The sequence below is a fragment of the Enterobacter sp. CPE_E1241 genome (genome assembly GCF_045618265.1).
GTDB lineage: Bacteria > Pseudomonadota > Gammaproteobacteria > Enterobacterales > Enterobacteriaceae > Enterobacter > Enterobacter adelaidei.
Genome location: NZ_JBIWYV010000001.1, coordinates 1426525 through 1540447 on the forward strand (window position 1 = coordinate 1426525; position 113923 = coordinate 1540447).

The 113923-nt window shown below is 54.9% G+C and carries 106 protein-coding genes, 4 pseudogenes and 1 riboswitch (2 of these 111 running past the window's edge); of the genes and pseudogenes, 52 read left to right on the plus strand and 58 right to left on the minus strand.

What is annotated here, in order from left to right; genetic code table 11:
• Together hutU and hutH are read left to right on the plus strand one after the other, a co-directional pair.
• A protein-coding gene (gene hutU / locus ACJ9Y9_RS06880; protein ID WP_028019401.1) for a urocanate hydratase crosses the window boundary here: on the plus strand, positions 1 to 1531 show its 3' portion. The gene continues 158 nt to the left of window position 1, outside the view; only the last 1531 of its 1689 coding nucleotides appear in the window; its start codon lies beyond the left edge, outside the window; it ends in the stop codon at positions 1529 to 1531.
• On the plus strand, positions 1528 to 3048 hold the full coding sequence (gene hutH / locus ACJ9Y9_RS06885; RefSeq protein WP_028019400.1) for a histidine ammonia-lyase: 1521 nt from the start codon (positions 1528 to 1530) through the stop codon (positions 3046 to 3048). The genes hutU and hutH overlap by 4 nt, the downstream gene beginning before the upstream one ends.
• An 83-nt stretch (positions 3049 to 3131) precedes the next feature.
• Here the strand turns inward: hutH and ACJ9Y9_RS06890 are convergent, their stop codons facing one another.
• Both ACJ9Y9_RS06890 and bioA read right to left on the minus strand, forming a co-directional pair.
• A complete protein-coding gene (locus ACJ9Y9_RS06890; RefSeq protein ID WP_028019399.1) occupies positions 3132 to 3608 on the minus strand; it encodes a kinase inhibitor in 477 nt (158 codons plus the stop codon).
• A gap of 48 nt (positions 3609 to 3656) precedes the next feature.
• On the minus strand, positions 3657 to 4964 hold the full coding sequence (gene bioA / locus ACJ9Y9_RS06895) for an adenosylmethionine--8-amino-7-oxononanoate transaminase (RefSeq protein ID WP_072032743.1): 1308 nt from the start codon (positions 4962 to 4964) through the stop codon (positions 3657 to 3659).
• A gap of 68 nt (positions 4965 to 5032) precedes the next feature.
• Here bioA and bioB point away from each other — a divergent pair, with 68 nt between their 5' ends.
• Genes bioB through bioD form a run of 4 tightly spaced genes read left to right on the plus strand, consistent with a single transcriptional unit; the run spans position 5033 to position 8660 of the window.
• Positions 5033 to 6073 (plus strand): biotin synthase BioB, encoded by a 1041-nt coding sequence (bioB, locus tag ACJ9Y9_RS06900; RefSeq protein WP_028019397.1) that lies wholly within the window; start codon positions 5033 to 5035, stop codon positions 6071 to 6073.
• Complete coding sequence (gene bioF / locus ACJ9Y9_RS06905; protein WP_028019396.1) at positions 6070 to 7227, plus strand: 8-amino-7-oxononanoate synthase; 1158 nt, start codon at positions 6070 to 6072, stop codon at positions 7225 to 7227. Before bioB ends, bioF begins: the two co-directional genes overlap by 4 nt.
• On the plus strand, positions 7211 to 7966 hold the full coding sequence (gene bioC / locus ACJ9Y9_RS06910; RefSeq protein WP_028019395.1) for a malonyl-ACP O-methyltransferase BioC: 756 nt from the start codon (positions 7211 to 7213) through the stop codon (positions 7964 to 7966). Before bioF ends, bioC begins: the two co-directional genes overlap by 17 nt.
• Complete coding sequence (bioD, locus tag ACJ9Y9_RS06915) at positions 7959 to 8660, plus strand: dethiobiotin synthase (protein WP_028019394.1); 702 nt, start codon at positions 7959 to 7961, stop codon at positions 8658 to 8660. The genes bioC and bioD overlap by 8 nt, the downstream gene beginning before the upstream one ends.
• Here the strand turns inward: bioD and ACJ9Y9_RS06920 are convergent.
• Entirely contained in the window at positions 8623 to 9345 is a 723-nt protein-coding gene (locus ACJ9Y9_RS06920; RefSeq protein ID WP_028019393.1) for an ABC transporter ATP-binding protein, read from the minus strand. The genes bioD and ACJ9Y9_RS06920 overlap by 38 nt on opposite strands.
• Positions 9346 to 10098: 753 nt before the next feature.
• Here ACJ9Y9_RS06920 and uvrB point away from each other — a divergent pair.
• On the plus strand, positions 10099 to 12114 hold the full coding sequence (gene uvrB / locus ACJ9Y9_RS06925; RefSeq protein ID WP_028019392.1) for an excinuclease ABC subunit UvrB: 2016 nt from the start codon (positions 10099 to 10101) through the stop codon (positions 12112 to 12114).
• 41 nt (positions 12115 to 12155) lie between these two features.
• Here the strand turns inward: uvrB and yvcK are convergent, their stop codons facing one another.
• Positions 12156 to 13064, minus strand: coding sequence for a uridine diphosphate-N-acetylglucosamine-binding protein YvcK (gene yvcK, locus ACJ9Y9_RS06930; protein ID WP_028019391.1), 909 nt, complete (start codon positions 13062 to 13064; stop codon positions 12156 to 12158).
• 225 nt (positions 13065 to 13289) lie between these two features.
• Positions 13290 to 13424: riboswitch (molybdenum cofactor riboswitch) on the plus strand.
• Here yvcK and moaA point away from each other — a divergent pair.
• From moaA to ACJ9Y9_RS06960, 6 genes are all read left to right on the plus strand, one after another.
• Complete coding sequence (moaA, locus tag ACJ9Y9_RS06935; RefSeq protein WP_032667018.1) at positions 13412 to 14401, plus strand: GTP 3',8-cyclase MoaA; 990 nt, start codon at positions 13412 to 13414, stop codon at positions 14399 to 14401. (Overlaps the previous riboswitch by 13 nt.)
• Positions 14402 to 14425: 24 nt before the next feature.
• Complete coding sequence (gene moaB / locus ACJ9Y9_RS06940; protein WP_028019389.1) at positions 14426 to 14938, plus strand: molybdenum cofactor biosynthesis protein B; 513 nt, start codon at positions 14426 to 14428, stop codon at positions 14936 to 14938.
• A 3-nt stretch (positions 14939 to 14941) separates the two neighbouring features.
• Positions 14942 to 15427, plus strand: a complete 486-nt coding sequence (gene moaC / locus ACJ9Y9_RS06945) for a cyclic pyranopterin monophosphate synthase MoaC (RefSeq protein ID WP_028019388.1) — start codon at positions 14942 to 14944, stop codon at positions 15425 to 15427.
• Positions 15420 to 15665 carry a molybdopterin synthase sulfur carrier subunit gene (gene moaD, locus ACJ9Y9_RS06950; RefSeq protein WP_023310854.1) on the plus strand — a complete coding sequence of 82 codons (246 nt, stop codon included), beginning with the start codon at positions 15420 to 15422 and terminating at the stop codon, positions 15663 to 15665. Before moaC ends, moaD begins: the two co-directional genes overlap by 8 nt.
• Before the next feature lies 1 nt (position 15666).
• The gene (gene moaE, locus ACJ9Y9_RS06955; RefSeq protein ID WP_028019387.1) at positions 15667 to 16119 is read left to right on the plus strand and encodes a molybdopterin synthase catalytic subunit MoaE; all 453 of its coding nucleotides are present in this window, start codon (positions 15667 to 15669) and stop codon (positions 16117 to 16119) included.
• Positions 16120 to 16183: 64 nt separating this feature from the next.
• Complete coding sequence (locus ACJ9Y9_RS06960) at positions 16184 to 16891, plus strand: Bax inhibitor-1/YccA family protein (protein WP_028019386.1); 708 nt, start codon at positions 16184 to 16186, stop codon at positions 16889 to 16891.
• Positions 16892 to 16996: 105 nt separating this feature from the next.
• Here ACJ9Y9_RS06960 and ACJ9Y9_RS06965 read toward each other — a convergent pair whose 3' ends face one another.
• From ACJ9Y9_RS06965 to ACJ9Y9_RS06975, 3 genes are read right to left on the minus strand one after another with little or no spacing between them, the layout of a single operon-like run.
• On the minus strand, positions 16997 to 17959 hold the full coding sequence (locus ACJ9Y9_RS06965) for a YbhN family protein (RefSeq protein ID WP_028019385.1): 963 nt from the start codon (positions 17957 to 17959) through the stop codon (positions 16997 to 16999).
• On the minus strand, positions 17959 to 19197 hold the full coding sequence (clsB, locus tag ACJ9Y9_RS06970) for a cardiolipin synthase ClsB (protein ID WP_028019384.1): 1239 nt from the start codon (positions 19195 to 19197) through the stop codon (positions 17959 to 17961). Before clsB ends, ACJ9Y9_RS06965 begins: the two co-directional genes overlap by 1 nt.
• On the minus strand, positions 19194 to 19955 hold the full coding sequence (locus tag ACJ9Y9_RS06975; protein WP_028019383.1) for an endonuclease/exonuclease/phosphatase family protein: 762 nt from the start codon (positions 19953 to 19955) through the stop codon (positions 19194 to 19196). Before ACJ9Y9_RS06975 ends, clsB begins: the two co-directional genes overlap by 4 nt.
• Before the next feature lie 133 nt (positions 19956 to 20088).
• Here ACJ9Y9_RS06975 and ACJ9Y9_RS06980 point away from each other — a divergent pair, with 133 nt between their 5' ends.
• Positions 20089 to 20499 (plus strand): YbhQ family protein, encoded by a 411-nt coding sequence (locus tag ACJ9Y9_RS06980; RefSeq protein WP_014883088.1) that lies wholly within the window; start codon positions 20089 to 20091, stop codon positions 20497 to 20499.
• Here the strand turns inward: ACJ9Y9_RS06980 and ACJ9Y9_RS06985 are convergent.
• From ACJ9Y9_RS06985 to cecR, 5 genes are read right to left on the minus strand one after another with little or no spacing between them, the layout of a single operon-like run.
• On the minus strand, positions 20461 to 21567 hold the full coding sequence (locus ACJ9Y9_RS06985) for an ABC transporter permease (protein WP_028019382.1): 1107 nt from the start codon (positions 21565 to 21567) through the stop codon (positions 20461 to 20463). The two genes, ACJ9Y9_RS06980 and ACJ9Y9_RS06985, sit on opposite strands and share 39 nt — an antisense overlap.
• A gap of 9 nt (positions 21568 to 21576) precedes the next feature.
• Positions 21577 to 22710 (minus strand): ABC transporter permease, encoded by a 1134-nt coding sequence (locus ACJ9Y9_RS06990; protein ID WP_028019381.1) that lies wholly within the window; start codon positions 22708 to 22710, stop codon positions 21577 to 21579.
• Positions 22700 to 24439, minus strand: a complete 1740-nt coding sequence (locus tag ACJ9Y9_RS06995) for an ATP-binding cassette domain-containing protein (RefSeq protein ID WP_028019380.1) — start codon at positions 24437 to 24439, stop codon at positions 22700 to 22702. The genes ACJ9Y9_RS06990 and ACJ9Y9_RS06995 overlap by 11 nt, the downstream gene beginning before the upstream one ends.
• A complete protein-coding gene (gene hlyD, locus ACJ9Y9_RS07000) occupies positions 24432 to 25427 on the minus strand; it encodes a secretion protein HlyD (RefSeq protein ID WP_028019379.1) in 996 nt (331 codons plus the stop codon). Before hlyD ends, ACJ9Y9_RS06995 begins: the two co-directional genes overlap by 8 nt.
• On the minus strand, positions 25424 to 26101 hold the full coding sequence (cecR, locus tag ACJ9Y9_RS07005; RefSeq protein ID WP_028019378.1) for a transcriptional regulator CecR: 678 nt from the start codon (positions 26099 to 26101) through the stop codon (positions 25424 to 25426). Before cecR ends, hlyD begins: the two co-directional genes overlap by 4 nt.
• 236 nt (positions 26102 to 26337) lie before the next feature.
• Between cecR and rhlE the strand changes: the two genes are divergently transcribed.
• Both rhlE and dinG read left to right on the plus strand, forming a co-directional pair.
• Positions 26338 to 27717 carry an ATP-dependent RNA helicase RhlE gene (gene rhlE, locus ACJ9Y9_RS07010; RefSeq protein ID WP_028019377.1) on the plus strand — a complete coding sequence of 460 codons (1380 nt, stop codon included), beginning with the start codon at positions 26338 to 26340 and terminating at the stop codon, positions 27715 to 27717.
• 97 nt (positions 27718 to 27814) lie between these two features.
• The gene (dinG, locus tag ACJ9Y9_RS07015; protein ID WP_028019376.1) at positions 27815 to 29992 is read left to right on the plus strand and encodes an ATP-dependent DNA helicase DinG; all 2178 of its coding nucleotides are present in this window, start codon (positions 27815 to 27817) and stop codon (positions 29990 to 29992) included.
• Here dinG and ACJ9Y9_RS07020 read toward each other — a convergent pair.
• The 5 genes from ACJ9Y9_RS07020 to ACJ9Y9_RS07040 form a co-directional block, all read right to left on the minus strand.
• On the minus strand, positions 29979 to 30482 hold the full coding sequence (locus ACJ9Y9_RS07020; protein WP_028019375.1) for a fimbrial protein: 504 nt from the start codon (positions 30480 to 30482) through the stop codon (positions 29979 to 29981). The genes dinG and ACJ9Y9_RS07020 overlap by 14 nt on opposite strands.
• Positions 30479 to 31465: a fimbrial protein gene (locus ACJ9Y9_RS07025; RefSeq protein ID WP_028019374.1), complete on the minus strand. Its 987-nt coding sequence runs from the start codon at positions 31463 to 31465 to the stop codon at positions 30479 to 30481. The genes ACJ9Y9_RS07020 and ACJ9Y9_RS07025 overlap by 4 nt, the downstream gene beginning before the upstream one ends.
• A 22-nt stretch (positions 31466 to 31487) precedes the next feature.
• Entirely contained in the window at positions 31488 to 34031 is a 2544-nt protein-coding gene (locus ACJ9Y9_RS07030) for a fimbria/pilus outer membrane usher protein (protein WP_080282802.1), read from the minus strand.
• Positions 34032 to 34058: 27 nt separating this feature from the next.
• Entirely contained in the window at positions 34059 to 34733 is a 675-nt protein-coding gene (locus ACJ9Y9_RS07035) for a molecular chaperone (protein WP_028019372.1), read from the minus strand.
• A 68-nt stretch (positions 34734 to 34801) separates the two neighbouring features.
• Positions 34802 to 35338, minus strand: a complete 537-nt coding sequence (locus ACJ9Y9_RS07040; protein WP_028019371.1) for a fimbrial protein — start codon at positions 35336 to 35338, stop codon at positions 34802 to 34804.
• Between the two features lie 256 nt (positions 35339 to 35594).
• On the opposite strand from ACJ9Y9_RS07040, the gene ybiB reads away from it, so the two are divergent.
• Positions 35595 to 36557: a DNA-binding protein YbiB gene (ybiB, locus tag ACJ9Y9_RS07045; RefSeq protein WP_028019370.1), complete on the plus strand. Its 963-nt coding sequence runs from the start codon at positions 35595 to 35597 to the stop codon at positions 36555 to 36557.
• Positions 36558 to 36670: 113 nt separating this feature from the next.
• On the opposite strand, the gene ybiJ is transcribed toward ybiB, so the two are convergent.
• From ybiJ to ACJ9Y9_RS07060, 3 genes are all read right to left on the minus strand, one after another.
• Positions 36671 to 36931, minus strand: coding sequence for a DUF1471 family protein YbiJ (ybiJ, locus tag ACJ9Y9_RS07050; RefSeq protein WP_028019369.1), 261 nt, complete (start codon positions 36929 to 36931; stop codon positions 36671 to 36673).
• A gap of 285 nt (positions 36932 to 37216) precedes the next feature.
• A complete protein-coding gene (locus ACJ9Y9_RS07055) occupies positions 37217 to 37483 on the minus strand; it encodes a DksA/TraR family C4-type zinc finger protein (protein WP_028019368.1) in 267 nt (88 codons plus the stop codon).
• 124 nt (positions 37484 to 37607) lie between these two features.
• The gene (locus ACJ9Y9_RS07060) at positions 37608 to 37874 is read right to left on the minus strand and encodes a YdgH/BhsA/McbA-like domain containing protein (protein WP_028019367.1); all 267 of its coding nucleotides are present in this window, start codon (positions 37872 to 37874) and stop codon (positions 37608 to 37610) included.
• A gap of 244 nt (positions 37875 to 38118) precedes the next feature.
• Here ACJ9Y9_RS07060 and rlmF point away from each other — a divergent pair, with 244 nt between their 5' ends.
• Positions 38119 to 39030, plus strand: coding sequence for a 23S rRNA (adenine(1618)-N(6))-methyltransferase RlmF (gene rlmF / locus ACJ9Y9_RS07065; RefSeq protein ID WP_028019366.1), 912 nt, complete (start codon positions 38119 to 38121; stop codon positions 39028 to 39030).
• 47 nt (positions 39031 to 39077) lie between these two features.
• Here rlmF and ybiO read toward each other — a convergent pair whose 3' ends face one another.
• The 6 genes from ybiO to rhtA all read right to left on the minus strand — a co-directional run bounded on the left by ybiO (position 39078) and on the right by rhtA (position 45676).
• Positions 39078 to 41291, minus strand: coding sequence for a mechanosensitive channel protein (ybiO, locus tag ACJ9Y9_RS07070; protein WP_407226078.1), 2214 nt, complete (start codon positions 41289 to 41291; stop codon positions 39078 to 39080).
• A gap of 125 nt (positions 41292 to 41416) precedes the next feature.
• A complete protein-coding gene (gene glnQ, locus ACJ9Y9_RS07075; RefSeq protein ID WP_014069454.1) occupies positions 41417 to 42139 on the minus strand; it encodes a glutamine ABC transporter ATP-binding protein GlnQ in 723 nt (240 codons plus the stop codon).
• Positions 42136 to 42795 carry a glutamine ABC transporter permease GlnP gene (gene glnP, locus ACJ9Y9_RS07080; RefSeq protein ID WP_003858462.1) on the minus strand — a complete coding sequence of 220 codons (660 nt, stop codon included), beginning with the start codon at positions 42793 to 42795 and terminating at the stop codon, positions 42136 to 42138. Before glnP ends, glnQ begins: the two co-directional genes overlap by 4 nt.
• Positions 42796 to 42879: 84 nt before the next feature.
• Positions 42880 to 43623 (minus strand): glutamine ABC transporter substrate-binding protein GlnH, encoded by a 744-nt coding sequence (glnH, locus tag ACJ9Y9_RS07085; RefSeq protein WP_023310880.1) that lies wholly within the window; start codon positions 43621 to 43623, stop codon positions 42880 to 42882.
• 362 nt (positions 43624 to 43985) lie between these two features.
• On the minus strand, positions 43986 to 44489 hold the full coding sequence (gene dps, locus ACJ9Y9_RS07090; protein ID WP_010428924.1) for a DNA starvation/stationary phase protection protein Dps: 504 nt from the start codon (positions 44487 to 44489) through the stop codon (positions 43986 to 43988).
• A gap of 299 nt (positions 44490 to 44788) precedes the next feature.
• Positions 44789 to 45676, minus strand: coding sequence for a threonine/homoserine exporter RhtA (rhtA, locus tag ACJ9Y9_RS07095; RefSeq protein ID WP_028019364.1), 888 nt, complete (start codon positions 45674 to 45676; stop codon positions 44789 to 44791).
• Between the two features lie 354 nt (positions 45677 to 46030).
• On the opposite strand from rhtA, the gene ompX reads away from it, so the two are divergent.
• The gene (ompX, locus tag ACJ9Y9_RS07100) at positions 46031 to 46549 is read left to right on the plus strand and encodes an outer membrane protein OmpX (protein ID WP_028019363.1); all 519 of its coding nucleotides are present in this window, start codon (positions 46031 to 46033) and stop codon (positions 46547 to 46549) included.
• Between the two features lie 106 nt (positions 46550 to 46655).
• Here the strand turns inward: ompX and ACJ9Y9_RS07105 are convergent, their stop codons facing one another.
• Positions 46656 to 48239, minus strand: coding sequence for a phosphoethanolamine transferase (locus ACJ9Y9_RS07105; protein ID WP_028019362.1), 1584 nt, complete (start codon positions 48237 to 48239; stop codon positions 46656 to 46658).
• A 283-nt stretch (positions 48240 to 48522) separates the two neighbouring features.
• On the minus strand, positions 48523 to 48651 hold the full coding sequence (gene mntS / locus ACJ9Y9_RS07110) for a manganase accumulation protein MntS (protein WP_032667017.1): 129 nt from the start codon (positions 48649 to 48651) through the stop codon (positions 48523 to 48525).
• 183 nt (positions 48652 to 48834) lie between these two features.
• Between mntS and mntR the strand changes: the two genes are divergently transcribed.
• The 6 genes from mntR to ACJ9Y9_RS07140 all read left to right on the plus strand — a co-directional run bounded on the left by mntR (position 48835) and on the right by ACJ9Y9_RS07140 (position 55176).
• Positions 48835 to 49308 carry a manganese-binding transcriptional regulator MntR gene (gene mntR, locus ACJ9Y9_RS07115; protein WP_028019361.1) on the plus strand — a complete coding sequence of 158 codons (474 nt, stop codon included), beginning with the start codon at positions 48835 to 48837 and terminating at the stop codon, positions 49306 to 49308.
• Entirely contained in the window at positions 49305 to 50405 is a 1101-nt protein-coding gene (locus ACJ9Y9_RS07120) for an anion transporter (protein WP_028019360.1), read from the plus strand. Before mntR ends, ACJ9Y9_RS07120 begins: the two co-directional genes overlap by 4 nt.
• A 101-nt stretch (positions 50406 to 50506) precedes the next feature.
• Entirely contained in the window at positions 50507 to 51547 is a 1041-nt protein-coding gene (locus tag ACJ9Y9_RS07125) for an aldo/keto reductase (protein ID WP_028019359.1), read from the plus strand.
• 146 nt (positions 51548 to 51693) lie between these two features.
• Positions 51694 to 53070 (plus strand): glycoside hydrolase family 1 protein, encoded by a 1377-nt coding sequence (locus ACJ9Y9_RS07130; RefSeq protein ID WP_028019358.1) that lies wholly within the window; start codon positions 51694 to 51696, stop codon positions 53068 to 53070.
• 51 nt (positions 53071 to 53121) lie between these two features.
• The gene (locus ACJ9Y9_RS07135) at positions 53122 to 54444 is read left to right on the plus strand and encodes a PTS sugar transporter subunit IIC (RefSeq protein WP_028019357.1); all 1323 of its coding nucleotides are present in this window, start codon (positions 53122 to 53124) and stop codon (positions 54442 to 54444) included.
• A 15-nt stretch (positions 54445 to 54459) separates the two neighbouring features.
• Positions 54460 to 55176, plus strand: a complete 717-nt coding sequence (locus ACJ9Y9_RS07140; RefSeq protein ID WP_028019356.1) for a GntR family transcriptional regulator — start codon at positions 54460 to 54462, stop codon at positions 55174 to 55176.
• A gap of 8 nt (positions 55177 to 55184) precedes the next feature.
• On the opposite strand, the gene ACJ9Y9_RS07145 is transcribed toward ACJ9Y9_RS07140, so the two are convergent.
• Entirely contained in the window at positions 55185 to 55994 is an 810-nt protein-coding gene (locus ACJ9Y9_RS07145; RefSeq protein WP_028019355.1) for a glycosyltransferase, read from the minus strand.
• Positions 55995 to 56236: 242 nt separating this feature from the next.
• The gene (ldtB, locus tag ACJ9Y9_RS07150; RefSeq protein WP_028019354.1) at positions 56237 to 57157 is read right to left on the minus strand and encodes a L,D-transpeptidase; all 921 of its coding nucleotides are present in this window, start codon (positions 57155 to 57157) and stop codon (positions 56237 to 56239) included.
• A 222-nt stretch (positions 57158 to 57379) separates the two neighbouring features.
• Here ldtB and ACJ9Y9_RS07155 point away from each other — a divergent pair, with 222 nt between their 5' ends.
• Positions 57380 to 58975 carry an ABC-F family ATPase gene (locus ACJ9Y9_RS07155; RefSeq protein ID WP_028021392.1) on the plus strand — a complete coding sequence of 532 codons (1596 nt, stop codon included), beginning with the start codon at positions 57380 to 57382 and terminating at the stop codon, positions 58973 to 58975.
• A gap of 82 nt (positions 58976 to 59057) precedes the next feature.
• On the opposite strand, the gene ACJ9Y9_RS07160 is transcribed toward ACJ9Y9_RS07155, so the two are convergent.
• Entirely contained in the window at positions 59058 to 61421 is a 2364-nt protein-coding gene (locus ACJ9Y9_RS07160; RefSeq protein ID WP_028019352.1) for a TIM-barrel domain-containing protein, read from the minus strand.
• A 17-nt stretch (positions 61422 to 61438) separates the two neighbouring features.
• Positions 61439 to 62740 carry an MFS transporter gene (locus ACJ9Y9_RS07165; protein WP_028019351.1) on the minus strand — a complete coding sequence of 434 codons (1302 nt, stop codon included), beginning with the start codon at positions 62738 to 62740 and terminating at the stop codon, positions 61439 to 61441.
• Between the two features lie 288 nt (positions 62741 to 63028).
• Here ACJ9Y9_RS07165 and ACJ9Y9_RS07170 point away from each other — a divergent pair, with 288 nt between their 5' ends.
• A complete protein-coding gene (locus ACJ9Y9_RS07170; protein ID WP_032667016.1) occupies positions 63029 to 64102 on the plus strand; it encodes a LacI family DNA-binding transcriptional regulator in 1074 nt (357 codons plus the stop codon).
• On the opposite strand, the gene ACJ9Y9_RS07175 is transcribed toward ACJ9Y9_RS07170, so the two are convergent.
• The 4 genes from ACJ9Y9_RS07175 to ACJ9Y9_RS07190 all read right to left on the minus strand — a co-directional run bounded on the left by ACJ9Y9_RS07175 (position 64099) and on the right by ACJ9Y9_RS07190 (position 69851).
• Complete coding sequence (locus ACJ9Y9_RS07175; RefSeq protein WP_028019349.1) at positions 64099 to 65355, minus strand: DUF1479 domain-containing protein; 1257 nt, start codon at positions 65353 to 65355, stop codon at positions 64099 to 64101. The two genes, ACJ9Y9_RS07170 and ACJ9Y9_RS07175, sit on opposite strands and share 4 nt — an antisense overlap.
• Positions 65356 to 65504: 149 nt before the next feature.
• Entirely contained in the window at positions 65505 to 66320 is an 816-nt protein-coding gene (locus ACJ9Y9_RS07180) for a Cof-type HAD-IIB family hydrolase (protein WP_028019348.1), read from the minus strand.
• Between the two features lie 194 nt (positions 66321 to 66514).
• Complete coding sequence (locus ACJ9Y9_RS07185; protein WP_028019347.1) at positions 66515 to 68947, minus strand: formate C-acetyltransferase/glycerol dehydratase family glycyl radical enzyme; 2433 nt, start codon at positions 68945 to 68947, stop codon at positions 66515 to 66517.
• A 4-nt stretch (positions 68948 to 68951) separates the two neighbouring features.
• Positions 68952 to 69851, minus strand: a complete 900-nt coding sequence (locus ACJ9Y9_RS07190) for a glycyl-radical enzyme activating protein (RefSeq protein ID WP_028019346.1) — start codon at positions 69849 to 69851, stop codon at positions 68952 to 68954.
• Between the two features lie 128 nt (positions 69852 to 69979).
• On the opposite strand from ACJ9Y9_RS07190, the gene fsa reads away from it, so the two are divergent.
• On the plus strand, positions 69980 to 70642 hold the full coding sequence (gene fsa / locus ACJ9Y9_RS07195; protein ID WP_023326972.1) for a fructose-6-phosphate aldolase: 663 nt from the start codon (positions 69980 to 69982) through the stop codon (positions 70640 to 70642).
• An 89-nt stretch (positions 70643 to 70731) separates the two neighbouring features.
• Here fsa and moeB read toward each other — a convergent pair whose 3' ends face one another.
• Together moeB and moeA are read right to left on the minus strand one after the other, a co-directional pair.
• Complete coding sequence (gene moeB, locus ACJ9Y9_RS07200; RefSeq protein ID WP_028019345.1) at positions 70732 to 71484, minus strand: molybdopterin-synthase adenylyltransferase MoeB; 753 nt, start codon at positions 71482 to 71484, stop codon at positions 70732 to 70734.
• Between the two features lies 1 nt (position 71485).
• A complete protein-coding gene (gene moeA, locus ACJ9Y9_RS07205; protein ID WP_028019344.1) occupies positions 71486 to 72718 on the minus strand; it encodes a molybdopterin molybdotransferase MoeA in 1233 nt (410 codons plus the stop codon).
• A gap of 188 nt (positions 72719 to 72906) precedes the next feature.
• Here moeA and iaaA point away from each other — a divergent pair.
• The 5 genes and pseudogenes from iaaA to gsiD all read left to right on the plus strand — a co-directional run bounded on the left by iaaA (position 72907) and on the right by gsiD (position 79129).
• Positions 72907 to 73870: pseudogene (iaaA, locus tag ACJ9Y9_RS07210) on the plus strand (beta-aspartyl-peptidase).
• The gene (gene gsiA, locus ACJ9Y9_RS07215; protein ID WP_028019342.1) at positions 73857 to 75728 is read left to right on the plus strand and encodes a glutathione ABC transporter ATP-binding protein GsiA; all 1872 of its coding nucleotides are present in this window, start codon (positions 73857 to 73859) and stop codon (positions 75726 to 75728) included. Before iaaA ends, gsiA begins: the two are co-directional and overlap by 14 nt.
• 23 nt (positions 75729 to 75751) lie before the next feature.
• Complete coding sequence (gsiB, locus tag ACJ9Y9_RS07220; RefSeq protein WP_028019341.1) at positions 75752 to 77290, plus strand: glutathione ABC transporter substrate-binding protein GsiB; 1539 nt, start codon at positions 75752 to 75754, stop codon at positions 77288 to 77290.
• A gap of 5 nt (positions 77291 to 77295) precedes the next feature.
• Positions 77296 to 78216 (plus strand): glutathione ABC transporter permease GsiC, encoded by a 921-nt coding sequence (gene gsiC / locus ACJ9Y9_RS07225; protein ID WP_028019340.1) that lies wholly within the window; start codon positions 77296 to 77298, stop codon positions 78214 to 78216.
• Between the two features lies 1 nt (position 78217).
• On the plus strand, positions 78218 to 79129 hold the full coding sequence (gene gsiD, locus ACJ9Y9_RS07230; protein WP_028019339.1) for a glutathione ABC transporter permease GsiD: 912 nt from the start codon (positions 78218 to 78220) through the stop codon (positions 79127 to 79129).
• A gap of 63 nt (positions 79130 to 79192) precedes the next feature.
• Here the strand turns inward: gsiD and rimO are convergent, their stop codons facing one another.
• Positions 79193 to 80518: a 30S ribosomal protein S12 methylthiotransferase RimO gene (gene rimO, locus ACJ9Y9_RS07235; RefSeq protein WP_028019338.1), complete on the minus strand. Its 1326-nt coding sequence runs from the start codon at positions 80516 to 80518 to the stop codon at positions 79193 to 79195.
• A gap of 216 nt (positions 80519 to 80734) precedes the next feature.
• On the opposite strand from rimO, the gene bssR reads away from it, so the two are divergent.
• Together bssR and ACJ9Y9_RS07245 are read left to right on the plus strand one after the other, a co-directional pair.
• Positions 80735 to 81118 carry a biofilm formation regulator BssR gene (bssR, locus tag ACJ9Y9_RS07240; protein ID WP_028019337.1) on the plus strand — a complete coding sequence of 128 codons (384 nt, stop codon included), beginning with the start codon at positions 80735 to 80737 and terminating at the stop codon, positions 81116 to 81118.
• Positions 81119 to 81224: 106 nt separating this feature from the next.
• Entirely contained in the window at positions 81225 to 82343 is a 1119-nt protein-coding gene (locus ACJ9Y9_RS07245) for a PQQ-dependent sugar dehydrogenase (RefSeq protein ID WP_028019336.1), read from the plus strand.
• Here the strand turns inward: ACJ9Y9_RS07245 and ACJ9Y9_RS07250 are convergent, their stop codons facing one another.
• The gene (locus ACJ9Y9_RS07250) at positions 82344 to 82970 is read right to left on the minus strand and encodes a glutathione S-transferase family protein (protein ID WP_028019335.1); all 627 of its coding nucleotides are present in this window, start codon (positions 82968 to 82970) and stop codon (positions 82344 to 82346) included.
• 241 nt (positions 82971 to 83211) lie between these two features.
• Here ACJ9Y9_RS07250 and dacC point away from each other — a divergent pair, with 241 nt between their 5' ends.
• Entirely contained in the window at positions 83212 to 84417 is a 1206-nt protein-coding gene (gene dacC / locus ACJ9Y9_RS07255; RefSeq protein WP_032667015.1) for a serine-type D-Ala-D-Ala carboxypeptidase, read from the plus strand.
• Positions 84418 to 84456: 39 nt separating this feature from the next.
• On the opposite strand, the gene deoR is transcribed toward dacC, so the two are convergent.
• The 3 genes from deoR to ACJ9Y9_RS07270 form a co-directional block, all read right to left on the minus strand.
• Positions 84457 to 85215, minus strand: coding sequence for a DNA-binding transcriptional repressor DeoR (gene deoR, locus ACJ9Y9_RS07260; RefSeq protein WP_028019333.1), 759 nt, complete (start codon positions 85213 to 85215; stop codon positions 84457 to 84459).
• 68 nt (positions 85216 to 85283) lie between these two features.
• On the minus strand, positions 85284 to 85892 hold the full coding sequence (ybjG, locus tag ACJ9Y9_RS07265) for an undecaprenyl-diphosphate phosphatase (RefSeq protein ID WP_028019332.1): 609 nt from the start codon (positions 85890 to 85892) through the stop codon (positions 85284 to 85286).
• Positions 85893 to 85899: 7 nt separating this feature from the next.
• Positions 85900 to 86628 (minus strand): phosphatase PAP2 family protein, encoded by a 729-nt coding sequence (locus ACJ9Y9_RS07270; RefSeq protein WP_028019331.1) that lies wholly within the window; start codon positions 86626 to 86628, stop codon positions 85900 to 85902.
• 168 nt (positions 86629 to 86796) lie between these two features.
• On the opposite strand from ACJ9Y9_RS07270, the gene ACJ9Y9_RS07275 reads away from it, so the two are divergent.
• On the plus strand, positions 86797 to 88029 hold the full coding sequence (locus ACJ9Y9_RS07275; protein WP_028019330.1) for an MFS transporter: 1233 nt from the start codon (positions 86797 to 86799) through the stop codon (positions 88027 to 88029).
• Positions 88030 to 88089: 60 nt separating this feature from the next.
• On the opposite strand, the gene ACJ9Y9_RS07280 is transcribed toward ACJ9Y9_RS07275, so the two are convergent.
• Both ACJ9Y9_RS07280 and ACJ9Y9_RS07285 read right to left on the minus strand, forming a co-directional pair.
• Positions 88090 to 88902, minus strand: coding sequence for a Cof-type HAD-IIB family hydrolase (locus tag ACJ9Y9_RS07280; RefSeq protein WP_028019329.1), 813 nt, complete (start codon positions 88900 to 88902; stop codon positions 88090 to 88092).
• Positions 88892 to 90106, minus strand: a complete 1215-nt coding sequence (locus ACJ9Y9_RS07285) for an MFS transporter (protein WP_028019328.1) — start codon at positions 90104 to 90106, stop codon at positions 88892 to 88894. The genes ACJ9Y9_RS07280 and ACJ9Y9_RS07285 overlap by 11 nt, the downstream gene beginning before the upstream one ends.
• An 81-nt stretch (positions 90107 to 90187) precedes the next feature.
• On the opposite strand from ACJ9Y9_RS07285, the gene ACJ9Y9_RS07290 reads away from it, so the two are divergent.
• Entirely contained in the window at positions 90188 to 90739 is a 552-nt protein-coding gene (locus tag ACJ9Y9_RS07290; RefSeq protein WP_028019327.1) for a TetR/AcrR family transcriptional regulator, read from the plus strand.
• On the opposite strand, the gene ACJ9Y9_RS07295 is transcribed toward ACJ9Y9_RS07290, so the two are convergent.
• The 5 genes and pseudogenes from ACJ9Y9_RS07295 to ACJ9Y9_RS07315 all read right to left on the minus strand — a co-directional run bounded on the left by ACJ9Y9_RS07295 (position 90736) and on the right by ACJ9Y9_RS07315 (position 94923).
• Positions 90736 to 91506 carry an SDR family NAD(P)-dependent oxidoreductase gene (locus tag ACJ9Y9_RS07295; RefSeq protein WP_028019326.1) on the minus strand — a complete coding sequence of 257 codons (771 nt, stop codon included), beginning with the start codon at positions 91504 to 91506 and terminating at the stop codon, positions 90736 to 90738. The two genes, ACJ9Y9_RS07290 and ACJ9Y9_RS07295, sit on opposite strands and share 4 nt — an antisense overlap.
• A 118-nt stretch (positions 91507 to 91624) precedes the next feature.
• Positions 91625 to 92056, minus strand: coding sequence for a glutaredoxin-dependent arsenate reductase (gene arsC, locus ACJ9Y9_RS07300; RefSeq protein ID WP_028019325.1), 432 nt, complete (start codon positions 92054 to 92056; stop codon positions 91625 to 91627).
• Between the two features lie 12 nt (positions 92057 to 92068).
• Positions 92069 to 93357, minus strand: a pseudogene (locus ACJ9Y9_RS07305) (arsenic transporter).
• A gap of 40 nt (positions 93358 to 93397) precedes the next feature.
• Entirely contained in the window at positions 93398 to 93718 is a 321-nt protein-coding gene (locus ACJ9Y9_RS07310; protein ID WP_028019323.1) for a metalloregulator ArsR/SmtB family transcription factor, read from the minus strand.
• A gap of 449 nt (positions 93719 to 94167) precedes the next feature.
• Complete coding sequence (locus tag ACJ9Y9_RS07315) at positions 94168 to 94923, minus strand: hypothetical protein (protein ID WP_229255563.1); 756 nt, start codon at positions 94921 to 94923, stop codon at positions 94168 to 94170.
• Positions 94924 to 95160: 237 nt separating this feature from the next.
• Here ACJ9Y9_RS07315 and ACJ9Y9_RS07320 point away from each other — a divergent pair.
• Together ACJ9Y9_RS07320 and ACJ9Y9_RS07325 are read left to right on the plus strand one after the other, a co-directional pair.
• A pseudogene (locus ACJ9Y9_RS07320) lies at positions 95161 to 95609 on the plus strand (replication endonuclease); the annotation flags it as partial.
• Between the two features lie 481 nt (positions 95610 to 96090).
• Positions 96091 to 96933 (plus strand): WcbI family polysaccharide biosynthesis putative acetyltransferase, encoded by an 843-nt coding sequence (locus ACJ9Y9_RS07325; protein ID WP_028019319.1) that lies wholly within the window; start codon positions 96091 to 96093, stop codon positions 96931 to 96933.
• 50 nt (positions 96934 to 96983) lie between these two features.
• On the opposite strand, the pseudogene ACJ9Y9_RS07330 reads toward ACJ9Y9_RS07325, so the two are convergent.
• From ACJ9Y9_RS07330 to ACJ9Y9_RS07340, 3 genes and pseudogenes are all read right to left on the minus strand, one after another.
• Positions 96984 to 97091: pseudogene (locus tag ACJ9Y9_RS07330) on the minus strand (transposase domain-containing protein); the annotation flags it as partial.
• A 36-nt stretch (positions 97092 to 97127) separates the two neighbouring features.
• Complete coding sequence (locus tag ACJ9Y9_RS07335) at positions 97128 to 97448, minus strand: transposase (protein WP_028019318.1); 321 nt, start codon at positions 97446 to 97448, stop codon at positions 97128 to 97130.
• A complete protein-coding gene (locus tag ACJ9Y9_RS07340; protein WP_161788406.1) occupies positions 97436 to 97720 on the minus strand; it encodes a winged helix-turn-helix transcriptional regulator in 285 nt (94 codons plus the stop codon). The genes ACJ9Y9_RS07335 and ACJ9Y9_RS07340 overlap by 13 nt, the downstream gene beginning before the upstream one ends.
• 628 nt (positions 97721 to 98348) lie before the next feature.
• On the opposite strand from ACJ9Y9_RS07340, the gene ACJ9Y9_RS07345 reads away from it, so the two are divergent.
• A protein-coding gene (locus ACJ9Y9_RS07345; protein WP_134708787.1) for an IS3 family transposase occupies positions 98349 to 99469 on the plus strand; the annotation gives its coding sequence in 2 pieces (ribosomal slippage) (positions 98349 to 98607 and positions 98607 to 99469; 1122 coding nt in all).
• 738 nt (positions 99470 to 100207) lie between these two features.
• Here the strand turns inward: ACJ9Y9_RS07345 and ACJ9Y9_RS07350 are convergent.
• A complete protein-coding gene (locus ACJ9Y9_RS07350) occupies positions 100208 to 101893 on the minus strand; it encodes an aspartate:alanine antiporter (protein ID WP_028019315.1) in 1686 nt (561 codons plus the stop codon).
• A gap of 273 nt (positions 101894 to 102166) precedes the next feature.
• Here ACJ9Y9_RS07350 and ACJ9Y9_RS07355 point away from each other — a divergent pair, with 273 nt between their 5' ends.
• Positions 102167 to 102538 carry an inner membrane protein YbjM gene (locus tag ACJ9Y9_RS07355; protein ID WP_028019314.1) on the plus strand — a complete coding sequence of 124 codons (372 nt, stop codon included), beginning with the start codon at positions 102167 to 102169 and terminating at the stop codon, positions 102536 to 102538.
• Between the two features lie 30 nt (positions 102539 to 102568).
• On the opposite strand, the gene ACJ9Y9_RS07360 is transcribed toward ACJ9Y9_RS07355, so the two are convergent.
• Positions 102569 to 102838 (minus strand): GrxA family glutaredoxin, encoded by a 270-nt coding sequence (locus ACJ9Y9_RS07360; protein ID WP_014883149.1) that lies wholly within the window; start codon positions 102836 to 102838, stop codon positions 102569 to 102571.
• A 184-nt stretch (positions 102839 to 103022) separates the two neighbouring features.
• Between ACJ9Y9_RS07360 and nfsA the strand changes: the two genes are divergently transcribed.
• The 9 genes from nfsA (at position 103023) to rlmC (ending at position 111470) form a co-directional block, all read left to right on the plus strand.
• Positions 103023 to 103745 (plus strand): nitroreductase NfsA, encoded by a 723-nt coding sequence (gene nfsA / locus ACJ9Y9_RS07365; protein WP_028019313.1) that lies wholly within the window; start codon positions 103023 to 103025, stop codon positions 103743 to 103745.
• A 69-nt stretch (positions 103746 to 103814) separates the two neighbouring features.
• Complete coding sequence (gene rimK / locus ACJ9Y9_RS07370) at positions 103815 to 104717, plus strand: 30S ribosomal protein S6--L-glutamate ligase (protein WP_028019312.1); 903 nt, start codon at positions 103815 to 103817, stop codon at positions 104715 to 104717.
• 63 nt (positions 104718 to 104780) lie between these two features.
• Entirely contained in the window at positions 104781 to 105257 is a 477-nt protein-coding gene (locus ACJ9Y9_RS07375) for a YbjN domain-containing protein (protein ID WP_014169308.1), read from the plus strand.
• A 351-nt stretch (positions 105258 to 105608) separates the two neighbouring features.
• Positions 105609 to 106721 carry a spermidine/putrescine ABC transporter substrate-binding protein PotF gene (gene potF / locus ACJ9Y9_RS07380; RefSeq protein ID WP_028019311.1) on the plus strand — a complete coding sequence of 371 codons (1113 nt, stop codon included), beginning with the start codon at positions 105609 to 105611 and terminating at the stop codon, positions 106719 to 106721.
• A 102-nt stretch (positions 106722 to 106823) separates the two neighbouring features.
• On the plus strand, positions 106824 to 107957 hold the full coding sequence (potG, locus tag ACJ9Y9_RS07385) for a putrescine ABC transporter ATP-binding subunit PotG (protein ID WP_050482952.1): 1134 nt from the start codon (positions 106824 to 106826) through the stop codon (positions 107955 to 107957).
• Between the two features lie 10 nt (positions 107958 to 107967).
• Positions 107968 to 108921 carry a putrescine ABC transporter permease PotH gene (gene potH, locus ACJ9Y9_RS07390; protein WP_028019309.1) on the plus strand — a complete coding sequence of 318 codons (954 nt, stop codon included), beginning with the start codon at positions 107968 to 107970 and terminating at the stop codon, positions 108919 to 108921.
• Positions 108918 to 109763: a putrescine ABC transporter permease PotI gene (gene potI / locus ACJ9Y9_RS07395; protein WP_023310934.1), complete on the plus strand. Its 846-nt coding sequence runs from the start codon at positions 108918 to 108920 to the stop codon at positions 109761 to 109763. The genes potH and potI overlap by 4 nt, the downstream gene beginning before the upstream one ends.
• A gap of 20 nt (positions 109764 to 109783) precedes the next feature.
• Positions 109784 to 110302: a YbjO family protein gene (locus ACJ9Y9_RS07400; protein ID WP_050482950.1), complete on the plus strand. Its 519-nt coding sequence runs from the start codon at positions 109784 to 109786 to the stop codon at positions 110300 to 110302.
• 40 nt (positions 110303 to 110342) lie between these two features.
• Positions 110343 to 111470, plus strand: a complete 1128-nt coding sequence (rlmC, locus tag ACJ9Y9_RS07405) for a 23S rRNA (uracil(747)-C(5))-methyltransferase RlmC (protein ID WP_028019307.1) — start codon at positions 110343 to 110345, stop codon at positions 111468 to 111470.
• Between the two features lie 42 nt (positions 111471 to 111512).
• Here rlmC and ACJ9Y9_RS07410 read toward each other — a convergent pair whose 3' ends face one another.
• From ACJ9Y9_RS07410 to ACJ9Y9_RS07420, 3 genes are read right to left on the minus strand one after another with little or no spacing between them, the layout of a single operon-like run.
• On the minus strand, positions 111513 to 111758 hold the full coding sequence (locus tag ACJ9Y9_RS07410; protein WP_028019306.1) for a pentapeptide MXKDX repeat protein: 246 nt from the start codon (positions 111756 to 111758) through the stop codon (positions 111513 to 111515).
• Positions 111759 to 111786: 28 nt separating this feature from the next.
• Positions 111787 to 112557: a molybdopterin-dependent oxidoreductase gene (locus tag ACJ9Y9_RS07415; protein ID WP_028019305.1), complete on the minus strand. Its 771-nt coding sequence runs from the start codon at positions 112555 to 112557 to the stop codon at positions 111787 to 111789.
• A gap of 9 nt (positions 112558 to 112566) precedes the next feature.
• Positions 112567 to 113163: a cytochrome b/b6 domain-containing protein gene (locus ACJ9Y9_RS07420; RefSeq protein ID WP_028019304.1), complete on the minus strand. Its 597-nt coding sequence runs from the start codon at positions 113161 to 113163 to the stop codon at positions 112567 to 112569.
• A gap of 144 nt (positions 113164 to 113307) precedes the next feature.
• On the opposite strand from ACJ9Y9_RS07420, the gene ACJ9Y9_RS07425 reads away from it, so the two are divergent.
• Positions 113308 to 113923: the 5' portion of a response regulator transcription factor gene (locus ACJ9Y9_RS07425; RefSeq protein ID WP_028019303.1), read on the plus strand. 107 nt of this gene lie beyond the right edge of the window; 616 of the gene's 723 nt are visible here — the first part of the coding sequence; the start codon lies at positions 113308 to 113310; its stop codon lies off the right edge, out of view.

A 113923-nucleotide genomic window follows, 5' to 3' on the forward strand; every position in this document is an offset into this window, starting at 1 on the left:
CATAGGCCGCGCCGCGCGCAACTGGGAGTGCTATGACGCAATTGTAAAATCTCTGACTCACCTCGAACACGACGAAACCCTGCTGGTGCAGTCCGGCAAACCGGTTGGCGTATTCAAAACGCACAAGAACGCGCCGCGCGTGCTGATTGCTAACTCTAACCTCGTGCCGCACTGGGCCACCTGGGAACACTTCAACGAGCTGGACGCTAAAGGGCTGGCGATGTATGGCCAGATGACCGCGGGTAGCTGGATCTACATCGGCAGCCAGGGAATTGTCCAGGGCACCTACGAGACCTTCGTGGAAGCCGGTCGCCAGCACTATAACGGCTCGCTGAAAGGCCGCTGGGTGCTGACCGCGGGTCTGGGCGGCATGGGGGGGGCGCAGCCGCTGGCCGCCACGCTTGCCGGCGCGTGCTCGCTCAACATTGAGTGCCAGCAGAGCCGCATTGATTTCCGTCTGCGTACTCGTTACGTCGACGAACAGGCAACCAGCCTGGACGATGCGCTGGCGCGTATCAAAAAATACACGTCTGAAGGCAAAGCGGTGTCGATTGCCCTGTGCGGCAACGCGGCAGATATTCTTCCTGAACTCGTCGCCCGCGGCGTCCGTCCGGATCTGGTTACCGACCAGACCAGCGCTCATGATCCTTTGCACGGTTACCTGCCAAAAGGCTGGACGTGGGAAGCTTACCAGCAAAAAGCGGAAATCGACCCGGAAAGTACGGTTCTTGCTGCCAAACGTTCCATGGCAGAACACGTCTCCGCCATGCTGGCCTTTAGCAAGATGGGCATTCCTACCTTTGATTACGGCAACAACATCCGCCAGATGGCGAAAGAGATGGGCGTGAATAATGCCTTCGACTTCCCGGGGTTCGTTCCTGCTTATATTCGCCCGCTGTTCTGCCGCGGTATCGGTCCGTTCCGCTGGGTTGCCCTGTCCGGTGACCCGGAGGATATCTACAAAACCGACGCCAAAGTGAAAGAGATTGTCGCGGATGACGAACACCTGCACCACTGGCTGGATATGGCCCGCGAGCGCATCAACTTCCAGGGCTTACCGGCGCGCATCTGCTGGGTAGGGCTGGAGTGGCGGCAAAAACTGGGTCTGGCCTTTAACGAAATGGTGCGCAGCGGCGAAGTCTCCGCGCCGATTGTGATTGGTCGTGACCATCTGGACTCCGGTTCCGTTGCCAGCCCGAACCGTGAAACCGAAGCCATGCGCGACGGTTCGGATGCAGTCTCCGACTGGCCTTTGCTGAACGCCTTACTGAATACGGCCAGCGGCGCGACCTGGGTATCGCTGCACCACGGTGGCGGCGTGGGGATGGGCTTCTCCCAGCATTCCGGGATGGTCATTGTCTGTGACGGAACGGATGAAGCTGCTGCGCGTATCGCTCGCGTGCTGCACAACGACCCGGCAACCGGCGTGATGCGTCACGCAGACGCTGGTTACGAGATTGCCATTGAATGTGCCAAAGAGCAGGGGCTAAACCTGCCGATGATCGCTGCCACACAAGGAAATCATGAATGAACGCCTTAACACTTACCCCCGGCTCACTGACGCTCAAACAACTGCGTAACGTCTGGCGTCAACCGGTCACGCTCTCGCTTGATGAAAGTGCCCACGCCGCGATCAACGACAGCGTTGCCTGCGTCGAAGCCATTGTTGCCGAAGGGCGCACTGCCTACGGGATCAACACTGGTTTTGGGCTGCTGGCGCAGACACGTATTGCGACACACGATCTGGAGAACTTACAGCGTTCGCTGGTGCTTTCACACGCGGCGGGGGTTGGTCAGCCGCTGGATGATGAGATTGTCCGCCTGATGATGGTGCTAAAAATCAACAGCCTGGCGCGCGGTTTCTCGGGCATTCGCCTGAGCGTGATCCAGGCGTTGATGGCGCTGGTGAACGCAGAAGTCTATCCGTGGATCCCGGCAAAAGGTTCTGTCGGTGCATCCGGCGATCTCGCGCCGCTGGCGCACATGTCCCTGCTGCTGCTCGGTGAAGGGCAGGCGCGCTGGCAGGGTGAGTGGCTTCCTGCGAAAGAGGCGCTAAAAAAAGCCGGGTTAAACCCGATCACCCTGGCGGCAAAAGAGGGGCTGGCGCTGCTGAACGGTACTCAGGCGTCGACGGCATTCGCTTTACGCGGCCTGTTTGAGGCTGAAGATCTGTTCGCCTCAGCAGTGGTGTGCGGTGCCCTGACGACTGAAGCCGTACTGGGCTCGCGTCGCCCGTTTGACGCGCGTATTCACGAGGTGCGCGGCCAGCGTGGGCAAATTGATGCCGCCGCCATGTACCGTCATGTACTCACCGAAACCAGTGGTATTGCAGATTCACACCACAACTGTGAAAAGGTGCAGGATCCATATTCCCTGCGTTGCCAGCCGCAGGTAATGGGCGCGTGCCTGACGCAACTGCGCCAGGCGGCAGAGGTGTTGCTGGTGGAAGCCAACGCGGTGTCCGATAACCCAATTGTATTCGCGCAGGAAAATGAAGTGGTGTCCGGGGGCAACTTCCACGCTGAGCCGGTGGCAATGGCGGCGGATAACATTGCCCTGGCGATTGCTGAAATCGGTGCGTTGTCTGAACGTCGCATTGCGTTGATGATGGATAAGCACATGTCTCAGCTGCCACCGTTCCTGGTACGTAACGGCGGGGTTAACTCGGGCTTTATGATTGCTCAGGTGACGGCGGCGGCGCTGGCGAGCGAGAACAAAGCCCTGTCGCATCCGCACAGCGTGGACAGCCTGCCAACATCGGCAAACCAGGAAGATCACGTTTCTATGGCTCCGGCTGCCGGGCGTCGTTTGTGGGAGATGGCATCCAACACCCGTGGCGTGCTGGCCGTGGAATGGCTGGCGGCGTGTCAGGGAATCGATCTGCGCGAAGGGCTGAAGTCCAGTCCGCTGCTGGAGCAGGCGCGTCATACGCTGCGCGAGCATGTATCGCATTATGACGACGACCGCTTCTTTGCGCCGGATATTGATAAAGCGATGGCGCTTCTGGAAGAAGGACGGCTGGTGGGGTTGTTGCCGCCAGTGCTGTGATTTTTGCCCGGTGGCGCTGCGCTTACCGGGCCTACGAGTGCGAAATGTAGGCCGGGTAAGGCGTAGCCGCCACCCGGCTTTTTTTATGAATACATCGCCGTAATCGACGCGCTGCCAAGCGTATGGAAATGCACGTTAAAGCCCACCATCGCGCCGCTCGCCCCTTCATCCACCTCAATCTTGTCCACATCCAGCGCATGCACCGTGAAGATATAGCGGTGGGTTTCCCCTTTTGGCGGCGCTGCGCCACCGTAACCCGCTTTACCAAAATCGGTACGGGTCTGAATCGCGCCTTCAGGCAGAGCAACCAGGCCAGAGCCGGAACCCTGTGGCAGTACGCGTGTGTCGGCGGGCAGGTTCGCCACAATCCAGTGCCACCAGCCTGAGCCTGTCGGTGCATCCGGGTCGTAACAGGTGACCACAAAACTTTTGGTTCCGGCCGGAACCTCGTCCCACGCAAGGTGCGGGGAGATATTATCCCCATGGTACCCCATGCCGTTGAAAACATGACGCTCCGGCAGTTTTTCACCGTCGCGCAGATCTTTACTGATGATTTTCATACGATTTACCCTCGTTAATCACTCGTGCAGAAAGTGTAATGCATAGGGTTAAATCGCGAAATGCGCGGGAATGTTAACGGCTTCGACGACCGCGTCGGTGAGCTTCCGCAACTGAACGGGCGTAATGATATACGACGGCATCAGGTAGATAAGCTTACCGAAGGGGCGAACCCAGACGCCACGTTCGACAAAGAAGCGCTGCAGCGCTGCCATATTCACCGGATGGGTGGTTTCAATCACGCCGATGGCGCCCAGCACGCGAACGTCCGCCACAAAATTCGCACCCGAGGCGGCGCTCAGCTCTTCTTTCAACTGCGTCTCTATCGCCGCAACCTGCGTTTGCCACTCGCCGCTTTCCAGAATGGCAAGGCTTTCGCTCGCCACCGCACAGGCCAGCGGATTGCCCATAAACGTCGGGCCGTGCATAAAGCAGCCCGCTTCACCGTCGCTTATGGTGTCGGCAACGTGACGGGTGGTGAGTGTGGCGGAAAGCGTCATCGTACCGCCGGTGAGCGCTTTACCCAGACACAGAATATCTGGCGCGATGCCCGCATGTTCACAGGCAAACAGCTTACCCGTACGGCCAAAACCGGTGGCGATCTCATCGGCAATCAGCAGAATGCCCTCGCGATCGCACATCTTGCGGATACGCCTCAGCCACTCCGGGTGGTACATCCGCATCCCGCCAGCGCCCTGCACAATAGGCTCCAGGATCACCGCGGCGATTTCGTGACGATGCGCCGCCATCAGGCGGGCGAAACCGACCATGTCCATCTCGTTCCACTCGCCGTCGAAGCGGCTCTGCGGGGCCGGAGCAAACAGGTTTTCCGGCAGATACCCCTTCCACAGGCTGTGCATGGAGTTGTCCGGATCGCACACCGACATCGCCCCGAAGGTATCGCCGTGATAGCCGTTGCGGAAGGTCAGGAACCGCTGGCGCGTTTCGCCCTTCGCGTGCCAGTACTGCAGCGCCATTTTCATCGCCACTTCCACCGCCACGGAGCCGGAGTCGGCCAGGAACACGCACTCCAGCGATTCAGGCGTCATCGCCACCAGGCGACGGCATAAATCCACCGCGGGCTGATGGGTTATCCCGCCAAACATCACGTGCGACATCTGGTCAATCTGCGCTTTCATCGCCGCATTCAGGCGCGGGTGGTTGTACCCGTGAATGGCCGCCCACCAGGAGGACATTCCGTCAACCAGCGGCTCACCGCTGGCGAGGTGTAGCTCGCAACCGCGTGCCGAAGCCACCGGGAAGACGGGAAGAGGGCGGGTGGTGGAGGTGTAAGGGTGCCAGATATGCTGCTTGTCGAAGGCGAGATCGTCCTGGGTCATAATCGACTTGTAAACCATTTTGAAAAGTTTTAGGTTTACGAGTATAAACCGAACCGAAAATTAACAAAACCCTTTGGAGAAGCCCAATGGCTCACCACGCACGCTGGACGATGTCGCAAGTCACTGAATTATTTAACAAGCCTTTCCTTGAGCTGATGTTTGAAGCCCAGCAGGTACATCGTCAGCACTTCGACCCCCGCCATGTACAGGTCAGTACGCTGCTGTCGATCAAGACCGGTGCCTGCCCTGAAGATTGCAAATATTGCCCACAGAGCGCGCGTTATAAAACCGGTCTGGAATCTGAGCGGCTGATGGAAGTCGAGCAGGTGCTCGACTCCGCCCGTAAGGCGAAAAACGCGGGCTCGACCCGCTTCTGCATGGGTGCCGCGTGGAAAAACCCGCACGATCGCGATATGCCGTATCTGGAGCAGATGGTAAAGGGCGTTAAGGAGATGGGACTCGAAGCCTGTATGACCCTTGGCACGCTGAATGAAGAGCAGGCGCAGCGCCTCTCTGCGGCAGGCCTGGATTACTACAACCACAACCTCGACACGTCGCCAGAGTTTTACGGCAATATCATCACCACGCGAACCTACCAGGAGCGTCTGGACACGCTGGATAAAGTCCGTGATGCCGGTATTAAGGTCTGTTCAGGCGGTATTGTGGGCTTAGGTGAAACGGTGAAAGATCGCGCGGGTCTGCTGCTGCAGCTGGCGAACCTGCCAACGCCGCCGGAAAGCGTGCCGATCAACATGCTGGTGAAGGTCAAAGGCACGCCGCTGGCGGATAACGAAGACGTGGATGCATTTGACTTTATCCGCACCATTGCGGTGGCGCGTATCATGATGCCGACCTCTTTCGTTCGCCTCTCCGCCGGTCGCGAGCAGATGAACGAGCAGACCCAGGCGATGTGCTTTATGGCCGGGGCCAACTCCATCTTCTACGGCTGTAAGCTGCTGACCACACCGAACCCGGAAGAGGATAAAGACGTTCAGCTGTTCCGTAAGCTGGGGCTTAACCCGCATCAAACCGAGGTGCTGACGGGGGATAACGAGCAACAGCAGCAGCTGGAGCAGCAGATTTTCAACGCCGACACCGAACAGTTCTACAACGCGGCAGCCGTATGACCTGGCAGGCACGTATCCATTCCGTGCTGGAAGAGCGCCGGGCGGCAGAGGCGTTTCGCGTCCGCAGGGTGGTTGAAAACGGTGCAGGCCGTTTTCTTACCTGTGATAACCGGCAGTTTTGTAATTTCTCCAGCAATGATTATCTCGGGCTGAGCCAGCATCCGGCCATCGTCCGCGCCTGGCAGCAGGGGGCGGAGCGATTTGGCGTGGGCAGCGGCGGTTCGGGACATGTCAGCGGATACACTACCGCTCATCAGGCGCTGGAGGAGGAGCTTGCGGACTGGCTGGGTTACCCGCGTGCATTGCTGTTTATCTCTGGTTTTGCGGCCAATCAGGCGGTTATCGCTGCCCTGATGGGAAAAGATGACCGCATTGTCGCCGACCGTTTAAGCCACGCCTCGCTGCTGGAGGCGGCAAATTTAAGCCCGGCTCAGCTGCGCCGTTTTGTCCATAACGATGCGGGACAGCTTGCTGCGTTGCTGGATAAACCCTGCGACGGGCAACAGCTGGCGGTCACGGAAGGGGTGTTCAGCATGGACGGTGACAGCGCGCCGCTTGCCGCGCTGCACGAGGCAGCAAAAAGGCAAAACGCCTGGCTGTTGGTCGACGATGCCCACGGTATTGGTGTGATGGGGGATGAAGGGCGTGGCAGCGCGCACCAGCAAGGCGTGAAGCCGGAACTGCTGATTGTGACCTTCGGCAAAGGCTTTGGCGTCAGCGGAGCCGCCGTGTTGTGCAGTGAGTCCGTTGCTGACTATCTGTTGCAATTCGCCCGGCATTTGATCTACAGCACCAGCATGCCACCCGCCCAGGCCGTGGCGTTATCTGCGTCAATGGCGGTGATCCGCAGCCAGGAAGGCAAAGAACGTCGTGCGCGTCTGGCGGAGCATATTCAGCGTTTTCGTCAGGGGTTGTGCCATCTTCCTTTCCGCAGTACCGATTCGCAAAGCGCCATCCAGCCGGTGATCGTGGGTGAAAACAGTCTGGCGCTCACGCTGGCAGAGACGTTGCGCGAGAAGGGAATGTGGGTCACTGCCATCCGCCCACCTACCGTACCGCCGGGCACGGCGCGTTTGCGTCTGACGCTGACGGCGGCGCACGAAGCAGAGGACATTTCGGCACTTCTGGAGGCTCTGTATGTCGCCAGTCAATAAACAGGCCATTGCGGCAGCGTTTGGCCGGGCGGCACGCAGCTATTCGCAGCATGATGAACTCCAGCGCCAGAGTGCACGGGGGTTACTGGCTTTACTCGGCGTGAGCCGTTTTGAGCAGGTGCTGGATGCCGGATGTGGTCCCGGCGGGAATAGTCGATACTGGCGCGAGTCGGGAAGCCACGTTACGGCCATTGACCTGTCATCAGACATGCTTGATGAGGCGCGTCATCAGCAGGCTGCGCATCACTATCTGGTGGCGGATATCGAGGCCATTCCGTTGGCCGAGGCACAATTTGATCTGGTCTGGAGCCATCTGGCAGTGCAATGGTGTAACAGCCTGCCACTGGCGTTAAGCGAGCTTTACCGCGTGGCCCGTCCGGGTGGCAAGGTGGCCTTTACCACGCTGCTGGAAAGCTCGCTACCGGAGCTGGATCAGGCGTGGCGAGCGGTAGATGAACAACCGCATGCCAACCGATTTTTATCGCATGATCAGGTCACGCAGGCGCTGGCAGGCTGGCGCTATCGAAGCACGGTGCAGGTCATCACCCTCAATTTCAGCGATGCCGTCAGTGCCATGCGCTCGCTCAAGGGCATTGGTGCCACGCACCTGCATGCCGGACGCGAGAAAAAGCCTCTCACTCGTGGGCAGTTGCAACACCTGGAGCTGGCCTGGCCACAGCAGCGGGGGCATTTCCCGCTCTCTTATCAACTTTTTCATGGGATTATCGAACGTGACTGAACGTTATTTTGTCACCGGAACGGATACGGAAGTGGGCAAAACAGTTGCCAGTTCTGCTCTGTTACAGGCGGCGCGTCAGAGGGGAAAAACAACTGCTGGCTATAAGCCAGTTGCCTCCGGCAGCGAGATGACTGCGGAAGGGTTACGCAACACTGACGCGCTGGCGCTGCAGCGTAACAGTACCCTTAAACTCGACTATTCAGCGGTGAATCCCTACACCTTCGCCGAGCCGACGTCGCCGCACATTATCAGCGCCGACGAAGGCCGACCGATTGATTTCGCCGCGCTGTCTGCCGGGTTGCGGACACTGGAAAATCAGGCAAACTGGGTGCTGGTGGAGGGGGCAGGCGGCTGGTTTACACCGCTCTCGGATACACAGACGTTTGCTGACTGGGTACGGGCCGAGCAGCTTCCGGTCATTCTTGTTGTCGGCGTCAAGCTGGGCTGCATCAATCACGCTATGTTGACCGCACAGGCCGTACAGCAGGCTGGACTGCGTCTGGTGGGCTGGATTGCCAACGACGTGGTTGAACCGGGTAAACGGCACCAGGAGTATCTGACGACGCTCAGGCGTGTCCTTCCCGCGCCGTGCCTCGGGGAAATTCCCTGGCTTGCTGACGGCGCGGAAAATGCCGAAACGGGTCATTATCTCGATCTCAGCGTCTTGCTTCCCGCGACATCCAGTGAGCGATGAGCTCGTCATCCAGTTCCTTAACGTGGCCCTGCGCCACGTTACGCCCGCGATAGAGCATACAGAAACGGTCCGCAACCCGGCGGATAAACGACAGCTGCTGTTCAGCTAATAACACCGTCATACCTAACTCCCGGTTTAAGCGCGCCAGCAGCTGCCCCAGCTTCTGTGCAAAGCCATGACCTGCACCATGCATGGGTTCATCCAGAATCAGCATTTGCGGGCGATTCACCAGCGCATTGGCCAGAGCCAACTGATACTGGTCGTCCGGTAAGAGCGCGTTGGCGCGGGTCTGTCGCAGCGCGTAGAGCTCCGGGAAAAGGTCGTAAACATCGCTTTTTGCTTCCGGGTCGGGTTTTCCCGTTGCCCGCATGGCAATATGCAGATTCTCCTCGATCGTTAACTGGGAGAAAATCCGCCTGTCCTGCGGGACATAGCCTATTTTCGGGTCTGAACGTTGTTCTGATGGCGGGTTGAGCAAATCACATGGCGGGGCCCCTGCTTCATGCCAGATAATCGTGCCGCTCTCGACGGGCAATTTGCCGGCGATGCAATTCATGAGCGTGGTTTTTCCCATTCCCGGCAGGCCAACTACGCCTGTACACATCCCCTGCGGAAAATCTAAATCCACGTTCCATAGCGTATGTTGGCTTCCGTAAAACTGATTCACTGCACGCAGACTCAACATCTTTCTCTCCTTAAAAATGTGTGTAGGTGAGGCTCGTTTTTGATTGTGCAAAACTCCTGCCAGAAACCTGAAAGTGATTAAAAAAAGAGCTTTTTTAGGAGTAAGCCTCAACGTTGCGGGATGACAAATTGACGACTTGCACATCGACGGTGCCGGAGATGTTGAGTTGTGGTGCAAGGCAGGAAATGACGGAAATGTGAGCAAGATCCCATCGGTTGGTTATGAATGACGCAACTGTTAATCACCAAAAAATAGCTATAAAAATTTTTTGTTGCTGTCTCATGGGAAAATCCGGGAATTTGCTGAGCGGCAGTCTGCACGGGCTGGAAGCAGTTATCCACTATTCCTGTGGATAACCATGTGCATTAGAGTTAGAAAACACGCGATAAGCGAGAGAAGACGCGGCTTACGCCCAAATTGGCGCGAAACGCGGCTTTAGGAAATATCGCTTATTATTTAATTGGTTAGATAAAAGCAATTCCCGTAATGAAAGTGTCACCGGTTGCCATAAAACTATCATTACCTGGCTTGACAAATGTTAAAAAAGAAAAAGTTCTGGGGATAACCTGGCCCGGGTGGTGTTTTATGTTGTCAGAGTCCAAACTTTGACCGCTATTGCGCTAATCATTCAGACGCTACTCTAAATATCCTGACATGCTACTGGTTTTTCATCCAGTGTTTTTTACTGGCATTCCTGGCAACAAGGAGTAAAATTACTCACCTGCCGCTTATAACGTCATCAGGTTGTCGCCCATGAGTAAACCGTTCAAATTGAATTCTGCTTTCCGTCCATCTGGCGATCAGCCTGAGGCGATCCGTCGTCTGGAGGAGGGGCTGGAAGATGGGCTGGCGCACCAGACGCTACTGGGGGTAACCGGCTCGGGCAAAACGTTTACCATTGCCAACGTTATCGCGGACCTCCAGCGTCCCACAATGGTGCTTGCCCCCAACAAAACCCTGGCCGCGCAGCTTTATGGCGAGATGAAAGAGTTCTTCCCGGACAACGCGGTGGAATATTTTGTCTCCTACTACGATTACTACCAGCCTGAAGCCTATGTGCCGAGTTCTGACACCTTCATTGAGAAAGATGCCTCGGTAAACGAACACATTGAGCAGATGCGTCTTTCCGCAACGAAGGCGCTGCTTGAGCGTCGTGATGTGGTGGTGGTGGCGTCTGTTTCTGCGATCTACGGTCTGGGCGATCCGGATCTGTATCTCAAGATGATGCTGCACCTGACGCAGGGGATGATCATCGATCAGCGTGCGATTTTACGCCGTCTCGCAGAGCTGCAGTACACCCGCAACGACCAGGCGTTCCAGCGTGGCACCTTCCGCGTACGCGGCGAGGTGATCGACATCTTCCCGGCAGAATCGGACGACATGGCGCTGCGCGTCGAGCTGTTTGACGAAGAAGTTGAACGCCTGTCGCTATTTGACCCGCTGACCGGCCACATTGAGTCGGTGATCCAGCGTTTCACCATCTACCCGAAAACGCACTACGTCACGCCACGCGAGCGTATCGTGCAGGCGATGGAGGAGATCAAAGTGGAGCTGGCCGAGCGCCGTAAGGTGCTGCTGGCGAACAATAAGCTGCTGGAAGAGCAACGTCTGAGCCAGCGTACCCAGTTTGACCTTGAGATGATGAACGAGCTGGGCTACTGCTCCGGCATCGAAAACTACTCACGCTTCCTCTCCGGGCGCGGGCCGGGCGAGCCGCCGCCGACGCTGTTTGATTACCTCCCGGCAGACGGTTTGCTGGTGATCGACGAATCCCACGTCACTATCCCACAGATCGGCGGGATGTATCGCGGTGACCGCGCGCGTAAAGAGACGCTGGTGGAGTATGGTTTCCGACTGCCATCGGCGCTGGATAACCGTCCGATGAAGTTTGAAGAGTTCGAGGCGCTAGCGCCGCAAACCATTTACGTGTCGGCAACGCCAGGCAACTACGAGCTGGAGAAATCAGGCGACGAGGTGGTTGATCAGGTGGTGCGTCCAACAGGGCTGCTGGATCCTGTCATTGAAGTCCGGCCGGTGGCGACTCAGGTGGATGACCTGCTTTCTGAGATCCGCGCCCGTTCCGCCATTAATGAGCGTGTGCTGGTGACCACGCTCACCAAGCGCATGGCAGAAGACCTTACCGAGTATCTGGAAGAGCACGGTGAGAAAGTGCGTTACCTGCACTCGGATATTGATACGGTTGAGCGTATGGAGATTATCCGCGATCTGCGTCTGGGCGAGTTTGACGTGCTGGTGGGGATCAACCTGTTGCGAGAAGGTCTGGATATGCCGGAAGTCTCGCTGGTGGCGATTCTGGATGCAGACAAAGAGGGCTTCCTGCGTTCTGAGCGTTCGCTGATTCAGACCATTGGCCGCGCCGCGCGTAACGTTAACGGTAAAGCGATTCTGTACGGCGACAAAATTACGCCGTCGATGGCGAAAGCGATTGGTGAAACGGAGCGCCGCCGCGAGAAGCAGCAGCGCTACAACGAAGAGCACGGCATCATCCCTCAAGGGCTGAACAAGAAGGTGGTGGATATCCTGGCGCTGGGTCAGAACATTGCGAAGACCAAAACGAAAGGTCGCGGCAAGGCGCGTTCAGTGGTGGAAGAGGATACCGTCGTGCTGACGCCGAAAGCGTTGCAGCAGAAAATCCACGAGCTGGAAGGGCAGATGATGCAGCACGCGCAGAATCTGGAGTTCGAAGAGGCGGCGCAGGTCCGCGACCAGTTGCATCAGTTGCGGGATCTTTTCATCGCGGCATCGTAGTGGATTTTGCCCGGTGGCGCAGCGCCACCGGGGCTATTTGGTTATCCCAGCGCCTGAATCGCTTTCTCCAGCGCCTCACGCAGCAGGTGGCGGTCATGGCGGTATTTGATGTCTGTGGCCTCCAGCGGCTCCTGCACTACCAGACGATCGCCGATACCTGATACATCAACTTTCGGCCCGACCACCACGCCGTCAATGATCTTCTTCCCGACGTAATGCTCCATTAAATTCAGTTTGTCCGGCAGTGATAAGCTCGCCGCTGCCGGGCTCAGCTCACGGCCCAGGTTACCGATGTAAACCATCGGGGCAGGGGTGCGTCGCAGCGCCTGTGCCAGCTCTTTCACCAGCAGAATTGGCATCAGGCTGGTATAAAAACTGCCCGGACCGATCAGGATAAGATCCGCTTCTCCGATTGCCTCCACCGCTTCTCGCGTGGCGGGTACGCTCGGGTAGGTCATTAACTCTGTTGGCGGCAGTACGAGTTGGTCAATATTCACCTCGCCGTAAACTTCATGTCCTTCGGCATCGATTGCCATCAAGTCAACCGGTTGTTCAGACATAGGGATCAGGAATGCATCCACTTTAAGCAGATTACGGATTAAATTGATGGCTTCCAAAGGCCGTACGCTCAGGTGATCAAGCGCCTTTAACATCAAGTTTCCGAGGTTATGCCCAGAAAGTTCGCCATTACCGCCAAAACGGTACTCAAACATCGCCGAAGCAACGCTCGGTTCAGTAATTAACTGGTTCAGACAGTTGCGCATGTCTCCCCAGGCAATGCCGCCTTCGGCACGACGGATGCGTCCGGTTGAGCCACCGTTATCGGTGGTGGTTACTATCCCTGTCAACCTTGAGCCGAGTGACGACAAAGAGGACATCACCCGACCCAGACCGTGGCCTCCGCCAAGAGCGACTACCCGGTCAAGATCCGCAAAAGTGCGATTGCGCATACGTATTCCTTATCACGTTTGATCGCGTAACAGTAACCTAACTACCCCTAAAAGACGATGCCTCAGCCGATGCAAAATGACGTATATCAATGTGAAAGTGCGGTTTTTAGGTATTCTGTAGTGAAAATGCAGGATTGATTCGTTATATAGATGATTATATAGCGAAAAGCGATAATGGCGCAGTCAGAATTTCCGCGCTACTATCGCCATAACCACGTTTTCAAAATTGAAAACATACACTCTAGCCCTTGTGCCTGTGTCGAAAGATATGGCGCTCTGGCCGTGGCGAATTTGCCACCAGGGTACAGAAAGAAATGACTGTGCCTCCCGTATCTGGAAAGGTGTACATGGCTTCACAACTTACTGATGCTTTCGCGCGTAAGTTTTATTACTTACGTCTGTCGATTACCGACGTGTGCAACTTCCGTTGCACCTACTGTCTGCCCGATGGCTACAAACCGGGCAGCGTCACCAATAACGGCTTTCTCTCCGTGGATGAAGTGCGGCGCGTGACGCGTGCATTCTCTGAACTCGGCACGGAAAAAGTGCGTCTGACCGGGGGCGAGCCCTCGCTGCGTCGCGACTTCCCCGACATCATTGCCGCCGTGCGTGAAAACGAACGTATCCGCCAGATTGCGGTCACCACCAACGGCTACCGCATGGCCCGCGATGTGGCGAACTGGCGTGACGCTGGCCTGACGGCGATTAACGTCAGCGTCGATAGCCTGGACGCCCGTCAGTTCCACGCCATTACCGGGCAGGATAAATTCCAGCAGGTCATGGACGGTATCGACGCCGCGTTCACGGCCGGCTTTGAAAAAGTCAAAGTCAACACGGTGCTGATGCGCGATGTAAACCATCATCAGCTGGACACCTTCCTGGCGTGGATCAAATCCCGTCCCATTCAACTGCGCTTTATCGAGCTGATGGAAACCGGCGAGGGCAGCGAGCTGTTCCGTCGCCATCACATCTCCGGCATGGTGCTGCGCGACGAGCTGCTGAAACGCGGCTGGCTCCATCAGATCCGCCAGCGCAGCGACGGCCCTGCGCAGGTCTTCTGTCACCCGGATTACGAAGGGGAGATTGGGCTTATCATGCCCTATGAGAAAGACTTCTGCGCCAGCTGCAACCGCCTTCGCGTCTCCTCCGTGGGCAAACTCCATCTCTGCCTGTTCGGCGATGGCGGCGTGGACCTTCGCGATCTGCTGGAAGACGATGCGCAGCAGGATGCGCTTGAAGCACGCATCTCTGAAGCCCTGACGCATAAAAAACAGACCCACTTCCTGCACCAGGGCAACACCGGTATTACTCAAAACCTGTCCTATATTGGCGGGTAATCAGGCTTAAGAGGGAATCAGAAGATGAGTCAGGTAAGCGCAGAATTTATCCCGACACGTATTGCCATTCTTACCGTTTCCGACCTCCGTGGCGAAGAGGATGATACCTCCGGCCACTGGTTGCGTGATGCAGCCCACGAAGCGGGCCATAAGATTGTTGATAAAGCGATTGTGAAAGAGAACCGCTATGCCATTCGTGCGCAGGTTTCTCAGTGGATCGCCAGCGATGACGTGCAGGTGGTGTTGGTTACCGGCGGAACGGGCTTTACGGCAGGCGATCAAGCCCCGGAGGCGCTGGTCCCCCTGTTCGATCGTGAAGTGGAAGGCTTCGGTGAAGTGTTCCGTATGCTCTCGTTTGAAGAGATTGGTACCTCCACGCTGCAGTCGCGCGCGGTAGCGGGTGTCGCGAACAACACCCTGATTTTCGCCATGCCCGGCTCGACGAAAGCCTGCCGCACCGCGTGGGAAAACATCATCGCCCCGCAGCTGGATGCCCGAACCCGTCCGTGTAATTTCCATCCTCATTTAAAGAAATAAGCTATGTCGCAACTGACCCACATAAACGCCGCTGGCGAAGCGCATATGGTCGACGTCTCCGCCAAAGCGGAAACGGTGCGCGAGGCGCGCGCGGAAGCGTTCGTCACCATGCTGCCGGAGACCCTGGCGATGATTATCGACGGTAGCCACCATAAGGGCGACGTCTTTGCCACCGCCCGCATCGCCGGGATTCAGGCCGCCAAACGGACCTGGGATCTTATCCCGCTGTGCCATCCGCTGATGCTGAGCAAGGTGGAAGTGAATCTGCAGGCGCAGCCAGAGCACAGCCGCGTGCGCATTGAATCACTCTGCCGCTTAACCGGCAAAACGGGCGTGGAGATGGAAGCCCTGACGGCGGCCTCCGTTGCCGCGCTGACCATCTACGACATGTGCAAAGCGGTGCAAAAAGATATGGTGATTGGCCCGGTTCGCCTGCTGGCGAAAAGCGGCGGCAAATCCGGCGATTTTAAGGTGGAAAGCCATGATTAAGGTGCTCTTTTTTGCGCAGGTGCGCGAGCTGGTGAATACCGACAGCCTGACGCTGGATGCGTCCTTCGAAAACGTTGCCGCCCTGCGCGCGCATCTTGCCGCACAAAGCGACCGCTGGGCGCTGGCGCTGGACGAAGGCAAGCTGCTGGCCGCCGTTAACCAGACGCTGGTGGAATTCACCCATCCGCTGAACGCAGGGGATGAAGTGGCGTTCTTCCCACCGGTGACCGGGGGCTAAAATGGCGGAGACCCGAATTCTGGTAGGTCCTGAGCGCTTCAGCGTGGGTACAGAATATAGCTGGCTGGCTGAGCGTGATGAAGACGGTGCGGTGGTGACCTTCACCGGCAAAGTGCGTAACCACAACCTGGGTGACAGCGTGAAAGCACTGACCCTGGAGCACTATCCGGGCATGACGGAAAAATCGCTGGCGGCGATTGTGGAAGAAGCGCGCGGGCGCTGGCCGCTCGGACGCGTAACGGTGATTCACCGCATCGGCGAGATGTGGCCTGGCGAGGAGATTGTCTTCGTCGGGGTGACCAGCGCACACCGTGGCAGCGCGTTTGCGGCAGGGGAGTTCATTATGGATTACCTCAAAACCAAAGCGCCGTTCTGGAAGCGTGAAGCCACCCCGGAAGGTGACCGCTGGGTTGAATCTCGTGATAGCGACAAACACGCCGCCAGCCGTTGGTAGTCGGTTTACGTGGATGTGTTAATCTTAACGTGTGTGTCTACTTAAACTTAATCAGGAGTGAATCATGGACCGATTTCCGCGTTCCGATTCAATAGTACAGCAGACCCGTAGCGGCCTGCAGACGTATATGGCTCAGGTGTATGGTTGGATGACGGTTGGCCTGTTGCTGACCGCGTTTATCGCGTGGTATGCGGCCAATACACCGGAGCTGATGATGTTTATCTTCTCCAGCAAAATCACCTTCTTTGGGCTGATTATTGCCCAGCTAGCGTTGGTGTTCGTCCTTTCAGGCCTGGTGCAAAAGCTCAGCGCCGGCATGGCGACCACGCTGTTTATGCTCTACTCGGCGCTGACCGGGCTGACGCTTTCCAGCATTTTCATCGTTTACACTTACTCTTCCATCGCCAGTACCTTTGTGGTGACCGGCGGGATGTTTGGGGCGATGAGCCTCTACGGTTACACCACCAAACGCGATTTGAGCGGCTTTGGCAGTATGCTGTTTATGGGGCTGATTGGGATTGTGCTGGCGTCTCTGGTGAACCTGTGGCTGAAAAGTGAAGCGCTGATGTGGGCGGTGACCTATATCGGGGTGGTGATCTTTGTTGGGTTGACGGCTTATGACACCCAGAAGCTGAAAAACATCGGTGAGCAGATCGACGTACGCGACAGTTCGAACCTGCGCAAATACGCGATCCTGGGCGCGCTGACGCTGTATCTGGACTTTATCAACCTGTTCCTGATGCTGCTGCGTATCCTCGGCAACCGTCGTTAAGGTTGTTTTGCCGGGTGACGGTGCGGTCTGGTGCCCTCACCCTGACCCTCTCCCACGGGAGAGGGAACAAACACTAAAAACGGCAACAAGGTTGCCGTTTTGCTTTTATTTTGCCAACGCCTTCTCGTTCTTCGCTCTCAGCTTTTTCGCCCGACTCTCCAGCATCAGATAACAGACCGTTGCCAGCGCCAGCGGCAGGAAGTAATACAGCATGCGGTAGGCCAGCAGGGCAGCGATAATTGTCCCCTGAGAGACATGTTCCCCGGCCAGCAGCGCGATAAACACCGCCTCCAGCACGCCGATCCCTGCCGGAATATGGACAATCACCCCGGCAATACTGCTCACCAGCAACACGCCCAGCACGAAGAAGTAGTTCACATCTTCGCCAATCAACAGCCAGATAATCGCCCCCATCGCCATCCAGTTGGCGCTGGATACCGCCATCTGCAACACCGCGAAGCGCCATGAAGGTAATACCAGTTTTTGCCCTTTAATGGTCATATGACGGCGTTTAGCGAAGGCGCAGGCCCACAGATAAAAAGCGATAATCAGCAGCAACACGATGCCGAGAATACGCAGCGTGGCCTCATCGATATACCAGTGCGCGGGCAACTGCACCACGCCGAGGGTAAAAATCATCCCACCGAGCAGAATGTACCCCAGCCAGTTGGTGGTAATGCTGAGCGAGAAAATGCGCGTGATGGTTCCGCCCGGTAGTCCCAGCCGCGAATAGAGGCGATAGCGCATGCCAATCCCACCGACCCAGGTGCTTAGCGTCAGGTTAAAGGCATAACAGATGAACGACACCAGCATAACCTGGCGTTTAGCCAGCTTGTGGCCGCAATAGGCGCGGCCCAGCAGGTCATAGCAGCCGTACATCAGATAGCTGATAATGACCAACCCAACTGCACCCAGCAGTACCAGCCGGTTGTAGTTGCGGATAACTTTCCACACCTCTTCCCAGTCAACTTTCTGCGCGTACACCACCAGCAGCACGGCGACTGCAACAAAGAAGATCCAGGTGAGGATTTTTTTTGCCAGCCGCCAGCGCGGATGTGATTTTGACATCAGGTTTTCCCTCCGTCTTGCGCTTCAACGCGATCCTGGGTTTCCATTTCAGGCTGCACAGGCGGCTCCACGAGCGCCAGTTTTGGCGTATGCGCCGGCAGCCAGCCGACCATCGCCGGGAAATGACGCAGGAAGTGGAACACCACCACGCTGATGCCCAGGTTCCACCAGGTGCGTTTGGGCACCATAGATTCATCCACGCGCACGCAGTCGTTGACGATCAACGCCTGCAGGTTATCCCGCAGGGTCTGGTTAAACTGGCGATCGTAAATGATCAGGTTCGCTTCAAGATTGAGCGATAAACTTAGCGGATCAAGGTTACTGGAGCCCACGGTTGCCCAGTGATCGTCCATCAGCGCAACTTTGCCGTGCAGCGGGCGACGGCGGTATTCGTAAATCTGCACGCCGCCTTTCACCAGATAGTGATACAGCAGCCGTGCGCCGACTTTGACTATCGGCATATCCGGCTCGCCCTGCACAATCAGCTTTACACGCACACCCCGTCGGGCCGCATTGCGCATGGCATGCAGAAGACGATAGCCAGGGAAAAAGTAGGCGTTGGCGATGATGACCTCGCGCTTCGCGTTGGCGAGCATCTTCAGATAATGACGCTCAATGTCGTTTCTGTGCTCGGCGTTATCCCGCCAGACGAACAGCGCCTGCGCTTCACCGGGATTCCGGTTCTCTTCCGGACGATGGCGGCGTTTCCACCAGCGGCGTGCAACCTCTTTACCGGGCAAGTTTTCCAGTTCGAACAGCAGGATATCCTGAACCACAGGCCCTTCGATGCGGATCGCATAATCCTGTTTCGCTTCCGGGCCGTAATCGGACATATGCTCAGCGGAGTAGTTAATGCCGCCGACAAACGCCACCGTCTCATCCACCACCACAATTTTGCGGTGCATCCGGCGGAAAAGGTTGGTACGCATGCCGAACAGGCGAGTGCCGGGATCGTAGTAGCGGAAGATCACACCCGCTGAAGTGAGTTCATTGACGAAGGCGTCGCTGAGATCCGGTGAACCATAGCCATCAAGGAGGACTTCAATATTGACACCACGCCGGGCAGCGCGCAGCAGCACGCTGTGCAATTGTTTACCGACGTCGTCTTCGAACCAGATAAAGGTTTCGAGGATCACTTTCTGCTTTGCATGGTCAATCGCTTTGAACACGGCAGGGTAATACTCGTCCCCATTAACCAGCAGCGTGATCCGGTTGCCATCTTGCCAGGAACATTTCATAAGTGGATCTCCGCACTGAGCGGGGCATGGTCGGAGAGATGTCGCCAGTTGAGTAGCGCCAGGGCGGTAGGACTGCTGGCGTGAGCATTTTTCACGTAGATCCGGTCAAGACGCAGCAAGGGGAAACGTACCGGAAAGGTACGCGCGGGTCTGCCGGTCGCGCGGGTGAAAATTTCTTCCAGTCCGGCATTCACTTTCAACGGATGGTTCGCCCGCTGTCGCCAGTCGTTGAAATCACCGGCCACGATCACCGGTTCACCTTCGGGAAGTGCATTAGCCCACTCGGCCAGCATGTTCAGCTGCGCCTGGCGATGGGCTTCGCGCAGACCGAGATGAACACAGCCGACATGGAGGGGAAGCTCAAGGTCGGGCGGAGTGATACGGCAGTAAAGCAGGCCGCGTTTTTCGCTTTCCCCTACGGAAACGTCGCGGTTCTCGTAATATTCAATCGGGAAACGTGACAACACCGCGTTGCCGTGATGGCCTTCCGGGTAGACGGCGTTGCGTCCGTAAGCGTAATCACTCCACATGGTGTCAGCCAGAAATTCGTAGTGGGGCGTGTCGGGCCAGTTCTCAACGTGGAGCGGATGCACTTCGTGTGCGCCCATTACCTCCTGCAGGCAAACAATGTCCGCATTGACGGTGCGTACCGCGTCGCGCAGCTCCGGTAAAATGAAGCGGCGGTTAAATGCTGTGAAGCCTTTATGAATGTTTATTGTCAGCACGTTAAGCGAGAAATGCTGCATTTTTGGCGTCATAAGCTCCTTCCTGAGTGTCTATCCCGATGAAAATAAAGTGTAGTCGGCGTCACAAAAAGATGCGGTGTTACGGAATTTTCCGTAAAGTGCGGTAGTCTGAATAAGCAGAGAAAAATCCTTCAGGAGAGAAGCCATGAAGTGGCAACAACGTGTTCGTGTCGCAACTGGCCTCAGTTGCTGGCAGATAATGTTGCATTTACTGGTCGTGGCCGTGCTGGTGATGGGCTGGATGAGCGGCACGCTGGTGCGTGTTGGCCTGGGACTGTGCGTCCTCTACGGCGTCACCGTACTGTCGATGTTGTTCTTACAGCGCCACCATGAAGCACGCTGGCGTGAGGTGGGTGATGTGCTCGAAGAGCTCACCACCACCTGGTACTTTGGTGCCGCGATGATTGTGCTTTGGTTGTTGTCCCGTGTGCTGCAAAACAACCTGCTGCTGGCCCTGGCCGGTCTGGCAATCCTCGCAGGGCCTGCGGTGGTCTCGTTACTGACCAAAGAGAAAAAGCTACGCAATGTTGCGTCTAAACATCGCGTACGCCACTGAGCCCGTCGTGGCCGCTATGACCAGTAGCGGCCACAAACTTCCCCACACAATATCCAGACTCGCATCCTTCAGATAAATTTGCTTGGTGATATCCGTAAAGTGTCGAATCGGGTTTATCCACGTTAAATCCTGCAACCACACCGGCATGTTCTCGACAGGGGAAACATACCCCGAAAGCAAAATCGCTGGCATCATAAAGACGAACACCCCGATGAACGCCTGCTGTTGCGTGGAGCAGAGCGCTGAAATCAGCAGTCCAAATCCCACCAGTGACAGACCATAAATCACCATCGTGAAGTAAAACAGCGCCAGCGATCCGGCGAAGGGGATCTGGTACGCCCAAATACCCACGCCCAGTACAATGGTGGCCTGAAAGGTGGCAACAATCAGGGCCGGAACCGCTTTACCGACGAAAATTTGCCAGGTGGCGAGCGGAGAAACCAGCAGCTGATCCAGTGTCCCTTGTTCGCGCTCGCGGGCGACGGACAGAGAGGTGACGATCATCACCCCAATGGTGGTGATCATGGCGATCAGCGACGGTACCACAAACCATTTGTAATCCAGATTCGGGTTATACCAGTTACGCACCACCAGCTCGCTGTTATTGGGTTTGGGTTTGCCCTCCATCAGCTCCTGCTGGTAATTCTTGACCACCTGTTGCAGGTAGTTGGCCGCGATCTGGGCGCTGTTGGAGTTACGTCCGTCGAGGATCAACTGCATGGGGGCGGTCTGGAAAGTGTCCAGGTTACGGGAAAAATCTGCCGGGAATCTCACCAGCAGCAGCGCTTTTTGCGTGTCGATAGTGGGCTGGATTTCCTGCGGGCTTTTCAGCAGCAGAATATGGGTAAAGGCTTTTGCGCGTGCAAAACGCTGCGTCAGCTCAACGGCGTGTTTACCGTTGTCTTCGTTGTAGATGGCAATGGTGGCGTTCGTCACCTCAAGCGTGGCGGCAAAGGGAAACAGTAAAACCTGAATAAGTACCGGCAACACCAGAATGGCACGGGTTTGCGGCTCGCGCAGCAGCGATTGCAGCTCTTTGCGGATCAATGTCCATAAACGGTGAAACATGTTCGCTCCTTAATCCAGCCGCCGTTTGGTTTTTATCCACGTCAGGCCAATAAACATCGTTGCCGACGCCATCAGGAACAGCGTGTTGATAATCAGCACCACCGGAATATTTCCCGCGAGGAACAGGCTTTGCAGCGTGCTCACGAAGTAGCGCGCCGGAATAATGTAGGTCACGGCGCGGATCACGGCGGGCATGCTGTCGATCTGGAAAATAAACCCGGACAGCATAATCGACGGTAAAAAAGCGGCGTTGAGCGCCACCTGGGCGGCGTTAAACTGGTTGCGGGTGACGGTGGAGATAAGCAGCCCCATGCCGAGCGTGCTGAGCAGAAACAGGCTGGTGATAAAGAACAGCACGACCAGCGAGCCGCGGTACGGCACACCGAGAATAAATACCGACACAAGCATACAGAGCAGCATCGCCAGCATGCCGAGGAAGTAGTAGGGGATAAGTTTGCACAGCAGCAGCTCGACACGCGTCACTTCGGTAGAAAGCAGCGCCTCCATGGTGCCGCGCTCCCACTCGCGGGCGATCACCAGCGAGGTCAGGATCGCGCCAATTACCGTCATGATAATCGTCACCGCGCCAGGAATAATAAAGTGCTGACTGATGGCGGCGGGGTTAAACCAGTAGCGGGTCTGCACGTCGATCAGAGGGTCGAACGTTTCCCCCCGGTCTTCAGCGCGCTGCATCTGCCACAGCTGCCAGATACCCTCCACGTAACCCTGCACAAAGTTCGCGGTGTTTGGCTCGCTGCCGTCGGTGATCACCTGGATCGGTGCATCGGTATTTGCCCGCGCCATATTGGCGGCAAAATCCACCGGAATGACGATCAGACCGCGAATCTTCCCGGCCTGCATCTTCTGGATCAGTTCCTGACGATTGTCGCTGATGGTGGCGTCAATATAGGGCGAACCGGTCATGGCGTGGGTAAAGTCCAGCGCATCCTCACTCTGCTGCTCCAGCAAAATCCCGACCCGCAGCTTGCTGGAATCCAGGTTAATACCGTAGCCAAAGATAAACAGCAATAGCAGGGGGATCACTACCGCAATCAGCCAGCTGCTGGGGTCACGCACGATCTGGCGTGTCTCTTTGATGCACAGCGCGCGCACCCTGCGCCAGGAAATGGCGTTATTGCGCATGGGCATTCTCCTTATCCCAGTCATGGATGAGGGTGATAAATGCCTGTTCCATCGTCGGGTCCGGGACTTCATCGTCGGCGGCCTGTGCTTTCAGATCATCTGGCGTACCGTGGGCAATCAGCTTGCCGCGATAGACCAGCCCGATACGGTCGCAGTACTCAGCCTCATCCATAAAGTGGGTTGTCACCATCACGGTAACCCCTTTTTCAACCATGCTGTTGATATGTAGCCAGAACTCGCGACGGGTGAGGGGGTCAACGCCGGACGTAGGCTCATCAAGAAACAGAATATCGGGCTCATGCATCAGCGAGCAGGCCAGCGCCAGCCGCTGTTTGAAGCCGAGCGGCAGTTCATCCGTTGCGTGAGAGGCAATGCTGGTTAGCCCGAAGGCGTCGCTCATACGGCGGATTTTCTCGTTCTGTGCCCGCCCGCGCAGGCCGTACACGCCGGAGAAAAAGCGCAGATTCTGTTCGACCGTCAGGTTGCCATAGAGGGAGAACTTCTGCGCCATATAGCCCAGATGCTGACGCGCTTTGCCGGAACTGATCTTCAGGTCCATGTCCAGTACCAGCGCTTTACCGGCGGTAGGTACCAGCAAACCGCACATCATCTTAAAGGTGGTGGATTTCCCGGCACCATTCGGCCCGAGCAGGCCAAAAATCTCACCGCGCTTCACCGCGAAATTCACGTTATCGGTGGCGGCGAAATCACCAAACTTTTTAGTGAGGGATTTAGCTTCAATCACCGTTTCGCCCGGCGTACCTTCAACCGTGTGCAGGATCGCCCCGAGGGGAGATTCTGACGTTCCCGCGCCACCCAGCAGATCGATAAACGCATCTTCGAAGCGCGGTGCGGTCTCTTCCATCTCGATCTCAGGCATACCTTGTGCACGGCGAATGTCGTCGACGGTTGCCTCTTTCTTGAGGATCACGCGTACCGAACGGCCCTGAATCATCCCGTCACTGACCTGCGGCAATTTCAGCACCCGCTGCAGCAGTTTGCGGTTGGATTCCTGCGGGCTGTGCAACAGAAAACTGCGCCCGGCCATACTTTGTGTCAGTGTCGTCGGCTCACCCTGATAAAGCAGTTCACCTTCGTTCATCAGCAGCACATCCCGGCACTGCTCAGCTTCGTCAAGGTAGGAGGTGCTCCAGAGGATCAGCATCCCGTCGCCTGCCAGTTCGTGCACCATCTGCCACAATTCACGGCGAGAAATGGGGTCAACGCCGACACCCGGCTCATCCAGAAGCAGAACTTTCGGTTCACCGACCAGCGTACAGGCCAGCCCCAGTTTCTGTTTCATGCCGCCGGAGAGCTTACCCGCCAGCCGGCCAGTGAACGGACCGAGTGAAGTAAACTCCAGCAAACGAGCAAAGGTCTTCTGGCGAATGTCGCCGGTCACGCTGCGCAGGTCGGCATACAGATTCAGGTTTTCCATTACCGTCAGATCTTCATACAGACCAAACTTCTGCGGCATATAGCCGAGCATGGCATGGAGCGCGCTGTCATCCTTGATCGGGTCGAGCCCGAGCACGCTGGCGGTTCCGTCATCCGGCTTAAGCAACCCCGCCAGCATTCGCATTAGCGTGGTTTTGCCGGCACCGTCCGGACCGACCAGTCCGGTGACATAGCCCTTCTGAATGGTGCAATTCAGCGGTGCGACGGCCGGTTTGTCCATTCCCGGGAAGCGTTTGACCAGATTGCTGAGCTCAATAACCGCGTCATTCATGTCGTTCCCCGTTGTTTACTTTTACGGTGACAGGCATGCCTTGACGCAGCGCGTCGTCCGCATCAGTCACGATGATACGCAGGCGATAGACCAGGTCGGTACGCAGGTCCGGCGTTTCAACGGTTTTCGGTGTGAATTCGGCGGTTGGGGAAACGAAGCCCACCTTGCCGTGATACGGCTTGTCCGGTCGACCATCGGTATAGAGCAACAGCTCGCGTCCCGGCTGCATCTGGCCGAGATTCGGCTCGTCGATGTACGCGCGCACCCACACAGGGCGGGTCAGGGAGAGCGTTAAAACGGTGCTGCCCGCGCTGAGTATGCTGCCTGGCTCCACGGCGCGGGTCATCAGCGTACCGTCAGACGGTGCAACCAGAGTGGTATCGTGAAGATCCAGTTCGGCCTGGGCAAGTTGCGCCTGAGCCTGTTCAAGGCTGGCTTTCGCCTGGGCAATATCCTGCGGGCGATTACCGGTGTGGTACTGGCTTAGTTTGTCCTGAGCGGATTTCAGCGTGGCCTGGGCCTGATCGCGTGATGAACGGGCGTTTTCCAGATCGTTGGCTGAAATGGTGCGGCTTTTCCACAGCCCCTGCTGGCGGGCATAGAAGTTCTGCGCGTAGTCGTAAGCCGCCTGCGCCTGTTTGACCGCTGCGGTGGCCTGGGCAATCTCTTCATCGCGATAACCCGCCAGCATCAGGTCATATTGTGCCTGGGCGACAGATACGCCTGCCTTTGCCTGCATCAGCGCGTTCTCGTAAGGGGATTTATCCAGCATACCCAGCGTCTGGCCGCGCGTAATTGTGTCGCCTTCATCAACGTTAAGCGATGCCAGACGCCCCCCCACGCGGAAGCTCATATTCACTGTGCGAATATCAACGTTACCGTACAGCGTCAGGCCTTTATCCTGATGGCTCTGATACCACAGCCAGCCACCGACTCCTGCAGCAAGCAAAACAACAACCACCAGAATGATGGCGACAGGTTTTTTCATGACTTCAGGCTCCTTTGCGTTAAACCTTGCAGGATCAGATCGAGATGACAGGTGATGACCTGAATAATCTGCGCGGCTTTATCCTCATCAAATTGTGTCCAGCCGGTGCGTAACAGGATAGTCTCCCGCCCCAGACGGAAGGCGAGGATTTCACCCAGCAGGGCATGGGTATGCAAAATTGTCTCGGTATCGTTGGCATCCCGCCCGGTATAGGCGGCGATCAGCCGGGTCAGGTGAGTATGCATCGGGGCAATCACCTGATCGTGCACGAGCTGGTACGCGGCAGTAGGGGAGAGTTGCTCGCGGGAAATAAATTTACTCAGGTTGAGCGTATCGTCGTGCGTCAGCAGGCGGATCATATTGTGGCAGGCGTTGATAATTAGCTGGCGAATGGCGGCGCGATCGGGCGAAGGCTGGCTTAACAGCCCGCTGGCTTCTTCAACGTGCGGGCGAAATTGCGTGCCGATGAAATCGGCGATCCACTGGGCACAGGCGAGGTATAAATCCTCTTTTGAGCCAAAATAGTAGGGTATGGCTGCAATGTTCTGCCCGGCCAGGGCCGCAATATCGCGCGTCGTGGCATGCAAACCATACTCGCCAAACTGTGCCAGAGCGGCGGCGATAAGCTGGCTTTTAGCCTGTTCACCTTTGGTTGTTGTCGGGGTTGTATTCATAGCAGCATTAAAAATTAATCAATCGATTGATTAACATTATGCCCGGTTCACCATTTTGTCCAGTTGTCTCCCTGCCGGGAAATATTTCGTTGATGAATGGCTGAGGGATATTTTATGCGCCACGTCACAAAAGCTGCTACACTCCGCTGCTTCACGACATTGTGGTTTTTGTCCTTACCATTGTTATATCTCCCTGAAAACTACACCTGTGATGGTCGGGGCGGTTCGGAGTTTTTATGTCTTTTGATTCCCTTGGCCTGAACCCGGAAATTCTGCGTGCGATTGCAGAGCAGGGCTACGTCGAGCCAACCCCAATCCAGCAGCAGGCTATCCCCGCCGTCTTGCAGGGTCGCGATCTGATGGCCAGCGCCCAGACCGGTACCGGTAAAACCGCCGGTTTTACCCTGCCGCTGTTAGAGCTGCTGGTAAAGAACCAGCCGCATGCTAAAGGCCGTCGTCCGGTTCGTGCGTTGATCCTCACCCCAACCCGTGAGCTCGCAGCCCAGATTGGCGAGAACGTGCGTGACTACAGCCGCTATCTCAACATTCGCTCGCTGGTGGTTTTCGGCGGTGTAAGCATTAACCCGCAGATGATGAAGTTGCGCGGCGGTGTGGACGTGCTGGTGGCAACGCCGGGTCGTCTGCTGGATCTGGAACACCAGAACGCGGTGAAACTGGATAACGTCGAAATTCTGGTGCTGGACGAAGCCGACCGCATGCTCGACATGGGCTTTATTCACGACATTCGCCGCGTGCTGGCTAAACTGCCACCGCGTCGTCAGAATCTGCTCTTCTCCGCGACCTTCTCCGACGAGATTAAGGCGCTGGCAGAAAAGCTGCTGCATAACCCGCTGGAAGTGGAAGTGGCGCGTCGCAACACCGCCTCCGAGCAGGTGACCCAGCACGTTCACTTCGTTGACAAAAAGCGTAAGCGGGAACTGCTCTCCCAGATGATCGGTCAGGGCAACTGGCAGCAGGTGCTGGTCTTTACCCGCACCAAGCACGGCGCGAACCACCTGGCGGAACAGCTGAATAAAGATGGCATCCGCAGTGCCGCCATTCACGGTAACAAGAGCCAGGGGGCACGTACCCGCGCGCTGGCGGACTTCAAATCTGGCGACATCCGCGTGCTGGTGGCGACCGACATTGCTGCCCGTGGTCTCGACATTGAAGAGCTGCCGCACGTGGTGAACTACGAGCTGCCAAATGTGCCGGAAGATTATGTCCACCGTATCGGCCGTACCGGTCGTGCGGCGGCAACGGGTGAAGCGCTTTCTCTGGTTTGCGTGGATGAGCACAAGCTGCTGCGTGATATCGAACGCCTGCTGAAGAAAGAGATCCCGCGCATTCAAACGCCGGGCTATGAAGTTGACCCGTCGATTAAAGCTGAGCCGATTCAGAACGGTCGTCAGGGGGGGCGTGGTCAGGGCGGCGGCGGTCGCGGTCAGCAGCCGCGTCGTGCCGACGGTGGTGCACCGAAATCAGCGGGCAAACCGCCGCGTCGTAGCAACGAAGCCAAACCCGCCGGTGAAAACCCGTGGCGCAGCGGCGAAGGCAAGCCAGCAGGGGAAGGGCAGCGCCGACGCCGCCCGCGTAAACCTGCTAACCCGCAGTAATCTGGAAGCCCGGTCGTAGAGCCGGGCTTTTCTTTTTGCGACAACAAAGAGAAAGTGCCACAATAGTGGCTGTTTATACAGTATTTCAGGTTTTCCAATGGCTTTAACCGCGGCGCTCAAGGCGCAAATTGGCGCATGGTATAAGGCGCTACAGCAGCAGATACCCGACTTTATCCCCCGAGCGCCGCAGCGGCAGATGATTGCTGACGTGGCAAAAACGCTCGCCGGGGACGACGGGCGACATCTGGCGATTGAAGCCCCGACCGGCGTCGGGAAAACCTTGTCGTATCTCATTCCCGGCATCGCGATTGCGCGGGAAGAGGACAAAACGCTGGTAGTCAGCACAGCCAACGTGGCGCTGCAGGATCAGATCTTCAGCAAAGATTTACCGCTGCTGCGCAAAATCATCCCCGATCTGCGTTTTACGGCCGCTTTCGGACGCGGGCGCTACGTCTGCCCGCGTAACCTAGCGGCACTTGCCAGCAGTGAGCCTAATCAGCAAGATTTGCTGGCGTTTCTCGATGACGAACTGACGCCGTACAACAAGGCCGAGCAGGAACAGTGTGCAAAGCTAAAAGCCGATCTCGATGGCTACAAATGGGATGGTCTGCGCGATCACACCAGTCAGGCAATTAGCGATGACTTATGGCGCAGGCTCAGCACCGATAAAGCGAGTTGTCTGAACCGCAACTGCCACTACTATCGGGAGTGCCCGTTCTTTGTCGCCAGACGTGAAATTCAGGAAGCGGAAGTGGTGGTCGCCAACCATGCGCTGGTGATGGCGGCGCTCGAGAGCGAAGCGGTGCTGCCGGAGCCGAGAAACCTGCTGCTGGTGCTTGATGAAGGTCACCATCTGCCGGACGTGGCGCGGGACGCGCTGGAAATGAGTGCCGAAATTACCGCACCGTGGTTCCGCCTGCAGCTGGATCTCTTTTGCAAGCTGGTGGCGACCTGCATGGAGCAGTTCCGTCCAAAAACCACGCCGCCATTGGCGGTGCCTGAGCGTCTTAGCGAACACTGCGAAGAGGTGTATAGCCTTATTGCCTCACTCAATAACATCCTCAATCTCTGGCTTCCGGCAACGCAGGAGGCTGAACACCGCTTTGCGATGGGAGAGCTGCCTGAAGAGGTGATGGAGATTTGCCAGCAACTGGCAAAGCATCTGGAAAAGCTGCGTGGCCTGGCGGAGATGTTCCTGAACGATCTCAGTGAGAAAACCGGTACCCACGACGTCGTCCGTCTGCACCGTATTCTCCTTCAAATGAACCGTGCGCTGGGCATGTTCGAATCGCAGAGCAAGCTCTGGCGGCTGGCGTCGATGGCGCAGGCGTCGGGTGCCCCCGTCACCAAATGGGCCACCCGCGAAGTGCGTGACGGACAAGTGCACCTCTTTTTCCACTGCGTAGGTATTCGCGTGGCCGATCAGCTGGAAAAACTTATCTGGCGAAGCGTGCCGCATGTGGTGGTCACATCGGCCACACTGCGTTCCCTGAACAGTTTTTCGCGTTTGCAGGAGATGAGCGGCCTGAAAGAGAAAGCGGGCGATCGCTTTGTGGCGCTGGACTCACCGTTTAACCACTGTGAGCAGGGCAAGTTGGTGATCCCGCGCATGAAGTATGAGCCGCTTATCGACAACGAAGAGCAGCATATTGCCGAGATGGCAGCCTACTTCCGCGAGCAGGTTGAAAGCAAAAAGTACCCCGGGATGCTGGTGTTATTTGCCAGTGGGCGAGCGATGCAGCGTTTCCTGGAGCACGTTACCGATCTGCGTTTACTGTTACTGGTGCAGGGCGATCAGCCGCGCTATCGGCTGGTGGAGACGCACCGTAAACGCATTGATAACGGTGAGCGCAGCGTGCTGGTAGGTTTGCAGTCGTTTGCTGAAGGTCTGGATTTGAAAGGGGACTACCTGACGCAGGTGCATATCCATAAAATCGCCTTCCCGCCGATCGACAGCCCGGTAGTGATCACCGAAGGGGAATGGCTGAAAAGCCTTAACCGCTATCCGTTTGAGGTGCAGAGCTTACCCGCGGCATCGTTTAACCTGATCCAGCAGGTGGGGCGTCTGATCCGTAGTCATGGTTGTTGGGGTGAGGTGGTGATTTACGACAAACGCTTGCTCACCAAAAATTACGGTCAGCGGCTGTTGAATGCTTTGCCCGTTTTCCCCATCGAACAACCGGAAGTGCCTGAGGTAAAAAAACGCCCGGCCAAATTGCCTGTCGGGCGCAAGAAAAGCCTCCGTGCTAAGGGGCGCGGTCCTACTGGTAAGTGAAGGTCACCTGCACGACGCTGTTGAACGTGCCGGCGGTGACGGGCATTGAGGTGGCGTAGTAACGCGCAGCTAAGGGGAAGTCCGCCGTATGATCGCTTTGATTGATCAGTACGCTAAAGCTGGCCTGAGGAGCGATAAGGATGTGATCCTGACGATCGGCAAGTTCGAGAGCCAGGCCGCCAGCCGTGCCGTTATTCGCAAATTTTGTCGGATGTGCTCCATCCGCCTGTCCGTGAAACGTGGCGGTGGCAAGGGTTGTGGTGGCCGGGCATTTCGAGAGCGTCAGATCTACGTTTTTCCATACCCCCGTGTCGCCGATGTCTTTAAAATCACCTGACGTCGCCTGACCGAGATCGACAGTTAAATTCTGGCTGGCGCTGTCAACGGAACAGGTATTGGCAAAAATATTTCCCTGCATGAGCACCTGAATTTCGTCTGCAAAGGCATGAGATGCCAGGCCAAACAGCAAAATCGGAAGATATTTTGTCATTTATACCCCAGCGTGATAGTGGCAATACTGTTGGCGCTGCCTGGTGTGACGTCGGCTGCGGTTTGCTCGTAACGAACCTGAAAAGGAATCGCCAGCGTTTCATTGGCTTGCGCAATTCCGGCAGTATTCCTGTATGTACCAAAGTCAGGGATCTCTCCGTCAAATAGCATTTGAACCCCTATACCCGTTGCGACACCGGTTTCCTGAGTCAGGTTGATGACGCCCGGGAAGTTCGTATCATAGCCATTTGCACTCGTGATCATCGCTTCAGGCTGCACGGTGTCGTTGCAGTTGATGTTAACGTCGAATGTATGAGGCGACGTCAGGGTTCCTGTCCCGGTGAAGTCGCTGACCGGAAAATCACCCAGCGTCACGGTGAGACTTTTGGGGGAAACGGAGCAGGTGACTTCTTTCAGGATCACATTACCGGCGTAAGAGATCGTGTTAGGGCTGCCGATCCCTTCATGCTGGTAGACCCCAATCCCGAATTTGGTTTGATCCTGCGCAAGCGTACCGGACGTGACGGTATTGCTCGTTTTCACCAGTTCAAGGGTGACGTCAAAGCTGAACGTTCGCTGATCGTTATCCGAGACATAGCCCAGCGGCGTGCTGGTGGAATTGCAGTACACCCCGCCTGCGCCGGTGATACGCTGACCTTTGTCGTTCATCAGCGCAACGCCAATCCCCTGGACACCGGACTCGTAGACGCCAGTGAGTCCAGAAATTTCATTCCCGGTTCCGTAGTAGCAGGAAACAATGGGCAAACCGTTGTCATCCGGGCTGGTACAGTTCCCTGAAATGTGCACCGTTTGCTCGGTTCCGGGAATGGTCGCACCGACAGCAAGCGAGGTGGAGACTGAAATTGAGGCGACGTTGATCTGCTTGGGCAAATCTGTTGAGTTACAGGTCGCCTTCGCATGTGGCATGAACAGCGCTGCTGTCGCCAGAATCAAAAAGAAAAAACACTGTTTTACTATCTGCATTGTCATAAGCCTGTACGATGGATCAGTTACACTGCGCGGCAGCGTTAATGACGGAGTTCTTGTTTTTATCTTCCGGTAGCACGTATTGCGCGACGCAATGTTCGCTGGCTTCCTGGCCCCATGAGACCGAGAGTGTGCCGTGTTGAGCCAGGCCAGAGAGGTAGGTCTGGCCGTCGCTGCCCACAATGAACTCGCTGTCCTTATCGTCGGTGGTGACGGTTGCGCCAAAGGGAAGCGGTTTACCGTTTTGTGTCAACGTCATCAATACCCGACGTCCCACGCGGGTGTTGAAGCTCGCCCGAACGACTGCCCCACGTGTCGGGGTGACAATCTGCGCGGCGTGGGTCACGTCGGCATCCTCTGGTAGCGTTTCGGTGTCCAGCGAAATGGTGTTATGGCGATAGGCAGTGACAAATGGCACAACGGTATAGCCACGGAAATCGGTCTCGACTCCCGTCTGGTTGGTGATATGCGTGCCATGGGTCCCCGGCGCTTTTACCAGAGCGATGGTTTCCCCTAGCGGCTGACTTAATGTGATGCCGTTAGCATGCGCCACGACGCCACCCTGCAGACCCATGTTCACCGTGCGCTGATATTTATCCTGACTAATACCGCCGCTCACTTCGCCATAGGTTGCCTTATAGTCGGCATTTGCACTGGTGGAATTACCGCTGCCGGTTGTGCTCAACCCTTCCTGAATATTCCAGTTGAGATTCTCCTCCTTCAGCGCCGTGCCGTTCAGGCCAATATTCTGCGTGGTACCCTCTTTGGTGTTATTCAGATTGTACGTAGCCCATGTGTTGTGCATCCAGTGGTCAAGCGGAACGGAGACACTCAGAGAGAACTGGTTGTCGTTTGTGACTGACTCCCCGTTCTCGTCGCTGTCGTCAGTATTTTTGTTCATGCTGTAGCTCAGGCTGTAGCTCACTCCATGCCAGCTGTTGTTGTAGCTGACGCTCATGGAGGTCATGTCCTGACTCTGGCTCCAGTAGGTCTCTTTCACCATGCTCAGGGTGACGGACCCCCACCCTTTGGGCAGCGTCTGGTCGATGGTGGCTTCAGTCCGCGCGCGACGCTGTTGTGGGGCAGACCAGTCGTCCGAGCGGGTCCAGGACTCCATGGTGTCTTCCAGGGTGTAAAACCCTTTGCTGTTGTAGCGATAGCCCGCGAGAGAGAAGTTGGTACCGGAGCCAGCAAAATCTTTGCTGTAACGTACACGCCAGGACTGGCCTTTGCTGGCCTGTTGCTTTTTAAGCAGGGCTTTTGCACGGGTCACGTCGATGGAAAAGGCGCCTAAATCACCCATGTTTTTTCCCGCGCCCAGCGCCTGGGACTGATAATGGTTACTCTGCTGAACCCCACTATAGGCAGTGAAACCATACGGTAAACCATAAATTGCGCTGCCCTGGGCAAACGGCGTTTTCTCTACATCGCTGTCATATGATCGATAACGGCCAGCAGTGACGCTATAGCGCAGGTTATGTTCACGCTGGAGTACCGGTACTGAAGCGTAGGGCACCACGAAATGGCTTTCGCTGCCGTCGGTTTCTTTTACCGTCACCTGAAGATCGCCGCTGCTGCCCGTCGGGTAGAGGTCGTTGATCTCAAACGCACCGGGCGCAACGGTATTTTGATAAATGACGTAACCGTTCTGTCGCACCATCACCAGAGCGTTACTGTGTGCTGTACCGCGAATAATCGGGGCATACCCTTTCTCGCTGTCCGGGAGCATGTCGCTGTCGGAGTTAAGCTGTACGCCGGTATAAGGCACGCTATCAAACACGTCGGCAGGGGAAGAACTTTGTCCGACCGTCAGGCTGCTTTTCATCGCCACAATATCGCGCTGGGCGTAGGTATAAATGGATGAAAACGTCTGCTGTTGTTCTTTACCCGTGGTGCTGCGGTTCCATGTCGAGTAGTTTCTCAACCGCCATGCGCCAATGTTAAGGCCAGGCCGGAGATTGACGTACTGGCTGCTGGTATCCTGTTCACCCTGTTGCAGCGCGTGGCTTTGGCTCGCGGTCGCACTGTAATTGAGCAGACCAGCCGTGATCCCTTCATCGAACTCTTTTGGGTCGATATAGCCCCGTGGAACCTGGCCTAGTGCCAGTTGCGGAACACTGAGCAGCAGTTGTTGATTGCGAACGTGGAACGACGCGGAGGCTGCCGGGATGGTGTTTAAATCAGCGCACTGGCCTTTTGCCATCAGCTCTGGATATTTTTGGGTTTTGATACCCAGGCTTTTTAAGTCGCTCAGACTAAAACAGGGCTGAAGAGAGTTATTACCTTGCGGATCTTTTTGTAATTTGAACGTGACGTCGCGTGTATCAATTTTATTGTTATTAATAAAAATGGCGACCTGATATTTTCCCGGTGCCTGCCCTGGCCCTTTTTCGTAAACGGACAGATCGGTCTTTCCCTGTTGAGGATTATCAATATCCAGTAATGCCGGGTTAAAATAATCATCAGCCATAACCTGTTGTGCAAAGATCGCCAGCGCCAGGCCACATAAAATGACCAGCAGTGATGAAATTCGGCAGGTGAACGGCTTTTTATGGCTGTACATGATTATAGTAATTGTCTGCGCGTAATATTAGTGGACTGATTTCGACCATGTCTGGCTGATACTGCCGTAATCCGTAATAATGGAATACGCGACAGTGGAACCGCTGACGTTGCCAGGTAAGGCAAAATGTGTTTCCGTTTCAGGTATTGCCCACGTGGCTTTATCCACTTTATGGCCGTTCAGCGTGACCTTCTGGAAATTCATATAGAATGGCGTTGGGTTATTGACGACCAGATCGTTGCCTACACGATGCCACTCAAGTTTATTTGCGACATCTTCAGGTTTTCCTTTAACTGAAGTAGGGCGATACAACAATTTTATGCGCGTATTAATGGCAATTTGCAGGGTATTCATCCCTTCAACATGTTTTGAGGAGGGAATGGCTTTGATATTTAACCAGTACAGTGATTCACGATCTTCCGGTAAATTTCCACCGGTGCGTACCACGCGCAGCACGTTATCCTCTTGTGCATCAAGACGAAAAAGCGGGGGTGTGATCAAAAAGGGTGCTTTGGCCAGGTTTTTACCGCCAGAGTCCACCCAGGACTGTACCAGATAATCCGTAGTATCTGGGTTTGAAAGGCCAAGAGAGGACTCTTTTTTATCTCCATGGTAGACCAGACGGGTGCCATTAATAATAACACCTGCATGCGCAGTGGCGGCTGCCAGTAAAAGAGTGCTCAGTAAATAACCGTGGCGCATAACTATTTCTCAAAAAAAGAAGAGATATTAACGCCGATAAAAACGTTAATATCTCAGGATGGATAATATCAGTTATAGATAACGGTGAAGGTCGATACAGAGTTAGCCGGACCTGCGGTAATTGCGGCCCCGGTTTGAATATACCGTGCGCCGAGTATCAGGTCGTTGACCGTCGTGCCGGAGGCTAACGGATATTGCTGAGACGGCGTATACAGACTCACGGGTTGTTCAGAAGCATCAACCAGTTGAATAGCCACACCTGTTGCAGCATCCACATCCGGCGTTAATGCCAGCGTGGCGTTATTATTCGCATCCGGCGTCCCGCCGAAGTTAATCGCAGCGGAGGTAACGGTTTCCGGACAATCTTTTAGCTGAATATCGAACTTCGTTAACGTGCTGGTAGAGCCCGCACCGGTAAATACCGTTTTAGACACTTTACCTAGCTGAACATTTAATGGATTACTTAACCCATTAACTACCTGACAAGCAGAATCAATTATTTCCCCGGTGAAGTTTATCTGACCTTCACCGTTTGTTGCCGCTAATGCAGATGCAGAACATCCCACTGTTGCGGCGATGAATAAACCTAAAGCAACCTTGTTCATAACAAATCCTGGTATGTTTCTGGTGAGAACGCTGCCTGGACGTTTTCACCAGTGACCCTTAATGACTTTCCGCTGGCTATTTAAGCAAATAATGACGTATTAAGAATCTTCTGGCGGAATTACAAATAATTGAAATAGTGCTTGAGTTTCACTTTTCATCATAAAAACAGAAGGTTGATCCGGTTGAAAAAAACTAACGTCTGTAGGTTCTTCAGGGCTATATTGTTAACAAGATGATGTTTTCAGGAGAGATGTCGTGGATTATCGCAAAATTATCAAAGAAGTAGGGCGCGGAAAAAATCATGCCCGCGATCTGGACCATGAAACCGCTCGTGCGCTTTACACCCATATGCTCAATGGTGAGGTTCCTGACCTGGAGATGGGGGGCATTCTGATTGCGCTGCGTATCAAGGGAGAAGGTGAAGCGGAGATGCGCGGCTTCTATGAAGCCATGCTGGCGCATACGCTGCGCTTAACGCCGCCGGTGGCAAAACCGATGCCGATTGTGATCCCGAGCTATAACGGTGCGCGCAAGCAGGCAAACCTCACTCCACTGCTTGCTATCTTATTACACAAACTCGGGTTTCCGGTGGTGGTTCACGGCGTGAGCGAAGATCCTACGCGCGTACTGACGGAGACCATTTTCGGGATGCTGGGGATCGCGCCAACACGACATGCTGGCCAGGCACAGGCGAAACTGGATGGCCATCAACCGGTTTACATCCCTGTCGGTGCACTTTGCCCACCGCTGGAAAAGCAGCTTGATATGCGCTGGCGCATGGGGGTGCGTAACAGCGCGCACACCCTGGCGAAACTGGCGACACCTTTTGGTGAAGATGCCGCTCTGCGTCTTTCCAGCGTTTCTCACCCGGAATATGTTGCGCGTGTGGGTAAATTCTTTGAGGACATTGGGGGCAGGGCATTGCTGATGCATGGCACAGAGGGCGAGGTTTATGCTAACCCGCAGCGCTGCCCTCAGGTGATGCTGATTGATTCCGTCGGTACGCGCGCCATTCTGGAGCGTGGGGAAGAAAATAGCGGCGTGATATTGCCTGAAGCAAAAGATCCGCACACCACCGCGCACTGGATTGAGCAGTGCCTTGCCGGAAATGTGCCCGTTCCGCATGCCATAAAGCTACAGATGGCCTGTTGTTTGCTGGCTACCGGGGAAGTTGAAACGATCGAAGCAGGGCTAAAACGCGTTGAAGAGGCGTTTTAAGCAAAAAAAAGCCCGTCCAGTGGCGGACGGGCAAGCAAGGGTAACAACAGGGTCAATGAGGGGTGGAGCATCTCACCAGAGGGTACGGTGAGGGTGGAGTATAATTCGTTCGATTATTTGTAAATAACCGCAGTACCGCTCAGCTTGTTGTTGGTGTTAGCGGAGGTGATGGTGTACCCGCTTGCACCGGCAGCTGCGGCTTTCTCAGCCAGTTTGGCTTCCAGACCGTCCAGCGTGGTCGCGCCTTCTGCACTCACCACACCGATTTTATTCATGCCCTGGGCCTGAGTAGAAGAGACAGGCTCTGCAGCAAATGCGCCAAAAGACAGAGCGGACAGGGCAACAGCAGCAACAGCATATTTGATGGTTTTCATAGTTAATCTCTCGCAGGTTATTCTGTTAAGGGGACGATGTTCCGTCGATGTGATAAGTATCACGCTTTTTTGTGGAGGATAAAATCGAAGAGAATTGACGTGGTTGCTCAAAAAAATTGAATGACAAATAACTTATTGAATATTAATAAATTCAAAGTGCCACTTTACACTTCTTGTTGAAGCGCTTTACAGAAGCGTTGAGAAGGGCACATTTTGCTACGCGTTTCACTAAAAATCGTGAGAGTAAAGGAATGCGTTTGGGTGGTGAGCTTACGTAAAGGAGAGTCAACGTAACTGGCTGTCTTTCGAACCTCTGCGATTATATCCCGAATTTAATGACATTTTTGAATCTTTATCCTGCTGGCAGGTTATGCATAGCCGCACGCCTGGAATGGCTTTACGTCGTGCCTCTGGAATGGGTTCTCCACATTCTTCGCATTCCGATAAACTTTCGCCGCGCGGAATTTCACCGCGAGCACGGGCAACGGCATCTTCAATCGTACTGTTGATCTGTTCGTTAACGGCGTCGTCATTCGCCCAACCGGAAGCCATGAACTCCTCCTGGAATCTCTTGAAGTGATACGCTCAATATGGGGTTAAAAAATGAACAGTCAAGGTATCGGGGAGGGAAAACTGCATCTGTGTTGCAGATGCAGCGTGTTGAGTGGACGTCGGATTATTTATAGATGGTCGCAGTGCCAAACAGATGGTTATTGCCGCTCGCAGAATTGATCTCATATCCTTTTGCACCTTCCTGGCGCGCTTTTTCGGCCAATTTATCCTGCAGATCGTCAAGGTTGCTAGCGCGGCTAACCGAAACGGTGCCCGCAGGACGTAGCTGGCTAGTATCGGTACTTTGGGTCAGTGACTGAACGGCCATAGCGGAGAAAGACGCGGTCGCCAGGGCGGCTGCGATTACAGTAAGGGCTAGATACTTTTTCATAATCACATCCTCATGAGGAAACAACAGGTGATTTCCCTTTAAGTTTAGAAGCCTGACGAATGTGACTTAGCGCAAATATTTGATGATGATCTGCTTATTTTTTGAACAACGAAAATTGACAATGTACTGACAGATCATAGACATAAAGGTGATTGATTTTTGTCGCTTTTTTGAGCATCAAAGAGAAAGATTTACCGTTGGGCCTGCAAAGGGTATCTTACGCCGCTGTTTAAAGGAGAATGCCATGACTTCCCAAAAGCCGGGATTGCACCCACGAAATCGCCATCGCAGCCGCTACGACATGAATGCGTTATGCCAGAGCTGCCCTCCACTGCAGGACTATATTGTTCAGACGCCTGCGGGCGAGCCTTCGGTGAACTTTGCTGACCCCCAGGCAGTTAAAATGCTGAATAAAGCCCTGCTGGCGCATTTTTACGGAGTGGCTCACTGGGATATTCCGGAAGGCTTTCTCTGTCCTCCTGTACCGGGGCGTGCTGATTACATTCACCACCTGGCCGATCTCCTTGCTGACGACCGTGGCGGTGTTGTTCCGCAGCAAGCCACCGTCCTGGATATCGGTACCGGGGCAAACCTGATCTATCCGTTGATTGGCGCTCATGAGTATCAGTGGCGTTTTACCGGGAGTGAAATCGGTGCCGAGGCCTTTGCCAGCGCCCAGGCGATTATCAGCGCGAACCCAGGATTAAGCCGCGCCATTCGTCTGCGTCGTCAGAAAGATGCGGCCTCGATCTTCAACGGCATTATTCACAAAAACGAAAACTACGATGCCACGATGTGCAACCCACCGTTCCATGATTCAGCGGCAGCGGCTCGTGCGGGCAGCGAACGTAAGCGCCGCAATCTGGGGCAGGCGGAAGATGCGGCGCTGAACTTTGGCGGACAGCAGCAGGAGTTGTGGTGCGAGGGCGGTGAAGTCGCCTTTATCCTGCGCATGATTGATGAAAGTAAGCAGTTTGGCCGCCAGGTGAAGTGGTTCACGACGCTGGTTTCCCGTGGAGATAACCTGCCGCCACTCTACCGTGCCCTGACCGAAGCGGGTGCCGTGAAAGTGGTGAAAAAAGAGATGGCGCAAGGTCAGAAACAGAGTCGCTTTATCGCCTGGTCGTTTATGGACGATAACAAACGCCGTAAATAATGTGTCTCGTAGGCCGGGTCAGGCGAAGCTGCCACCCGGCAACCAGGCTACAGCGTCGGCTCCTGCGGTGGGAGCGGCGATGCGGGTGGCGGCAGCACCTGATATGTCTGCACAGGCATCCGCACATTCGCCAGGTCAAAATGTTTTTTCACCATGCTGTCGAGGGCAAAGCGCACCGTCCACTGCTTCAGCGGTTGTGTGGTGAACGAAACACGCAGGGTAAATGCCGTGTTCGTCAGCCCGACAATGCCGGCAAATGATGGCTCCCCGATCACCAGCCCGCGAATATCCTCCATCTGCATCAGTTCTTCCACCGCGTCGCGCAGCGCCTGTTTAGCTTTGTCTGCATCTTCATGACGGTCCACATCGTAGTTCGCCACGACGGAACCAATGCCGCGCACAAAGTTGGCGAAGGTGGTGATCGAAGACCAGGGAATTATATGGTATGCACCGGTGTCCTGACGCACGCCGACAGAGCGAATGGACATCCTCTCCACGGTGCCGGTTAACGGCCCGATGGTCACCAGATCGCCCGTGTTCATCCCGTTCTCAAACTGAATAAAGATGCCGGTAATAATATCCTTCACCAGCGTTTGCGAACCGAAGGAGATGGCCAGCCCCAGAGCACCGGCCCCCGCCAGCAGCGGGGCGATATTCACGCCGATTTCCGAGAGCACAATCATGATGGTGATGGTGCTGATTATCACCGCCAGCGCGTTGCGGAACAGGGTTAACAGCGTCCTCGCGCGCGCGCTGGGCAGCGGTCTGCCGTGTATATCCGATACCAGACGGTTCTCAATAAGACTCGCCAGCAGCGTCCAGCCGACGGCGGAGAAGAACAAAATCAGCGCAATGCGAATCAGAATGTCGACCGTTTTTTCACCCGCACCGTTGTGCAGCCAGTTCCAGAAATCAAACAGGCTCCACGCATTCAGAAGCAGCATTACCGCCACGCAGACGGTCAAAATGCGCGCCACTTTGAGTGAGACGGACATCCAGCCGTTAACCCGTTTTTGCAGTTCCGGGTAACTACGCTGGACCTGCGGCGACAGGGTGATGGTTTTCGAGATCCAGCGGGACAACAACCCCGAGACAAATGCCGCGATGCCGATAATGGCCAGACTTTTGAACGTCGCTCCCATCATAAATTTCAGGCTGTTACCGGGATCGAACAGCGAGAAGAAGCACAGTACGATGAAGTAAGAGCTTGCCAGCCAGTGCCACACCAGGGCGAACGCGCGAATAAAGAGGCTAAAGAACGAGAGGGAACGGTCGGCCAGGTGCAGCAGGCTCTCAGTAATGGCCTTTTTGTTATGGAAGATAAGGTACAGCGACCAGATGGTAATACAGAGCATGATCAGCACGTTTGCCAGCGCACCAAACTGGACGTTCACCTGGTTGGAGATGATCGGCACGGCAACCAGCAGACCATAGCCAATCAACCCGCTGAGCACGCTGAGACGCAGTGCCCAGTATTTTGCGCTCACATCCCCGATGGTGAAAGGACGTAGCGCCGGTACGCGCGGACAAAAGAGTAATCGCAACAGCGCTTTAAAAAACTCGATCAGGGCAAAGGCATTCAGGAAAAGTGATTGCTGGAAGGCGATGGTTTTGTTGTCAGCATTCAGCTTGTCGGCCAGCATCTGGCCTAAAAACAGCGTCAACGCCAGCAGCAGTAAATCAATGATAAACGCTGAGGATATCATCAACGGCAGGTGCAGCCAGCTGCTTTTCTGCTGATTCTTCCTGCGCCCCCATTGCCCCATTTTGCGGTACAGCGACCATGCGCACAGGCGCACCAGCCAGTAAAAAAGAAAAACCGCGCCCGCCAGCATCAGGAACTGTGTAGCAGCGGCGGTAAACGTTTGTGGGTTAAAGGGCTTATGCGGTGAGCCAATCAGGTTGCGGTAAAGCTGAGCGAAGCGCGAGGAGAGTGCTTCCCCATAGTGGCGGCTCACATCGGTGACGTTTTCCAGCACCGTTTTTTGCTCCTCCACTTGCGGAGGCGTGAGGGTTGGCACCGACGCCTGCGGCGGCGTGGCGGCCACTTTCCGCAACTGACCAATGAGTTCCTGTCGGGAGGTGTCGTTCTCGAGGACGTCAGCAAGCGCGCTGTAAGCCGCTTTTTTTTGTTCAACATCCGGTTCCGTCGGCGGCGCATTTTGTTGGGTAGCAGTGGTTCCGGTAGTGACACCGGGGATCGCCACGGCGAGAGATGGCACATTAAACAGGCTTATCAACAGCAGCAGGAACCACGGCACGGCGCCCTCCGGTGAAAATATCGTGCAAAATGATAAGTATAGAGTGCGGAGAGCAGAGGGTTTTTTTTGGGAACAATCTGGCGTAAAAAAGCCGGGCATGCCCGGCTTACGTGTAAAGCGAGAGATCAGGAGACGTGCTGCAGGAACTCCTGCAAACGCTGGCTTGGCGGGTTCGCAATCAATTCCTGCGGGTTACCGTCTTCCGCGATACGGCCTTTATCAATAAAGATCAGGCGGGACGCCACTTTCTCAGCAAAGCCGATTTCGTGGGTCACGATAACCATCGTCATTCCTTCTTCTGCCAGATCCTGCATGACTTTCAGCACTTCGTGGCGAAGTTCCGGGTCAAGCGCAGAGGTTGGCTCATCAAACAGCATCATTTTCGGTTTGACAGCCAGCGCGCGGGCGATAGCCACACGCTGCTGTTGACCGCCGGACAGTTCGGAAGGGTAGTGGTGCGCACGTTCTGCCAGACCGACTTTGGCGAGCAGATCTTTTGCCAGTGCTTCCGCCGCCGCTTTGTTGGCACCGCGCACGCGCAGTGGGCCAAACATCACGTTCTCCAGCGCCGTCAGGTGCGGGAACAGGTAGAACTGCTGGAACACCATACCCGCTTCCTGACGAATCAGGCGGTCGTCCACTTTCGGGTCATTCACTTTCAGACCATCGACGATCAGATCGCCGCTGGTGATCTCTTCCAGCTTGTTGATGCAGCGCAGCAGCGTCGATTTACCGGAACCGGATGGCCCGATAATGACCACCACTTCACCCTGCTTAATGTTCAAATCAATATTGTGCAGCACCTGGGTTGGGCCAAAGTGCTTGGAAACGTTTTTAAATTCAATCACAGGATTTTCATCCTTCTTTCAAGACGACGCAGAACAAAGCTCAGAACCAGAGTAATGATCAGGTAGACAACGGCCACCGCACTCCAGATTTCCAGCGCGCGGAAGTTGCCAGCAATGATCTCCTGCCCCTGACGGGTCAGCTCAGCCACGCCGATAACGATGAACAGCGACGTATCTTTAATGCTGATGATCCACTGGTTACCGAGTGGTGGCAGCATACGGCGAAGTGCCAGAGGCAAAATCACGTGGCGGATCGTTTCGCGACGTGAAAGGCCTAACGCCAGACCGGCTTCACTGAAACCTTTATGAATCGACAGCACTGCACCGCGGGTGATTTCCGCAATGTAGGCGCCTGAGTTGATCATAATGGTCACGACGGCCGCGCTGAAAGGATCGATACGCAGGTCGGTGAAGGCCATTGGCAGGGCGAAGTAGATGAACATGACCTGCACGACAATAGGAGTGCCGCGGATCACTTCGATGAAAACCAGTGCGATGTGGTTTGCAATCCAGCCACCGTAGGTGCGGGCGAAACCGGCGACAAGACCGATTATCAACCCACCAACCAGACCCAGGACCGAAATCCACAGGGTCATCTTGGCGCCTTCAAGCAAGAGTGGAATGGCAGGCCAGATGGCGCTCCAGTCAAACTGCATGATATTTTCCTGTTACTGTTACCGTGTTTCAAAAATATCAGGGGCGAAAGGTCGCCCCCGAGTGAACGTCATTGTTACGTATTATTATTTAGGCTCAGTACCGAACCATTTTTTGTAGATTTCGTTGTAGGTGCCGTTCTCTTTCAGCGTTTTCAGCGCGCCGTTAACTTTTGTACGCAGGTCATCGCTGCCTTTAGGGAACGCGATACCATACTGCTGCGCTTCAAGAGATTCACCGACGGCTTTGAACTTGCCGTTACCCGCTGTTTTGATGAAGTAAAGGATGTTTGGCGTATCATGCAGAACTGCATCAGCACGGTTGGTGCCGAGTTCCATGTATGCGTTGTCGATGTTCGGGAACTGACGCAGGTCTTTGGTTTTGATATTTGCTTTTGCGTAATCAACAGAACCGGTGCCGCTCTTCACTGCCACCACTTTACCGTCGAGATCTTTCACGCTTTTTACGTCGTTATTGTCAGCTTTGACCATCACCAGCAGGCCGCTTTTGTAGTAGCCGTCAGAGAAGTCGATCGCTTTTTTACGTTCATCGGTAATGGTGATGCCTGCCAGCGCCAGATCAACGTTCTTGGTTTGCAGTGCCGGGATGATGCCGCTGAAGTCCATTGGCTTCAGGGTGTAATCCAGTTTGAGTTCTTTTGCGACAGCGGCCCACAGATCCACATCAAAACCAACGTATTTATCACCCTGTTTGAATTCAAACGGAACGAACGCCGTGTCGGTCGCCACAACCAGTTTGTCGGCAGCCTGAGAGGACACCGCAAAAGCCAGGGTAAGTGCAGCCAGTGAAACTTTTAATACAGACTTCATAGCATTTCCTTTTATATCCACGGGGCGATCCCCTGCGAGAACAGGTGGCACAATGAAAAAATCGTGCCAACTTTACAAGCTATTGTTTTGCAAAGGGGATGATGTCATGCATTGCACAATAAATGGGGCAATGATGGCTTATTGCACCAAAGTGAAGCACCGTTTTGGTGCGTCTCGTTTGGCTCAACTGACGGGGAGATATTTAGCGTAAATTCTGACGAAAAAACAATCTTCCGTTAACGGTTGTGTGAGGTGATTATTACAATTTCTTCACTTTTGCACGAACTCAGGCAAAAAACGTGCACCATAGATGTGCAAAACCCTCACCGAAGGGCGAGGGTTGGATAGAAAATTCGTATGAATTACTCGATGTTAGATTCGATGAACCACAGGAACTGATCCAAATCACGCGACGCGGCGGTGAAAATGTCCGCGGTATCTTCGTCTTTCGCTTCGCCAATCGCTTTACGTACATCGTTTGCGACTATCGCGTAGCGGTCTGCCAGCTCTTTCAGGTGATCCTGAACGGTATGGATATCCAGCGGATAACTTTTCAGCGGGGTTTTACTGTTGATCACCTGCGTGGTGCCCAGCGCCACGCCGCCTAGCTGAACCGCACGTTCCGCCATCGTGTCAAGGTGGGTGACCAGTGCTGTGCGGAAGCCATCCAGCATTTCATGAACGGCAATAAAGTTTGCACCGCGCATATTCCAGTGGGCCTGTTTGGTGATCAGCGAAAGATCGATGAACTGGATCACCTGGCGATTCAACAACTCAATGGTCGCTTTTTTGTCGCTATCCGATACATCGTTACGGGTATAAAGCAGATTAGACGCTTTCGTTTTCACCAGTTTAGCGGTACTCATAATCTCATATCCTCTTGATGTTTATGTCCCAGGTAATTACGGAACTAAGTATAGCACCGGTTTTTTTGTCTGCGGTTTGGCTATACCTATCAGTTTAATAGCAAGAAGAAGGTTGAGTATTTAATGTATTGAAATTAAATAGAAATATTCCATTCAATACAGGTTGTTCTTAATTTTGACTGGGGTGTAAGAGTGTGGAAAGATATTTCGATAATATGACAAACTGTGAACGAAATTATAAATCCTGGCGAGTTGAGCTTTATTCTGCATGGCGCGGAAGCCATGCAGAATATATGGCCTTAGTTGATATCGACCTTTTCAACTTTAGGTTCAGAACGCATGGTCAGCGTCGAACCCATTGAGGCCGCTATAATCGAGCAGAGCGCCAGCGTCTGGGTCAATGTCAGGGTTTCGCCAAGAAACACCATCCCGGAGATTGCGGCAAGCGCAGGCTCCATACTCATCAGGGTGCCGAAAATACGCGTCGGCAGGCGCGTAAGGGCGATCATTTCCAGAGAATAGGGGAGAGCGGTCGAGAGAATAGCGACCGCCAGACCAATCGGCATGACTGACCATTGCCAGATAGATTCCGTTGCCTGGGCCATACCGATGGGCACAAACACGATGGCTGCAATCAATGAACCCAATGCGACGGTCGCCGGGCCATGCTCTTCCCCAGCGCGCTGACCGGTGAGTATATAGATAGCCCAGCAGGCACCGGCGCCTAAGGCCAGCGCCGCACCTGTCAGATCAATCTCAGAAACATTCTGACCCAACGGCAGCAAGAACCATAGCCCCAGAACGGCTAATACGACCCAGATAAAATCAACAGGGCGGCGCGAGGAGAAGAGCGCCACGGCCAGCGGGCCGGTAAATTCCAGCGCAACGGCAATCCCCAGCGGGATCGTCTGGATGGAGAGATAGAACAGGTAGTTCATCGCTCCCAGGGAAAGCCCATAAAACAGCAAGGGTAAACGCTGCTCTTTTTTGAAGCGTAAACGCCAGGGTTTGAAAATAACCACCAGTATCGCCGTTCCCAACACGATGCGCAGGGCAGTGACCCCAGGAGCACCAACCAGCGGAAAAAGAGATTTTGCCAGCGAGGCACCACTTTGAATGGACAACATTGCGATGACTATGACTGCTACCGGCAACCAGACCGACGATGTGCGGGATAACCCAGGCATCCTTTCTCCTGTCAGCTTATGTCAAATGAAGTAAAGGTTGCAGTGTAAAGGAATTATGCTGCAACGGTTGAGACGCCGTTGAAAAAAAACCATGTGAAATCCGTAAAATGGTTAAGCGTTGTTGGATTTATCGCCTGTCAGATTAGGAATAATCTGGATGAATGTAACAGCACAGGCGCGCACTATGGGCGTTTTGTAGTGAAAATTACATGTGATTTGAAAGAGATAGCTGAAGCTGGAAACGTTCTGTTACAGGAAAGGAACCTTTAGACATCACGAATCACAAAGAGTTTCGCAAATTTTTTTGATATATTTAAAACTTACGGACTTACTTGAAGCACATTTGAGGTGGTTATGAAAAAAATTGCATGTCTTTCAGCACTGGCCGCTGTACTGGCTGTTTCCGCAGGTACCGCTGTAGCTGCGACTTCTACCGTTACCGGTGGTTACGCTCAGAGCGACTATCAGGGCGTGATGAACAAAGCTAACGGTTTCAACCTGAAGTACCGCTACGAGCAGGACAACAACCCACTGGGCGTGATCGGTTCTTTCACCTACACCGAGAAAGATCGTTCTGACAACGGCGCGTACAATAAAAGCCAGTACTACGGCATCACTGCTGGTCCAGCTTACCGTCTGAACGACTGGGCAAGCATCTACGGTGTTGTAGGTGTTGGCTACGGTAAATTCCAGCAGACCGAAAACCAGGGTGCGAACCGCACTGCAAGCAACAGCGACTACGGCTTCTCCTATGGCGCAGGCCTGCAGTTCAACCCAATCCAGGACGTTGCTCTGGACTTCTCTTATGAGCAGAGCCGTATCCGCAACGTTGACGTTGGCACCTGGATCGCGGGCGTAGGTTACCGCTTCTAATCACTCCGGTGAGCTAATAAAAAATCCGCCCAATGTGGCGGATTTTTTTTATCTTCGTTCCCACTTCTTGTGGAAGAGGGTCAGGATGAGGGCATTACCGCTCAGCTTACTTACTCTTAATATCGAAGATATCCGTACCCAGATGGTTGTAGTCAACTTTCTGTAACTTGAAGTTGGTAACGTAAACTGGGGGGGCCTTCTTACCTGAGACAAAGGGGTACCCCGTTTTTATCTGCTCAGCAGAGATCCCCGTCCACTGCGAGAAGAACTGCAGAAAATCATTAGCCGAACGTCGGGCTTTAATGACGCGATGCGTTTTATCGTCACTCGACAGCACCATAAAGGGTACCTGGAAGTTCTGCTGGAACTTGTCATCGTGCGCCAGATACTGCACCTCTTTTCCACGTTCTTTAAAGGCCAGCCCGTGATCTGAGAAATAGACCAGCGAGAAGCTGTCACCCGTATTGCGTAACTGCTCATACAGCTTGCTGAGCAAGTCGTCGGTTTGCGTCATGGTATAGAGATAACAAGAAGTCTCTTTGGACTGCACGAACTCGGCGTACTTCCCTCCAGTGCGATCGCAGGCCTGAGGATGCGATCCCATCAGGTGCAGGACAATCAACTGAGGCTGAGTACGCGGGGTGGCAAAGACCTGAGACGTCATTTTCAGCAGCGCTTCGTCTTTCGTATTTTTGTCGGCTTCAAAGTCGCCGCTTTTCAGGAACTGCACTTCATCAGCACGCTTAGCGATACTGGCAATGGCCGTATCGTATTCACCAATTTGCCCCTGATTGGAGAACCACCATGTCTGAAAACCCGCGCGGTTTGCCAGGGTGACAAAGTTATCCTGATATTGTGGCTTGCCATCAACCACACGGTTGAGCGTCAGGCCGAGCGATTTCTGCGTTGAACCGCTGGCCGCGACATAATCGGTAAACAGTGTGCCATTAACCGAACTGGCAAACGGCGTGTTATCCCAGTGTCCTCCAAACGCCCCCATGGCATCCCGACGTGCACTTTCGCCAATCACCACCACATAGGTGTGATATTTCGGCTTAACGGCCAACACGTTCCAGGTGTCTTTCATATTGGAGAGTTCAGCCATGCGGGCCTGCTCGTCGAGAACCTCTTTATTATTTACAACGACGTCTTTCACGAAGCGGAAAACCGGATAGCCGATATTGATGAGCCTTAGCTTACCGTCCCAGGGAATATTCTGGATGGGGGCAACAAACGCCACGGCAATGCTGAACACCAGACAGAGTATTTCGATCTTACCCCAGGATTTTTTTTCGCCCGACTGACGACGGATGGCGATAACGCCCAACGCGAAAATAAAGAGCCCAACCACGTAGCTGTACCACGGGAAGATCGTCAGGATCTCCGTCGACTCTTCCATGTTGGTCGAGTGCAGCGCCAGCAGGGTGTTAAAGTTTGGTGAGCCGTAAGCCTGACCAAACGGGAAATAGAGCGCAGCGACCAGGGAACAGATCCCGATTACCGTTTTTTGCGCGCGCGGTGCGGCTCGCCACAGCAAATGCAAAATGCAGGTGAAAGCGACCGCATAGAGCAGACTAAAGGGATAGCCAAGCGCAAAGTTAATCAGCAATGACTGCAAAAAGTAAAACCCCGTCCACGGGCTTAAGGCCCGGCTGCGGGTAACAACGGTATCTATCAGGGTTAAATTCATAGGTCACTATCATGGATAAAAACGCCATGTGCTCACCCTGGCGTCAAGGGTCATAACCTGCCTGACAGTGCGTGGAGAGGGAATGAGGGTCCGCTTCAGCGAGCCGCAAATTGTGCAGGGCTGCAAGAAGATAGTGCGAGTAGTAAATAATATCAACAGTTGCTAAGCAGATGTTTTGCGAAGGGGATTGCAAATCCGTAAAAAAGATCGGGAATAAGGCGGCTAAACGCCATTGTACAGAGGGATTGTGACGGAAAAATGAAGCGGCGTACCGCAACGCCGCTTAGTGAGAAGGTTTGTCGTCCTGTTGCGGTTTGTTGTTAAACATATCGCACAGCATGTTCAACAGCATTAAGCGCACTTTGAAGGGGGAGTGAGTAAACACGGTCATACACCTCTTGAATTCGTTCATAAGACCTCCTGATTTTAGATCCCTTCGATCCGTGAAGGGTGACTGCATTACATACAGATATAGCACAGGCTATATTGTATAGCTATGGCTATTTCGTTAATTTTTTGTGCTTACAGAGTGATGGTTTACAATGTGCGCTCTCGATACCGGGCGCTGGAAGCGTCACCCCACTGAGGAAGTACAATGAACCGTCGCGCAGGTAAGCCAACGATGAGAAAAACGACGCAACTGGTGAATGTTGAAGAGCACGTTGAAGGGTTCCGCCAGGTACGTGAAGCGCACCGGCGTGAACTGATTGATGATTATGTGGAGCTGATTTCCGATCTGATCCGTGAGGTCGGGGAAGCACGTCAGGTTGATATGGCTGCCAGACTGGGGGTTTCGCAACCTACCGTTGCTAAAATGTTAAAGCGACTGGCTTCTGTGGGGCTCATTGAAATGATTCCCTGGCGCGGTGTTTTTCTGACGCCGGAGGGGGAGAAGCTTGCGCAGGAGAGCCGCGAGCGTCACCAGCTCGTTGAGAACTTTTTACTGGTGCTGGGCGTTAGCCCGGAGATCGCCCGCCGGGATGCGGAAGGAATGGAACACCACGTTAGCGAAGAGACGCTGGTTAAGTTCCGTGAATTTACTCTTAAATATGGTTCCTCCGCTGAATGAACATTCCTGGATTACAGGCCCTGGCACGCGACCGTTTCTTTCATCTCTTATTAATTGTTGGCGCAGGGTTAAGTCTCTTTGTCCCTTTTGCGCCACATGCCTGGCCTGCGGCGATTGACTGGCGAACCATCATTACCCTGAGCGGTTTAATGATGCTCACCAAAGGTGTTGAGCTGAGCGGCTATTTTGACGTACTGGGACGCAAAATGGTGCGCCGCTTTGCTACCGAGCGTAAGTTGTCACTGTTTATGGTCTTCTCCGCCGCGGTGCTGTCGACCTTTTTGACCAACGACGTAGCACTGTTTATCATCGTGCCCCTCACGCTCACGCTGCGAAAGCTTTGTGAGATCCCGGTAAGCAGGTTGATCATCTTTGAAGCGCTGGCCGTGAATGCCGGTTCTCTTTTGACCCCCATTGGTAACCCACAAAATATCCTTCTCTGGGGACGTTCCGGTCTGTCGTTCGCCGCCTTTACCTGGCAGATGGCCCCACTGGCGCTGGCGATGATGCTGTCGCTACTGGTGGTTTGCTGGTGTGCGTTTCCTGATAAAAAACTGCAATACCACAGCGGAACCACGGGCCCGCAGTGGCAGCCTCGTCTGGTCTGGAGCTGCCTGGGACTGTATATCGTCTTTCTGTTCGCGCTGGAGCTGAAATATGAGCTGGTGGGCGTCCTGCTCGTGGCCGCGGGGTTTGTCGTCCTGGCACGGCGCGTTCTGGTGAGCGTGGACTGGACGTTGCTGCTGGTCTTCATGGCGATGTTTATTGATGTGCATCTCCTTATCCAGCTTCCGGTACTGCAAAATGTTCTTCACAGTGTCAGCACGCTTTCCCAGCCTGGATTGTGGCTGACGGCGATTGGCCTGTCTCAGTTTATCAGTAATGTGCCTGCTACCATCCTGCTGCTCAACTATGTGCCACCTGACACGCTCCTGGCCTGGGCAGTTAACATCGGCGGATTTGGGCTCCTGCCCGGTTCACTGGCCAATCTGATTGCCCTGCGTATGGCTAACGATCGCCGTATCTGGTGGCGCTTCCATGTCTGGTCGATCCCAATGTTGATTTGGGCGGCACTGGCAGGCTTTTTACTGCTTTAGAGAAATGGGCAAGAAATAGACAGAAACGACACATTCGCAATGAGAACCAGAGAGGTATAACTCTCTGGTCGCCATTGGATGAACATTGAGAGGTGTGTCGTATGCGTTATCAAAAACTGGGCAATACCGGTCTGTTTGTTTCCGAACTGTGTCTCGGCACCATGACCTTCGGCGGAGAAGGGGGGATGTGGGGCAAAATTGGTCAACTGCAGCAACGCGACGCCGAGCAGCTTGTGGGCCGCGCGCTGGATGCCGGGATCAACTTTATCGACACCGCGGACGTTTACTCTGAAGGGCGCTCGGAGGAGATCACCGGTCAGGCGCTGAAAAACCTGAAAGTACCGCGCGAGAACGTGGTGGTTGCCACCAAAGTGTTCGGTGAAACGGGCACGGCAGGGGTGAACTCACGCGGCAGTTCCCGCTATCACATCATCAGCAGCGTAAAAGAGAGCCTGCGCCGCCTCCAGCTCGATCATATCGATCTCTATCAGCTACACGGTTTCGACCCTGCAACACCCATCGAAGAGACGCTCTATGCGCTGGATAATCTGGTGCAGCAAGGTCATGTACGTTATATCGGCGTCTCGAACTGGGCGGCGTGGCAAATTACCAAAGCGCTCGGTATGTCTGAACGTCTTGGGCTGGCGCGTTTCGCGTCACTGCAGGCGTATTACACCATTGCCGGACGCGATCTTGAACGTGAGCTGGTACCGATGATGCAGAGCGAAGGGGTCGGGCTGATGGTCTGGAGCCCGCTGGCTGGCGGCCTGCTGAGCGGAAAATATGGCCGCGACGGGCAGAGCGAAGCGGGTGGCCGTCGTCTGGAGTTCGACTTCCCGCCGGTGAATAAAGAGCGCGCCTTCGACTGCGTGGACGTGATGCGCACTATCGCCGAAAGCAAGGGCGTCTCCGTCGCGCAAATCGCGCTGGCGTGGCTGCTGCATCAAAAAGCCGTGACCAGCGTGATAATTGGTGCCAAACGTGTTGAGCAACTGGACGATAATATTGCCGCGACCGGGATCAGCCTGAGCGAACCAGAGCTAAAACAGCTCGATGCCGTAAGCGCGTTGCCACGCGAATATCCTGGCTGGATGCTGGAGCGGCAGGGAGAATATCGCCGCAATCAGTTAATGCAACAATAACCTCTCTTATCCCGGTGACAGTTTGCTCACCGGTTTTTTTTTCTGCATTGCTCACAAAAAACGATCCTCCTCTTTGATTGATTTTTCATCTTCGCCTATATGACTAGTCATGAAATTTTAAATGACTAGTCATAAGAGAGGGGACGATGAATCAATTACTGCCAGCCAACTTTTTATGGGGTAACTCGGTATCGAGCATGCAGACGGAAGGCGCATGGAACGAGGGCGGGAAGGGGATGTCGGTATATGACATTCGTGAGGCCGGAGAAAACGTCTCTGACTGGAAAGTCGCAACGGACTCTTACCACCGTTATCGGGAAGATTTCGATCTGATGCAGGATCTGGGCATGAATTGCTATCGCTTTCAGATCGCCTGGAGCCGCGTCTGCCCGCAGGGTGATGGTGACTTTAATGACGAAGGTATCGCCTTTTATGACCGCTTTATTGACGATCTGATTGCCCGTGGTATTGAGCCGATGATTTGTCTCTACCACTTCGATATGCCGCTGGCGCTGGCGCAGGAGTACAACGGTTTTAACGATCGCCATGTGATGGATGCCTTTATTCGCTATGGCAAAAAGATGATCGACTGCTTCGGCGATCGCGTGAAGTACTGGCTGACCTTCAACGAGCAGAACATCTTCCATATGCCGGAAGCCTTCCGGATATCCGGCTACATGAAAGGGGAGAAAACCCTACGCGAGCTTTACGAACTACAGCATCATACAATGGTGGCGCACATGGCGTTGACTGAGTATCTGCACCAGACCAAACCGGGGAAATTGATGGGCGGCATGCTGGCGCATCAGCTGATCTATCCGGCCACCTGCAAACCGCGCGATATATTCTGTGCACAACAATACGATGAATTCCTCAACCAAAACCTGCTGCGAGTGTTTGCCGGTCAGGGCTACAGCCCGGCGGTGTTGGCAGTGGTGGAGCAGGAAGGCTTTAGTGACATCTACCGTGCCGACGATCTCCAGCTTCTGGCGCGCACTAAAAACGACTTCATGGCGTTCAGCTATTACGCCAGCAAAACCCTGGACAGTGATGCAATCCCCGAAGGCACACCGGTGAACTATTACCTGCTGCACGGCGAGAAAAACAACCCGTACCTGAAGGCCACCGAGTGGAACTGGCAGATCGATCCGCTGGGTTTCCGCACCATCATCACCCGCTACGCCAACGACTGGCGCCTGCCAGTGTTCCCGATCGAGAACGGCATTGGGGTGATTGAGTCCTGGGACGGCGTGAACCCGATTGATGACACCTACCGTATCGACTACCACCGGGCGCATATTGAGGCCATGAAGGAGGCGATGTTCGAGGACGGGGCGGAGGTGATCGGCTATCTCGGCTGGGGCCTCATCGACATTCTCAGCTCTCAGGGAGACATGCGTAAACGCTACGGTGTGGTTTACGTCAACCGTGAAAACCATGACCTGAAAGACCTGAAACGTGTGCCGAAGAAAAGTTACGCGTGGTTAAAACAGGTTATTCATACCAACGGACGCGAGATGTAAGTTGTACGCTGCCGGGCCGTTTTTGTGACTGATTGATGGGAAATATCCGCTATGTCTGAAACAAAAATAACACCGCATATGCAGTCCTTTGTCGATAAATTTGTAGAGTTCTCGGCGCGTCTGGCAAACCAGGTGCACCTGCGTTCCCTGCGCGATGCTTTCGCCACGGTAATGCCGATCTTCATCCTCGCGGGTCTGGCGGTGCTGGTGAATAACGTGGTCTTTCCGTGGATCTTTGAAGGCGACACGCTGGCACAATGTAAGCTGTGGGGGGAGGCGATAATCAACGGCACGCTGAATATCGCTGCGCTGCTATTGGCTCCAATGATTGCCTGGTCGCTGGCGCGCAACAAAGATTTCGACAATCCGGTCTCGGCAGTGGTTATCGCCGTCAGCAGTTTTATCATCATGATGCCGATGCGCTTACAGCTCACGCCCGTCGGCAGCGATACCACGGTGAACGTCACCCAGGTGCTGACGTTTGCCAATATCGGCTCCACCGGGATTTTCGCCGGGGTGTTGATTGGTTTGCTTTCAACGGAGTTGTTTATTGCTATTTCGCGCCTGAAAGCACTGCATATTTCGCTCGGAGAGAATGTGCCACCTGCGGTGAGTAAATCGTTTACCGCGCTGATCCCAACTATTCTCACGCTCTCTCTGTTTGCGGTACTGGCGGCTCTGCTGGCAAGCGTGCTGCATACGGATTTGATCCACCTGATCACGACCTTTATTCAGCAGCCACTTCGACTCATCAACACCAGTCTGCCGGGCACGATCTTTATCTACAGTTTTGGTAATTTCCTGTTTACGCTCGGTATTCATCAGTCGGTGGTCAATAGCGTGGTGCTGGAGCCGTTCCTGCTGATCAACACCAATGAGAACATGCTGGCCTTTGCTAACGGTCAGCCAATCCCACACATCATCAATAACATCTTCGTGCCGACGTTTGGCATGGTGGGTGGCACGGGCAGCACCATTTCCCTGTTGATAGCTATTTTTATCTTCTCACGCCAAAAATCGGCGAAACAGGTGGCGCGCCTGTCGCTGGCGCCAGGCCTGTTTAACATCAACGAGCCGGTCATTTTTGGCTTGCCGATAGTGTTTAACCTGCCGTTGATGATCCCCTTTGTACTTTTGCCTGCCATTGGCATCTACTTTGCCTGGCTCTGTACCACGCTGGGATTAATGTCGCGTTGTGTAGTGATGATTCCCTGGACAACGCCACCCATCCTGAGTGCCTGGCTGGCGACAGCAGGAGACTGGCGAGCGGTGGTGGTGCAGTTGGCAATCATTGTTTTTGGTGTATTCTTCTACCTGCCTTTCCTCAAAATTGCCGAGAGAGTGGCGTTGAAAAACAGCGGGATAGAAAACTAGCAGAAAGGAAGGACGATGGCGGCGAAGTACATCACCATAGCGCGGGAAATTAAGAAACGCATTATCAGTCAGCAGTATGCCGCCAATGAACCGCTGCCGGATCAGTTTGCGCTGGCGGCGGAGTTCAACTCCAGCCGGATGACCATCCAGCAGGCAATGCGGCAGCTGATTGTGGAAGGACTGGTTTATACCCGCCAGGGGCAGGGGACATTCATCCGCAAAAATTTCCTCCAGCTTTCACAGTGGGATCTCTCCGGCAGTGATTACTTTGGGGCGACTAAAACGTGGGAACATTTGGGAACGGTGACCAGCCAGGTGGTTCACTTTGAGCTACGTTTCCCGAACGAGAAAGAGCAGGCATCGCTGATGATTAACGCTGATGCGCCTGTCTATGACTTTATTCGTTTACGTTTGCTCAACGGTGAACCCATGTCGCTGGATTCAACGGTGATGCCAATGAACCTGGTCCCCGGACTGACGAAAAGCCATCTTGAGGGCTCGGTATTTCAGTACGTCCAGGAGACGCTGGGGCTGAAAATTATGGGGTCGTACCGGATTGTACGGGCGTTAAAACCCAATACGCTGGACAGACAACATCTTGTCTGCGAGCAGACCGATCCCGTACTGGAAGTGGAGCAGGTTATTTATCTGGAAGATGGCACACCACTGGAGTATGCCCACTGTCACTATCGTTACGATCACGGCGGGATTGTGATCGTCAATAACGGCTAGCTACTCTGTCAGGCGCACGATTCGAAATAGCTGTCGGTGTCTTGTATATAAAGATCGTTCTGGCACAGATGCTGGATTTGACCTGGCTTAAATGTAAAACGGACTTTTTGAAGCCAGGAACGTTTTATTTTGCTGGTATTGTCACGTGATAATCCGTAGTCATGGATTATCTCATGAACAAAACGAATGCTTTGCGCAGAAACATAGACAGGTGTTTTGGTTAGCTGAATCAGTTTGCTGATCCAAATATCATCCGCTCGAGGACAAACCTTAATGAAGTCCTCGTTATAATGGAAATATTCCGGGATCATTCTCTTCTTGAGTACAACGCCACCGAGACCTGTGATGATATAGTTCTGTTCAACGACTTTTGGGACCGTGATAAGCGGGAAATTACGATAGGTATCAAGAAGATCTTTCTTCTTTTTTACCGTTTCTCGCACACGCGCAGCCACCACAAATTCCTGATTGTGGCGGTAAAAATCATCCAGCAATGTTTCCGCCCAAATTTCGTTGTAGATAGCGTCATCGTCAGCATAAATCAGAATATCGTCTTCCGTTGCTGCTTGTAGCGCCGGAAACAATTTCCGATATGGTCCGGTATTTTTAACCCATTTAAAGACCAGATTGGTGCCCGTCTGGCGAATTTTCTGCGCCCATTCAGGCTCTTCAGTGATGCCTTCGTCACTGAGATAAGGTGTACTGGAGACCCACACAACAATTTGATCGACCTTTTTACTCTGGTTCGCCAGTGACCACACTGTTTGCGAACAGAGATAAAGGCGCGATTTTGTTGTTGTTAAATTAATACTGATCATCAAACTGAGCGGGCTCCAGAAATAAAAAAAACCTGATAAATACAGATTAAACTGATTTTACAAGTACGCGCATCATAACACTTAGAGGGGCGGATGTAACCCCGCCGGGTTAGCAGAAAATGGCAAGAATGGGACTTATGGCAAAATTGCTATTCAGACAGAATGAGAGTGTTCGGTTTCGGAAAGCAAAAAGACCCCGATAATTCGGGGTCTTTTTAAGAGACTTATGTGGAGCAGGTTGATTAGTTCAAACGCACCGGCATACCGGAGCGGTTCTGCACGGCCTGGTCAACAATCGTCGTCTCTACGTCCGGTTGAGAGGTTACTGACTGCACTGCGCTGTTCAGCGTAACCGGTACGATTTCGTTGTTGTTGATCTGATCTTCGCTGGTGGACAGCGGGTTGTGCACTTCAATATAACGGCTGCCATCAGGCTCAGACGTGGCTTTCACCGGTTCGTTGATGAACTGCACGCGCGTGCCGACAGGTACGTTTTCGAACAAGAATTTGATGTCTTCGTTACGCAGGCGCACACAGCCGTGGCTGACGCGCAGGCCAATACCGAAGTTAGCGTTGGTACCGTGGATCGCATATAGACGGCCAATGTACAGCGCGTACAGACCCATCGGGTTATCCGGGCCTGCCGGTACAACGGCTGGCAGCGGTTCGCCCGCAGCGATGTATTCCGCGTGCATTTTGGCCGTCGGCGTCCAGGTTGGGCCTGCTTTCTTACGCTCAACTTTGGTGGTCCAGTTCATTGGCGTGTCTTTGCCCAACTGGCCGATACCGATTGGCAGCACAATAACGGTGTTGGTGCCTTTCGGGTAGTAATACAAACGCATTTCCGCGCTGTTAATGACGATACCTTCGTGAACGGTATCCGGCAGGATCAGCTGCTGTGGAATATTCAGCACGGTACCCGCTTTCGGCAGATAAGGGTCAACGCCCGGGTTCGCTTCCAGCATGTTAGACAGGCCCAGCTGGTACTGTGCAGCGAAATACTCCAGTGGCTGAGAGTTACCTTCTGGTACCGTCACCACCTGGTTCTGGCCTACCAGACGGCTACCGTCTGTTGGCAGGGGATACGTCACCGCAGACGCGGTCTTACAAAAACCTACTACGGCTAACGCCGCCGCAAAAAGCGTTGTTAATTTCATGTTCATGTTGTGCGAGGTATCTAAGCCATTCTGGCGATGAGTTGATAAGTCTGAATCTGTGATGGGAGCGCATTATATGTGCATTCCCGCTAACAGGGAATTCAGATGTGTACGAAATCACACTTTTTTCGATTTTGTTAAAGTTTAGTGGATTGCGGCAACGCGGGATCTCAATTCGGAATTGTGGCATAATGCCGTGTTTATCACACTTTTCGCAGGAATCTCTCCGTGTTAGTTACCAGCAACGTCACTATGCAGTTTGGCAGTAAGCCGCTGTTCGAAAACATTTCCGTCAAATTTGGCGGCGGCAACCGTTACGGCCTGATTGGTGCCAACGGTAGCGGTAAATCCACCTTTATGAAGATCCTCGGCGGTGACCTGGAGCCGACGCTCGGCAACGTATCGCTCGATCCCAACGAGCGTATCGGTAAGCTGCGTCAGGATCAGTTCGCCTTCGAAGAATTCACCGTGCTCGACACGGTGATCATGGGACACGCGGAGCTGTGGGAAGTAAAACAAGAGCGCGACCGTATTTACGCGCTGGCCGAGATGAGTGAAGAAGACGGCTATAAAGTGGCCGAACTGGAAACGCAATACGGTGAGATGGACGGTTATTCTGCGGAAGCGCGTGCAGGTGAACTGCTGTTGGGCGTTGGCATTCCGGTAGAACAACACTACGGCCCGATGAGCGAAGTCGCGCCTGGCTGGAAACTGCGTGTGCTGCTGGCTCAGGCGCTGTTCTCCAACCCGGACATCCTGTTGCTCGATGAACCGACGAACAACCTGGACATCGATACCATTCGCTGGCTGGAGCAGACGCTGAACGATCGCGACAGCACCATGATCATCATTTCGCACGACCGTCACTTCCTGAATATGGTGTGTACGCACATGGCGGATCTGGATTACGGTGAGCTGCGCGTTTATCCAGGCAACTACGATGAGTACATGACGGCTGCAACCCAGGCGCGTGAACGTCTGCTGGCCGATAACGCCAAGAAGAAAGCGCAAATTGCTGACCTGCAGTCCTTCGTCAGCCGCTTTAGCGCTAACGCCTCTAAATCCCGTCAGGCGACCTCGCGTGCGCGCCAGATCGATAAAATCAAGCTGGAAGAAGTCAAAGCGTCCAGCCGTCAGAACCCGTTCATTCGTTTCGAGCAGGATAAGAAACTGTTCCGTAACGCGCTGGAAGTGGAAGCCCTTACTAAAGGTTTCGATGAAGGTCCGCTGTTCAAAAACTTCAATTTACTGCTGGAAGTGGGTGAGAAAATTGCCATTCTGGGTGCTAACGGTGTGGGTAAATCCACCATGCTCAAAACCCTGGTCGGCGAACTGCAGCCGGATAACGGTACGGTTAAATGGTCTGAAAACGCCCAGATTGGTTACTATGCACAGGATCACGAATACGAGTTCGAAAACGACCTGACCGTCTTTGACTGGATGAGCCAGTGGAAGCAGGAAGGCGACGACGAGCAGGCGGTACGCAGTATTCTGGGGCGTCTGCTGTTCAGCCAGGACGACATCAAAAAGCCAGCTAAAGTGCTCTCCGGTGGTGAGAAGGGCCGTATGCTGTTCGGCAAGCTGATGATGGAAAAACCAAATATCCTGGTGATGGACGAACCGACTAACCACCTGGATATGGAATCGATTGAATCGCTGAACATGGCGCTGGAGATGTACCAGGGTACTCTGATCTTCGTCTCTCACGACCGTGAATTCGTCAGCTCGCTGGCGACCCGCGTGATCGAAATTACGCCAGAACGCGTGGTGGACTTCACCGGTAACTACGAAGATTACCTGCGCAGTAAAGGTATCGAGAACTAAAAAAAGCCCGGTGGCGCTACGCTTACCGGGCCTACGAGTCAGTTTGTAGGCCGGGTAAGGCGAAGCCGCCACCCGGCAATGCTCAAAGCACCCACTCACCCCCTTCAACCCCGTTCACCAGCAGCGTACGTTTTTCCCCTACAGGCAGCGACACCTTCAGCGCTTTCCACGCCGGACGATAATCCCCGCGCGCGTTGACCTTCAGGTTGATGGTTGCGCCATCGCACACCATTTCCCACTCCACCCACAGCGCATTGCCGTTCTGGTAGCCCCAGCTTTCACCATCGTCTTCAAACAGCATGCCCGAGGTGGTCCCGACGCCCTTCACCGGGAACAGCTTCAGCTCGCGGGTATCGTCTTTTTCAGCGAACACGTGGGTAATGCGTTCGCTGAGCGGCAGACCGGCACCGGCGCGCACCAGCATCGGCAGTTTTTCCAGCGGCGCGTCGAGGACGATCGACTGGCCGCCAGCAAACCACGCGTGGGTGTAAAAATCATACCAGCCGGTGTCGTTATCCGGCAGCCAGACACGGCGCTCGCGTTGACCGGCTTCGACCACGCTGGCCACCAGCAGGTCGCGGCCCAGCAGGAACTCATCGCACTCTTCGAAGGTTTGCGCATCGTGTTCGTGGTCGAGGAACGTCGGGCGCAGCATCGGCTCGTCGTCAGCGTGCGCCTGCCAGAGCAGGGTGTAGAGATACGGCAGCAGACGATAGCGCAGCTCAATGGCGCTACGAATGGCTGGCGTGACGCCAGGGTACATCCACGGCTCGTTCACCGTGTGATCGTCATTCCACGAGTGAATGGTAAAGCGCGGATGCATCACGCCGTTCTGCACCCAGCGCACGAACAGCTCGGCGTCCGGCTTGTCGCCGGAGAAACCGCCCACGTCGTGACCGACGTTGAACAGCCCGGACAGGCTCATGCCAAGCCCCATGCGGATGTTATAGCGCAGGGTGTCCCAGTTGGTGCGGTTGTCGCCGCTCCAGGTCTGAACGTAGCGCTGCATCCCGGCGCAGCCGGAGCGGGAGATCAGATACGGACGTTTTTCCGGCGCGAAACGCTGCTGCGCTTCCAGCGAGGCGCGCATCATCAAAAGCGGCATCACCGGGCGAATATGCTTGATGGCGATCTCTTTACCGAAACCATAACAGCGGGCTTCACCATCCCATACCTCATACTCGTTATTGTCGTTCCAGGTGGAGTCGATGCCCATTTCCAGCAGTTGCGTGGTCACGCCTTCCTGCCACCATTGCACCGTCTGCGGGTTGGTAAAATCGAGGTGCGAGCCTTCGTCATCCCAGAAGCTGGAACGTTCAGGTGCATCGGTTTCTGAATCACGAATGAACAGGCCGCTTTCTGCCACTTCGTTATAGCGCGGATGATCCTGCAGCAAGCACGGCTTGATGTTCGCGGCAAGTTTCAGCCCCGCGTCGTGGAATGCCTGGCTCATCACCTTCGGCTGGGGCACCTTGTCGTAGTTCCAGTTAAAGACGTAACGTTTGCCGTTGATCGAGGTATAGCCCGACGAGAGCTGGAACGAGTCGCATGGAATGGCGTGCTCTTCACACAGGCGAATGAAGTTCATCAGCTGGTTTTGCGCGTCCGGCGCGTCGGTGTAGTGCATGGTCGAGCCGCTGTACCCGAGGCTCCATTTTGGCCCGAACAGCGTTTTCCCGGTCAGGCGTACAAACGCTTTGGTAACGTCCAGAACGCGTTTACCGGTGAAGATGTAGTAATCAATATCACCCGCTTCCGCCTGCCAGCGACGATAGGCGGTGTGGTAGTTGTCGATTTCGTTACCCAGATCCAGCCAGCAGCTGCTCAGGTTGTCGTAGAACAGGCCGTAACTCACGTCATCGCGACGGGCGATAGTGAAGGGAATATGCTTGTACAGCGGGTCGGTGCTGGCTGCGTTATAACCCATTGCGTCGAGGTTGCGCATCTCGTAGCGCTTGCCGTTGCGCTGTAAATCACCGGCTTTTTCGCCCAGGCCGTAGAAACGCTCGTCCTTACGACGGCTCAGGTAGTGCGCCACGCCGTCGCCGTGGGCGTTCAGCAGGTAAGCGCTGGTCGGACGGTCATTCACCAGCGGTTGCCATTCACCTGCATCGTTACGGTAGTGCCATTCGAGCCACAGCGGCTGGTGTACGGTCACGCGCAGCTGTTCGGTTGCCACGGTTAACGTCTCATCCTGCTGCGTCAGCGTCCAGACAGGACAAGTGAAACCGCTTAAATCATCGCGACGGCGACCTTCCCACGGCACGTCATGCTCCGGGGCAATGCTCCAGGTACGGTCCAGCGCCAGTTCGCCTTTGCGTTTGATCAGTACACGGAACAGATTCTCTTCCAGCACATACAGGCACAAGCGGTGCTGGTTATCGACCAGCAGTTCCAGATTGTTTGCCGACTGCGTATCAATGGTCCAGTTTTTCAGGGTTTTCATAATCACTACATCCACTATCAGGCGCGCTTGGCGCGACGTTCAGCAATAAATGCTACCAGGAAGACAGCGCCAATCAGGTCAAAGAAGCCCATGGCAATAAAGAGCGGGTTAAAGCCGATTTTGTCGGCGGTTACACCGATTAACAGCGAGAACAGGAAGCTGGCGATCCACGCCGCCGAGCCGCGCATGCCGTTGACGGTCGCCATCTGGCCTTTGTCGAACGACTCAACGACCAGGGCGCTGAGCATGCAGGAGATAATCTGGTGCCCGAAGCCGCCGATGGAGATCAGCACGATGGTGATATACGGGTCGCGGGTAATGGCCACGATGCCCAGAGAGATCATCAGGAACGCGCCCGTCACGGAGCTTGCGACCACCGAGTTAACGCGGGAGCAGCCGAACAGTCGGGTATACAGACGCGTCAGGTAGCCGCTCGCCACGCTACCGAGATCCGCGGCGAGGAACGGCAGCCAGGCAAACATCGCAATCTGCTTCAGATCCATGCCGTGCTCTTTGGCGAGGTACAGCGGCACCCAGAAGCTCAGTACCGCCCAGGCGGGTTCCGCCATAAAGGCCGGAATGGCGATGCCGTAGAAACGTTTGTTCTTCGAGACGGTTTTCAGCGCGGTCAGGAAGGGCAGTTTCACCGCAGGCGGTTCGTTATCCTGCTTGATAAACGCCAGCTCGTCCTTACTGAGGTTCGGGTGCTGCTCCGGGTTATGGTAGAACGCCCACCACAGGATCACCCACAGCAGCGCCAGCACGCCGGTGAACATAAACGCGCCCTGCCAGCCAAACGACGCGTGCGCGAAGTAGATAATAGGCGGGGCCAGCATCGCGCCGATGGAGAAGCCCACACCCGCCCAGCCGGCGGCAACAGGTCGCTCTGATTTCGGGAACCATTCACCGATGGTTTTGGCGTTCGCCGGGGTAGCTGCGGCTTCAGAAGCACCCATAAAGAAGCGCAGAATAGCCAGGTGCAGCCAGCTTCCGGCACCTGCATGGAAAATACACATCAGCGCCCAGATCCCGGCGCAGACCATAAAGCCAATCTTCAGGCCGATGACGTCAATCAACCAGCCGCACAGAGGCTGGAAAATGGTGTAGGCGATCTGGAATGCTCCCACGATCCAGGAGTATTGCTCGGTGGTGATCCCGAGGCTCTCTTTCAGTTCCGGGGCGAGGATCCCTAATGAGTTTCGGGTGATGTAGTTAACGGTGACGCCAAGTAAGAACAGCACCAGCACGTACCAGCGCAGGTTCTTGATGACGCGACGGGTTTTGCTTGCCGCAACAGTGTTATTGATGTCCTGACTCATTTTACTCTCCACAAGACGGACGGTAAGGGGACGGAGGTTCAGGTGTCACACAGTTTTTTATGGCTTTGATTTCTATCCGGTTATAGTGCCTTAATTGGTATACAACTAGTATGGAAGTTGTGTGACAAGTTCACCTTAAGGGAGAAAATGAGTGGGCAATAGTGGATTTTGTGCAAAATTTCTCATAACTGACCTGAACCCTCTGGCATGATGGCTTTTATGTCAGTTACTGCCGGATAGATACGCTATGAAAATTTTTTCATTTCGCAAATGGAGCCAGATCACAAAATGGACAAAAGGCTAAAAATCACCGAAATCGCCGCCCGAACGCAGCTCTCAATCAGCACCGTATCGCGTGTGCTGGCGGGAAAAGCGAATACCAGCGAAAAAGCGCGTACAAAGGTGCTGGCGTGCGCGCGCGAGCTGGGGGTAATGGACGGCATGGCGGCAGGGCGTCTGCTGCTTAACAGCCTGGTGGTTTTTGCCCCCCAGAGGGCTTTTGACGAGCGGTCCGACATCTTTTACTACCGTGTGATCCAGAGTGTAGGTAAAGGGCTGGCATCCCACGAAGTGCGGTTACGCTACTGCGCGCTGGAAGAGAACGACAGCGACGCGCAGCTTTTTCTGGCACGGATGAACGAACCGGATACCCAGGCAGCCATTCTGCTCGGCATTGACGATCCGCATATCCACGATCTGGCGGTGGATGTAGGTAAACCCTGTATGCTGATTAACTGTCGTGACCGCCATATGCGCCTGCCTGCCGTCGCGCCGGATCATCGCGCCATTGGCGAGCGGGCGGCGGAATATCTGTTCGAGATGGGACACCGTGAGGTGATGAACGTGCTGTGTCTGCGACGCTACACCATGGAGCAGCGCCTGTCAGGGATCCGCGATGCGTGGCTGTCCCATAACCTGAAGTTCAGCGATAAACATGACCTGCTGGTGGTGCCCAGCTTCAGCGCCCGCGAAACGGAACAGCTGGTCAGCAGCTGGCTCGACGACATGCAGGGGAAGGATTTACCTACCGCGTTTTTGGTGGGGGGCGACTTTATGGCGGCGGGCACCATCAGCGCGCTGCAAAACCACGGCTTGCGCGTGCCGCAGGACGTGTCGGTGATGAGTATCGACGGGTTTAATCTGGCGGCGATTCAGGATGTGCCTCTGACGGCCGTGCATGTTCCGCGTGATGAACTGGGAACGGAAGCAGTACATATGCTTCAGCAGCGGCTGATGCGACCGGACGCGCCTGTAGGAACATTGCTGCTTAACGGCACGCTGACCGTGCGGGAATCGGTACGGCGGATACGTCAGGGGAAACGACGCACCGCCGTTGAGCGGGAAGGGCTATACGACAGTTAAACCATGCCCAGCGCACGCTTGCCGTGGATGTTGAGATCGTTCACGGTAAAGCGGTCCTGCCAGCTTTTTTCATAATCTTCACGCGGGAAATCGCCCGGTGACGCGCCGGTTTCCAGCGCTTCCTTGACCTTCTTCGCATAGGCGAGGTTTTTCTCGCACATCGGTGCGGCAGGAATGTACATCACGTTGCCCCAGCCCTGCTGGTTTTCCACCGGTGCGACGGAGTGGATAACATCGCAGTGCCACCATACGGAATCGCCCGCTTCGAGTGCCGGGATGCTGGTCAGCGCCTCGATCAGCAGCGGGTGCCACTTCTCGGAAACCGGCAGCACGCGCCCCGGAGCCACGCTGCACAGCTCATCTTCCGGCACGTCATCCAGCAGAGGACGCAGCAGAATATAAGCCATCGCTTCCGGGATCGGCACCACGTGCAGCAACCCCTGACCCGGGATCATGTCCGACAGCGCCGTCCAGCCCTGGAAGGTACGGAACACCGAACATTTGGTGGTGTTATCGACGGTGTACTCTTCCACTTCGGTACGGTGCGCGGCGTTCCACGGATCGTATTTATCGACGTTGCCGTCAAACACGCGGGCAAAGACCTGCTGATAGGCCGGAAGCAGCCAGCGCTCCAGCGCGCCGGAGTCAGTATGCGCGCCCAGTCCTTTCGAGGTGGTTCCCGGCGGGCGGCGGCGGATGCGGTCCGGGTAAATCACACTCACGTCCGGGTCGAACCACTGTTTGCCGTTGCTCTCGAATGTCCATAAACGGTTCAGGAACGACTGCACCTGCGCCATCTCTTCGCTCTGGCGCGCCTGCATTTGTGCCTGCGACCAGTAGATCGGGTAAATTTCCGGGCGAGAGGCCGTCAAGGTGCCGAAGAAGTTATCGCCTGGTCCTTTATATACCTCGTCAAACTTGTTCAAATCGAGGTAGTCGAGCATCGACTGATCCCACGCCAGCGCCTGCTCGCGCGGGAAGTGATTCTTGATGACCGCACAGCCACGACGTTTAACGGCTTCACGCTGTTCCGCACCAATCGTGCCGTTTTTTACATCGGCAAATGGGATCACCGGCCAGACGGTTTCGCCTTTGTTCTTCAGCGCGTTGATTTCCGCCACGCGGGTGGCGATTTTATCGCTGAGCTTGTTGAATACTGCCTGAACGTCGCCAATCTGGGCGCGTAATTCACGCTTCATCTGGCGAATTGCTGCTTTGTGATCTGCTGGCAAAATTTCACTGGTAAACGTCATAACCGCCTCACATCTTTCATTCGAAAGTAAAAATATCTACAAGTGATACTTTAAGTTAAAAATAAGTTAATGCAAGTTTAAAAACTTGACGTGTGCCACAGGATGGAAAAGAAGGGAAAAGCCGGAGCAAAGCCCCGGCAAGGAGAGGATTACGCGTCGAAAGGAGAATGGTCGTCGAGCACTGCCTGAATGACATTCAGCGCACCCTGATGATTGTTATCGTCGGTGCTGTAGCGGCTGATCTCTTTGATGCTTTCTGCCGCGTTGCCCATTGCAAAGGAATATTTCACCAGCTTCAGCATCTCGGCATCGTTGCCGCTGTCGCCAATAGCCACGCACTCCTGAGGGGAGATCTTCCAGCGCTTCAGCAGACGGCTGATGCCGTTGGCCTTGTGCAGGCCGGGGATAATCAAATCGACAAAACCAAAGCCGCTGGTGACGGGCTTCATAATGCCATCCAGCGACACATGCAGTTTGTCGATAAGATTCGGGATATCGCTGTCCGGCAGGTTCAGGGAGAACTTAAACAGCACGTCGTCGATTTCGTGGTAGTCACTGATGCGTTTTAAACGGTGATAGTGCTTTGACATTAGCGCCACGAACGAGTCCGGGGCTTTGTCGCTAACGTAAGCACTCTCCAGCCCGCAGGCCACAAAGTTCAGCCCTTTGTCTTTCAGCAGTTCGCCAATCACGATTTGCGATTCATGAAGCGTCAGCTCGCCGTGGAAAATCTGCTCGCCGTGGTCGAACACCAGTGCACCGTTTTCGGCCACGAAGGATATCTGATCCTTCAGCTCCGGAAAGAAGGAGATGAGCTGGTAATACTGGTTACCGCTGGCGACAACGAATTCAATATCTCGGGCTTTAAGCTGTTCAAACTGCGCCTGGAAGCGGTCACGATCGTACTGCTTGGCATCATTAAGGAAAGTTCCGTCCATATCGGTGACGATAACTTTTACGGTCATACATTGCGCTCCTGGATCACTGCGTTTGAAACATTCTAATAACAAGGTGACGGAGAGCACAAATTTAATTTCATTCGAAAGTAAAAGCAAAACGGCAACCAGGGTTGCCGTTTTTAGTGTTTTCTCCCTCTCCCCGTGGGAGAGGGGCGGGGTGAGGGCATCAGCCTGCGCATTTCCCCTTAGAGGATGCACCGTTACAGCGTATGTTCAGTACGCGCAATAATATCGTCCTGCGCATCCGGCGACAGGGCGGTGAAGAACGCCGAGTAGCCTGCCACGCGCACGACCAGGTCACGATACTGGTCAGGATGTTTCTTCGCTTCCAGCAGCGTTTCACGCGAGACGATGTTGTACTGAATGTGCCAGCCTTTATGCACCTCAAAGAAGGTGCGCAGTAGCACCATTAGCTTCTGGCGATCGCTGTCGTTTTCCAGCGTCGACGGGTTCAGCTTCTGGTTTAACAGTACACCACCGAGAATCGCTTCCGTCGGCAGTTTACCCACGGAGCCGATCACCGCCGTCGGGCCAAGGTGGTCCGTACCGGAGGCCGGGCTTGCCCCTTCTGCCAGCGGGGTGTGCGCCTTACGTCCGTCCGGGGTCGCCATCGTTGCTGCACCAAACGGCACGTTTGCGGAGATGGACGAGGTACCCGCGTAGTAGTTACCGCCAATCGGGCCGCGACCATAGCGCGGGTTGTGGTACTGCTTCAGCTCTTCGATATAGGTTTCGTATGCGCGGGTAAGCAGCATATCCACGCTGTCGTCGTCGTTGCCGTACTTCGGCGCGCCGTTGATCAGGCGCTGGCGCAGCTGCTCGTGGGTCAGCCCGTCGAAATCATCTGCCAGGGCAGCGGCAAGCTGCTGCTGACCAATTGTTCCTTGCTCGAAGACCAGCTTCTTCACCGCCGCCAGGCTGTTGCCGAGGTTGGCGATCCCCACCTGCAGGCCGGAAACCCAGTCATACTTCGCACCGCCCTGCTTGATGCTTTTCGCGCGCTCGATGCAGTCGTCCACCAGCGCCGAGCAGAGAATGTCGTGAACATTTTCTTCCAGCATCGTATCCACCACATACTCAATCTCAATAGATTTACGGGTGTAGTAGCGGATCTGGCTATCCCATGCCGCCATCACTTCGTCGAAGTTATCGAAATTACCGGCAGAGAGCGCTTTCTCCTGCGGCAGGAAGACTTTGCCGCTGGTGGCATCGCGACCGCCTTCCAGCGCGGCGAGCATCACGCGAGCAAAGTTAATGAAACTCATGCCGGTGCAGCGATAACCCCACTTGCCGCCCACCGCTGTTTCGATACAGCCGATTGCCGCATAGTCGTAAGCATCGTCTCGTTCAACGCCGAGCTTGATGAATTCCGGGATCACGATTTCATCGTTGTTGAACGCGGGCATGCCGAAGCCGCAGCGGATCACCTGCACGCAGGCGTCGAGGAAGTCGTTGCTCATGCCCGCGTGGTAACGCACGCTTAGGTTCGGCTGGGTGGAGCGCAGACGACCGCAGGATTCCAGAATGGCATAGGAGAGCGGGTTCACGGCATCCATTGGCTCGCCGTTCACCAGCTTCTGGCCGCCGATGGTCACGTTCTGGTAAAGCGGGCTGCCGGCAGAGGCTTTAGAGTGCGAGCCGGAGCGGATCTTGTTCACTTCGAGCAATTTCAGCCAACAGCTGTGGAGCAGTTCGATCGCGTGCTCGCGGTCAAGACTCTGGTTCAGCTCCACGTCGCGACGGTAGTACGGATAGAGATACTGATCCATACGCGCGAAGGAGACGGAGTGGCCGTTGGACTCGATCTGCAGGATCAGCTGAATGAAGTAGCACAGCTGCAGCGCCTGCCAGAAGGTTTTTGGCGGCTCGTGAGCAATCACGTCACAGTTTTCTGCCATCGCCAGCAGCTCGTCGCGGCGGCTTTCGCGGGTCTCGGTAGAGGCCATCTCGCGCGCCAGATCGGCGAAGCGTTTGATGTGCAGGCTTACCGCTTCCAGCACGATATCAATCGCCTTCAGGAACTGATCGCCGTGCAGGTCTTCCAGCACCGTCAGGTTGATGCGCGAGCGGCGTTCGGCCACTTTGGCGCGCAGGCCGTCGAGACCTTTCTCCAGCACCAGCGGGAAGTTAACGGCCAGGTGTGCATCACCTGACGTCATGTTGCCTTCTGCCTTGATAATGCCGGTTTCCAGCAGGCCTTTCTGCTCGTCGGTGAACATGCCGTAGCAGCGATCCTGTACCGTCTGCCCGCGCCACCATGGGCAGATTTCATGCAGCACGCGTTTGTTCTCTTCGCTTACCGCAAAGCCCGCGCCCGGGCGGTCTGCCAGATCGTCGATCTCTTTCTCAATCCACGAGACGGTGTATTCCGGGAAAATCGGCGCGGCGCGCACTTCGCTTGCCTGGTTACCGATGATCAGCTCATCGTGCTTGATCCAGATAGTACGTTCCGCCAGGTGATGTGCCAGCGCAAGAGCACGGCGCACCGGGATCGGTTTGTCCATATGCTGCTGGTACATTTCGGTGTAATGCTGGGCGCGCTCGGTACAGACCGGCGGCTTAACGATATGTACGAGGGCATTTTTGTGCGCTTTAATGCGCTCGCTAAGGGTGTTGAGATTCAGGGTCGTCATAGGTTTATCCTCGTAAGGTCGCGGTTAACCCTTTCTGGCAGGCGTACTGCTGAGCGAAGTCCAGTAGCGCAGGGTTATCAAGCGGTTTGTCAGGGGCAGAGTAGGGTTGGCCGAGCAGGGTGTATTTGTTCATGCCCAGCGTGTGGTATGGCAGAAAATGAATATCGTCGACGCCGAGTTCGTCGGCGGCAAAGTTGGTAATGGCGGTAATAGATGCTTCATCGGCGTTGAAGCCCTGAATCAGCGGCACGCGAATGGTGATTTTTTTCCCGGCAGCGGCGAGGCGTTTCAGGTTGTTCAGGATCCGTTTGGCCGAGCCGTCCGTCCACTGTTTGAACACCTCGCCATCCACATGCTTCAGGTCGGCCAGAAACAGATCAACATACGGTAATGAGGGCTCGATATAGTGCCACGGCACGTGAAGGCAGGTTTCAACGGCGGTGTGGATCCCCTGTTCGTGGCTAGCTTTAAACAGAGCCTGAGCCAGCTCAGGGTTCATAAACGGCTCGCCGCCGGAAAGCGTGATCCCGCCGCCGCTGCGATCATAAAAGGGTTTGTCGCGCAGCACGGTTGCCATAATTTCTTCCACCTGCTTCTCTTCACCGCAGACGGTGAGTGCCTGCGTCGGGCAGCAGTTGGTAAGGGCGTTGACCGTGGCTTCATCAAGCTTCTCACGGTGGATGACCAGGCCATTCAGCGCACGCTCGATACAGCCCGGTGCCGCCTGCTGACACAGGTCGCAGCCGTCCAGGCAAAGGCGCGCATCAAACAGCACGTCCCGGCTGCGGGAGCGGCTTTCCGGGTTCTGGCACCAGCGACAGCCCAGCGAGCAGCCTTTCAGGAACACCACGGTACGAATACCGGGGCCATCGTGGGTGGAGTAACGCTGAATATTGAAGATCATGTTTTCGCCTCTCATCTTGCATACGAAGATTAAATTACTTTCGAATGAAAGTTATCTTGATGCAGGTCAACTACTGAGCAGGTTTTGCTGTGATAGGGTAAGTGCAGGCTAATTTTGAGGGTGACATCATGGAACTTTATCTCGACACATCTGACGTTGCGGCAGTCAAAAAGCTGGCGCGTATCTTCCCGCTGGCGGGCGTGACCACTAATCCAAGCATTGTGGCGGCAGGTAAAACCCCGCTGGACGAGCTGCTGCCAGCGCTGCACGACGCGCTGGGCGGCAAAGGCCGTCTGTTCGCTCAGGTGATGGCGACTACCGCGGAAGGTATGGTGGAAGATGCGCGTAAGCTGCGCGCCATCATTAACGACCTGGTGGTGAAAGTGCCGGTGACCGCAGAAGGGCTGGCGGCAATCAAAATGCTGAAAGCGGAAGGGATCCCGACGCTGGGTACGGCGGTCTACGGCGCTGCACAGGGGATGCTGTCGGCGCTGGCGGGCGCAGAGTATGTTGCCCCTTACGTTAATCGCGTGGACGCGCAGGGCGGGGACGGGATCCAGACCGTAGTGGAATTACAGCAGCTGCTGACGCTGCACGCGCCACAGTCAAAAGTGCTGGCCGCCAGTTTTAAAACCCCGCGTCAGGCGCTGGATTGCCTGCTGGCGGGCTGCGAGTCTATTACTCTGCCGCTGGACGTGGCGCAGCAGTTTATTACCTCTCCGGCAGTGGATGCGGCGATTGTGAAGTTTGAGCAGGACTGGCAGGGGGCGTTTGGTCGGACGTCTATCTGACAGGGGCGGCCTGATGCCCTCACCCCAACCCTCTCCCTGCGGGAGAGGGAGCAAACACTAAAACGGCAACCTGAAGGTTGCCGTTTGCTTTAACCTCCGCAAACCTCACACCCCGGGTTACGCGTCAGCTTCATCTCGCGAAACTGACAGGTCATCGCGTCATACATCACGATTTTCCCTGCTGCAGGCGTGCCGTAGTGCGTCAGCACTTTGATCGCTTCCATCGCCTGCAATGAGCCGATCACGCCGACTAATGGCGCCATCACGCCCGCTTCGACGCAGGTCAGCGCGTTCTCGCCAAAAAGACGGCTCAGGCAACGGTAGCAGGGTTCTCCCTCAGCGTAAGTGAAGACGCTGATTTGCCCCTCCATGCGGATCGCCGCGCCGGAAACCAGCGGGGTTTTATGGACAAAACAGCCTGCATTTAGCTGATTACGGATAGCCACATTATCGGTGCAGTCGAGTACCAAATCGTGCTGCGCAATCTGGGCGCGCAACGCGTCGTCATCCAGTATCGCGTTAATCAGGGTGAACTGAACGTTGGGGTTGATGCGCGCCAGCGCCGTGCTGGCAGAGTCCACTTTCGGCTGGCCAATTGTCGCATCGCTGTGCAGCGTCTGGCGCTGCAGGTTAGACACTGACACGGTATCAAAATCCAGCAGCGTCATCCTGCCCACGCCCGCTGCGGCAAGGTATTGTGCGGCAGCGCAGCCCAGACCGCCAAGACCGACGACCAGCACGCTGGCCGCCTTGAGCGCTTCCTGGCCCTCGAAATCAAAACCACGCAGCACAATCTGGCGGTTGTAGCGCATCATCTCCTGGTCAGTCAGTTCCCCCGTCATCTTAGCCTCCGAACAGGTGGTTAAAGCGCTCAACCTCAACCCATTCACCGGCTTCCACGTTGCCACGTTCGCGCTCCAGCACGATAAAGCAGTTGCCCTGGCTGAAGGAACTGAAGATGTGCGAGCCCTGGTGTCCGGTGGTGCTCACTTCCAGTTCGCCGTCCGCGTTGCGCGCCAGAATACCGCGCTGGAAATCGAGACGACCCGGTGATTTTTTCAGGCGCGTGGCGGCACGTACGCGCTGGCGCATCGGCAGCGGGCTGGCGTGGTTGCCCGAAAGTTTTGCCAGCAGCGGGATCACCAGCTGGTAGAAGGTCAACGCGGCAGAGACCGGGTTACCCGGCAGGCCGCAGAACCAGCTGTGCGTGAGCTTGCCAAACGCGAACGGTTTGCCTGGCTTGATAGCCAGCTTCCAGAAGGCGATCTCGCCCAGCTCTTCAAGAATGGTTTTGGTGTAATCCGCTTCGCCCACGGAGACGCCGCCGGAACTGATGACCACGTCGGCAGATTTATCCGCCTCGATAAACGCCGCGCGAAGTTGTTCCGGATCGTCTGGAATAATCCCGAGGTTGATCACTTCACAGCCCAGCTGCTCCAGCATCAGGTGTACCGCCAGACGGTTGGTGTCATAAATCTGGCCGTCCTGCAGCGGCTGGCCCGGAAGCTGCAGCTCGTCGCCGGTGGAGAATACAGCGACGCGCACCTTGCGAACGACGTCGATTTCCGCGATGCCGAGCGAGGCCAGCACCGGCAGCTCCGCCACCGTCAGCTTTTGCCCGGCGGCAAAAACGGTCGCACCGAGGGTGATGTCTTCGCCCGTGCGGCGGATATTCTGACCCGCTTTAACGCCAGCGATAAAGCGCACGCCGTCGTCCGTCTGTTCAGTCTCTTCCTGCATCACGACCGCGTCGCAGCCTGCCGGAACGGGTGCTCCAGTCATGATGCGCACGCAGGTGCCCGCGGGCCATTCACCGCTAAACGGCTGACCCGCAAAGGCTTTACCTGCCACCGGCAGGGCGTTACCCGTCTGGAGATCCACCAGGCGTACCGCGTAACCGTCCATCGCGGAATTATCGAATCCCGGCACGTTAAGCGGAGAGACGATATCGCGTGCGGCAATACGGCCAAAACAGCGCACGAGGGGCAGCGTCTCAACGTCATGCAGCGGGGAAATTCGGTCAAGCATCTGCGTAAGTGCCGTCTCAAGCGGCATCAGTCCGGCGGTAAAATCCATGGTGGGCTCCTGCACAGTAACAACGAAAGCGCTCATTATGGCAGAAAAGTGCGGCTAACTGTATGACCCGATGGGTGTACGCTTTACATCACAGTTGCGTCTTTCTATATTCAAAAATCATCTGAAGTTTCATCGACGATAATGATATTTATAGAAAAAGCCGCGAGTCAGGCTAACGGGTGATGCGAATGGGTAATGCGGTAATCGCAATTCATGGCGGCGCCGGGGCAATCACCCGTGCACAGCTTAGTCCCGAACAGGAAAAGCGCTATATCGACGCACTGTACGCCATTGTGGAAACAGGCCAGAAAATGCTGGCAGCGGGCGAAAGCGCGCTGGATGTGGTCACCGAGGCGGTTCGTTTGCTGGAAGAGTGCCCGTTATTTAACGCGGGGATCGGTTCGGTCTTTACCCGGGATGAAACGCACGAACTGGATGCCTGCGTGATGGACGGTATTACCCTGAAAGCAGGGGCCGTGGCAGGTGTCAGCCATCTACGGAACCCGGTGCTGGCTGCGCGCCTGGTCATGGAAGAGAGTCCGCATGTGCTGCTGACGGGCGCAGGCGCGGAAAAATTTGCCATGGAACATGGGATGGAATCTGTTTCTCCTGACCTGTTTTCAACGCCGGAGCGTTACCAGCAGCTTCTGGAAGCCCGTTCGGCGGGCATGACGCAGCTTGACCACACTGCACCGCTCGATGAAACCACCAAAATGGGCACGGTTGGCGCGGTGGCACTCGATAAAGCCGGGAACCTTGCGGCAGCCACCTCCACGGGTGGAATGACCAACAAACTGCCGGGACGTGTCGGCGACAGTCCATTGCCCGGTGCCGGCTGCTATGCCAATAACGCGACGGCGGCCGTATCGTGTACCGGAACCGGAGAAGTGTTTATTCGCGCGCTCGCGGCCTATGACATCACCGCGCTGATGGATTACGGTGGTTTAAGTCTTGCTGAGGCCTGCGAGCGGGTAGTCATGGAAAAACTGCCTGCGCTCGGCGGCGTCGGCGGGCTCATTGCGGTGGATCGTGAGGGCAATGTGGCATTGCCGTTCAACAGCGAAGGCATGTACCGCGCATGGGGATATGCCGGTGATGAACCCAGTACCGGGATCTATCGTGAATAAGGGGGCAACACGTGCCGCACAGTGAAGAGCTGGACAACCGCGAAGTGCTGGCTGTCCATCAACTGAATATTGCGTTTCAGGAAGAGCGGCAGTTCATCCCCGCAGTACAGAATTTATCGTTCACGCTCAGGCGCGGCGAAACGCTGGCCATTGTCGGTGAATCCGGTTCCGGAAAATCGGTCACCGCGCTGGCATTGATGCGCCTGCTGGAACAGACAGGTGGGCAAATCAGCAGCGAGAAAATACTCCTGCGCCGTCGCAACCGCCAGGTGATTGATTTAAACACGCTGAGCGGCGCCCAGATGCAGGGCGTGCGCGGGGCGGATATTGCGATGATCTTCCAGGAGCCGATGACCTCCCTGAACCCGGTCTTCCCGGTCGGGGAACAGATTGCCGAATCCATCCGGTTACATCAGGGCTTGAGCGGCGATGAAGCACTCAAAGAAGCCAGACGGATGCTTGAGCTGGTGCGCATTCCGGAGGCACAGACCATTCTGGCACGTTATCCGCATCAACTTTCTGGCGGCATGCGCCAGCGGGTGATGATTGCGATGGCGCTCTCCTGTCGCCCGGCAGTGCTGATCGCCGATGAACCGACCACGGCGCTGGACGTGACGATCCAGGCGCAGATCCTGCAGCTCATCAAGGTGCTGCAACAGGAGATGGAAATGGGGGTGATTTTCATCACCCACGATATGGGCGTGGTCGCCGATATTGCCGATCGCGTTCTGGTGATGCACAAGGGCAATGCGGTGGAAACCGGTACGGTTGAGCAAATCTTCCACGCGCCCGTTCACCCTTACACCAAAGCGCTGCTGGCGGCGGTCCCGCGTCTTGGGGCCATGAACGGCAGTGATTTACCGCGCCGCTTCCCGTTGATTTCCCCTGAAGCAACAGGGCCGGAAGTGGAGGAACGCGAGCAGGACACGGTGGTGCCAGGCAAGCCTATTCTGGAGGTGCGCGATCTGGTCACCCGTTTTCCACTGCGCAGCGGCATTCTTAATCGCGTGAAGCGCGAAGTGCATGCAGTGGAAAACGTCAGTTTTGATTTATGGCCAGGCGAAACGCTGGCACTGGTGGGGGAGTCAGGCTGTGGGAAATCCACTACCGGGCGCGCGTTGCTCCGGCTGGTGGAATCTCAGGAAGGTAGTATTACCTTTAACGGCGAACGTATTGATACGTTGCCAGACAGTAAGCTGCAGGCGATAAGGCGGGATATCCAGTTTATATTTCAGGATCCGTACGCCTCCCTCGATCCACGCCATACGGTGGGGTACTCGATTATGGAGCCGCTGCGGGTACATAACCTGCTCGAAGGTGACGCGGCACAGCGTCGCGTGGCCTGGCTGCTGGAACGCGTCGGCCTGAAGCCGGAACATGCCTGGCGTTATCCGCACGAGTTTTCCGGCGGTCAGCGGCAACGTATTTGCATTGCCCGTGCGCTGGCGTTAAACCCGAAAGTGGTGATTGCCGATGAGTCCGTCTCGGCGCTGGATGTCTCTATCCGCGCGCAAATCATCAATTTATTGCTCGATTTACAGCGGGATATGGGCATCGCCTTCCTGTTTATCTCACACGATATGGCGGTGGTAGAACGTATCAGCCATCGCGTGGCGGTGATGTTGATGGGGCAAATCGTGGAGATTGGTCCGCGAAGGGCGGTGTTTGAGAACCCACAACACCCGTACACGCGCAAGCTTATCGCTGCTGTACCGGTTGCCGATCCGGCGCATCGTCACGGCCAGCGCGTGCTGCTGCAGGATGAAATGCCGGGTAATATTCGTAAACGCGGCGAGGTCGTAGAGCGAGTCACGCTGCGTGAAGTCGGTCCGGGCCATTTTGTGGCCCCCCCGCGTCAGGACAACGCCTTTTCGCGGCTATAACTTACAACAGGCAGGAGAACACAATGGTTAAATTTGTCGCGCGTAGATGGGTGTTAGCTGTGAGCGTGACGGCAGCCCTGGCCGCTGGCCCCGCGTTCGCTGCCAAAGATGTGGTGGTGGCCGTCGGCTCCAATTTCACCACGCTGGATCCGTATGACGCCAACGACACGCTCTCTCAGGCGGTGGCGAAATCGTTCTATCAGGGACTCTTCGGCCTGGATAAAGAGATGAAGCTCAAAAACGTGCTGGCTGAGGGGTACACCGTGTCCGACGACGGGCTGGTGTATACCATCACGCTCAGAACCGGCGTGAAATTCCAGGATGGTACAGATTTCAATGCGGAGGCGGTAAAGGTTAACCTCGACCGCGCCAGTAATCCGGAAAATAGCCTCAAGCGCTATAACCTGTATAAAAACATCGCCAGCACCGAGGTGGTCAACCCGACGACGGTAAAAATCACCCTGAAAGAGCCGTTCTCCGCGTTTATCAATATTCTGGCGCATCCGGCGACGGCAATGATTTCCCCTGCCGCGCTGAAAAAATACGGCAAGGAGATCGGCTTCCACCCTGTTGGCACCGGCCCTTACGAACTGCTGACCTGGAACCAGACCGATTTTGTGAAGGTGAAAAAATTCGCCGGATACTGGCAGCAGGGGCTGCCGAAGCTGGACACCATTACCTGGCGCCCGGTGGTGGACAACAACACCCGCGCGGCGATGCTGCAAACCGGCGAGGCGCAGTTTGCTTTCCCGATCCCGTATGAGCAGGCCGCCATTTTGCAGAAAAACAGCAAGCTGGAGCTGGTGGCCAGCCCGTCGATCATGCAGCGCTACATCAGCATGAACGTGACGCAAAAGCCGTTCGATAACCCGAAGGTACGGGAGGCAATCAACTATGCCATTAACCGTCAGGCGCTGGTGAAAGTCGCTTTTGCCGGCTATGCCATTCCGGCGACCGGCGTGCTGCCACCGGCTATCGCGTATGCGCAAAACTATCAGCCGTGGCCGTACGATCCGGCCAAAGCGCGCGAGCTGCTGAAAGAGGCGGGTTTCCCGAACGGGTTTAGCACCACGCTGTGGTCGTCGCACAATCACAGTACCGCGCAGAAAGTGCTGCAGTTCACCCAGCAGCAGCTGGCGCAGGTTGGTATTAAGGTGCAGGTTACCGCGATGGATGCCGGACAGCGTGCGGCTGAAGTGGAAGGTAAAGGGCAAAAAGAGAGCGGTGTGCGGATGTTCTACACCGGCTGGACGGCCTCGACCGGTGAAGCCGACTGGGCGTTATCACCGTTGTTTGCTTCGCAGAACTGGCCGCCAACCCTGTTCAATACCGCGTTCTACAGTAACCCGCAGGTGGACAAAGATCTGGCCGATGCGCTGAAAACCACCAAACCGGAAGAGAAGGCCCGCCTCTACAAAGACGCGCAGGATATCATCTGGAAAGAGTCACCGTGGGTGCCGCTGGTGGTCGAGAAACTGGTGTCAGCCCATAACAAAGCGTTGACCGGTTTCTACATCATGCCGGACACCGGCTTTAGCTTTGACGATGCGGATATAAAATAACACTCATGCTGAATTATGTTTGTAAACGCCTGCTGGGGCTTATCCCGACGCTGCTGATTGTGGCGGTGCTGGTGTTTTTGTTTGTCCATATGCTGCCGGGCGATCCGGCGCGTCTGGTTGCGGGGCCTGAAGCGGATGCCGCCGTCATTGAGCTGGTGCGAAAACAACTTGGGCTCGATCAACCTTTGTATATGCAGTTTCTCCATTATATCTGCAACGTTTTGCAGGGCGACTTTGGTACCTCGATGGTGTCGCGTCGTCCCGTATCGGAAGAGATTGCCAGCCGATTTATGCCGACGTTCTGGTTAACGATAGCCAGTATGAGCTGGGCGGTCGTGTTTGGGCTGGGGGCCGGAATTGTCGCGGCCGTCTGGCGCAACCGCTGGCCGGATAAGCTCGGTATGGCGCTGGCGGTGACCGGTATCTCTTTCCCGGCGTTCGCGCTGGGGATGCTGCTGATGCAGATCTTCTCCGTCGAACTGGGCTGGCTGCCGACGGTCGGCGCCGATACCTGGAAGCATTACATCCTGCCTTCCATGACGCTGGGGGCTGCCGTTGCGGCGGTGATGGCCCGCTTTACTCGCGCCTCGTTCGTTGACGTGCTTAGCGAAGATTATATCCGCACCGCGCGGGCGAAAGGGGTTAGCGAGAAGTGGGTCGTTCTCAAGCACGGGTTCCGCAATGCGATGATCCCGGTGGTGACGATGATGGGGCTACAGTTTGGCTTCCTGTTGGGCGGCTCTATTGTGGTGGAAAAGGTCTTCAACTGGCCGGGGCTGGGACGCCTTCTTGTCGATTCCGTCGAGATGCGCGACTACCCGGTGATTCAGGCGGAGGTCCTGCTTTTTTCGCTGGAGTTTATTCTTATCAACTTAGTGGTAGACGTGCTCTACGCCGCCATTAACCCGGCCATCAGGTATAAGTAAGATGCGATTGTTAAACTGGCGACGTCAGGCCGTTTTAAACGCTATGCCGGGGCTCAAACCGGAACATATCCGCACGCCGTGGTCCGAATTCTGGCGGCGCTTTCGCCGTCAGCCGGTTGCCATGACGGCGGGGTTATTTGTGCTACTGCTCATCATTCTGGCGATCGTTGCCCCGTGGATAGCGCCGTTTGATGCGGAAAATTATTTTGATTACGACCGGCTGAATGACGGTCCCTCCATGATGCACTGGTTTGGGGTGGATTCGCTGGGGCGCGATATTTTTAGTCGCGTGCTGGTAGGGGCGCAGATCTCGCTCGCCGCCGGGGTGTTCGCGGTGCTGATCGGCGCGGCCATTGGTACCGTGCTGGGTCTCGTTGCCGGGTATTACGAAGGCTGGTGGGACCGTATCATCATGCGTATCTGCGATGTGTTGTTTGCCTTCCCGGGTATTCTGCTGGCGATTGCGGTGGTGGCGATCATGGGCAGCGGCATGGCGAACGTGATCGTAGCGGTTGCGGTCTTTTCCATTCCGGCCTTTGCCCGTCTGGTGCGCGGCAACACGCTGGTGCTGAAACAGCAGACGTTTATCGAGTCGGCCCGCAGCATGGGGGCCAGCGACGCCACTATCCTGTTCAGCCATATTCTACCGGGGACGGTGTCGTCCATCGTGGTCTATTTCACCATGCGTATTGGCGTGTCGATTATCTCGGCGGCCAGCCTGTCGTTTCTGGGATTAGGCGCGCAGCCTCCGACGCCGGAGTGGGGCGCAATGCTGAACGAGGCGAGGGCAGATATGGTGATTGCACCGCACGTGGCGATCTTCCCGAGCCTGGCGATTTTTCTGACCGTGCTGGCGTTTAACCTGCTGGGTGACGGGCTGCGCGACGCGCTGGATCCGAGGATTAAGGGGTAGTGCAGTGAAATGTGCCGGGCGGCGGCTACGCCTTACCCGGCATACAAAAGCGGAGTGGGGAGATTAAACCCGGCTACCCCACAGGTCATACTCGTCCGCGTTTTCAACCTTCACGCGAATAATATCACCCGGCTTAACGCTGGTTTCACCGTTGAGGTACACCGCTCCGTCGATTTCAGGGGCATCCGCCATGCTGCGGCCAATCGCGCCTTCTTCATCAACTTCGTCGATGATGACCATGATCTCGCGACCCACTTTTTCCTGCAGACGCTCGGCAGAGATCTGCTGCTGCAGCTGCATGAAGCGGTTCCAGCGCTCTTCTTTTACCTCTTCCGGCACCTGGTCCGCCAGCTCGTTGGCGGTTGCGCCTTCTACCGGGCTGTACTTGAAGCAGCCAACGCGGTCCAGACGCGCTTCTTTCAGGAAGTCGAGCAGCATCTGGAAGTCTTCTTCGGTTTCACCCGGGAAGCCGACGATAAAGGTGGAACGCAGGGTCAGTTCCGGGCAGATTTCACGCCACTGCTTGATGCGTGCCAGCTGGCGATCAACGGAGCCAGGACGTTTCATCAGCTTCAGAATACGCGGGCTGGCGTGCTGCAGCGGGATGTCCAGGTACGGCAGAATTTTGCCTTCCGCCATCAGCGGGATCACGTCGTCAACGTGCGGGTAAGGGTAGACGTAGTGCAGACGCGTCCAGATACCCAGTTTAGACAGCTGCTCGCACAGGCCGACCATGCTGGTTTTCACCGGCTCGCCGTTGTGGAAACCGGAGCGGTGCTTAACGTCCACGCCGTAAGCCGAGGTGTCCTGGGAAATGACCAGCAGCTCCTTCACGCCCGCGTCGGCCAGACGTTTCGCTTCCGCCAGCACTTCGCCAATTGGACGGCTCACCAGATCGCCACGCATGGACGGGATAATGCAGAAGGTGCAGCGGTGGTTGCAGCCTTCAGAAATTTTCAGGTACGCGTAGTGGCGTGGGGTCAGCTTTACACCCTGTTCTGGCACCAGGCTCAGGAACGGGTTGTGCTTTGGTTTTGGCACGTAGTGATGAACATGTTCCAGCACCTGCTCGTAGCTGTGCGGGCCGGTGATCTCCAGCACTTTCGGGTGCACTTCGCGGATCTGATCCTCTTTCGCGCCCAGGCAGCCGGTCACAATCACTTTGCCGTTTTCAGTCAGGGCTTCACCGATGGCTTCCAGTGACTCCTGAACCGCGCTGTCGATAAACCCACAGGTGTTAACGATCACCATATCGGCGTTGTCGTAGCTTGGCACCACGTCATAGCCCTCGGTGCGCAGTTCGGTCAGGATACGTTCGGAATCCACCAGGTTTTTCGGGCAGCCCAGGGAGACAAAGCCGATTTTCGGCTGGTGCGTAACATTGCTCATAGGTTAAAAATTCATCAATTATGGAGTTATCAGGGCGGGATTTTACAGCGTATCGCGGGGGATTTATACACTCTTTGCAAGGTGGATGCGGTTGGCTGGTGTTGTAACATTGTAAATGATGTTAATCAGTTATGTTTTATTGATCTGAGGCATTAAATTGTACAAAAAATAACCTTACTCTGAATATGCAAAATGGCTGACAGAGGAGGAAAGAGAATGTCCGTTGACAGACTGAAACGCGATCTGCTGAACAAGCTGATCAACGCCCGAATCGACCTGGCCGCGTACCTGCAGTTGAGGAAGGCAAAAGGGTATATGTCAGTCAGCGAAAGCGAACATCTGCGTGATAATCTGTTTGAACTGTGTAATTTTATGCGTGAAAAAGCACCGACCCTGAAAGCGGAATACTGCGAAAGTGAGCTGATAGCGCTCCGTCGCGCCGCTGAGGTGCTCTCCATTGCAGGGGTGTGCCTGATGAACGGACGCCACGACTGCCCGAATTTTATCGCTGTTAACGCGGAGAAGCTTGAAAACTGCCTGACAACGCTCTCTCTTTGCATCATGTGTCTGAACGAGCACGACAAGCTCGAACAGTACTGAATCCGGGGGAGGCAACTCCCCCTTCTGATTAAGCTTTTGTAAAAGTGATAACGTGCCCGGGCGTTATGGCTAACCTTTAAGCCATATGCCGTTAAAGGAGCGCGTTATGCCTCGATCCTCGTTGATTTTCCTGCCTGCGTTGTTATTTTCATTTTCTCTTCTTGCTGCACCCGTTGCGGTCAACGTCGAGGTGTTACAAAACAGACTCGATCATCCCTGGTCTCTGGCGTTTCTGCCGGATAATAAAGGGCTGCTGGTGACCCTCAGGGGAGGTCAACTCAAACACTGGCAGGCCGGGAGCGGGCTTTCCGCTCCGATTGTCGGCGTGCCGAAGGTATGGGCGAACGGTCAGGGAGGATTGCTGGACGTGGCTCTCGCCCCGGATTTTGAAAAATCGCGCCGCATCTGGCTGAGCTTCGCCGAAGCAGGGAGTGACGGCAAAGCCGGAACGGCGGTGGGCTATGGCCGATTGAGCGACGATCTGACGCGCATTGAAGCCTTCCAGGTGGTGTTCCGCCAGATGCCGAAACTCTCTACCGGGAACCATTTTGGTGGACGACTGGTGTTCGATGGTAAAGGCTATCTCTTTATTGGGCTCGGTGAGAACAACCAGCGACCGACGGCGCAGGAACTGGATAAACTGCAGGGCAAAGTGGTGCGCCTCACCGAAGACGGGAAAGTCCCGTCGGATAACCCCTTCGTGAATACCCCCGGTGCGCGACCCGAAATCTGGTCTTACGGCATTCGTAACCCGCAGGGGATGGCGATGAATCCCTGGAGCGACACGCTGTGGCTTAACGAGCATGGTCCGCGCGGCGGAGATGAAATCAATATCCCGGAGAGAGGAAAAAACTACGGCTGGCCACTGGCAACGCACGGCATTAATTACAGCGGGTTGAAAATTCCGGAAGCCAAAGGTGAGCACGTTGAGGGAACCGAAAAACCGCTGTTTGTCTGGAAAGTTTCGCCCGCCGTGAGCGGTATGGCGTTCTACAACAGCGACGTCTTTCCACAGTGGAAAAACAAACTGTTTATCGGCGCACTGAAGGAAAAGGACGTTATTGTGCTGAGCGTGAGCGGCAATAAAGTGACTGAAGACGGGCGGATTTTGGGCGACCGGGAGCAGCGTATCCGTGATGTGAGGGTGGGACCGGATGGGTATCTGTATGTCCTGACTGATGAGACGGACGGGCAACTGCTGAGAGTCAGCCCGTCCGGAACGTAATCAGGTTACCGGGATCATCACAACGTTACGGTATGCCGGACGATCGCTAAGCTGCTTTAACCAGCGCTCGAGGTGAGGGCGCGGCGTCCACTTCAGGCCCATGTTGGTCAGGTTCCAGACGAACGGCGCGACGGCGATATCGCCTGTACCAAATGCGTCACCGGAGAACCATTTGTGCTTCGCCAGTTCGTCATCCATCATGGCAAACAGGTTTTCACAGGCATCCTGTGCGGCATGGATGGCGGGATAATCACGTTCGGCTTCTGGTGTTCTGATCAGTCCCATCAGGATCACGCGATGGGTTGGCGAAAGCGTCTGATTCGCCCAGTCCATCCACTTTTCACCCTGAGCACGACGAGCCGGATTTTCTACCCACAGGCGACCCTGGCCGTACTGAGCCGCAAGGTAACGCACAATCGTGTTGGACTCCCAAAGCGTCGCGTCTGTTTCATCATCGCGCAGCAGCGGCACCAGGCCGTTCGGGTTCATGGCCAGATAGTCGGCCTCTTTGTTCACACCAAACGATAACCCAGCCATGATTTGATTGAACGGTAAATCCAGCTCCTCCAGTGTCCAGAGCACTTTCTTAACGTTGGTCGAATTGTTCCTGCCCCACAGCGTAATCATATTTACTCCCGATGAGATGTGAATCCGAGTCAGCTTTTTGCCATGGTGAGATAAACCTAACAATTACGCAACAGAAGACAAAAAAATCGCCTTAATCAAAGCGTATCTGAATGTTATTGCATAAACTTTAATAACTTTACCCTCGTTGGGTTTCTTTAACGGTTTTAGTGCGCTATTACTCATCGCTTCTTGCGACACGGTGATGTGACGTAATTTTTGAATGGACACTCGGGTGGCATTTATGACGCGAAAAATGACTTCTCTGCGCAGCCTTGCGACAGGCTCTGCGCTCCTTTTCCTGTTTGCACCAACTCTTTACGCAGCTGAGCAGGCTGCGCCCGAAGCGCCGCCGGTGGACGCGCGCGCCTGGATCCTGATGGACTACTCCAGCGGCAAAGTGCTGGCGGAAGGCAATGCGGATGAGAAACTCGATCCAGCCAGTCTGACCAAAATAATGACCAGCTATGTGGTCGGCCAGGCGTTAAAAGCAAGCAAGATCAAGCTTGATGATATGGTCACCATCGGGAAGGACGCCTGGGCGACCGGCAACCCGGCGCTGAGGGGCTCATCAGTGATGTTCCTCAAACCAGGCGATCAGGTTTCCGTTTCTGATTTGAATAAAGGGGTGATTATCCAGTCCGGTAACGACGCCTGTATCGCGCTGGCGGATTATGTCGCCGGCAGTCAGGATTCATTTATCGGCCTGATGAATGGCTATGCGCAAAAGCTGGGCCTGACCAACACCACCTTTAAAACTGTTCACGGTCTTGATGCGCCGGGTCAGTTCAGCACCGCCCGTGATATGGCGCTGTTGGGTAAAGCGCTGATCCACGACGTGCCGGATGAATACGCTATCCACAAAGAGAAAGAGTTTACATTCAATAAAATTCGTCAGCCGAACCGCAACCGCCTGCTGTGGAGCAGCAACGTCAACGTGGACGGGATGAAAACCGGTACCACGGCCGGGGCGGGATACAACCTGGTGGCTTCTGCAACGCAGGGCGACATGCGCCTGATTTCGGTGGTACTGGGGACCAAAACCGACCGTATCCGTTTTAACGAATCAGAAAAATTACTGACCTGGGGATTCCGCTTCTTTGAAACCGTGACGCCGATTAAACCGGATGCCACGTTCGTCAGCCAGCGCGTCTGGTTTGGTGACAAGAACGAAGTAAATCTGGGGGCCGGTGAGGCTGGGTCGGTGACCATTCCTCGCGGTCAGCTTAAAAACCTGAAAGCCAGTTATACCCTGACCGAACCGCAGCTCACCGCGCCGCTGAAAAAAGGCCAGGTGGTGGGGACGATTGATTTCCAGCTTAACGGTAAGTCGATTGAACAGCGTCCGCTGATTGTGATGGAGGCGGTCGAAGAGGGCGGCTTCTTCAGCCGGATGTGGGATTTTGTATTAATGAAATTCCATAGCTGGTTTGGCAGCTGGTTTAGCTAAGTTTTTTGCCGGGTGGCGCTGCGCTTACCCGGCACAACCTCAATACATCAACTTCACCTGCTGCGCCTTGGCATGGGAGACTATCTCATCATCCGGACGGCAATCGCTGACGATGGCATCGAACTGCGCCAGCTCTCCCATTCTTGCCGAGCGCACCTTGCCAAACTTGCTGTGGTCCACTACCAGCACATGATACTGCGCCGCGCTTAACGCCCAGTGTTTCACCGGTAACTCTTCCAGATTAAAGCAGGTCGCGCCCTGGCGGACATTGACGCCCGCTGCGGAGTAAAACGCGATATCCGGGCACAAATTGCTGAGCGTGTCCTGGAGATTAAGCGGTTTAAAAATGGCGTTGCTGGCGTGAAATTCACCGCCGCAGAGGATCACCCGACACTCGGGTTTCTCCTGAAGTGCCAGAAAGGTGTTCAGCGAATAACACACGGCAGTGAAAGGAATGCTGCTGTCGATGGCTTCGATTATCCACGGTGTCGTCGTGCCGCAGTCAAAAAACAGCGTCTGATGCGGCTGTACCAGCGAAGCCGCCAGCCGTGCGGCTTTACGTTTTTCTTCAACCAGGCGCGTTTTTTGATCGCTAATCAGGTAGTGGCTGGCACTGCGTGGCTCCAGCACAATATACCCACCCAGCAGCACGACGGGCGCGCTATCGCTGTTCAGGTCACGACGAATAGTCATCTCGGAGACGCCAAGCAGCGTGGCAGCCTCTTTCAGATGCAGCTTATCGCTGCGCTTCAGCGCCTGTAGCAGCTGAGCTATGCGGTCATCGCGTCGTGTTTCCATAGAACCTCGTCGTGGAAAAAGTGAACCCCCGCAGGGCGGGGGTTCAAGTGTAACCTGTTGAGCCAGGGTTAGTCACGCACCCAGCCTTTGCGGATCGGGATCGCAAAGAGGATACGATAGAGGTGGGAAATCCCGCGGTAGAGCGCCTGACCAAAGAGGCTCCACAGGATAGCTGCACTCACGCAACCCATCAGCCCCACCAGGAAACCGCCGACCATATCCAGCGGCCAGTGCACGCCCAGGTAAACACGCGACCAGGCGATAGCTGCCGCCACCACCATCAGCAGTGCACCAGACCACAGGCGATGCCAGAACAAGAATGCCAGTGCAAAGGTGAAAATCACCGTGCCGTGGTCGCTCGGGAAGGAGTCATCAGGTGCATGATGCAGGAAGGTATAGCCAGCGTGGGCAACAAAAGGACGATCGTGCGGGAACAGATGCCCCAGTGCAAAACTCATCAGTACGCTTACCGCAAGGGCCATCGCAACTTTGATAACCAGCTGACGCTGCGCGACGACCTGATTGCGTGGGCCCCATAACCAGAGGATCACGGCCAGCACAGGAACGATACTGATCAGATCTTTGGCAAAAAAGGTGGCGATATCAATCATCCACTCCGGCGATGCCGGGGTAGCGTTAATCAGATAAAACAGCCCGTAGTTCAATTGCTCTAACATAATGTCGTTACTCTTTAGCAAACCGGGTGGAAACAAGGCCATAGACCACCACCTGGGAAAACCAAACCCACCACCCAGCCCACAGGTTGTGAGATAAGAAATGTGCGCCTCGCATCACCTGGCCATAACCCATCACCAGGCCTAACACCACGCCAAGTACGACAAAGGACCATGCCAGACGTGGACGCTCGCGCCAGAAGGCAAAAAACAGGCCCATGACCATAAAGCCACTGGACGCGTGACCGCCGGGGAAACAACGCCCGGGACCGCTGTCTGCAGGGACGGAACTGAACAGGGGATAAGAAATAGCCTTACCGCCATATTCCACCAGATCCCACGGGCAGCTGTGATGGCTTACGCTTTTCAGTACGCCAACCACCAGCGCGCCAAGTCCCATCAACAACGCAGCCGTAACCAGTCTTGCGTTACGCTTGTAAGCGCCGTAAAACAACGCCACGGCACCTAAGGCGATGGCGATATACTTCGCCATGCGGTGGTTCAGCAGATCCAGCAGATGGTCTTTCTGCAGCGGGAAACTCTGTGTCGCCGCGTCGTACCAAAAGCCGGTCACCCATTTGTCGAGCGTTTCATCGCGGGATAACCACGTAAACAGCACGGCAAGGGCTATCAGGACCAGAAGCTGGTAACCATAAAAGCGGGCCGGTAAGCGGTAAAGTTGTTTTGTCTTATTTGTCTGTAAGTTAGATAATTCTGAACGGCTGGAAGTGAGTGCCATAATCTGGGGTCGTTGACGAATAATGGGGCTATCATAAATCTGTCAACTTAAGGAAACCTTAAACGAAGACGATATGTGCCTTATTTCTGTTTATCCTCGATAAATCACTATCTCGGGCTGGGGCATTTCATTACACTCGTCGCGATTTTGTCATTAAAAAGAGATTGCATGTTAAACCGTTCTTCTTCTGGAGCGCGTCTGGGTCGTCAGGCGTTGCTTTTTCCTCTGTGTCTGGTGCTCTACGAATTCTCTACCTATATCGGCAACGATATGATCCAGCCCGGTATGCTGGCCGTTGTGGAACAGTACAACGCGGGAATTGAGTGGGTGCCGACCTCCATGACCGCCTATCTGGCCGGCGGCATGTTTTTACAGTGGCTGTTAGGCCCGCTGTCGGATCGTATTGGCCGTCGTCCGGTGATGCTGACGGGTGTGGTGTGGTTTATCGTCACCTGTCTCGCCACGCTGCTGGCGCAAAATATTGAACAATTTACCCTGCTGCGTTTCCTGCAGGGGGTGAGCCTGTGCTTTATCGGCGCCGTGGGGTATGCCGCCATTCAGGAGTCGTTTGAAGAGGCGGTGTGTATCAAAATTACCGCCCTGATGGCGAACGTGGCGCTGATCGCCCCGTTGCTCGGCCCGCTGGTGGGGGCCGCGTGGGTGCACGTTGCGCCATGGGAAGGGATGTTTGTGCTCTTTGCGGTTCTCGCCGCCATTTCATTCTTTGGCCTGCACCGTGCGATGCCGGAAACCGCCACCCGCATCGGCGAGAAACTTTCGCTCAAAGAGCTGGGCCGGGATTACAAAGAAGTCCTGAAGAATGGACGATTTGTCGCGGGGGCGCTGGCGACGGGGTTCGTCAGTCTGCCGCTGCTGGCGTGGATTGCGCAGTCTCCGGTCATTATCATCAGCGGTGAAAAGCTCAGCAGCTACGAGTATGGCCTGCTGCAGGTGCCGATTTTCGGCGCGTTGATAATAGGTAACCTGGTGCTGGCACGTCTGACGTCACGCCGCACCGTGCGTTCGCTGATTATTATGGGCGGCTGGCCGATTGCTGCGGGGCTGATTGTCGCGGCGGTCGCCACCGTGGTGTCATCACATGCGTATCTGTGGATGACCGCAGGGTTAAGCATTTATGCGTTCGGGATTGGTGTGGCGAATGCCGGGCTGGTACGCCTGACGCTGTTTGCCAGCGAGATGAGTAAAGGTACGGTGTCCGCGGCGATGGGGATGTTGCAGATGCTGATTTTTACCGTCGGTATCGAAGTGAGCAAGCATGCTTACGCGATGGGCGGCAACGGACTGTTCAGCCTGTTTAACTTCGCCAACGGCGTGCTATGGGTTGGACTGATGGTGGTGTTCCTGAAAGACAAACGCGTCGGAAACGCCCTGCAACCTTAACCTGTTTATTCCCTCTCCCCGTGGGAGAGGGGCAGGGTGAGGGCACCAGACCGCACGCGGTCAATTAAACGGTGCCTCCCCGTTCAACACCTTCTCAATCACGTTTAAAACCCCTTCCTCGTTATTATGCGGCGCTTCAAAGCGCGCCACCGCTTTAATATGCGGTCCGGCATTCGCCATCGCAAAGCTGAACCCGGACTGGCGCAACATCTCCACGTCGTTGCCGCTGTCGCCGAAGGCCACCACTTCGCTATCGTCTATGCCCCAGCGTTTTTGCAGTATCCGCAGGCCGTTGGCTTTATGTACGCCTGGGATGATCAGGTCTATGCTGCCGTGCCCGGTCGTGACGGGCACCATGATGTCACACAGTTTTTCATGCAGTAGCGCCTGAATACGCGGGATTTCATCGTCAGACACGTTAAGCCCAAACTTGAAGAAAATATCGTTCAGGTTGTCGAAATCACTCACCATTTCGAGACGGTGATAGTACTTCGCCGCGATCTCCTTAAAGCCCTCGTCATAGCATTTCAGCGTATACGCGCTGCTTTTCCCGCAGGCAATAATCTCAATGCCCGGAACGTCGTTTAAGACGCTCGCGACGGTCTCAAAATGGGCTTTCGACAGTTCACCGTTAAAGATATCTTCACCTTCACTCACGACCCAGCCGCCGTTTTCGGCGACAAATGCAATTTCATGCGCGATCTCCGGAAAAAAGGAGATCAGCTGGTAGTACTGGTTGCCGCTGGCGACGGCGAAGCGAATGCCTTGCGCCTTCATGCGCGCGTACTGGGCCAGAAAACGCGGGCGATTATAGGTCTTGGCATCGCTCAGAAAAGTACCATCCATGTCGACGGCGATCAGTTTAACGCTCATATCCCTTCTCCAGTGTCGTTTGATTCGTTTCCGGCTTTGCCACCGCGCGCGCCACCAGCGCTGCGATGATGACCAGCCCTAACACCACCAGCATGGCGCTGCGCAGCCCGTAGTGCTCGCCGAGGAAACCGAGCAGCGGCGGCCCGACCAGGAAAGCGAGGTAGCCCGTGGTCGCCACGACGCTGACGCGCGTTGGGGCATCCGGGCCGGTATCGCTGGCGGCCGAAATGGTCAGCGGGAAGCCGAGTGATGCACCCAGCCCCCAGAGGATGACCGACACGCCGGCAATCCAGTCCACATCCACAAAGATGATCATCGCAATTCCCAGCCCTCCGAGCAGAGCACTGGCGCGCACCACCGCCACGCGGCTGTAGCGATCGATAAACCAGCCGCCGGTAAAGCGCCCTACGGTCATCCCCAGCGTAAACCCGGCGTAGATCAGCGAGCCGGAGGTCGGGCTAAAGCCGTGGCCGTCCACCATCAGCAGCGGCAGCCAGTCGTTGGCGGAACCTTCCGCGAAAGCCATCGCCAGCACCACCACGCCGATCAGCATCAGTTGAATATCGCGGTAGAAAGGTAGCCCTTTTTCCGCAGAATGTTGTTCATCCGAGGAGTTCTTACCTGTGCCGTCAGGGATTGCCCGGATGCCGGTCAAAATCGGAATGATACAAACCAGTGCTGCCAGCAGGATATGCAGATTCGCAGTGACGCCAAAGGCCGTCAGCGCCATCCCCACGCCCGCACCGGCCAGCGTACCGAGGCTGTAAAAACCGTGCATCATTGGCAGCACGGTTTTGTTCATCTCGCGCTCGACCGCCGCCCCTTCAACGTTTATCGCCACTTCCGCCGAGCCGAAGCTGCCGCCAAATATTGTCAGCCCCAGGGCAAACAGAACCGGTGAGGCAAACCATAGCGCAACGCTCAGTACCCCCATCCCGAACACGGCAAAGCACATGGTGGTGCGGATCACCGCCCGTGTACCAAAGCGCTTCACCAGCCACGCCGAGCAAAGAATGCCGCTCATAGAGCCTATCGACAGACCGAACAGCACAATACCCATCTCGGCCGTAGAAACGGACAAAATATCGCGAATGGCGGGAGTACGCGTGGCCCAGGAGGCCATCAGCAGGCCGGGAATGAAGAAGAACATAAACAGCGCCCACAGGCGTAGCTGCAGGGCTTTACGGGGAGAGGTCAGCGTCATTGGGGTAGCACCAGAAGTACAACAATAGCGACAACACTAGCAAATTTGTGTACATTTGTACACAAACCACGTGAGGAATTTATGAGCAGACCACCGAACGATCCGCATCGACGGGAGAAGATCCTGAAGGCAACGCTCGATACCATTGCCGAACACGGGATTCACGCCGTCACGCACCGTAAAATCGCCACCTGTGCAGGTGTGCCGCTAGGTTCGATGACCTACTATTTCGACGGTATGGAGCCGCTGCTGGAGGAAGCTTTCACGTGGTTTACCCGGCAGATGTCGCAACAGTACCGGGATTTCTTCGCGGGCGTCACCGGGCCCGAAATGGCGTGTGAATCCATTACCACGCTGATCCACAGCTCGCAGGTGACGACGCCGCACAACATGGCGCTGATGTATCAGCTCTACGCCTTTATGCACCGCAGCGCGGCGCTCAAAACGGTGATGCAGGACTGGATGAAGATGAGCCAGACCACGCTGGAGCAGTGGTTTGACCCGGTTACCACCCGTGCGCTGGATGCGTTTATCGAAGGGATGACGCTGCACTATGTCACCGACCGGACACCATTAACCCGGGAGGAGATCCGGGTTATGGTGGGCAGAATTGCGGGCGAGGGCGGCTGCTAGGTTGCGCCCGCGGTCATATTGACGGTAGTTCCCGTGATGGCGCTTGCCGCATCTGAGGCCAGAAACGTAATCGTGTCTGCTACCTGTGCCAGCGTGGGCAGGTGATGTGTCAGGGTACTTTGCGCGGCACCACCGAGAAACTGCTCGACCGTAATTCCCATCTCCTGCGCCTTAGCGGCGAAAATGGCACCGACATACGAACCTGCCTGCACCGCGTCGGCAATCGCGTGCGAACGCACGCACACGACGCGAATATTTTTAACGCCCAGTTCTGCGGCAAGCGCCCGGGTAAACGCTTCTGTTCCCGCGCAGCCAACGATATGTCCCAGGTGCCCGGAGATCGCCATATTCGCGGCGGGCGCGACGACGGTAATCAGGGTTCCGCCATGTTCGCCGCCCATGCGGGGTGAAACAGCTTTGACGATGTTAAAGTACGCGGTCAGGAAGGGATCAAAACCCTGCCTGAATTCGCTAAGGGCTAATGCGTCAAGGCGTTTTCCCTGATCGTGCATAAAGCCCGTGGCGTTGACGACAATATCAATGTGGGCAAACTCAGGAAGCTGCGCGAACTCATCCAGCGCATCGAAAATAAATGTGCTGGCAGACCCGCCTGCGTTGCGAATGCTGTTGGCAACGTGTTCCAGCCTGGTAGAGGTGCGTGCAGCGAGGTGCACTTCAGCCCCCTCACGCGCCAGAGCATGTGCCACAGCGCTGCCGATGGCGCCACTGCCGCCGAAGATGACCGCGATTTTGTTTTTAAAGCCCATATCCGCATACCCTCACCAGACTTAACCCTCAAAAGTATGTGCCGGGTTTCGGCTGATGCAACTCAGCCGGTAGGTGGGGTATGCCGCATGCAAGCCTTACTGCGCCATTATCAATGGGTTACTTTTGTGAGATTTTTTTCCCGCTGGCATCAACGACGGCTTCACCATCCTCTTTCGTAAATGCCCCTTTTTGCGCGTCAGGCAGGATGTCGAGGACGACTTCTGAAGGGCGGCACAGGCGAGTGCCCAGCGGCGTCACGACGATCGGACGGTTAATCAGGATCGGGTATTGCAGCATGAAGTCGAGCAGCTGTTCGTCGGTGAATTTATCTTCGGCCAGGCTGAGCTGTTCATAGGGCTCCACGTTTTTACGCAGCAGATCCCGTACAGAAATCCCCATATCGGCAATCAGGGTGGTCAACTTCTCGCGGGACGGTGGGGTTTCCAGATAGAGGATAATCTCTGGCTCCGTGCCGCTGTTGCGGATCATCTCCAGCGTGTTGCGCGAGGTACCGCAGGCGGGGTTGTGGTAAATGGTTATGTGGGTCATATCAGTGGCTCATTACAGTGTGAAGGAGAGACGTAGCGCCAGTGCGGCGAGCGTCACAAACAGGACCGGCAGCGTCATAATGATGCCCGTCCGGAAATAGTAGCCCCAGGTAATCGTCATGTTTTTCTGCGCCAGTACATGAAGCCAGAGCAGGGTCGCCAGGCTGCCGATAGGTGTGATTTTCGGCCCCAGATCGCAACCAATCACGTTGGCGTAAATCATCGCGTCCTTAATCAATCCTGTTGCCGTACTGCCATCAATGGAGAGCGCGCCAATCAGCACCGTGGGCATATTGTTCATTATGGATGACAGGAACGCAGTGATGAACCCGGTTCCCAGCGTGGTGGCCCACAGCCCGTGACCGGCCAGGCTATTCAGTACACCTGTGAGATAGTCCGTCAGCCCGGCATTGCGCAGGCCGTACACCACCAGATACATCCCCAGGGAGAAGATAACGATCTGCCACGGTGCGCCACGTAGCACTTTTCCGGTATTAATCGCATGTCCGCGTTGGCGACGGCAAATAAAATCAGCGCGCCAGCTGCGGCGATGGCACTGACCGGAATGCCGAGAGGTTCGAGCACAAAGAAGCCGACCAGAAGAAGGAGCAGGACGATCCAGCCCGTTCTGAACGTCGGGAGATCGGTAATAGCGCGTGCCGGCTCACGAAGCTTCGACAGGTCATATTTCGGCGGAATTTCCTTGCGAAAGAACAGATGCAGCATCACCAGCGTGGCGGCAATCGCGGCGATATCAACCGGGATCATCACCGAGGCATATTCGCTGAACCCCAGCGTGAAGAAATCGGCTGACACAATGTTGACCAGGTTAGAGACAATCAGCGGCAGGCTGGCGGTATCGGCGATAAACCCTGCCGCCATCACAAATGCCAGCGTCGCCTGCTTGCTGAACCCCAGCGCCAGCAGCATCGCAATCACGATAGGTGTCAGGATCAGCGCCGCACCGTCATTGGCAAAGAGCGCCGCCACCGCCGCGCCCAGCAGCACGATATACGTAAACAGCAATCTACCCCGGCCATTCCCCCAGCGGGCGACGTGCAGCGCAGCCCATTCGAAAAAGCCAGACTCATCCAGCAGCAGGCTGATGATAATGACGGCGATAAACGTGGCCGTCGCATTCCAGACAATATTCCAGACCACCGGAATATCGCTGACGTGGATCACACCGCTGAGCAGCGCCAGCACGGCACCAATGGTCGCGCTCCAGCCGATACTCAGCCCCCTTGGCTGCCAGATAACCAGTACCAGCGTAAACAGAAAAATTGCCCCTGCCAGAAACATTGCTTACTCCATTATATCTGTTTTTGTGAATGTGTATTGATTAGCACGAACCCGGAAGGCTGTTTTTCAGCTTTTCACGCGTCTCTTCCCGCAGGCAGTTCCAGCTGTTGTCAATAATGGTTGCCGCCCATGCAGGCATGTGGGGAGATAAACGGTAATGGATCCATTTGCCTTCCCGGCGATCGATAACCAGCCCGGACTCGCGGAGCAGCGCCATATGGCGGGAGACTTTCGGCTGCGACTCGGTGGTCGCGGAGCAGAGATCGCAGACGCACAGCTCGCCCGCTTCGCGGAGCAGCATGATGATGGAGAGCCGTGTTTCATCGGAGAGGGTTTTGAAGAGTTGGAGAGGGTGGAGCATTCGGTCATCCTGAATGTCTTTTGTTATATTCATTAAATCATATATGTCTGTGGCTGGAGAGAGAAGAGGGAAAAGCAGAAAGGATAGAAAAAAATCCGGGGGGCTTGTAGAAGATCAAAATAGTCTTTATGGCTTGTCCGACCACCCCTAATAGTCATGGGAAAGAAACCGTTCCCTGGAACGGTTCCTTTTTATCTGCTCACTTTCCTCTTCTGTGCTCAGGCGCAACAGCGATCGTTCCAGGTGTCACGGTAGATTTTATGGTCCTCAATGCCATATCCAGTAAGCCAGCCCCAGTGTGACCAGGTAAAACAGGAGGATGAATCCCTGGCTAACCTCAGGGAAATAAACGTCAAGGGCATAGCCAAAAATGAACGTGAGGATGATGGGTATATAGGTCCAGAAGAAAAACTGGGCCTGAGATTTGAACCAGCGTCTTAGAAAGCCCATTAGTGCCTGCCCATGAGCTTCAGGATCGTGTCAGCAGCATCATAAGGGCTTTGACTGTCAGTCCATTGCTGGGTTAGTACGCCCGCTCGCATAAACGCAGGTTCCACCAGGAAATACATCATTTCCAGTTCTCGCAGGTACAACGCTTGATAGTAGGTGGGATGCATCACTTGCAAGCGGTGAGCACTGTCAGCTGTCTTTTGCACAATCCCATATATCCCCAACCCGCCAATAGCTGCGCCCGTTAATCCTGAAACGACATTTAACCCTGAAGGTGGTAGGGTCACATAGAGGCAAATAGTCGATGCGACGCCTGCAGAGAATGAATACGAGGTTAGCGTGCTAGTGGATATGTGAACGTTAGCGCGCATTAGAGCATGCTTTATCGCTGATAATTCTTTCGGTGAATAATTCTTAACCAGCTCCTCAACGTACGTGTTGATTAGGTCAAAGACGATGTTCCAGCGAGAAACGAGGTGGAATATGCCCTTTCGAAAGCGAGCGTCCTCCAGGTTTTGTCTGGTGCATACATCGTAATATTCATCAGTAAAGCAGGAAGTGTAGTACAGCAGGCGTTGGGCACCGGCCCCGATATTACTCAGGTGGCTCTTTACCTCTTCACCTACCGCGCGTACCGCCTGGTCCAGCTTCATGGCCAGTATTTTTTGGCTCTGAAGCTGGCGGATGATCTCTTCAGAATGGTACATGCCTACTGGCCTCGCGCTTAAGCTCAATTGAGCGATCTTTTGCTGCATTCCCTAAGACCGGCATTGCCGTTAATGGGCTTGAAAATCGCATCCCTATCCCCTCCATAGTAGGTTTCTTTCCGCTCCAGATTATTCTCGTAGCTTGTATGGAAGTTCTAAAAAGATCATGTTTATGAAAAACAAGGGATTTTTAGGATAATGACTTGATATTTTTTAACCTAAATATGATTTATCGGGAGTTTAAAGTGAGAATAGATGAGTTCAATTTAGAGTGACGCATTCCAAAACCCGGCCATTCGTCGCTGCGAACTGATGGTACGTATGCGTGGGTTTGAAGATATCGCCAATGAACAGGGCTGGCAGGCGAATTTTACACAATCACTGCGCCTTCACGTTATAACGCTGTACACAGTAAGGGCGGCTTTGTGTCTCAGTGGAACGGATTCAGCCCACGGGACACGCAGCGTTATTTATGCAACGTCTGGGCAAAAGTACGCGCAGCGATCTCCCGTGCCGGTTTTCATGTTTTTGGTTTTCGCGTGGTGGAGTCACACCATGACGGGACACCGCACTGGCACATGCTGCGGTTTATACGGCCGCATGACGTTGAGGCGGTGCGCGATATCCTTTGCTATCACGCCAGGATTGCCGATTCAGAAGAACTTCAAACCCCCAACGCGCCTATGGCGCGTTTTCATGTTGAGCCTATCGATCCCGCTAAAGGGTCATCCACGTTGATGGCCGGAGCCATTCAGCAGGTATGCACGGGTGATTACAGCCAGGCAGTCAATAACCGCGTGGCGGCCGTTCAGCAGCAGATAATCGCCCCGGTGGTGTGGATTGGTTCTGGCACCATCAACGTGGCACAGCTGACGCTGGACACGCTGGACGTGGTGAAAGAGCTGGCAGAGCAAACGGCAAGCCACACGCACAGCAATACAGGAGCATCAAACAACGCGGGAGCCATCGGGAATACCGGAACGAAAGCGGAAACGCTTAACGGAAAATACCCCCCAGTTATTGGCCAGTAAAGCTACCCAGAACATAACGTAAGCGTTACATAGTGACCGTCTTGACATTGCAAGATTAGAAAATCTGTCAGGCCCTGGTTGCCAATCGGTACGAATAAAGCTTAACAGGCGCTTTTTTTTCGCCATTGACTCGACTGCCTGAGGCATACCATTGGCTTACCGGCAAACTGGAAGGAACAGGTTCATGAAACTAGCCTTAATTGGAAACTGTCAGTTAGAAGTTTTAGGTGATTTGATAAAAAATCATGCCGCTCTTCATGAAAATAAGTTTACTTACGTATACAATACTCCTATCTACAAGCTTGATGAAAAGAGAGACTTGGTAAATTTTTATCATGAAATTGAGCAGTGTGATGCGATTTTTATGCAGTACCATTCTGAAAGATGGAGAGGGTTTTCCACGGAAACGCTCCGTAAATATTTTGATCTGACTGTCTTGCCTACTCTGGAGTCCAGAGTTTCATGCTCCCAGCTAGGGTATTATGATTTACCTTTGCCCGACATGATGGTTTATGTAGATTACCGTTTTCTGCATCTTTATCTGAGCGGTAACGATGTCACCCATGCTGTCAAACGCTACCATCAGGCAGAGTTCTCTGAAAAGAAGCAACTGTCTATGCTTGAAAACGATGCCAAAAAATATAAAAATCTTTTCAAGCAGGGAAAAGTGTATTTTGATTATTCTAGTGATTATTTTCGCAGCCTGAGTGAAAATACGGGAAGTTATTCAACTATAAGTCATCCTAATAACGAAAATCTTGCGGTACTGCTCAGTGCCATATATCGTAAAACCTATAATATTACTGAAAAATTTTCTCTGCAGGGTAACGACATGTTACTCAACTACATCGCACCGACTCTGGGTTCAGGAGATACATCTTATTTTATGATGCGTCAAAGTGGCCTTACTCTTGCTGCTAAAATTAATTATGTTTTTTTTGAAAGCCAAGAAAAGAACGATCTCACACGTAATTTATTGAAATCAGCGTATTATCAATCCCTCAAAGATGGCTTCACTAATATATGACTCCATTCTCATTTATATCCTTAAGCTTCATATACAGACCGTATAGATGATTATGCAGATGCGAGGTCGGCTTTCCAGGGCAGCAGGTCGCTGACCTGGTTCACCGGCCAGTCCTGGATATGACGTATGACGTAACGCAGCCACGCCTCGGGTTCAACGCCCCAGCCAGATGTGCGAGCCAGCCGGAAAGTTAATCATGCCTCACCCTCCCTGAGTTGGCTGACCAGTACGTGCAGCAGCTCCGGCGTCAGTGGTCCCGTCAGGCTGAGGCTGCCGCCCGGCAGTATTAGCTTACAACTGATGACCGGTGGTTGGTCTGATGAAGCGGCCCCGTTGTGTCTGGATGGCGGCGGAAGCGGCTCCACAGTGACCGGAATAAGAGTGGCTCTGCTGGCAGGGTCCAGTAGTCCCTGGCGATGCAGGTTCCGCCAGTTAAACACCAGGTTATCGTTAACGCCATTTTCCCGCGCCAGCTCTGCCACGCAGGCCCCCGGCTGCAGACTCAGCTCCGCCATGCGGATTTTGAACTCCAGCGGCCAGTCCGGACGGCGTTTTTTGACTTCAGGTTGAAGGCGTAAAGCTCCTCTTCGAGGCGCTCAGGCGTGTAATCCTCCGGCAATGGCCAGTTGATACCCGTGCGGCGAAAACGTTTGAACATTTTATGCGTGGCGGAAGTGCTGATGTTCAGTTGCTCAGCGATTTCCCGGTAAGTCAGGGCGTCGTTAAACCGCAGGCTGAGTGCAGTAGTGATCCAGGGTCTACTGGTGTAAGGCGTGTTTCTGTCCACGGTAGTGTCCATGTTCGCGAAAGTGTCCGTGGTAGGAAACACGGCCAGAAATGGAAGACGGTGTGAACGAGACGCTTACGAACATAACCAGCGAAATGCGGTTTTTTTTTGCCCTCTGTACCATGCCGGGTTTCATGCCCGACTAATAAATTTTTCGTGGCTGCACCATACGCCACCAGTGGCATTCTGCCGCCTCCATCCTCTTAGGAGTCTCTACGCATCAACCGAAATAGATCGTGCCTACTGCGCGGCGCGGAGAGCGTCACAGCATGGCAAAAAAATTCTTTCGCAGACAAAAATCGCACTACACCGCACCCGCCTGCGGTTTTTGGATCATAAAAATTTTTCAGTTTTATTTTTCTACAAACCACCGCGCCGGGCAGTGCCAGCACTAGCGACTTTGCGGAAACCACAAACTGAAAAGATTGAAAGGAATTTCAGTGTTTTTCAATTTTATGGATCAAAAACGATCTAAGTGCTTTTTATAATTAATTGATAATATTGAGTAAATTTATTTTTATGTCAATGGACAGTTCCTAAGTCCAGTAATGTGGCTGTGACCTGCTCCCCGTTGATTAATACACCCCGATGTTAGTAATGTCTTCATAAGCCACATGAGGACATCCCCATGAAGAAGCGTTTTTCCGACGAACAGATCATCAGTATTCTTCGCGAAGCGGAAGCCGGAGTTTCTGCCCGTGAGCTCTGCCGTAAGCACGCCATTTCCGATGCCACTTTCTACACCTGGCGCAAGAAGTTTGGTGGCATGGAAGTTCCTGAGGTGAAGCGGCTTAAATCTCTTGAAGAGGAGAACGCCCGCCTCAAGAAGCTACTTGCCGAAGCCATGCTGGATAAGGAGGCACTTCAGGTGGCTCTGGGGCGAAAGTACTGACGACAGACCAGAAGCGGGAAGCCGTTGAGTTTATGTGTGATGCGACCGGTCTGTCGCAACGTCGTGCCTGCAGGCTTACAGGTTTGTCCCTGTCGACCTGCCGCTACGAGGCTCAGCGTCCGGCAGCTGATGCGCATTTATCAGGGCGCATCACTGAGCTGGCACTGGAGCGCAGGCGTTTTGGCTACCGCCGCATCTGGCAGCTGCTGCGTCGGGAGGGCCTTCACGTCAATCACAAGCGGGTATACCGTATTTACCACCTTAATGGACTGAGCGTAAAACGCAGACGACGCCGTAAAGGGCTGGCAACCGAACGGTTTCCGCTTCTGCGCCCGGATGCGCCGAACCTGACATGGTCGATGGATTTCGTTATGGACGCACTGGCCAACGGTCGGAGGATCAAGTGCCTGACCTGTGTGGATGATTTCACGAAGGAGTGTCTGACAATCACCGCTGCTTTCGGTATTTCAGGCGTTCAGGTCACGCGTATTCTGGACAGCATCGCGCTGTTTAGGGGCTATCCGGCGACAATAAGAACCGATCAGGGCCCGGAATTTGCCTGCCGCGCGCTCGATCAATGGGCCTTTGAGCATGGTGTGGAACTACGGCTTATCCAGCCAGGTAAGCCAACGCAGAACGGATTTATTGAGAGTTTTAACGGACGCTTTCGCGATGAGTGTCTGAATGAACACTGGTTCAGCGATATTCTTCATGCCCGGAAAACGATTAATGACTGGCGGCAGGATTATAACGAGTGCCGTCCCCATTCATCGCTGGATTACCAGACACCAGCTGAATTCGCAACGGACTGGCGAAACAGGAAATATGAAGAAAAACCAACCGACATTACTAACTGAAGGTTGTATCTAATCCTGGGGGCAGGTCAGCTGGAAAAGAAAAACCCGCAAAGCCAATGACAGAGCGGGTCAAAACCAGATGTAACTGGTCTTTTGTTTGGTGTAAACGAAGGGGCAATTCTTGGTCTTGAAGGCAACTCGGAAAATAGTGCTTACAACGACGTTTTTCCACCAGGGGAGAAAATAGAGCACGATATCTTTCCAACAATCTGGCAACCACCTGTAGTAACAAAGAGAATTGCAGCGCAATCTGCACAGTTTCTATATAGCGTCGTTAGTCATGATCGAATGGGAAGCTTAGCTCTAAGCAAGGAGAGTGGTGCGTTCATAGCATTTGGGATAACACCAAGAAAAAAAGACAATTTTTGAAAATGCTTGAGAAAACCTTTGATATTCGCTTACTAACACTTTTTCCAGATTTTGATGGCTTCAGTATGGCCAATAGTGCGAATTTTTCCCGATACAACAATGCTCGATACTAAATCAGGGATATACACTTGCGTTCTTTGCCGCCATTTTGTCGCCACTGACATCTAAGTATCACTCTAACCACCTGATTTCAAAGGTATCTTATTTTAGGCAACAAAAAACCCATCAACCTTGAACCAAAACGGCGGGGTTGATGGGCTCCACAAATTGGGGACATCAAAGAAAAGCAGTGGCACTAGTTATGACTGCCCCCTGATCAAAAAGTTCTGCGCATAACGAAAATTTTTTCTTTATGCGCAAACTTGAGAGTTATCCGAGTCCAGGCCAGATGATAATGATCAGCGTACCTGCCAGCGTCAGCAGTACGTTAGCGATAGCGTAAGTGCCCGCATAGCCCAGCGCCGGGATGTTGCTGCGCGCGGTGTCACTGATAATTTCCATGGCTGGCGCACAGGTACGGGCACCCATCATGGCTCCGAAGAGCAGGGCACGGTTCATGCGCAGCACGTAGGCACCGAACAGGAAACAGATGACAACCGGCACCAGGCTGACGATCAGCCCGGAAACCAACATTTGCCAGCCGACGGCACCCAGACTGTGGCCAATGCCGCTACCCGCGCTTAAGCCGACACCCGCCATAAAGACCATCAGGCCGAACTCTTTCACCATATTCAGCGCGCCCTGCGGAATGTAGCCGAAGGTCGGATGGTTCGCTCGCAGGAAGCCCAGCATGATCCCGGCGAACAGCAAACCGGCGGCGTTACCGATGCCGAAGCTAAAGTTGCTGAACTGGAAGGTGATCATCCCGATCATCAGGCCAACGATAAAGAAGGCGCAAAAGGCCAGCAGGTCGGTGACCTGGCTGTGAATGGAGATAAAGCCGATGCGGTCAGCAACGGTTTTCACGCGGCGGGCGTCGCCGCTGACCTGCAGAACATCACCTTTATTGAGTACGACGTTGTCGTCGATAGGCATCTCAATCTGGCTGCGGATCACGCGGTTGAGGAAGCAACCGTGGTCGGTCAGCTTAAGCTGCGCCAGACGACGGCCGACGGCGTTATGGTTTTTCACCACAATCTCTTCGGTGACGATACGCATGTCGAGCAGATCGCGGTCGAATACCTCTTTGCCGTTACGGAAGCTTGGGTCAAGACGGGCGTGAGCATCCGGGTAACCCACCAGTGCGATATCGTCGCCCATCTGCAGCACCGCATCGCCGTCCGGGTTCGCCAGAATGCCGTTACGTCGAATGCGTTCGATGTAGCAACCGGTCTGGCGGTAAATGCCCAGCTCGCGCAGGTTTTTCCCGTCTGCCCATGCCACAAGTTCTGGCCCGACGCGGTAGGCACGGATCACCGGGAGATAGACTTTACGTTTGGAATCGGTATCCAGGCCGCGCTCGCGGGCGATTTGCTGGGCGCTGGTCTGTAGATCCTGGTGTTGCAGTTTCGGCAGGTAGCGCGCGCCCACAATCAGGCTCACAAGACCGATCAGATAAGTCAGGGCATAGCCCAGGCTCAGGTGGTCGAGGGCGGTAGAGAGTTGTGCTCCAGCCATGCCGGAATGGCGCAGGGTATCACCTGCACCGACAAGCACTGGCGTAGAGGTCATCGAACCTGCCAGCATACCGGCCGTTAACCCGATATCCCAGCCAAACAGTTTACCCAGCCCTAACGCGATCAGCAGTGCACTGCCGACCATGACCAGCGCCAGCATCAGATAATTTTTGCCGTCGCGGAAGAAAATTGAAAAAAAGTTGGGACCCGCTTCCACACCAACACAAAAAATAAACAGCATAAAACCTAAGTTGAGCGCGTCCGTGTTAATGCTGAAATGCTGCTGACCTAATATTAATGATACGACTAAAACGCCAATGGAATTACCAAGTTGAACCGACCCCAGGCGCAATTTACCCAGGCAAAGGCCCAGCGCGAGTACAACAAATAATAACAGGATGTAATTCCCATTTAACAAGTCTGCGACGTTTATATTCACGGAGGCTAACTTCTTGTTTACCAGTAAGTTGTTGAATGAAAGGGCTTTTTGGGCTACTGTTTTCTGGGTCAGGGAAAGGCGTTAACGCTCCCTGTTTCCTGCTTTATTCCCTAAAACATTAGCTGGCGTGTAGTTTAATCGTATTAGCTACTGACAGCTACTGATTATCGCATCACCCTGTGCGTACTTTGGCAAGGATTGCCGCATTGCTTTATCTGACTGGGCGTCTACCCGACGAATGTGTATTTGATAGAGATAAGTCAGGAGGATTGTTTGAACATTAAACGAAACTGGGCGGGGGTGATCAGCTGCTTTTTGCTGTTCACGGTCGTGTGCATGTCGCTTGCTTTTAATGTGAAAGGGGCATTCAGGGCGTCGGGTCATCCGGAGCTGGGTTTACTCTTTTTCACTCTGCCGGGCGCGGCCGCCAGCTTTCTCTCCCGTAAAGGGGAGGTGGTGAAACCGCTATTGGGTGCAATGCTTGCAGCACCGCTGTGTCTGCTGCTGATGCGCTTGCTGTTTGTTCCCGTGAGAAGTTTCTGGCAGGAGCTGGCGTGGTTGCTGAGCGGTGTGTTCTGGTGCGCCCTTGGCGCGTTGTGCTATCTGTTTGTGCGCAGTCTGATACACCGGCGGCACACCAAATAAAAACGCCCTCAAGGTGAGGGCGTTCAGGTATTACTGCTCAGCAAACAGGCCAAGATGCTCTTTGGCGTAAGCTTCAAAATCTGTGCAACCGCCGATGTGTTTCTGATCGAGGAAGATCTGCGGGACGGTTTCAACCGGCTTACCGACGGTTTTTTCCAGATCGGCTTTCGTGATGCCTTCCGCGTGAATATCAACGTAGCGGAAGTTGAAATCATCGCGCTCTGCGGTCAGTTTCTCAGCCAGCTCTTTCGCGCGCACACAGTAAGGGCACCCTGGACGACCAAAAATTACTGCAAACATTTCTCTCTCCTCAAAAAACAAGCCTGACGGCGAATAACATATATAGTGCCCGATAACCTGCCGCCATTAAAGAAGGTTTCGCCTGTCGCTTTGATACAGTCAGGCTATGTTTCGCCAATTACACTGTGACAATCATTGCCTATACTGGCTGCCATGCGAATTAAGCAAGACAAAGAGAGACAAAATGACGCCAACCATAGACCTGCTCACATCCCACCGTTCCATTCGCCATTTTACCGATGAGCCGATTACCGAGGCGCAGCGCGAAGCCATTATTAACAGCGCAAGGGCGACCTCCAGCTCCAGCTTCCTGCAGTGCAGCTCTATTATCCGCATTACCGATCCGGCCATGCGGGAACAACTGGTCACGCTTACGGGCGGACAGAAGCATGTGGCCCAGGCGGCGGAGTTCTGGGTGTTCTGCGCCGACTTTAACCGTCACCTGCAGATCTGCCCTGAGGCCGAGCTGGGGCTGGCAGAACAGCTGCTGCTGGGCGTGGTGGATACCGCGCTGATGGCGCAAAACGCTTTTACGGCGGCGGAATCGCTGGGGTTAGGCGGTGTCTACATCGGCGGCCTGCGTAATAACATCGAAAGCGTCACCGAACTGCTGAAGCTGCCAAAACACGTTCTGCCGCTGTTTGGCCTGTGCCTCGGATGGCCAGCGGATAACCCGGATCTGAAGCCGCGTATTCCTGCCGCCATGCTGGTGCATGAAAATCACTATCAACCTGTCGATCAGGATGTCCTGGCGCAATACGATGAAGAACTGGCGAACTACTATATGACGCGCGGCAGCAATAACCGCCGCGATACCTGGAGTGACCATATTCGTCGCACCATCATTAAAGAAAACCGCCCGTTTATTCTCGATTATCTGCATAAACAGGGCTGGGCGACGCGATAGTCCATTCCTCCTGCGCCTGCCTGCGTATATGATATGCAGGCTTTTTCCATGTCTTTAGAGAGGTGCAGGGTGAAAATTGCCATTTTGTCCCGGGATGGAACGCTCTATTCATGTAAACGTCTGCGAGAAGCGGCGGCGAAACGCGGACATCAGGTTGAGATCCTCGACCCAATGTCCTGCTATATGAACATTGATCCGGCCGCCTCGTCGATTCACTACAAAGGCCGCAAGCTGCCGCATTTTGATGCGGTGATCCCCCGCATCGGCTCCCAGATAACCTATTACGGCACCGCCGCGCTGCGCCAGTTCGAGATGCTGGGCAGCTATCCGCTCAATGAATCCGTCGCCATTTCCCGCGCCCGCGATAAGCTGCGCTCGTTACAGCTGCTCGCCCGGCAGGGGATCGATCTCCCCGTTACGGGGATTGCCCACTCACCGGACGACACCAGCGATCTCATCGATATGGTGGGCGGTGCGCCGCTGGTCATCAAGCTGGTGGAAGGCACGCAGGGCATTGGTGTGGTGCTGGCGGAAACACGCCAGGCGGCAGAAAGCGTCATTGATGCTTTCCGGGGGCTGAATGCCCACATCCTGGTGCAGGAGTACATCGAAGAGGCCAAAGGGCGCGACATTCGTTGCTTCGTGGTGGGGAACGAGGTGGTAGCGGCCATAGAGCGCCAGGCAAAAGAGGGCGACTTCCGCTCCAACCTGCACCGTGGCGGCGTTGCGCGGGTGGCGGATATCAGCGAGCGTGAGCGGGAAATTGCGGTGAAAGCCGCGCAAACGCTGGGGCTGGACGTGGCAGGCGTAGACCTTCTGCGGGCAACGCGTGGACCGCTGGTCATGGAAGTGAATGCCTCGCCGGGGCTGGAAGGTGTGGAAAAAACCACAGGGGTCGATATTGCGGGTAAAATGATCGCATGGATCGAGCGTCATGCGACGCCCGGCTACTGTCTGAAAACGGGCGGTTAAATGGAATTGAACCCACTTTTTGCGTAATCTATGCGAAGTTTTTATTAAAGAGGCTGCACAGCGATGGATTTACAGGTCGTTCCAACACTGGATACGTTACGTCAATGGCTTGATGATGCCGGAATTACGTTCTTCGAATGCGATTCCTGCCAGGCGCTGCATCTGCCTCATATGCAGAATTTCGATGGCATTTTTGATGCCAAAATCGATCTCATTAACGACGTGATCCTTTTCTCCGCGCTGGCCGAAGTGAAGCCGTCTGCGCTGCTGGCGCTGGCCTCCGACCTGTCAGCGATCAACGCCAGTTCTTTGACGGTGAAAGCATTTCTCGACATACAGGATGATAATCTGCCAAAACTGGTCGTTTGCCAGTCTTTATTCTCCGGTGCCGGGCTGTCGTTCAAGCAGTTCTCCTGGTTTATGCGCTTGAGTGAAGAGCAAATTTCGATGGTCATGATGGAAGCCAACGCGCATCATCTGCTGTATAGCGCGGAAGATGATGCAGAGAATAATGATGCATCTCCCAATTTTCTTCACTAAGCCTGTCTGACTTTTGCGCAGTCGCTGCCATAGCGGCTGCAGAAGACCATTTTTTCTGCTGCTTTTAACCTTTCTTTAAAGAATTATTCACCTCCCGGAAGGCTGTTTCGGCTTATCACGTAGACATAACCTGCATAAAAAATTGATAAAAGGCGTTTTTTCGTCTGGGCTATAGCCGGAGACACGGGCTACAGTTATTCTTGCGATGCTTAAAAAAGCGAGCGGATACTGCCGGGTAAAGAGGTTTCTTTTTATTTCGCGCAGAGCGACAAACTATGCATGATTATTGCATATCTTCAGATTGCACAGTTTTAGTTCGTTTGTTAACGAGCTTTCAGAAGGAATAAAGATATGATCGCCTTGAATAAAAAATGGTTATCGGGTCTGGTTGCGGGTGCTCTGATGGCCGTCTCTGCCGGCACGCTCGCTGCGGAACAAAAAACGCTGCACGTTTACAACTGGTCTGATTATATTGCGCCGGACACGGTCGCCAATTTTGAAAAAGAGACCGGCATTAAAGTGGTCTACGACGTTTTCGATTCCAACGAAGTGCTGGAAGGAAAATTGATGGCGGGCAGTACCGGGTTTGATCTCGTGGTGCCTTCCGCAAGCTTCCTGGAGCGACAACTTACCGCAGGCGTTTTCCAGCCGCTGGATAAGAGCAAGTTACCAAACTGGAAAAACCTTGACCCGGACGTGCTTAAGCTGGTTGCGAAGCACGACCCTGATAATAAATACGCCATGCCTTATCTGTGGGCGACTACCGGTATCGGCTACAACGTCGATAAAGTCAAAGCGGTGCTGGGGCCGGACGTCAAGCTGGACAGCTGGGACGTGGTGCTGAAGCCGGAAAACCTTGAGAAGCTGAAAAGCTGCGGCGTCTCCTTCCTCGATGCGCCGGAAGAGATTTTCGCCACCGTGCTGAACTATCTGGGCAAAGATCCGAATAGCAACAAGGCTGACGACTACACCGGCCCGGCGACCGACCTGCTCCTGAAGCTGCGTCCAAACATTCGCTACTTCCACTCGTCCCAGTACATCAACGACCTGGCAAACGGCGACATCTGCGTCGCGATTGGCTGGGCGGGCGATGTGTGGCAGGCGGCGAACCGCGCGAAAGAAGCGAAAAACGGCGTGAACGTTTCCTATTTCATTCCGAAAGAGGGGGCGCTGGCGTTCTTTGACGTCTTCGCGATGCCTGCAGATGCGAAAAACAAAGATGAAGCCTATCAGTTCCTCAATTACCTGATGCGTCCTGACGTCATCGCCCATATCAGTGACCACGTCTACTACGCGAACGGTAACAAGGCTTCCGTGCCGCTGGTCAGTGAAGAGATCCGCAATAACCCGGCTATCTATCCGCCTGCGGATGTGTTCGCCAAGCTGTTTACCCTGAAAGTTCAGGATCCAAAAATTGACCGCGTACGTACCCGTGCGTGGACCAAGGTGAAAAGCGGTAAGTAATTACCCGTGAGTTGTAGGCCGGGCAAGCACAGCGCCCCCGGCAACAGGCGCACCGTTATGGTGCGCCTGCACCATGATTTGATTTCTGCCGGAGAGCACCCCGTGAATGACGCGATCCCCCGCCCGCAGGCGAAAGTCCGTAAAGCGCTGACCCCGCTTCTTGAAATTCGTAACCTCACCAAATCTTTCGATGGCCAGCATGCCGTGGACGACGTCAATTTGACGATCTACAAAGGTGAAATTTTTGCCCTCCTGGGAGCATCAGGCTGCGGTAAGTCGACCCTGCTGCGTATGCTGGCCGGTTTTGAACAGCCCACTGCCGGGCAGATTGTGCTGGATGGCGTGGATCTCTCCAGCGTGCCGCCGTATCAGCGCCCGATTAACATGATGTTCCAGTCCTACGCGCTGTTTCCGCACATGACGGTGGAGCAGAACATCGCCTTTGGTCTGAAGCAGGACAAACTGCCGAAAGCCGAAATTACCGCTCGTGTGGCCGAGATGCTGAGCCTGGTTCACATGCAGGAGTTCGCGAAGCGTAAACCGCACCAGCTCTCTGGCGGTCAGCGTCAGCGTGTCGCCCTGGCCCGCAGTCTGGCAAAACGTCCAAAACTGTTGCTGCTCGACGAGCCGATGGGGGCGCTGGATAAAAAACTGCGCGACCGTATGCAGCTCGAAGTGGTGGATATCCTCGAACGTGTGGGGGTGACCTGCGTGATGGTGACCCACGACCAGGAAGAGGCAATGACCATGGCCGGGCGTATCGCCATCATGAACCGTGGGAAGTTCGTGCAGATTGGCGAACCGGAAGAGATTTATGAGCACCCGACTACCCGCTACAGCGCGGAGTTCATTGGCTCGGTCAACGTCTTCGAAGGGCTGCTGAAAGACCGCCAGGAAGATGGCCTGGTCATTGAGTCACCGGGGCTGCAACACCCGCTTAAGGTCGATCCGGATAACTCGGTGGTGGATAACGTGCCGGTTTACGTCGCGCTGCGCCCGGAGAAAATCATGCTCTGTGAGGATCCGCCTGCGGATGGCTATAACTTTGCCGTCGGTGAAGTGGTGCATATTGCTTACCTTGGCGATCTTTCCATCTACCATGTGCGTCTGAAAAGCGGACAGATGCTCAGCGCTCAGTTGCAGAACGAACATCGCTATCGCAAGGGGCAGCCGACCTGGGGTGACGAAGTGCGCCTGTGCTGGGATGCTGACAGTTGCGTTGTGCTGACGGTATAAGGAGCGGCCCATGAGTACACTAGAACCTCCAGCCCGCGCAGAAAAAACGGGTGGTTTTGCGAACTGGCTGGCGCGTATGCAGATGAACCACGGTCGCAAGCTGGTGATCGCCATGCCATACGTGTGGCTGATCCTGCTGTTCCTGCTGCCGTTCCTGATTGTTTTCAAGATAAGCCTCGCAGAAATGGCGCGGGCGATCCCGCCTTATACCAACCTGCTGGACTGGGCCGACGGGCAGCTCACGCTGACGCTTAATCTCGGCAACTTCCTGCAGCTGACGGACGATCCGCTCTATTTCGAAGCGTATTTACAGTCGTTACAGGTGGCGGCGATTTCGACGATCTGCTGTCTGGTGATGGGCTACCCGCTGGCCTGGGCCGTGGCGCACAGTAAGCCGTCGACGCGTAACATTTTGCTGTTGCTGGTGATCCTGCCGTCGTGGACCTCGTTCCTGATCCGCGTTTACGCCTGGATGGGGATCCTGAAAAACAACGGTGTACTGAATAACTTCCTGATGTGGCTCGGAGTTATCGATCAGCCGCTGACGATCCTGCACACCAACCTCGCGGTCTACATAGGCATTGTTTACGCCTATCTGCCGTTTATGGTGCTGCCGATTTATACGGCGCTGACGCGTATTGATTACTCGCTGGTGGAAGCGTCGCTTGATCTCGGCGCGCGCCCGTTGAAGACCTTCTTCAGTGTGATCGTCCCGCTGACTAAAGGCGGGATTATTGCCGGGTCGATGCTGGTCTTTATTCCGGCGGTGGGGGAGTTTGTGATCCCGGAACTGCTCGGCGGCCCGGACAGCATCATGATTGGTCGCGTGTTGTGGCAAGAGTTCTTTAATAACCGCGACTGGCCGGTGGCGTCCGCGGTGGCAATAGTGATGTTACTCCTGCTGATCGTGCCGATCATGTGGTTCCACAAGCATCAGCAGAAACAGATGGGAGACCACGGATGAACAACTTACCGGTAGTGCGCTCCCCGTGGCGAATTGCGATCCTGGTGATTGGCTTTACCTTCCTGTATGCGCCGATGCTGATGCTGGTGATCTACTCCTTCAACAGCTCAAAACTGGTGACGGTCTGGGCTGGCTGGTCGACGCGCTGGTACAGCGAGTTGTTCCACGATGATGCGATGATGAGCGCGGTGGGGCTGAGCCTGACGATTGCTGCGCTGGCCGCAACCATGGCGTCGGTGCTGGGGACCATCGCTGCACTGGTGATGGTGCGCTTCGGGCGTTTTCGCGGTTCGAACGGCTTTGCTTTTATGATCACCGCCCCGCTGGTTATGCCGGACGTGATCACCGGTCTGGCGTTGCTGCTGCTGTTCGTGGCGCTGGCGCATGCCATCGGCTGGCCAGCGGATCGCGGGATGCTCACCATCTGGCTGGCACACGTCACTTTCTGTACCGCATACGTGGCGGTAGTGATCTCCTCGCGTCTGCGCGAGCTGGATCGCTCCATTGAAGAGGCGGCGATGGATCTTGGTGCGACGCCGCTGAAGGTCTTTTTCATCATCACCCTGCCGATGATTATGCCAGCGGTGATCTCGGGCTGGCTGCTGGCGTTTACCCTGTCGCTCGACGATCTGGTTATCGCCAGCTTTGTTTCTGGCCCGGGGGCGACGACGCTGCCGATGCTGGTCTTCTCCAGCGTGCGCATGGGGGTGAACCCGGAAATCAACGCCCTGGCCTCGATTATTCTTGGCGTGGTCGGAATTGTCGGATTTATCGCCTGGTATTTGATGGCGCGCGCGGAAAAACAGCGTGTGCGTGATATCCAGCGTGCAAGACGCGGCTGAAGGATTTAAAATTTCCAGTGATGTGCCGCGTACGACGCGGCACTGTTTTTCAGGGAAGTAAAACATTGGGATTATTAAAGAAATCACGTCTTACGCACGCTCGTCCAAACGTTCCTGCGCTGGTTCAGGTGGCGGCGCTCGCCATTATTATGATCCGCTGCCTGGATGTGCTGATGATTCTCAACACCCTGGGCGCGCGCGGCATTGGTGAATTTATTCACCGCAGCGTGCAGACGTGGAATCTGACGCTGGTCTTTCTGAGCAGCCTGGTGCTGGTGTTTATCGAGATCTACTGTGCCTTTTCGCTGGTGAAAGGGCGCAACTGGGCGCGCTGGGTCTATCTTCTGACGCAAATTACCGCCGCCAGCTATCTGTGGGCCGCCTCGCTGGGATATGGCTACCCGGAGCTGTTCAGCATTGCCGGTGAATCCAAACGCGAAATCCTGCGTGCGCTGTTTATGCAAAAACTGCCGGACATACTGGTTCTGTTCCTGCTGTTTGTTCCGGCTTCCAGTCGGCGGTTCTTCCGCCTGCAATAATGTGTATAATCGCAGCCCTCGTGATTTTTAAGGTTTTCATATGCAGTGCGCACTCTATGACACCGGTCGCTGCCGCTCCTGTCAGTGGATAGAACAGCCGGTCTCTCAACAACTCACCGCCAAAATGGCCGACCTGCAACAGCTGCTGGCAGCACACGCGGTGGACGAGTGGTGCGCACCCGTCAGCGGCCCGGAGCAGGGCTTTCGCAACAAAGCCAAAATGGTGGTCAGCGGCAGCGTAGAAAAACCGCTGTTGGGGATGCTGCACCGCGACGGCACGCCGGAAGATTTAACTGACTGCCCGCTTTACCCCGCCTCATTTGAGCCCGTCTTTGCGGCACTCAAACCGTTTATTGCGCGGGCCGGGTTAACGCCTTACAACGTCGCCCGCAAGCGCGGCGAGCTGAAATACCTTCTGCTGACGGAAAGCCAGATTGACGGCGGCATGATGCTGCGTTTCGTGCTGCGTTCCGAAACCAAGCTGGAACAGCTTCGCGCGGCGCTGCCGTGGTTGCAGGAACAGCTTGTGCAGCTTAAGGTCATTACGGCAAATATTCAGCCGGTGCATATGGCGATCATGGAAGGGGAAAAAGAGGTCTTCTTCACCGAACAACACGCGCTGGCGGAGAATTTCAACGGTGTGCCGCTGTGGATCCGCCCGCAAAGCTTCTTCCAGACCAACCCGACTGTCGCCAGTGCGCTGTACGCCACCGCGCGCGACTGGGTTCGGGCGTTAAACATCCATCATATGTGGGATCTGTTCTGTGGCGTGGGGGGATTTGGCCTGCACTGCGCCACGCCTGAGATGCAGCTTACCGGGATTGAGATCTCTGCTGAGGCGATTGCCTGCGCCAGACAGTCCGCCGCTGAGCTGGGGTTAACGAATCTGCACTTCCAGGCGTTGGACTCTACGCAATTCGCGACCGGGCAGGGTAATGTGCCAGAGCTGGTACTGGTAAACCCGCCGCGCCGTGGCATCGGACAAGCGCTATGCGACTACCTGAACCAGATGGCACCGGATTACATCGTCTATTCAAGCTGCAACGCGCAGACGATGGCGAAAGATATTGCGCATTTGCCGGGTTACCGCATTGAGCGCGTTCAGCTTTTCGATATGTTCCCGCACACTGCGCACTATGAAGTGTTGACGCTACTCGTTAAGCAATAAGCAAAGCAGCCGGAGGGAGGTTGCCTCCGGCTGCGATGAGACTTACTGGCTCATGGCGTCTTTTTTACCCATCTCATCCTTTTTCATGTTGTCCATTTTGCCCATTTTGTCTTTCCCCATGTGATCCTTCTTCATGGCGTCTTTGCACATGTCGCCCTTACACATTTTATCGTGTGGCTGGGACATGTTGTCTTTTGCCATCGTCTCTTTGCTCATGGAGTCTGCCGCCTGCACATTTGCCATAAACAGAGCTGAGAGCACGGTTGCTGCAATGATCATTTTTTTCATGGTATTCCTCGTCGTTTACGTTGTTGTATTAACTGCCACCAAACCAGTTGTAACCCTGGTCTTCCCAGTAACCGCCGGGGAAGCGATTGGTGATTTCAATGACCTGAATATGCTTTGGGTTTTTGTATCCCAGCTTGGTCGGAATTCGGAGTTTCATGGGATAACCGTACTCAGGAGGGAGGATTTGGTTATCCCAGGTCAGGGCGAGCAGCGTTTGCGGGTGCAACGCGGTCGCCATATCAATGCTGGTGTAGTAATCATCCGCACAGCGGAAGCTGATGTATTTGGCGCGGGTGTCGGCACCGATCGCCTGCAGAAAATGGCGGAAGGGGATTCCACCCCAACGGCCAATGGCGCTCCATCCTTCCACGCAAATATGGCGCGTGATCTGGTTTACCTGCTGCATACGATACAACTCAGGCAGGGACCAGCTGCGGGTGTCTCGCACCAGGCCGCGAATGGCGAGTTGATAATCCCGGCCGTCGACCTGCGGAATTTGGTCGCGATCGTAAAAGGCGTTAAACGGGAAAGGCCGGGTGATGTCGCTTTCGGTATATTCAGGTGCCAGATGACGGTCGCTGAACAGGAAACCCTGGACACGATCGTTAAAGCGCGACATTCGTGAAAGTGCAGTTTCAACACTGGCGTTGTCGCTCAGGTCACAGCCTGTAAGCAGCATAATCCCGCCTAACGTCAGCCCCTGTTTAAGAAAGTGACGTCGCTGTGCGTTTACGGATTTTTCGGCGTCCTTGACCAGATATTCCGCGTCGCGGGAAGAGAGAAAGGTTGGTTTTTTCATGAGATACCCTTAGCGACCGCGCAGCATTGCCAGTAATGTTTTAGGAACGAGCAGCACCATAAGCAGGTGGATCACGACAAACGCGACAATGAAGGACATACAAAAGAAGTGGATGTAACGTGCGGTGTCATAGCCTCCCAACAGTTCACGTAAAAGCGGAAACTGAACGGATTTCCAGATAACCAGCCCGGAAAGCACAAGCATTACGCCGGTTAATATGGCCAGCAAGTAGGCCAGTTTTTGCACCATGTTGTAGTGGCTGAGATCGGCATGCTGCAGTTTTCCCCGCAGGGCCAGCGCCATATCCTTGAGCAACCCCTTAACAGACAAAGGGAAAAAGGTGCGTGCAAAGCGCCCGGTGACAATACCCAACGTGCAGTAGATCAGGCCGTTAATACCTAAAACCCACATCATGGCGAAGTGCCACTGAAGCGCGCCGCCCAGCCAGCCTCCCAGCGTGAAAGAGGGCGGAAATGTGAATGGGAACAACGGCGAGGCGTTATAAATTCGCCATCCGCTGAATACCATGCCAGCCATGGCGAGGGCATTAACCCAGTGACACACCCTGACCCAAAGGGGATGAATAACAGCTGTTGGCAGAGACATGGTGACCTCGTTATTCCATTGCGTGGTCAAATCCTAAGATAAATTCGGTCACCACATCCTCACGGAAGTTTAAATAAAATGTGATAACTCCGGCGGGCGTTATTAGGTAAGCTCAACTGTAATGAAACGGCGTGGATGTGGGTCATGAGTAACGCAAAGAAAATATTGCTGGTGGAGGACGATAGCGATATCGCCGCCTTCCTGAGCCTGAACTTAAAAGATGAAGGTTTTGAGATTGTGCACGAAGCCGATGGCGAACGTGCGCTGCTGCAACTGGAAAAACAGCACTGGGATGCGGTCATTCTCGATCTGATGCTGCCTGGCGTGGACGGGCTGGAGATCTGTCGCCGTATCCGCCAGATGACCCGCTATCTGCCTGTCATTATCATCAGCGCACGCACCAGCGAGACGCACCGGGTGCTGGGGCTCGAGATGGGGGCTGACGACTACCTGCCTAAACCGTTTTCCGTTCTGGAGCTGATTGCTCGCGTCAAGGCGCTCTTTCGACGTCAGGAAGCGATGGGGCAAAATCTTCGTCTGGAGGCGGGCATTATTCGCTGTCACGGCATGGAAATTGACCCCCTGGCACGAGAGGTTCGCCTGCGGGGGGAAACCATTGACTTGACCCCGCGTGAGTTTGATTTGCTCTACTGGTTTGCCCGTCATCCGGGCGAGGTGTTCTCCCGTTTATCGTTGCTGGATCATGTCTGGGGCTACCAGCATGAAGGGTACGAGCACACGGTAAATACGCACATTAACC

Bases quoted from the DNA above. Each gene is read 5' to 3' on its own strand.
- glnH (WP_023310880.1), bottom strand. From the start codon at position 43,623: ATGAAGTCTGTATTAAAAGTTTCACTGGCTGCACTTACCCTGGCTTTT.
- ACJ9Y9_RS07035 (WP_028019372.1), bottom strand. From the start codon at position 34,733: ATGCGCCACGGTTATTTACTGAGCACTCTTTTACTGGCAGCCGCCACT.
- moaD (WP_023310854.1), top strand. From the start codon at position 15,420: ATGATTAAGGTGCTCTTTTTTGCGCAGGTGCGCGAGCTGGTGAATACC.
- ACJ9Y9_RS07310 (WP_028019323.1), bottom strand. From the start codon at position 93,718: ATGCTCCACCCTCTCCAACTCTTCAAAACCCTCTCCGATGAAACACGG.
- bioA (WP_072032743.1), bottom strand. From the start codon at position 4,964: ATGGTTTACAAGTCGATTATGACCCAGGACGATCTCGCCTTCGACAAG.
- rhlE (WP_028019377.1), top strand. From the start codon at position 26,338: ATGTCTTTTGATTCCCTTGGCCTGAACCCGGAAATTCTGCGTGCGATT.
- moaE (WP_028019387.1), top strand. From the start codon at position 15,667: ATGGCGGAGACCCGAATTCTGGTAGGTCCTGAGCGCTTCAGCGTGGGT.
- hutH (WP_028019400.1), top strand. From the start codon at position 1,528: ATGAACGCCTTAACACTTACCCCCGGCTCACTGACGCTCAAACAACTG.
- ACJ9Y9_RS07175 (WP_028019349.1), bottom strand. From the start codon at position 65,355: ATGACGTTTACCAGTGAAATTTTGCCAGCAGATCACAAAGCAGCAATT.
- mntR (WP_028019361.1), top strand. From the start codon at position 48,835: ATGAACCGTCGCGCAGGTAAGCCAACGATGAGAAAAACGACGCAACTG.
- ACJ9Y9_RS07420 (WP_028019304.1), bottom strand. From the start codon at position 113,163: ATGTCTCTGCCAACAGCTGTTATTCATCCCCTTTGGGTCAGGGTGTGT.
- ACJ9Y9_RS06990 (WP_028019381.1), bottom strand. From the start codon at position 22,710: ATGCGCAATAACGCCATTTCCTGGCGCAGGGTGCGCGCGCTGTGCATC.
- ACJ9Y9_RS07290 (WP_028019327.1), top strand. From the start codon at position 90,188: ATGAGCAGACCACCGAACGATCCGCATCGACGGGAGAAGATCCTGAAG.
- ACJ9Y9_RS06975 (WP_028019383.1), bottom strand. From the start codon at position 19,955: ATGACGCCAAAAATGCAGCATTTCTCGCTTAACGTGCTGACAATAAAC.
- clsB (WP_028019384.1), bottom strand. From the start codon at position 19,197: ATGAAATGTTCCTGGCAAGATGGCAACCGGATCACGCTGCTGGTTAAT.
- moaA (WP_032667018.1), top strand. From the start codon at position 13,412: ATGGCTTCACAACTTACTGATGCTTTCGCGCGTAAGTTTTATTACTTA.
- ybjG (WP_028019332.1), bottom strand. From the start codon at position 85,892: ATGTTAGAGCAATTGAACTACGGGCTGTTTTATCTGATTAACGCTACC.
- ACJ9Y9_RS07030 (WP_080282802.1), bottom strand. From the start codon at position 34,031: ATGTACAGCCATAAAAAGCCGTTCACCTGCCGAATTTCATCACTGCTG.
- potI (WP_023310934.1), top strand. From the start codon at position 108,918: ATGAACAACTTACCGGTAGTGCGCTCCCCGTGGCGAATTGCGATCCTG.
- ACJ9Y9_RS07055 (WP_028019368.1), bottom strand. From the start codon at position 37,483: ATGGCTTCCGGTTGGGCGAATGACGACGCCGTTAACGAACAGATCAAC.
- ACJ9Y9_RS07185 (WP_028019347.1), bottom strand. From the start codon at position 68,947: ATGACGACCCTGAATCTCAACACCCTTAGCGAGCGCATTAAAGCGCAC.
- ACJ9Y9_RS07160 (WP_028019352.1), bottom strand. From the start codon at position 61,421: ATGAAAACCCTGAAAAACTGGACCATTGATACGCAGTCGGCAAACAAT.
- moeA (WP_028019344.1), bottom strand. From the start codon at position 72,718: ATGGATTTTACCGCCGGACTGATGCCGCTTGAGACGGCACTTACGCAG.
- ACJ9Y9_RS07270 (WP_028019331.1), bottom strand. From the start codon at position 86,628: ATGGCACTCACTTCCAGCCGTTCAGAATTATCTAACTTACAGACAAAT.
- ldtB (WP_028019354.1), bottom strand. From the start codon at position 57,157: ATGAACATGAAATTAACAACGCTTTTTGCGGCGGCGTTAGCCGTAGTA.
- ACJ9Y9_RS06960 (WP_028019386.1), top strand. From the start codon at position 16,184: ATGGACCGATTTCCGCGTTCCGATTCAATAGTACAGCAGACCCGTAGC.
- ACJ9Y9_RS07275 (WP_028019330.1), top strand. From the start codon at position 86,797: ATGTTAAACCGTTCTTCTTCTGGAGCGCGTCTGGGTCGTCAGGCGTTG.
- ACJ9Y9_RS07375 (WP_014169308.1), top strand. From the start codon at position 104,781: ATGGATTTACAGGTCGTTCCAACACTGGATACGTTACGTCAATGGCTT.
- ACJ9Y9_RS07410 (WP_028019306.1), bottom strand. From the start codon at position 111,758: ATGAAAAAAATGATCATTGCAGCAACCGTGCTCTCAGCTCTGTTTATG.
- dps (WP_010428924.1), bottom strand. From the start codon at position 44,489: ATGAGTACCGCTAAACTGGTGAAAACGAAAGCGTCTAATCTGCTTTAT.
- moaC (WP_028019388.1), top strand. From the start codon at position 14,942: ATGTCGCAACTGACCCACATAAACGCCGCTGGCGAAGCGCATATGGTC.
- ACJ9Y9_RS07335 (WP_028019318.1), bottom strand. From the start codon at position 97,448: ATGGCGGAGCTGAGTCTGCAGCCGGGGGCCTGCGTGGCAGAGCTGGCG.
- ACJ9Y9_RS07325 (WP_028019319.1), top strand. From the start codon at position 96,091: ATGAAACTAGCCTTAATTGGAAACTGTCAGTTAGAAGTTTTAGGTGAT.
- ACJ9Y9_RS07315 (WP_229255563.1), bottom strand. From the start codon at position 94,923: ATGCAGCAAAAGATCGCTCAATTGAGCTTAAGCGCGAGGCCAGTAGGC.
- potH (WP_028019309.1), top strand. From the start codon at position 107,968: ATGAGTACACTAGAACCTCCAGCCCGCGCAGAAAAAACGGGTGGTTTT.
- rlmC (WP_028019307.1), top strand. From the start codon at position 110,343: ATGCAGTGCGCACTCTATGACACCGGTCGCTGCCGCTCCTGTCAGTGG.
- ACJ9Y9_RS07250 (WP_028019335.1), bottom strand. From the start codon at position 82,970: ATGATTACGCTGTGGGGCAGGAACAATTCGACCAACGTTAAGAAAGTG.
- bioC (WP_028019395.1), top strand. From the start codon at position 7,211: ATGTCGCCAGTCAATAAACAGGCCATTGCGGCAGCGTTTGGCCGGGCG.
- ACJ9Y9_RS06920 (WP_028019393.1), bottom strand. From the start codon at position 9,345: ATGTTGAGTCTGCGTGCAGTGAATCAGTTTTACGGAAGCCAACATACG.
- gsiB (WP_028019341.1), top strand. From the start codon at position 75,752: ATGGTTAAATTTGTCGCGCGTAGATGGGTGTTAGCTGTGAGCGTGACG.
- ACJ9Y9_RS07170 (WP_032667016.1), top strand. From the start codon at position 63,029: ATGGACAAAAGGCTAAAAATCACCGAAATCGCCGCCCGAACGCAGCTC.
- hlyD (WP_028019379.1), bottom strand. From the start codon at position 25,427: ATGAAAAAACCTGTCGCCATCATTCTGGTGGTTGTTGTTTTGCTTGCT.
- cecR (WP_028019378.1), bottom strand. From the start codon at position 26,101: ATGAATACAACCCCGACAACAACCAAAGGTGAACAGGCTAAAAGCCAG.
- ACJ9Y9_RS07165 (WP_028019351.1), bottom strand. From the start codon at position 62,740: ATGAGTCAGGACATCAATAACACTGTTGCGGCAAGCAAAACCCGTCGC.
- ACJ9Y9_RS07105 (WP_028019362.1), bottom strand. From the start codon at position 48,239: ATGAATTTAACCCTGATAGATACCGTTGTTACCCGCAGCCGGGCCTTA.
- dinG (WP_028019376.1), top strand. From the start codon at position 27,815: ATGGCTTTAACCGCGGCGCTCAAGGCGCAAATTGGCGCATGGTATAAG.
- ACJ9Y9_RS07295 (WP_028019326.1), bottom strand. From the start codon at position 91,506: ATGGGCTTTAAAAACAAAATCGCGGTCATCTTCGGCGGCAGTGGCGCC.
- ompX (WP_028019363.1), top strand. From the start codon at position 46,031: ATGAAAAAAATTGCATGTCTTTCAGCACTGGCCGCTGTACTGGCTGTT.
- ACJ9Y9_RS07400 (WP_050482950.1), top strand. From the start codon at position 109,784: ATGTGCCGCGTACGACGCGGCACTGTTTTTCAGGGAAGTAAAACATTG.
- ACJ9Y9_RS07245 (WP_028019336.1), top strand. From the start codon at position 81,225: ATGCCTCGATCCTCGTTGATTTTCCTGCCTGCGTTGTTATTTTCATTT.
- bioF (WP_028019396.1), top strand. From the start codon at position 6,070: ATGACCTGGCAGGCACGTATCCATTCCGTGCTGGAAGAGCGCCGGGCG.
- ACJ9Y9_RS07140 (WP_028019356.1), top strand. From the start codon at position 54,460: ATGGCGGCGAAGTACATCACCATAGCGCGGGAAATTAAGAAACGCATT.
- ACJ9Y9_RS07360 (WP_014883149.1), bottom strand. From the start codon at position 102,838: ATGTTTGCAGTAATTTTTGGTCGTCCAGGGTGCCCTTACTGTGTGCGC.
- ACJ9Y9_RS07280 (WP_028019329.1), bottom strand. From the start codon at position 88,902: ATGAGCGTTAAACTGATCGCCGTCGACATGGATGGTACTTTTCTGAGC.
- rlmF (WP_028019366.1), top strand. From the start codon at position 38,119: ATGACTTCCCAAAAGCCGGGATTGCACCCACGAAATCGCCATCGCAGC.
- ACJ9Y9_RS07285 (WP_028019328.1), bottom strand. From the start codon at position 90,106: ATGACGCTGACCTCTCCCCGTAAAGCCCTGCAGCTACGCCTGTGGGCG.
- ACJ9Y9_RS06890 (WP_028019399.1), bottom strand. From the start codon at position 3,608: ATGAAAATCATCAGTAAAGATCTGCGCGACGGTGAAAAACTGCCGGAG.
- ACJ9Y9_RS06985 (WP_028019382.1), bottom strand. From the start codon at position 21,567: ATGTTTCACCGTTTATGGACATTGATCCGCAAAGAGCTGCAATCGCTG.
- uvrB (WP_028019392.1), top strand. From the start codon at position 10,099: ATGAGTAAACCGTTCAAATTGAATTCTGCTTTCCGTCCATCTGGCGAT.
- mntS (WP_032667017.1), bottom strand. From the start codon at position 48,651: ATGAACGAATTCAAGAGGTGTATGACCGTGTTTACTCACTCCCCCTTC.
- ACJ9Y9_RS07020 (WP_028019375.1), bottom strand. From the start codon at position 30,482: ATGACAAAATATCTTCCGATTTTGCTGTTTGGCCTGGCATCTCATGCC.
- moaB (WP_028019389.1), top strand. From the start codon at position 14,426: ATGAGTCAGGTAAGCGCAGAATTTATCCCGACACGTATTGCCATTCTT.
- ACJ9Y9_RS06965 (WP_028019385.1), bottom strand. From the start codon at position 17,959: ATGTCAAAATCACATCCGCGCTGGCGGCTGGCAAAAAAAATCCTCACC.
- ACJ9Y9_RS07120 (WP_028019360.1), top strand. From the start codon at position 49,305: ATGAACATTCCTGGATTACAGGCCCTGGCACGCGACCGTTTCTTTCAT.
- ACJ9Y9_RS07180 (WP_028019348.1), bottom strand. From the start codon at position 66,320: ATGACCGTAAAAGTTATCGTCACCGATATGGACGGAACTTTCCTTAAT.
- ybiJ (WP_028019369.1), bottom strand. From the start codon at position 36,931: ATGAAAACCATCAAATATGCTGTTGCTGCTGTTGCCCTGTCCGCTCTG.
- deoR (WP_028019333.1), bottom strand. From the start codon at position 85,215: ATGGAAACACGACGCGATGACCGCATAGCTCAGCTGCTACAGGCGCTG.
- ACJ9Y9_RS07135 (WP_028019357.1), top strand. From the start codon at position 53,122: ATGTCTGAAACAAAAATAACACCGCATATGCAGTCCTTTGTCGATAAA.
- ACJ9Y9_RS07025 (WP_028019374.1), bottom strand. From the start codon at position 31,465: ATGCAGATAGTAAAACAGTGTTTTTTCTTTTTGATTCTGGCGACAGCA.
- ACJ9Y9_RS06995 (WP_028019380.1), bottom strand. From the start codon at position 24,439: ATGAATGACGCGGTTATTGAGCTCAGCAATCTGGTCAAACGCTTCCCG.
- ACJ9Y9_RS07415 (WP_028019305.1), bottom strand. From the start codon at position 112,557: ATGAAAAAACCAACCTTTCTCTCTTCCCGCGACGCGGAATATCTGGTC.
- nfsA (WP_028019313.1), top strand. From the start codon at position 103,023: ATGACGCCAACCATAGACCTGCTCACATCCCACCGTTCCATTCGCCAT.
- ACJ9Y9_RS07130 (WP_028019358.1), top strand. From the start codon at position 51,694: ATGAATCAATTACTGCCAGCCAACTTTTTATGGGGTAACTCGGTATCG.
- moeB (WP_028019345.1), bottom strand. From the start codon at position 71,484: ATGACGGGGGAACTGACTGACCAGGAGATGATGCGCTACAACCGCCAG.
- bssR (WP_028019337.1), top strand. From the start codon at position 80,735: ATGTCCGTTGACAGACTGAAACGCGATCTGCTGAACAAGCTGATCAAC.
- ACJ9Y9_RS07190 (WP_028019346.1), bottom strand. From the start codon at position 69,851: ATGATCTTCAATATTCAGCGTTACTCCACCCACGATGGCCCCGGTATT.
- arsC (WP_028019325.1), bottom strand. From the start codon at position 92,056: ATGACCCACATAACCATTTACCACAACCCCGCCTGCGGTACCTCGCGC.
- fsa (WP_023326972.1), top strand. From the start codon at position 69,980: ATGGAACTTTATCTCGACACATCTGACGTTGCGGCAGTCAAAAAGCTG.
- ACJ9Y9_RS07125 (WP_028019359.1), top strand. From the start codon at position 50,507: ATGCGTTATCAAAAACTGGGCAATACCGGTCTGTTTGTTTCCGAACTG.
- ACJ9Y9_RS07060 (WP_028019367.1), bottom strand. From the start codon at position 37,874: ATGAAAAAGTATCTAGCCCTTACTGTAATCGCAGCCGCCCTGGCGACC.
- bioB (WP_028019397.1), top strand. From the start codon at position 5,033: ATGGCTCACCACGCACGCTGGACGATGTCGCAAGTCACTGAATTATTT.
- gsiD (WP_028019339.1), top strand. From the start codon at position 78,218: ATGCGATTGTTAAACTGGCGACGTCAGGCCGTTTTAAACGCTATGCCG.
- dacC (WP_032667015.1), top strand. From the start codon at position 83,212: ATGACGCGAAAAATGACTTCTCTGCGCAGCCTTGCGACAGGCTCTGCG.
- rimO (WP_028019338.1), bottom strand. From the start codon at position 80,518: ATGAGCAATGTTACGCACCAGCCGAAAATCGGCTTTGTCTCCCTGGGC.
- glnP (WP_003858462.1), bottom strand. From the start codon at position 42,795: ATGCAGTTTGACTGGAGCGCCATCTGGCCTGCCATTCCACTCTTGCTT.
- ACJ9Y9_RS06980 (WP_014883088.1), top strand. From the start codon at position 20,089: ATGAAGTGGCAACAACGTGTTCGTGTCGCAACTGGCCTCAGTTGCTGG.
- yvcK (WP_028019391.1), bottom strand. From the start codon at position 13,064: ATGCGCAATCGCACTTTTGCGGATCTTGACCGGGTAGTCGCTCTTGGC.
- ACJ9Y9_RS07145 (WP_028019355.1), bottom strand. From the start codon at position 55,994: ATGATCAGTATTAATTTAACAACAACAAAATCGCGCCTTTATCTCTGT.
- rhtA (WP_028019364.1), bottom strand. From the start codon at position 45,676: ATGCCTGGGTTATCCCGCACATCGTCGGTCTGGTTGCCGGTAGCAGTC.
- ACJ9Y9_RS07040 (WP_028019371.1), bottom strand. From the start codon at position 35,338: ATGAACAAGGTTGCTTTAGGTTTATTCATCGCCGCAACAGTGGGATGT.
- potF (WP_028019311.1), top strand. From the start codon at position 105,609: ATGATCGCCTTGAATAAAAAATGGTTATCGGGTCTGGTTGCGGGTGCT.
- gsiC (WP_028019340.1), top strand. From the start codon at position 77,296: ATGCTGAATTATGTTTGTAAACGCCTGCTGGGGCTTATCCCGACGCTG.